98 protein-coding genes and 1 pseudogene (1 of these 99 cut by a window edge) are annotated in these 112,435 nt (G+C 68.0%); 47 read left to right on the forward strand and 52 right to left on the reverse strand.

Going from position 1 to position 112,435, the window contains the following annotated elements:
- A pseudogene (locus tag FMQ63_RS08000) lies at positions 1 to 339 on the reverse strand (hypothetical protein); the annotation flags it as partial.
- A gap of 145 nt (positions 340 to 484) precedes the next feature.
- On the opposite strand from FMQ63_RS08000, the gene FMQ63_RS08005 reads away from it, so the two are divergent.
- Together FMQ63_RS08005 and FMQ63_RS08010 are read left to right on the forward strand one after the other, a co-directional pair.
- Positions 485 to 2,704, forward strand: coding sequence for a bifunctional (p)ppGpp synthetase/guanosine-3',5'-bis(diphosphate) 3'-pyrophosphohydrolase (locus tag FMQ63_RS08005; RefSeq protein ID WP_026114158.1), 2,220 nt, complete (start codon positions 485 to 487; stop codon positions 2,702 to 2,704).
- Between the two features lie 79 nt (positions 2,705 to 2,783).
- Positions 2,784 to 3,170, forward strand: coding sequence for a RidA family protein (locus FMQ63_RS08010; protein ID WP_026114157.1), 387 nt, complete (start codon positions 2,784 to 2,786; stop codon positions 3,168 to 3,170).
- Positions 3,171 to 3,256: 86 nt separating this feature from the next.
- Here the strand turns inward: FMQ63_RS08010 and FMQ63_RS08015 are convergent, their stop codons facing one another.
- Positions 3,257 to 5,227 (reverse strand): thioredoxin, encoded by a 1,971-nt coding sequence (locus tag FMQ63_RS08015; protein WP_020480766.1) that lies wholly within the window; start codon positions 5,225 to 5,227, stop codon positions 3,257 to 3,259.
- 196 nt (positions 5,228 to 5,423) lie between these two features.
- On the opposite strand from FMQ63_RS08015, the gene FMQ63_RS08020 reads away from it, so the two are divergent.
- Positions 5,424 to 5,654, forward strand: coding sequence for a sulfurtransferase TusA family protein (locus tag FMQ63_RS08020; RefSeq protein ID WP_011553254.1), 231 nt, complete (start codon positions 5,424 to 5,426; stop codon positions 5,652 to 5,654).
- 46 nt (positions 5,655 to 5,700) lie between these two features.
- Here FMQ63_RS08020 and FMQ63_RS08025 read toward each other — a convergent pair whose 3' ends face one another.
- Together FMQ63_RS08025 and FMQ63_RS08030 are read right to left on the reverse strand one after the other, a co-directional pair.
- Positions 5,701 to 6,609, reverse strand: coding sequence for an ABC transporter ATP-binding protein (locus FMQ63_RS08025; protein WP_011553255.1), 909 nt, complete (start codon positions 6,607 to 6,609; stop codon positions 5,701 to 5,703).
- On the reverse strand, positions 6,606 to 7,523 hold the full coding sequence (locus tag FMQ63_RS08030; protein ID WP_011553256.1) for an ABC transporter permease: 918 nt from the start codon (positions 7,521 to 7,523) through the stop codon (positions 6,606 to 6,608). Before FMQ63_RS08030 ends, FMQ63_RS08025 begins: the two co-directional genes overlap by 4 nt.
- A 121-nt stretch (positions 7,524 to 7,644) precedes the next feature.
- Between FMQ63_RS08030 and FMQ63_RS08035 the strand changes: the two genes are divergently transcribed.
- A complete protein-coding gene (locus tag FMQ63_RS08035) occupies positions 7,645 to 9,096 on the forward strand; it encodes a penicillin-binding transpeptidase domain-containing protein (RefSeq protein ID WP_216609097.1) in 1,452 nt (483 codons plus the stop codon).
- 8 nt (positions 9,097 to 9,104) lie between these two features.
- On the opposite strand, the gene FMQ63_RS08040 is transcribed toward FMQ63_RS08035, so the two are convergent.
- Positions 9,105 to 10,259: a DUF4388 domain-containing protein gene (locus FMQ63_RS08040; protein WP_011553258.1), complete on the reverse strand. Its 1,155-nt coding sequence runs from the start codon at positions 10,257 to 10,259 to the stop codon at positions 9,105 to 9,107.
- A gap of 21 nt (positions 10,260 to 10,280) precedes the next feature.
- Here FMQ63_RS08040 and FMQ63_RS08045 point away from each other — a divergent pair, with 21 nt between their 5' ends.
- From FMQ63_RS08045 to FMQ63_RS08080, 8 genes are all read left to right on the forward strand, one after another.
- Positions 10,281 to 10,559: a glutaredoxin family protein gene (locus FMQ63_RS08045; protein ID WP_011553259.1), complete on the forward strand. Its 279-nt coding sequence runs from the start codon at positions 10,281 to 10,283 to the stop codon at positions 10,557 to 10,559.
- A 45-nt stretch (positions 10,560 to 10,604) separates the two neighbouring features.
- Entirely contained in the window at positions 10,605 to 11,633 is a 1,029-nt protein-coding gene (locus FMQ63_RS08050) for a GGDEF domain-containing protein (RefSeq protein WP_011553260.1), read from the forward strand.
- Positions 11,634 to 11,677: 44 nt separating this feature from the next.
- Positions 11,678 to 13,339 carry a sigma-54 dependent transcriptional regulator gene (locus FMQ63_RS08055; protein WP_011553261.1) on the forward strand — a complete coding sequence of 554 codons (1,662 nt, stop codon included), beginning with the start codon at positions 11,678 to 11,680 and terminating at the stop codon, positions 13,337 to 13,339.
- 53 nt (positions 13,340 to 13,392) lie between these two features.
- Entirely contained in the window at positions 13,393 to 14,706 is a 1,314-nt protein-coding gene (locus FMQ63_RS08060) for a GNAT family N-acetyltransferase (RefSeq protein WP_011553262.1), read from the forward strand.
- Between the two features lie 113 nt (positions 14,707 to 14,819).
- Positions 14,820 to 15,629 carry a hypothetical protein gene (locus tag FMQ63_RS08065; RefSeq protein ID WP_020479050.1) on the forward strand — a complete coding sequence of 270 codons (810 nt, stop codon included), beginning with the start codon at positions 14,820 to 14,822 and terminating at the stop codon, positions 15,627 to 15,629.
- Positions 15,629 to 17,884, forward strand: coding sequence for a caspase family protein (locus FMQ63_RS08070; RefSeq protein ID WP_020479049.1), 2,256 nt, complete (start codon positions 15,629 to 15,631; stop codon positions 17,882 to 17,884). Before FMQ63_RS08065 ends, FMQ63_RS08070 begins: the two co-directional genes overlap by 1 nt.
- 136 nt (positions 17,885 to 18,020) lie before the next feature.
- Positions 18,021 to 18,587: a tetratricopeptide repeat protein gene (locus tag FMQ63_RS08075; protein WP_011553263.1), complete on the forward strand. Its 567-nt coding sequence runs from the start codon at positions 18,021 to 18,023 to the stop codon at positions 18,585 to 18,587.
- Between the two features lie 159 nt (positions 18,588 to 18,746).
- Positions 18,747 to 19,865: a 3-deoxy-7-phosphoheptulonate synthase gene (locus tag FMQ63_RS08080; protein ID WP_011553264.1), complete on the forward strand. Its 1,119-nt coding sequence runs from the start codon at positions 18,747 to 18,749 to the stop codon at positions 19,863 to 19,865.
- A 7-nt stretch (positions 19,866 to 19,872) separates the two neighbouring features.
- Here FMQ63_RS08080 and pheA read toward each other — a convergent pair whose 3' ends face one another.
- The 5 genes from pheA to FMQ63_RS08105 form a co-directional block, all read right to left on the reverse strand.
- Positions 19,873 to 20,694, reverse strand: coding sequence for a prephenate dehydratase (gene pheA / locus FMQ63_RS08085; RefSeq protein WP_011553265.1), 822 nt, complete (start codon positions 20,692 to 20,694; stop codon positions 19,873 to 19,875).
- Positions 20,687 to 21,826, reverse strand: a complete 1,140-nt coding sequence (locus tag FMQ63_RS08090) for a bifunctional chorismate mutase/prephenate dehydratase (protein WP_011553266.1) — start codon at positions 21,824 to 21,826, stop codon at positions 20,687 to 20,689. Before FMQ63_RS08090 ends, pheA begins: the two co-directional genes overlap by 8 nt.
- A complete protein-coding gene (locus FMQ63_RS08095; protein WP_011553267.1) occupies positions 21,826 to 22,281 on the reverse strand; it encodes a GNAT family N-acetyltransferase in 456 nt (151 codons plus the stop codon). The genes FMQ63_RS08090 and FMQ63_RS08095 overlap by 1 nt, the downstream gene beginning before the upstream one ends.
- A gap of 48 nt (positions 22,282 to 22,329) precedes the next feature.
- A complete protein-coding gene (locus FMQ63_RS08100; RefSeq protein ID WP_011553268.1) occupies positions 22,330 to 22,758 on the reverse strand; it encodes an EVE domain-containing protein in 429 nt (142 codons plus the stop codon).
- A 92-nt stretch (positions 22,759 to 22,850) separates the two neighbouring features.
- On the reverse strand, positions 22,851 to 23,048 hold the full coding sequence (locus tag FMQ63_RS08105; protein ID WP_225888882.1) for a hypothetical protein: 198 nt from the start codon (positions 23,046 to 23,048) through the stop codon (positions 22,851 to 22,853).
- 373 nt (positions 23,049 to 23,421) lie between these two features.
- On the opposite strand from FMQ63_RS08105, the gene FMQ63_RS08110 reads away from it, so the two are divergent.
- From FMQ63_RS08110 to FMQ63_RS08150, 9 genes are all read left to right on the forward strand, one after another.
- Positions 23,422 to 23,994 carry a polysaccharide biosynthesis/export family protein gene (locus FMQ63_RS08110; protein ID WP_011553270.1) on the forward strand — a complete coding sequence of 191 codons (573 nt, stop codon included), beginning with the start codon at positions 23,422 to 23,424 and terminating at the stop codon, positions 23,992 to 23,994.
- The gene (locus tag FMQ63_RS08115) at positions 23,991 to 25,205 is read left to right on the forward strand and encodes a hypothetical protein (RefSeq protein WP_011553271.1); all 1,215 of its coding nucleotides are present in this window, start codon (positions 23,991 to 23,993) and stop codon (positions 25,203 to 25,205) included. Before FMQ63_RS08110 ends, FMQ63_RS08115 begins: the two co-directional genes overlap by 4 nt.
- A 14-nt stretch (positions 25,206 to 25,219) precedes the next feature.
- On the forward strand, positions 25,220 to 26,647 hold the full coding sequence (locus FMQ63_RS08120) for a Wzz/FepE/Etk N-terminal domain-containing protein (protein WP_020479048.1): 1,428 nt from the start codon (positions 25,220 to 25,222) through the stop codon (positions 26,645 to 26,647).
- Positions 26,648 to 26,676: 29 nt separating this feature from the next.
- A complete protein-coding gene (locus tag FMQ63_RS08125; protein ID WP_020479047.1) occupies positions 26,677 to 27,414 on the forward strand; it encodes a CpsD/CapB family tyrosine-protein kinase in 738 nt (245 codons plus the stop codon).
- A 93-nt stretch (positions 27,415 to 27,507) separates the two neighbouring features.
- Complete coding sequence (gene exoE, locus FMQ63_RS08130) at positions 27,508 to 28,875, forward strand: polyisoprenyl-phosphate hexose-1-phosphate transferase ExoE (RefSeq protein ID WP_011553274.1); 1,368 nt, start codon at positions 27,508 to 27,510, stop codon at positions 28,873 to 28,875.
- Positions 28,876 to 28,968: 93 nt separating this feature from the next.
- Positions 28,969 to 30,048, forward strand: a complete 1,080-nt coding sequence (yvcK, locus tag FMQ63_RS08135; protein ID WP_020479045.1) for a gluconeogenesis factor YvcK family protein — start codon at positions 28,969 to 28,971, stop codon at positions 30,046 to 30,048.
- A 39-nt stretch (positions 30,049 to 30,087) separates the two neighbouring features.
- Positions 30,088 to 31,206 (forward strand): GNAT family N-acetyltransferase, encoded by a 1,119-nt coding sequence (locus FMQ63_RS08140; RefSeq protein WP_026114153.1) that lies wholly within the window; start codon positions 30,088 to 30,090, stop codon positions 31,204 to 31,206.
- Complete coding sequence (locus FMQ63_RS08145; protein ID WP_011553277.1) at positions 31,203 to 32,372, forward strand: DegT/DnrJ/EryC1/StrS family aminotransferase; 1,170 nt, start codon at positions 31,203 to 31,205, stop codon at positions 32,370 to 32,372. The genes FMQ63_RS08140 and FMQ63_RS08145 overlap by 4 nt, the downstream gene beginning before the upstream one ends.
- Before the next feature lie 52 nt (positions 32,373 to 32,424).
- Positions 32,425 to 33,627: a GNAT family N-acetyltransferase gene (locus FMQ63_RS08150; protein WP_020479044.1), complete on the forward strand. Its 1,203-nt coding sequence runs from the start codon at positions 32,425 to 32,427 to the stop codon at positions 33,625 to 33,627.
- 92 nt (positions 33,628 to 33,719) lie between these two features.
- Here the strand turns inward: FMQ63_RS08150 and FMQ63_RS08155 are convergent, their stop codons facing one another.
- From FMQ63_RS08155 to FMQ63_RS08170, 4 genes are all read right to left on the reverse strand, one after another.
- Positions 33,720 to 34,688: a tetratricopeptide repeat protein gene (locus FMQ63_RS08155; RefSeq protein ID WP_011553279.1), complete on the reverse strand. Its 969-nt coding sequence runs from the start codon at positions 34,686 to 34,688 to the stop codon at positions 33,720 to 33,722.
- A 12-nt stretch (positions 34,689 to 34,700) separates the two neighbouring features.
- On the reverse strand, positions 34,701 to 35,225 hold the full coding sequence (locus tag FMQ63_RS08160; RefSeq protein WP_011553280.1) for a cytochrome c-type biogenesis protein: 525 nt from the start codon (positions 35,223 to 35,225) through the stop codon (positions 34,701 to 34,703).
- A 99-nt stretch (positions 35,226 to 35,324) separates the two neighbouring features.
- Positions 35,325 to 36,236 (reverse strand): macrolide 2'-phosphotransferase, encoded by a 912-nt coding sequence (locus FMQ63_RS08165; protein ID WP_011553281.1) that lies wholly within the window; start codon positions 36,234 to 36,236, stop codon positions 35,325 to 35,327.
- A 155-nt stretch (positions 36,237 to 36,391) separates the two neighbouring features.
- Positions 36,392 to 37,153, reverse strand: coding sequence for a hypothetical protein (locus FMQ63_RS08170; protein ID WP_020479043.1), 762 nt, complete (start codon positions 37,151 to 37,153; stop codon positions 36,392 to 36,394).
- A gap of 140 nt (positions 37,154 to 37,293) precedes the next feature.
- Here FMQ63_RS08170 and FMQ63_RS08175 point away from each other — a divergent pair, with 140 nt between their 5' ends.
- Entirely contained in the window at positions 37,294 to 38,490 is a 1,197-nt protein-coding gene (locus FMQ63_RS08175) for an acyltransferase (protein ID WP_225909239.1), read from the forward strand.
- 49 nt (positions 38,491 to 38,539) lie between these two features.
- On the opposite strand, the gene FMQ63_RS08180 is transcribed toward FMQ63_RS08175, so the two are convergent.
- Positions 38,540 to 39,298 carry a 2OG-Fe(II) oxygenase gene (locus FMQ63_RS08180; protein ID WP_011553284.1) on the reverse strand — a complete coding sequence of 253 codons (759 nt, stop codon included), beginning with the start codon at positions 39,296 to 39,298 and terminating at the stop codon, positions 38,540 to 38,542.
- A gap of 120 nt (positions 39,299 to 39,418) precedes the next feature.
- Positions 39,419 to 39,859 (reverse strand): MarR family winged helix-turn-helix transcriptional regulator, encoded by a 441-nt coding sequence (locus FMQ63_RS08185; protein WP_026114151.1) that lies wholly within the window; start codon positions 39,857 to 39,859, stop codon positions 39,419 to 39,421.
- Between the two features lie 69 nt (positions 39,860 to 39,928).
- Here FMQ63_RS08185 and FMQ63_RS08190 point away from each other — a divergent pair, with 69 nt between their 5' ends.
- From FMQ63_RS08190 to FMQ63_RS08205, 4 genes are all read left to right on the forward strand, one after another.
- Complete coding sequence (locus FMQ63_RS08190) at positions 39,929 to 40,666, forward strand: DUF1428 domain-containing protein (RefSeq protein WP_011553286.1); 738 nt, start codon at positions 39,929 to 39,931, stop codon at positions 40,664 to 40,666.
- A gap of 39 nt (positions 40,667 to 40,705) precedes the next feature.
- Positions 40,706 to 41,584, forward strand: a complete 879-nt coding sequence (locus FMQ63_RS08195) for a YgcG family protein (RefSeq protein ID WP_228556387.1) — start codon at positions 40,706 to 40,708, stop codon at positions 41,582 to 41,584.
- The gene (locus tag FMQ63_RS08200; protein WP_011555276.1) at positions 41,514 to 41,714 is read left to right on the forward strand and encodes a cold-shock protein; all 201 of its coding nucleotides are present in this window, start codon (positions 41,514 to 41,516) and stop codon (positions 41,712 to 41,714) included. The genes FMQ63_RS08195 and FMQ63_RS08200 overlap by 71 nt, the downstream gene beginning before the upstream one ends.
- Positions 41,715 to 41,905: 191 nt before the next feature.
- Positions 41,906 to 42,280 (forward strand): cupin domain-containing protein, encoded by a 375-nt coding sequence (locus FMQ63_RS08205; RefSeq protein ID WP_011555275.1) that lies wholly within the window; start codon positions 41,906 to 41,908, stop codon positions 42,278 to 42,280.
- 19 nt (positions 42,281 to 42,299) lie between these two features.
- Here FMQ63_RS08205 and FMQ63_RS37335 read toward each other — a convergent pair whose 3' ends face one another.
- The 5 genes from FMQ63_RS37335 to FMQ63_RS08225 form a co-directional block, all read right to left on the reverse strand.
- The gene (locus FMQ63_RS37335) at positions 42,300 to 43,145 is read right to left on the reverse strand and encodes a hypothetical protein (protein ID WP_194866436.1); all 846 of its coding nucleotides are present in this window, start codon (positions 43,143 to 43,145) and stop codon (positions 42,300 to 42,302) included.
- A 249-nt stretch (positions 43,146 to 43,394) separates the two neighbouring features.
- Complete coding sequence (locus FMQ63_RS08210) at positions 43,395 to 43,805, reverse strand: hypothetical protein (RefSeq protein ID WP_228556380.1); 411 nt, start codon at positions 43,803 to 43,805, stop codon at positions 43,395 to 43,397.
- Positions 43,806 to 44,001: 196 nt separating this feature from the next.
- A complete protein-coding gene (locus FMQ63_RS08215) occupies positions 44,002 to 44,262 on the reverse strand; it encodes a YdeI/OmpD-associated family protein (protein ID WP_011555273.1) in 261 nt (86 codons plus the stop codon).
- The gene (locus FMQ63_RS08220; protein WP_011555272.1) at positions 44,259 to 44,807 is read right to left on the reverse strand and encodes a GNAT family N-acetyltransferase; all 549 of its coding nucleotides are present in this window, start codon (positions 44,805 to 44,807) and stop codon (positions 44,259 to 44,261) included. The genes FMQ63_RS08215 and FMQ63_RS08220 overlap by 4 nt, the downstream gene beginning before the upstream one ends.
- A gap of 192 nt (positions 44,808 to 44,999) precedes the next feature.
- A complete protein-coding gene (locus FMQ63_RS08225; protein ID WP_216608764.1) occupies positions 45,000 to 47,702 on the reverse strand; it encodes a LuxR C-terminal-related transcriptional regulator in 2,703 nt (900 codons plus the stop codon).
- A 304-nt stretch (positions 47,703 to 48,006) separates the two neighbouring features.
- On the opposite strand from FMQ63_RS08225, the gene FMQ63_RS08230 reads away from it, so the two are divergent.
- Both FMQ63_RS08230 and FMQ63_RS08235 read left to right on the forward strand, forming a co-directional pair.
- On the forward strand, positions 48,007 to 50,892 hold the full coding sequence (locus FMQ63_RS08230; RefSeq protein ID WP_011555270.1) for a YncE family protein: 2,886 nt from the start codon (positions 48,007 to 48,009) through the stop codon (positions 50,890 to 50,892).
- 99 nt (positions 50,893 to 50,991) lie between these two features.
- Positions 50,992 to 51,453: a hypothetical protein gene (locus tag FMQ63_RS08235; RefSeq protein WP_228556381.1), complete on the forward strand. Its 462-nt coding sequence runs from the start codon at positions 50,992 to 50,994 to the stop codon at positions 51,451 to 51,453.
- Between the two features lie 192 nt (positions 51,454 to 51,645).
- On the opposite strand, the gene FMQ63_RS08240 is transcribed toward FMQ63_RS08235, so the two are convergent.
- From FMQ63_RS08240 to FMQ63_RS08250, 4 genes are all read right to left on the reverse strand, one after another.
- Positions 51,646 to 51,864 carry a hypothetical protein gene (locus FMQ63_RS08240; protein WP_011555268.1) on the reverse strand — a complete coding sequence of 73 codons (219 nt, stop codon included), beginning with the start codon at positions 51,862 to 51,864 and terminating at the stop codon, positions 51,646 to 51,648.
- 36 nt (positions 51,865 to 51,900) lie between these two features.
- On the reverse strand, positions 51,901 to 52,041 hold the full coding sequence (locus tag FMQ63_RS37340; protein WP_011555267.1) for a hypothetical protein: 141 nt from the start codon (positions 52,039 to 52,041) through the stop codon (positions 51,901 to 51,903).
- Positions 52,042 to 52,065: 24 nt separating this feature from the next.
- Positions 52,066 to 52,563, reverse strand: coding sequence for a hypothetical protein (locus tag FMQ63_RS08245; protein WP_225909423.1), 498 nt, complete (start codon positions 52,561 to 52,563; stop codon positions 52,066 to 52,068).
- Positions 52,564 to 52,805: 242 nt separating this feature from the next.
- Positions 52,806 to 54,941 (reverse strand): S9 family peptidase, encoded by a 2,136-nt coding sequence (locus tag FMQ63_RS08250; protein ID WP_011555265.1) that lies wholly within the window; start codon positions 54,939 to 54,941, stop codon positions 52,806 to 52,808.
- A 127-nt stretch (positions 54,942 to 55,068) separates the two neighbouring features.
- Between FMQ63_RS08250 and FMQ63_RS08255 the strand changes: the two genes are divergently transcribed.
- The 4 genes from FMQ63_RS08255 to FMQ63_RS08270 all read left to right on the forward strand — a co-directional run bounded on the left by FMQ63_RS08255 (position 55,069) and on the right by FMQ63_RS08270 (position 60,312).
- Positions 55,069 to 56,139, forward strand: coding sequence for a hypothetical protein (locus FMQ63_RS08255; protein ID WP_225909422.1), 1,071 nt, complete (start codon positions 55,069 to 55,071; stop codon positions 56,137 to 56,139).
- 109 nt (positions 56,140 to 56,248) lie between these two features.
- Positions 56,249 to 57,319: a hypothetical protein gene (locus FMQ63_RS08260; RefSeq protein WP_225909421.1), complete on the forward strand. Its 1,071-nt coding sequence runs from the start codon at positions 56,249 to 56,251 to the stop codon at positions 57,317 to 57,319.
- Positions 57,320 to 57,600: 281 nt separating this feature from the next.
- Positions 57,601 to 58,377 carry a collagen-like protein gene (locus tag FMQ63_RS38550; protein ID WP_020477787.1) on the forward strand — a complete coding sequence of 259 codons (777 nt, stop codon included), beginning with the start codon at positions 57,601 to 57,603 and terminating at the stop codon, positions 58,375 to 58,377.
- Positions 58,378 to 58,626: 249 nt separating this feature from the next.
- Positions 58,627 to 60,312, forward strand: a complete 1,686-nt coding sequence (locus tag FMQ63_RS08270) for a hypothetical protein (RefSeq protein ID WP_011555260.1) — start codon at positions 58,627 to 58,629, stop codon at positions 60,310 to 60,312.
- A 45-nt stretch (positions 60,313 to 60,357) separates the two neighbouring features.
- On the opposite strand, the gene FMQ63_RS08275 is transcribed toward FMQ63_RS08270, so the two are convergent.
- Positions 60,358 to 61,953, reverse strand: a complete 1,596-nt coding sequence (locus FMQ63_RS08275; RefSeq protein WP_225909420.1) for a DUF4034 domain-containing protein — start codon at positions 61,951 to 61,953, stop codon at positions 60,358 to 60,360.
- 94 nt (positions 61,954 to 62,047) lie between these two features.
- On the opposite strand from FMQ63_RS08275, the gene mtgA reads away from it, so the two are divergent.
- Positions 62,048 to 62,947, forward strand: a complete 900-nt coding sequence (gene mtgA, locus FMQ63_RS08280; protein ID WP_011555258.1) for a monofunctional biosynthetic peptidoglycan transglycosylase — start codon at positions 62,048 to 62,050, stop codon at positions 62,945 to 62,947.
- 59 nt (positions 62,948 to 63,006) lie between these two features.
- Here mtgA and FMQ63_RS08285 read toward each other — a convergent pair whose 3' ends face one another.
- Together FMQ63_RS08285 and FMQ63_RS08290 are read right to left on the reverse strand one after the other, a co-directional pair.
- Positions 63,007 to 64,089 (reverse strand): hypothetical protein, encoded by a 1,083-nt coding sequence (locus tag FMQ63_RS08285; protein ID WP_011555257.1) that lies wholly within the window; start codon positions 64,087 to 64,089, stop codon positions 63,007 to 63,009.
- A 214-nt stretch (positions 64,090 to 64,303) separates the two neighbouring features.
- A complete protein-coding gene (locus tag FMQ63_RS08290) occupies positions 64,304 to 65,122 on the reverse strand; it encodes a hypothetical protein (protein ID WP_020477786.1) in 819 nt (272 codons plus the stop codon).
- A 332-nt stretch (positions 65,123 to 65,454) separates the two neighbouring features.
- On the opposite strand from FMQ63_RS08290, the gene FMQ63_RS08295 reads away from it, so the two are divergent.
- From FMQ63_RS08295 to FMQ63_RS08305, 3 genes are all read left to right on the forward strand, one after another.
- A complete protein-coding gene (locus FMQ63_RS08295) occupies positions 65,455 to 65,889 on the forward strand; it encodes a hypothetical protein (RefSeq protein WP_225909419.1) in 435 nt (144 codons plus the stop codon).
- 234 nt (positions 65,890 to 66,123) lie between these two features.
- Entirely contained in the window at positions 66,124 to 67,293 is a 1,170-nt protein-coding gene (locus tag FMQ63_RS08300) for a hypothetical protein (RefSeq protein WP_020477784.1), read from the forward strand.
- Positions 67,294 to 67,733: 440 nt separating this feature from the next.
- The gene (locus tag FMQ63_RS08305) at positions 67,734 to 68,756 is read left to right on the forward strand and encodes a hypothetical protein (RefSeq protein ID WP_228556383.1); all 1,023 of its coding nucleotides are present in this window, start codon (positions 67,734 to 67,736) and stop codon (positions 68,754 to 68,756) included.
- Positions 68,757 to 68,916: 160 nt separating this feature from the next.
- Here the strand turns inward: FMQ63_RS08305 and FMQ63_RS08310 are convergent, their stop codons facing one another.
- A complete protein-coding gene (locus tag FMQ63_RS08310) occupies positions 68,917 to 69,099 on the reverse strand; it encodes a hypothetical protein (protein WP_228556384.1) in 183 nt (60 codons plus the stop codon).
- Between the two features lie 217 nt (positions 69,100 to 69,316).
- Here FMQ63_RS08310 and FMQ63_RS08315 point away from each other — a divergent pair, with 217 nt between their 5' ends.
- Complete coding sequence (locus tag FMQ63_RS08315) at positions 69,317 to 71,635, forward strand: hypothetical protein (protein ID WP_011555248.1); 2,319 nt, start codon at positions 69,317 to 69,319, stop codon at positions 71,633 to 71,635.
- A gap of 91 nt (positions 71,636 to 71,726) precedes the next feature.
- On the opposite strand, the gene FMQ63_RS08320 is transcribed toward FMQ63_RS08315, so the two are convergent.
- A complete protein-coding gene (locus tag FMQ63_RS08320; RefSeq protein WP_011555247.1) occupies positions 71,727 to 72,410 on the reverse strand; it encodes a hypothetical protein in 684 nt (227 codons plus the stop codon).
- 246 nt (positions 72,411 to 72,656) lie between these two features.
- On the opposite strand from FMQ63_RS08320, the gene FMQ63_RS08325 reads away from it, so the two are divergent.
- Positions 72,657 to 73,775 (forward strand): lipoprotein, encoded by a 1,119-nt coding sequence (locus tag FMQ63_RS08325; RefSeq protein WP_011555246.1) that lies wholly within the window; start codon positions 72,657 to 72,659, stop codon positions 73,773 to 73,775.
- Positions 73,776 to 74,331: 556 nt separating this feature from the next.
- Here the strand turns inward: FMQ63_RS08325 and FMQ63_RS38555 are convergent.
- Positions 74,332 to 75,450, reverse strand: a complete 1,119-nt coding sequence (locus FMQ63_RS38555; RefSeq protein WP_262417998.1) for an MSCRAMM family adhesin SdrC — start codon at positions 75,448 to 75,450, stop codon at positions 74,332 to 74,334.
- A gap of 991 nt (positions 75,451 to 76,441) precedes the next feature.
- Here FMQ63_RS38555 and FMQ63_RS08340 point away from each other — a divergent pair.
- Positions 76,442 to 77,923, forward strand: a complete 1,482-nt coding sequence (locus FMQ63_RS08340; RefSeq protein WP_225909417.1) for a DUF3943 domain-containing protein — start codon at positions 76,442 to 76,444, stop codon at positions 77,921 to 77,923.
- A 46-nt stretch (positions 77,924 to 77,969) separates the two neighbouring features.
- On the opposite strand, the gene FMQ63_RS08345 is transcribed toward FMQ63_RS08340, so the two are convergent.
- From FMQ63_RS08345 to FMQ63_RS08360, 4 genes are all read right to left on the reverse strand, one after another.
- Positions 77,970 to 79,748, reverse strand: a complete 1,779-nt coding sequence (locus FMQ63_RS08345; protein ID WP_020477781.1) for an ABC transporter ATP-binding protein — start codon at positions 79,746 to 79,748, stop codon at positions 77,970 to 77,972.
- A complete protein-coding gene (locus tag FMQ63_RS08350; protein ID WP_011555242.1) occupies positions 79,748 to 81,553 on the reverse strand; it encodes an ABC transporter ATP-binding protein in 1,806 nt (601 codons plus the stop codon). Before FMQ63_RS08350 ends, FMQ63_RS08345 begins: the two co-directional genes overlap by 1 nt.
- Before the next feature lie 145 nt (positions 81,554 to 81,698).
- The gene (locus FMQ63_RS08355; RefSeq protein ID WP_011555241.1) at positions 81,699 to 82,511 is read right to left on the reverse strand and encodes a helix-turn-helix transcriptional regulator; all 813 of its coding nucleotides are present in this window, start codon (positions 82,509 to 82,511) and stop codon (positions 81,699 to 81,701) included.
- Between the two features lie 82 nt (positions 82,512 to 82,593).
- Positions 82,594 to 82,881: a hypothetical protein gene (locus FMQ63_RS08360; RefSeq protein WP_011555240.1), complete on the reverse strand. Its 288-nt coding sequence runs from the start codon at positions 82,879 to 82,881 to the stop codon at positions 82,594 to 82,596.
- A 134-nt stretch (positions 82,882 to 83,015) separates the two neighbouring features.
- On the opposite strand from FMQ63_RS08360, the gene FMQ63_RS08365 reads away from it, so the two are divergent.
- A complete protein-coding gene (locus FMQ63_RS08365; protein ID WP_011555239.1) occupies positions 83,016 to 83,234 on the forward strand; it encodes a hypothetical protein in 219 nt (72 codons plus the stop codon).
- A 49-nt stretch (positions 83,235 to 83,283) separates the two neighbouring features.
- Here the strand turns inward: FMQ63_RS08365 and FMQ63_RS08370 are convergent, their stop codons facing one another.
- Positions 83,284 to 84,009 (reverse strand): helix-turn-helix transcriptional regulator, encoded by a 726-nt coding sequence (locus FMQ63_RS08370; RefSeq protein WP_225909415.1) that lies wholly within the window; start codon positions 84,007 to 84,009, stop codon positions 83,284 to 83,286.
- Between the two features lie 286 nt (positions 84,010 to 84,295).
- On the opposite strand from FMQ63_RS08370, the gene FMQ63_RS08375 reads away from it, so the two are divergent.
- Positions 84,296 to 85,264 (forward strand): hypothetical protein, encoded by a 969-nt coding sequence (locus tag FMQ63_RS08375; RefSeq protein ID WP_011555237.1) that lies wholly within the window; start codon positions 84,296 to 84,298, stop codon positions 85,262 to 85,264.
- A gap of 97 nt (positions 85,265 to 85,361) precedes the next feature.
- Here the strand turns inward: FMQ63_RS08375 and FMQ63_RS08380 are convergent, their stop codons facing one another.
- A complete protein-coding gene (locus FMQ63_RS08380) occupies positions 85,362 to 86,963 on the reverse strand; it encodes a PKD domain-containing protein (protein WP_171452244.1) in 1,602 nt (533 codons plus the stop codon).
- Positions 86,964 to 88,001: 1,038 nt separating this feature from the next.
- Between FMQ63_RS08380 and FMQ63_RS08385 the strand changes: the two genes are divergently transcribed.
- On the forward strand, positions 88,002 to 88,739 hold the full coding sequence (locus tag FMQ63_RS08385; protein WP_176973857.1) for a ferritin-like domain-containing protein: 738 nt from the start codon (positions 88,002 to 88,004) through the stop codon (positions 88,737 to 88,739).
- 37 nt (positions 88,740 to 88,776) lie between these two features.
- On the opposite strand, the gene FMQ63_RS08390 is transcribed toward FMQ63_RS08385, so the two are convergent.
- From FMQ63_RS08390 to FMQ63_RS08420, 6 genes are all read right to left on the reverse strand, one after another.
- On the reverse strand, positions 88,777 to 90,021 hold the full coding sequence (locus FMQ63_RS08390) for an MFS transporter (protein ID WP_011555234.1): 1,245 nt from the start codon (positions 90,019 to 90,021) through the stop codon (positions 88,777 to 88,779).
- A gap of 845 nt (positions 90,022 to 90,866) precedes the next feature.
- Positions 90,867 to 91,847 (reverse strand): hypothetical protein, encoded by a 981-nt coding sequence (locus FMQ63_RS08395; RefSeq protein ID WP_043662122.1) that lies wholly within the window; start codon positions 91,845 to 91,847, stop codon positions 90,867 to 90,869.
- Positions 91,848 to 92,560: 713 nt separating this feature from the next.
- The gene (locus FMQ63_RS08405) at positions 92,561 to 95,188 is read right to left on the reverse strand and encodes a galactose oxidase-like domain-containing protein (protein ID WP_225909414.1); all 2,628 of its coding nucleotides are present in this window, start codon (positions 95,186 to 95,188) and stop codon (positions 92,561 to 92,563) included.
- 537 nt (positions 95,189 to 95,725) lie between these two features.
- Positions 95,726 to 96,577, reverse strand: coding sequence for a cation diffusion facilitator family transporter (locus FMQ63_RS08410; protein ID WP_225909413.1), 852 nt, complete (start codon positions 96,575 to 96,577; stop codon positions 95,726 to 95,728).
- 151 nt (positions 96,578 to 96,728) lie between these two features.
- Positions 96,729 to 97,280, reverse strand: coding sequence for an RNA polymerase sigma factor (locus tag FMQ63_RS08415; RefSeq protein WP_225887953.1), 552 nt, complete (start codon positions 97,278 to 97,280; stop codon positions 96,729 to 96,731).
- Positions 97,281 to 97,307: 27 nt separating this feature from the next.
- On the reverse strand, positions 97,308 to 98,807 hold the full coding sequence (locus FMQ63_RS08420) for a hypothetical protein (RefSeq protein ID WP_216608760.1): 1,500 nt from the start codon (positions 98,805 to 98,807) through the stop codon (positions 97,308 to 97,310).
- Positions 98,808 to 99,073: 266 nt separating this feature from the next.
- Here FMQ63_RS08420 and FMQ63_RS08425 point away from each other — a divergent pair, with 266 nt between their 5' ends.
- Positions 99,074 to 99,403: a hypothetical protein gene (locus tag FMQ63_RS08425; protein ID WP_011555228.1), complete on the forward strand. Its 330-nt coding sequence runs from the start codon at positions 99,074 to 99,076 to the stop codon at positions 99,401 to 99,403.
- A gap of 201 nt (positions 99,404 to 99,604) precedes the next feature.
- Here the strand turns inward: FMQ63_RS08425 and FMQ63_RS08430 are convergent, their stop codons facing one another.
- Positions 99,605 to 100,879, reverse strand: a complete 1,275-nt coding sequence (locus FMQ63_RS08430) for a hypothetical protein (RefSeq protein ID WP_225909412.1) — start codon at positions 100,877 to 100,879, stop codon at positions 99,605 to 99,607.
- A 309-nt stretch (positions 100,880 to 101,188) separates the two neighbouring features.
- Between FMQ63_RS08430 and FMQ63_RS08435 the strand changes: the two genes are divergently transcribed.
- Together FMQ63_RS08435 and FMQ63_RS08440 are read left to right on the forward strand one after the other, a co-directional pair.
- Complete coding sequence (locus FMQ63_RS08435) at positions 101,189 to 102,109, forward strand: hypothetical protein (RefSeq protein ID WP_011555226.1); 921 nt, start codon at positions 101,189 to 101,191, stop codon at positions 102,107 to 102,109.
- 571 nt (positions 102,110 to 102,680) lie between these two features.
- A complete protein-coding gene (locus tag FMQ63_RS08440) occupies positions 102,681 to 103,040 on the forward strand; it encodes a DUF3175 domain-containing protein (protein ID WP_011555224.1) in 360 nt (119 codons plus the stop codon).
- Positions 103,041 to 103,424: 384 nt separating this feature from the next.
- On the opposite strand, the gene FMQ63_RS08445 is transcribed toward FMQ63_RS08440, so the two are convergent.
- The gene (locus FMQ63_RS08445) at positions 103,425 to 104,228 is read right to left on the reverse strand and encodes a hypothetical protein (RefSeq protein WP_020477775.1); all 804 of its coding nucleotides are present in this window, start codon (positions 104,226 to 104,228) and stop codon (positions 103,425 to 103,427) included.
- A 155-nt stretch (positions 104,229 to 104,383) separates the two neighbouring features.
- Positions 104,384 to 104,821: a YciI family protein gene (locus FMQ63_RS08450; RefSeq protein WP_011555222.1), complete on the reverse strand. Its 438-nt coding sequence runs from the start codon at positions 104,819 to 104,821 to the stop codon at positions 104,384 to 104,386.
- A 349-nt stretch (positions 104,822 to 105,170) separates the two neighbouring features.
- Between FMQ63_RS08450 and FMQ63_RS08455 the strand changes: the two genes are divergently transcribed.
- Positions 105,171 to 106,157, forward strand: a complete 987-nt coding sequence (locus tag FMQ63_RS08455) for a histone deacetylase family protein (RefSeq protein WP_269216987.1) — start codon at positions 105,171 to 105,173, stop codon at positions 106,155 to 106,157.
- Positions 106,158 to 106,174: 17 nt separating this feature from the next.
- Here the strand turns inward: FMQ63_RS08455 and FMQ63_RS08460 are convergent, their stop codons facing one another.
- The 5 genes from FMQ63_RS08460 to FMQ63_RS08480 form a co-directional block, all read right to left on the reverse strand.
- Positions 106,175 to 106,942 (reverse strand): glutathione S-transferase N-terminal domain-containing protein, encoded by a 768-nt coding sequence (locus tag FMQ63_RS08460; RefSeq protein ID WP_011555219.1) that lies wholly within the window; start codon positions 106,940 to 106,942, stop codon positions 106,175 to 106,177.
- On the reverse strand, positions 106,939 to 107,679 hold the full coding sequence (locus tag FMQ63_RS08465) for an alpha/beta hydrolase (protein WP_011555218.1): 741 nt from the start codon (positions 107,677 to 107,679) through the stop codon (positions 106,939 to 106,941). Before FMQ63_RS08465 ends, FMQ63_RS08460 begins: the two co-directional genes overlap by 4 nt.
- 34 nt (positions 107,680 to 107,713) lie before the next feature.
- On the reverse strand, positions 107,714 to 108,046 hold the full coding sequence (locus tag FMQ63_RS08470) for a DUF1684 domain-containing protein (protein ID WP_020477774.1): 333 nt from the start codon (positions 108,044 to 108,046) through the stop codon (positions 107,714 to 107,716).
- An 87-nt stretch (positions 108,047 to 108,133) separates the two neighbouring features.
- The gene (locus FMQ63_RS08475) at positions 108,134 to 108,652 is read right to left on the reverse strand and encodes a putative immunity protein (RefSeq protein ID WP_020477773.1); all 519 of its coding nucleotides are present in this window, start codon (positions 108,650 to 108,652) and stop codon (positions 108,134 to 108,136) included.
- A 387-nt stretch (positions 108,653 to 109,039) separates the two neighbouring features.
- The gene (locus FMQ63_RS08480; RefSeq protein WP_011555215.1) at positions 109,040 to 110,011 is read right to left on the reverse strand and encodes an MYXO-CTERM-anchored inactivated metalloprotease; all 972 of its coding nucleotides are present in this window, start codon (positions 110,009 to 110,011) and stop codon (positions 109,040 to 109,042) included.
- 588 nt (positions 110,012 to 110,599) lie between these two features.
- On the opposite strand from FMQ63_RS08480, the gene FMQ63_RS08485 reads away from it, so the two are divergent.
- Positions 110,600 to 112,048: a glycoside hydrolase family 43 protein gene (locus FMQ63_RS08485; protein ID WP_225909411.1), complete on the forward strand. Its 1,449-nt coding sequence runs from the start codon at positions 110,600 to 110,602 to the stop codon at positions 112,046 to 112,048.
- Between the two features lie 220 nt (positions 112,049 to 112,268).
- On the opposite strand, the gene FMQ63_RS08490 is transcribed toward FMQ63_RS08485, so the two are convergent.
- Positions 112,269 to 112,435, reverse strand: the 3' end of a protein-coding gene (locus FMQ63_RS08490) for a hypothetical protein (RefSeq protein ID WP_020477772.1). 238 nt of this gene lie beyond the right edge of the window; 167 of the gene's 405 nt are visible here — the last part of the coding sequence; the start codon falls outside the window, past its right edge; it ends in the stop codon at positions 112,269 to 112,271.

Below are 112,435 nucleotides of genomic sequence, written 5' to 3' on the forward strand. Positions count from 1 at the left end.
GCGCTGCTGCGGCGGCCGTTCCACTGTCAGGCCCGCGGCGGTGGGGGGCGGCGTCCGGGCCGAGGGGCGCAGGCCCGGCGGAATGGCGCTGGGCGCGGGCGGAACCACCGGCTCCGCCACCTTGCCGCCTGGGAAATTGGACACCGCGACCGGCCGGCTGCCGGGCGGCGTACCAGGCCGGGCGACGGCGAGGGGCGGCTTCGTGGCGGCGGGGCGGGGCGCGGCAGCGGGCTCGCCCAGCGCCTGGCCGCAGAGCACACAGGCAGCCGAGCGAGGCGAGTTGTACCCGTCACAGTTCGGGCAGACCACGGCGAGGGAGGACAGCAGGAGCTGTGACATGTGCGGAGGCGAATCTACGGGGCCGTAAAACACCGGGTCAACGAAAGCGAACGCACCAACTGGGGTGTCCTAGAGGAAGGTGACGTCCAGGTGTGGGGCAACGTTGCCCCTCCGTTGGTGCAAAGTTACGATTGCTCCTCATTCGATGATTCGCCTGAACGACATCCTCCAACGGGTTTCCCAGTACCACCCCGACCCCGACCTGGACATCATCAAGAAGGCCTACGTCTATTCGGCCAAGGTCCATCAGGGTCAACTCCGGAAGTCAGGCGAGCCCTACCTCGTCCATCCGCTCGAGGTCGCCGGCATCCTGGGCGAGCTCAAGCTGGACGAGGCGTCCATCGTCACCGGACTCCTTCACGACACCATTGAGGACACGCTGGCCACCGAGGAGGAGCTGACGGAGCTCTTCGGTTCGGAAGTAGCCCACCTGGTAGACGGCGTCACCAAGCTGTCCAAGTTCTCCGCATCCGCCAGCCTGTCGCAGGAGGAGAAGCAGGCGGAGAACTTCCGGAAGATGATCATCGCGATGGCGCAGGACATCCGCGTCATCCTGGTGAAGCTGGCGGACCGCACGCACAACATGCGGACGTTGGATCACATGTCGGAGGAGAAGCAGGCCCGCATCGCGCAGGAGACGCTGGACATCTACGCGCCGCTGGCCAACCGGCTGGGCATCTCGTGGATCAAGACGGAGCTGGAGGACCTGAGCTTCCGCTACGTCAAACCGCAGGAGTTCTTCGCGCTCCAGGCGAAGCTGAACAAGCGCAAGAAGGAGCGGGAGAAGTACATCGAGGACACGTGCGACCTCATCCGCTCCAAGCTGGCCGAGCGCGGGCTGAAGGGCGAGGTGAGCGGACGCTTCAAGCACGTCTACAGCATCTACAAGAAGATCAAGTCACAGGGCATCGACTTCGATCAGATCCACGACATCATCGCCTTTCGCATCATCGCGCCCACCGCGCCCTCCTGTTACGAGGCGCTGGGGCTCGTGCACGAGATGTGGAAGCCGGTGCCGGGGCGCTTCAAGGACTTCATCGCGATTCCGAAGCCCAACATGTACCAGTCGCTGCACACGACCATCATCGGTCCGCTCAGCGAGCGCGTGGAGGTGCAGATCCGCACCTCGGAGATGCACAAGATCGCCGAGGAAGGCATCGCCGCGCACTGGAAGTACAAGGAGGGCAAGGCCGTCATCTCCAAGGATGACGAGAAGTTCGCCTGGCTGCGGCAGCTGATGGAGTGGCAGCAGGACCTGAAGGACCCGAAGGAGTTCCTGGAGACGGTGAAGGTGGACCTCTTCACCGACGAGGTCTTCGTCTTCACGCCCAAGGGCGACGTGCGCTCGCTGCCTCGCGGCGCCACGCCGGTGGACTTCGCCTACGCCATCCATTCGGACGTGGGCAACCGGTGCGTGGGCGCCAAGGTGAACGGGAAGATCGTCCCGCTCCGCTACAAGATGAAGAACGGGGACACGGTGGAGGTGCTCACCAGCCCCCAGCAGCACCCGTCCAAGGATTGGCTCACCTTCGTCAAGACGAGCCGGGCGCAGCAGCGCATCCGCGGCTTCATCAAGCAGCAGCAGCGCGAGAAGAGCCTTCAGCTGGGACGCGAGCTGGCGGACCGCGAGCTCAAGCGCTTCCAGCTCAACTTCAACCGGTTGCTCAAGTCCGGCGAGATGAAGAAGGCCGCCGTGGACCTGGGCTTCCGTGTGGAAGACGACATGCTGGTGGCCATTGGCTACGGCAAGGTGACGCCGCAGCAGCTGTCGCACCGGCTCGTCCCCCAGGAGAAGCTCAACGCCGCGGAGGCCGGGGGGCGCGCGGATGCCAACCCCGCCGCGACAACCTCCGGTGGAGCCGGCAACTCGGTGCTGCCGGGCCTGTCCCGGGTCACCGACCTGGCGAAGCGGCTGGTGGGCCGCAGCAACCGCAGCGGCGTACAGATTGGCGGCGTGGACGATGTCCTCGTGCGCTTCGGGCGGTGTTGCAACCCCGTCCCCGGAGATCCCATCGCCGGCTTCATCACCCGGGGGCGGGGCGTCACGGTTCACACGGTCGGCTGTGAAAAGGCACTGGCCACGGACCCCGAGCGGCGCGTGGACGTGTCGTGGGACGTCCGGGGCGACTTCAAGCGCCCCGTCACCCTGCGCGTCCTCACTGCGGACCGGCCGGGCCTGCTGGCGGACATCACCAACACCTTCTCCAAGAAGGGCGTCAACATCTCCCAGGCCAACTGCCGGGCCACCGGAGATGACCGGGCGGTGAACACTTTCGAGGTCATCATCTCCGACCTCAAGCAGCTCACCGACCTGATGCGAACCATCGAGCGGCTCCAGGGCGTCTACTCGGTCGAGCGCATCTAACCGCCTTCGCCTTTCGTGGTAGAGCGCCCGGAAACCCCGGCGGCCCGATTCGGGCCGCTCTCACCCCGAGGTGCGCCGCATGGCTCGCAAGGCAATCCACTCCGACCAGGCCCCCAAGGCCATTGGCCCGTATTCCCAGGCGGTGCAGGTGGACGCCGGGAAGATGACCTTCCTCTCCGGCCAGATTCCGCTCGACCCCGCCACCATGGAGATGGTGCAGGGCGACGTCGTCGCGCAGGCGGAGCGGGTGATGGAGAATCTGAAGGCCGTGCTCGCCGCCAGCGGGCTGGACTTCTCCCACGTCGTGCGCTGCACCATCTTCCTCACCGATTTGGGCGACTTCGCCCGGGTGAACGAAGTCTATGGCCGCTACTTCACCGGCGCTCCGCCGGCCCGCGCCACCGTGCAGGTGTCCGCGCTGCCGCGTGGCTCCAAGGTGGAGATTGACGCCATCGCCGTCTCCTGAAGCAAGGGCTGGAAAGACGAAGGCCGCCGGACTCAGAGGAGTCCGACGGCCTTTGTCGCGTCAGGGCGCCAGGGCCCCAGCGGGAACTACTTCGAGTCGGCCACCGCGCCGCCGAGCTTCTTCAGCTCCTCGTCGATGACGCGCTTGAACGCGTCCACGGGCTGGGCGCCCACGAGCGTGCGGCCATTGATGAAGAACGTCGGGGTGCCGGAGGCGCCCACGCTGGACGCCTGCGCCATGTCGGCCTCGATCTGCGCGTTGAACTTGCCCTGGTCCAGCGCGGCCTTGAACTTGTCCACGTTCAGGCCCAGCTCCTGCGCGTACTTCTCCAGCGAGGCGCGGTCCAGCGCGCGCTGATTGGCGAAGAGCTTGTCGTGGTACTCCCAGAACTTGCCCTGCTCGTTCGCGGCCAGCGCAGCGGCGGCGGCCAACTTGGCGTTGGCGTGGAAGGGCAGCGGCTGGTTCTTGAAGGCGACCTTGATCTTCCCGCCGTACTGGTCCTCCAACTGCTTCAGCGTGGGCACCACGCGGCTGCAGAAGGGGCACTCGAAGTCGGAGAAGGCGACGATGGTGACGGGCGCGTTCTTGTCGCCCTTCACCGGGGCGTTGCCCACGTCCACCTTCTGGACCGGGGGCTCGGCCGGAGCGCCAGGGGCCGCGGCGGGCGCCGTCGGGGCGTTGGCGACGTTCTCCGCGTTCAGCTTGGCGTAGAGCTCCTCGGGCTTGGTGCCGGCGGCGAGCAGCTTGTCCGCCTTGCCAATCTCCTCGTCGATGACGCGCTTGAAGGCCTCGAAGGGCTGCGCGCCGACGAACTCACGGCCGTTGATGAAGAAGGTCGGGGTGCCGTTGGCGCCCACGGCGTTGCCGGCGGCCATGTCGGCCTCGACCTTCGCCTTGAACTTGCCCGAATCCAGGGCGGCCTTGAACTTGGCGACGTTCAGGCCCAGCTCCTGCGCGTACTTCTCCAGCGAGGCGCGATCCATGGCCTTCTGATTGGCGAAGAGCTTGTCGTGGTACTCCCAGAACTTGCCCTGCTCGTGCGCGGCGTGCGAGGCCTCGGCGGCCAGCTTCGCGTTCGGGTGGAAGGGCAGCGGCTGGTGACGGAACACTACGCGCACGTCCTTGGCGTAGCTCTCCTTGATCTTCGACAGGGTGGGGCCCACGCGGCTGCAGAAGGGGCACTCGAAGTCAGACCACTCGACGATGGTCACCTTGGCGTTGGCCGGGCCGAAGGAGGGCGAGTCCGAGGGGATCTCCACCTTGCGGACCGTGGCGGCGGGCTGCTGCGGCTGCGCCTTGGGCGCGGCGCGCTCGGAGCCCTTCTCGATGATCTTCGCGTACACCTGCGAGGCGGGCACGCCGCCCTTCACCAGGTTCTCCGCCTTGACCAGCTCCTCGTCGATGAGGGCCTGGAAGTTGGCGATGGGCTGCGCGCCCGACAGGAAGCGGCCGTTGATGAAGAAGGCCGGGGTGCCGCTGGCGCCCAGCTGGCCGGCCAGGGCCTGGTCGCGGGTGATGATGTCCTGGAACTTGGGGTTGCCCAGCTCAGCCTTCCACTTGTCCAGGTTGAGGCCCAGCTCCTTGGCGTACTGCTCCAGGGACACGTCATCCAGCTTCTTCTGATTGGCGAAGAGCTTGGCGTGGTACTCCCAGTACTTGCCCTGCTCGCCAGCCGCCATCGCGGCGATGGCCGCGGGCTTGGCGCGCGGGTGGAAGGAGAGGGGGTTCTGCTTCATCACCACGCGGAGCTTCTTGCCGTACTGCTCCTGGAGCTTCTCGATGGTGACGTTCGCCCGGCTGCAGAAGGGGCACTCGTAGTCGGAGAACTCGACCACGGTGACGAGCGCGTCGGCGCTGCCGTGGGTCGGCGAGTTCTCGATGGGCACCTTGAACACGGTGGGATCCACCGGACGGCGTCCACCCGGCGCCGGGGCGGCGGGAGAGTTCGGTGCGGCCTTGGCGACTTCGGACTTCGTGGACGGGCCAGTGGTGACGCGGCCGCCAACGAACCCGAGCACCAGGCCGACCAGCAGGGCCACGATGACATTGGGCTTCATAAGTGGGTCTTGCTCCTTCGCCATGGGGCCGGCATTGTGGGCCCGAGCGGGTTTTCAACGAGGGCAGAGGGCGGCGGTCTTAACAGAGGGAATTCCAGACGCGCAAGCAAGCCGCTCTGGCCTTCCAGGGAGCCGCGCCCCCTCAGGGGCCCCAAAACTCGGGAGTCTTCGGAAAAATTCCGTCAGAGTCCCGATCATGGAAGCCGCCGTTCGCATCGACACCCGCGGGGCCTTGTGCCCCATGCCCATCCTGGAACTCGCCAAGGCCATGAGAGCACTGGCGCCAGGGACGCTCGTGGAGCTCGTCTCCACGGATCGCGGGTTGGAGGCGGACCTTCCCGCATGGTGCGAGGCTACGGGGAATCCACTGGTGCGCATGGAGCGCCGGGAGCGCCTCTACGTGGGCTGGGTGCGCAAGGCGGGTTGAGTCGCCTGCCGCCAGCCCACGCTTTGCTTCAGAGCATCTGTTTGCTTCAGAGCATCTGCAGGACGCGATCTTCCAGGCGCTGGCCGCGGCTGACGCCCAGGATGAGCACGTCGTGCTGCAGCAGGTGACGCACCACCTGGCTGATGACCTCTTCGGGCGCCACGCCGCCGCTGAAGCGCACGCGCAGCACGGTGTCGCTCTCCATGCGCGCGTCCGTGATGTGGGGCATCACCGTGAGCTCCGGGATGATGACGCTGCCGCGCGCAATCTGGACGCGGAACTCGGCGCCCTGGCCGGTGAGCTCATTCATGCTCCCCGCTTGGGCGAGCGTGCCCTTGTCGAGGATGGCGGCCGCGTCACACAGCTCCTCCAGCTCCTGGAGGTTGTGGCTGGAGACCACCACCGTCTGCCGGCCCTTCATGTCGCGGATGACCTGGCGCACCTGGGCGGCGACGCGCGGATCCAACCCGGCGGTGGGCTCGTCCAGCAGCACCAACGGCGGGCTGCCCATGAGGGCCTGGGCCATGGCGGCGCGCTTGGCCATGCCGTGGCTGAGCGCCTGTGTCTGGACGTTCCAGGCCTCCATGAGGCCCACCTTGTCCAGGGCCTCGCGCGCCTCACGCTCCGGCTCGGCCAGGGCGGACAGCCGCGCCCAGTACATCAGCAGCGCGCCCACTTCCCAGCCGGGCGGCAGCACCGCGTCCTGCGGCAGCGCGCCCAGGCGGCCCTTCAGGGCGCCCGGGGTGGTGGGGTCCACATCCATGACCTTGAGCGAGCCCTCGGACGGGTAGAGGTAGCCGCACATCATGGAGAAGGTGGTCGTCTTGCCGGCGCCGTTGGGGCCGATGAGCCCGTACACCGCGCCCTTGGGCACGGAGAAGCTGACGCCGTTGACGGCGACCTTGGGGCCGAAGCGCTTGGAGACGCCGAACAGTTCAATGGCCACGTCGCTCACAGGTCCCTCGCGCGCAGGATGCCGTAGGCCGCCATCAGGAAGACGAACGCGAAGACCGCGTAGGCGGCTCCGCTCGCGCCGAACTGCGCCAGGCCCGGATGCAGCAGATCGCTGGCGTAGTACGACGGGGACAGGTAGCGCAGGAAGCGCAGGTTGCCCGTGTCACCGGAGGCCCGGCCGATGGTGTCCATCAGCCAGAAGACGAACAGCAGGATGAAGTTGAAGACCAGGCTCACCGCTGGTGAGCGGAACAGGCTGGAGCACAGCGTCGTGAGGGCCACGTAGGCCAGCGAGAAGACGATGGCCGCCAGCCAGAACTTCAGCAGGTTGAGCGCCATGGCGGCGAAGCTGAAGTCCGGGTTGGCCACGCGGGCGTAGATGAAGATGGCCAGGTCGATGATGAGCACCAGGCCGAGCAGCAGCGTCGCCTGCGTCAGGAACTTGCCCAGCAGCACCGACGAGCGCCGCGCGCGCACCGTGAGGTAGCGCATGGAGCGTGGGCCCACTTCACCGCTAATCTGATCGAAGCCCATCAGCGCGATGTACGCGGGCAGGAAGAAGAGGGTGATCTTGAAGACGATCAACACCTCCAGCGGCACCTGCGCCAGGGCCTCGATCATCGCGGAGTCGTTGCTGGTGAGGAATCCCAGCACGCCCTTGCGCATCTCCTCGTTGAGCTGCACGGAGGCGCTCGCATCCGCGCCCGCGCCCTCCAACTGCTTGGCGACGGCGCTGCGGACTTCGCCCGCGAGCCAGCCGACCACCAGCAGCACCAACGCGGAGAACATGCTGTAGAGGCCGAGCAGCACCACCGTCCGGCCGCTGCGCACGGCCCGGCGGAGCTCGGCGCTCCAGATGACCACCGTTTCTTTCAATCCGTCCAAAGTGTGGGCGAACCTAGCGGAGTTGCACACCCCTCCGCCAAGTTTCTGATTTCACCGAGGGACGGAAGCGACCAGGGAGGCATCCGTGGACAGCGCGCCCCCAGCCGGTAGGATCCAGCCGTCGCTCACCCCCCCGGAGCCCCCCGTAGCAATGCGCTTCCACCGCCGTCTCCTGTCCGCCGCCGCGCTGCTCCCCCTGGTCCTCGTCATTGGAGCGACCGAGCCGGAGCAGCCCGCGTCCGCCGGTGCCTCCGAAGACGGAGGGGTGGGGGTCGCCGCCCCTGACACGACGTCGCAGGCCGCCCAGGCGGACGCGGGGACGTCGGGGGCCGCCACGGCGTCCCAGGGCGCCCAGCCCGATGCGGGGACTTCAGGATCCGCCGCCGTCTCCGCCGCCGCGGTGCTCGGGGGCGAGTCGCCGGATGGTGGACTGGCGGCGCTTGCCGCGGAGCCGGGGATGGTGCCCCCCGTGCCCGTGCCCTCGCGCGAGAAGGCGCCGCCCATCGCCACGGTGAAGTCGCTTCCCAGGTCCGCGGACCTCATGGCCCGCGCGGCGCTGGAGGACGGGAAGCTGGTGGTGAAGGAGAAGGGCGGAAAGAAGAAGCAGCTCACCATCGACCCGGTGCTGCAAGCGTCGCTGACGCAGATCCTCCGCAACTACGAGACGCCCTACGGCGCGGCCGTGGTGCTGGAGCCGTCCACCGGACGGGTGCTGGCGTTGGCGGAGCACTCGGCGGCGAGGCCGGAGCTGCGAGGGCTGCCGGTTCGCGCGGTGTTCCCCGCGGCCAGCATCTTCAAAGTCATCACCGGCGGCGCGCTGCTGGAGGCCGGCGTCACACCGGATACTGAAGAGTGCTTCCACGGCGGCAAGCGGCGCATCTCCGAGAAGCACCTGCAGGACAGCGAGCGGGACAGCTCCTGCTATTCGCTGGCGCTGGCCATGGGCAAGAGCGCCAACGTCATCTTCGCCAAGCTGACGAACAAGCACCTCACGGTGGACTCGCTGCGCCGCATGGCGGCCCGCTTCCGTTTCAACCGTGAGATTGAGTTCCCCGTGCCGACGGATGTGTCGCTCGCCGCCATCCCCGAGGAGACCTTCAGCCTGGCCAACACGGGCGCGGGTTTCGGGGACGTGTACCTGTCCCCGCTGCACGGCGCGCTCGTCGCCGCGGTGGCCGCCAACGAGGGCCGCTGGGTGGACCCCATCCTCTTCGAGCCCGAAGGACCGGCGCCGCTGCTCCCGGTGGAAGGCGAGCCCGTCCTCACGCCGGAGGTTGCGAAGGACCTCACGGCGCTGCTGGAGGAGACCGTCACCAGCGGCACCGCGCGCGCCGTGTTCCGCGAGCGTGGCTTCCGCGTGGATGACGCCGTGGGCAAGACGGGCTCACTGGCGGACCGCGAGCCCTTCCGCGACTACTCGTGGTTCGTGGGCTTCGCGCCCAAGGACAACCCGCGTGTCGCCGTGGCCGCCATCATCGTCAATGACCCGAAGTGGCGCATCCGAGGCACCTGGCTGGGCCGCGAGGCGCTCCGCCTGGGGCTGGAGCGAATGCCCGCGCCGGTGGAGATGACGGCCCCGGCCTCCGCCGCTGGCAAGCACTGACGCTTCCGTCAGCGCGGCGTCAGCTTCACCAGCGTCGCGTCCACGAAGCCGGCGAAGAACTTCAGCGCATCCAGCTCCTGCAGCGGCGACACGTGGACGATGGCGGCCACGTCGCGCCGTCCATCGATGCGTGACAGCAGGTAGCGCTCCGGCGCGGAGAGCTGGAGCGTCTTCAGGTGCCCGGGCGCGACCTGGAGCGTGGGGACCCTGGGCGGGTCGGCCAGCTCCCGCCGCAGGTGCACCAGGAGCTTCTCCTGGGCCGCCTTGACGAACTCCGCCGTGCGAGGGGAGGGCGACATCTCGTGCGCCCGCCGCGCCAGCGCCTCGCCGTCCCGCGCGTTGCCCGCGTCGAGGAAGAGCTGCGCGGCCTGGAGCACTTCGTCCGACGACGTCTCCGAGCCGATGATGCCCCGCTCTCCGTTCTCCTCCTCCACCACGGACATCTCGGACTCGGGCGGCTCGTCGGACACCTTCACCGCGTCCAGGCGGTAGAGCGCATACAGCCGCTGGTAGAGGAAGAAGTCCGTGGCGTGCAGCGCCAGCGCGATGCCGTCGATGGTGAGGCCTTCCTTGATGAGCTGGACGATGCGCTCGTCCATGCTCCCGGGCTTTCGCTCGGGCAGCTTGCGCTCGTCCACCGAGAGCCGGACCGCGCCGGAGGGGAAGACGGCGTGGATGGCCTGCCAGGCCGTCTCCCGGAACTCGCCCTCGCGGTGGACGTCCAGCAGGTCCACGCTGACTTCCAGTCCCGCGACCTCTGGCGCCGTGTCCGCCGCCTCGAAGAGGAAGTCGCCGTCCTCCCAATGGAAGGCGTCGAGAATCATCTCCCGGAACTTGTGGCTGAGCGTGCCGCGCACGGTGGCTTCCGGCACCAGCCCCGTCATCACCAGAATCTTCCCCAGGAAGATGCGCGTCTGCGCCTGGGTCGAAAACGCCTTCTCCAACTGGTCCTCGGTCAGGTGCCCCATATTGATGAGGAACTGACCGAAGAACTCGCGCGGCTGGTTGGAACTGGCGCTGACCACATGGCCTTCGCGCAGTTCGAGTTGCTTGCGCACGTCCCCACGCTCCACCTTCAGGGACCCCGTCGCTCGCCGGTTCCCGAGATAGACGACGAGGTCCTTGAGAGGCATCGTCGAGAAGTCGCCAGACAAGCCACGCATTAACCGTTCATCCTGCCCCGCATGCGCGTCGATATCTACTCGAAACCCAATTGCTCTCTCTGTGACAAGGCGGCCGCCGTCGTGGAGTCCGTGCGCGCTCGCATCCCCTTCGAGCTGCGGATCATCTCCATCCTGGAGGATGCGGAGGCCTTCACTGCCTGGCGTTACGACATCCCCGTGGTCGTCATCGAGGGGGTGCCAGCCTTCAAGCACCGCGTGGACGCCGCGGAGTTCGAGGCGCGGCTGCATGAGGTCAAAGGTGGCACAACCATTGCTAAATCCGCTGCCCAGCATGGGTAGCCAGCTTCCCTTCTCTAGTAAATCCGAGGGGATGAGGAAGTCAGGATGGGGTTCGAGGCTGTAAATCCGGGGTGGGCCTCGAAAAGCGGCGGAGAAAAGTTCACGCGGGAAGGTGGAACGGTGGGTGTGCGAAGGAAGCGAGTGGGCAAGGCCGGACAGCCGCCCACCGTGCTCGTCGTCGAGCCACGAGCAGCAGACCTGGAGCGGACCCGGCTGCTCCTGGCGGAGGCCGGCTTCCGGGTGGTGCCCGTGACACGCTTCGACGCGGCGGTGCCGCTCTTCGAGGTCATCCGCCCGGCCGCGGTGTTGCTGGCCGCGCAGGCGCCTGACTTCGCGGCCGTCCAGGTCGCGCGCCGGTTGCGGCAGCTCAGCCATGGCGCGGTGCCGCTGCTCTACCTGGTGGATGAGCGGGACGCCGAGGCCCGGCGGTACTGCCTGGAGCGGGGGCAGTGCGTGGACCTGGTGCCCCGTTCGGGCAGTGGCTCGGAGCTGGCGACGAAGCTTCACGCGCAACTGAAGCTGAAGGACGCGGTGCTGCGGGCGGCCGCGGGGGAGGAGGCCGGCACGGCCCAGGCGCTGCATGACCCGGTGACGGGGCTCTACAACCGGCCCTTCCTGCTGGAGTTCATCAGCCTGGAGGCGCGGCGGGCGGAGCGCTACGGCGGCGGATTCTCCGTGGTGGCGGCGGAAGTGGGGGGCTGGTCGGCCTTTCGCAAGGAGTTTGGGCGCGGCATGGCGGAGCGTCTGCTGGTGTACAGCGCGGTGGTGTTGGGGCAGACGGTGCGCGACGCGGACGCGGTGGCACGGGTGGGGGACTGTCAATTCGCGCTGATGCTCCCGGGAACGCCCGCGGAGTCGGTTCCGGAGGTGGTATCCCGCGTGGCGGCGCGCTTCGACACGGCCCGCTTCCAGGTGGAGGGGAAGGTGGTGCGCACGTCGCTGGAGCTGGGAACGGTGAGCTTCCCGGATTCGGTGGGCACGCCCACGCAGCTGTTGAGCGCGGCGCAGCAGGACATGCGACGCGCGCGTGAGTTTCGCCGGATGGTCGGGAGCACGTCCCGGTTGTCGGTGTGAGGGTGGGTCGGACTTCGATGCAGCGGGCGAGTGGAGGCGAGGGGATGGACCGGATCGCGGTGCTGGTGGTGGATGACGAAGAGGCGGTGCGCACGTTTCTGTCCGAGCTGCTCGGAAGTGCGGGGTACCAGGTGCGCTGTGCCGCGAGTGGCACCCAGGCGCTGGAGATGCTCTCAGGGGGCTCCTTCGACGCGGTGTTGCTGGACGTGGTGATGCCGGAGATGAGCGGCCTGGAAGTGCTGCGCCGTTACCAGTCCATGGGCGGCGGCGCGCCCGTCATCGTGCTCAGCGCGCTGGCGGGGGCGGACGACGCCGTTCGGGCGATGAAGATGGGCGCCAGCGACTACCTGGCCAAGCCGTTCGGCAACGACGAGCTGCAGGACGCGCTGGCCCGGGCCCTGGGGACGCGGGCGCCGGAGCGTCAGGCCGTGGCGCCCATCCTGCCCTCGCGCACGGTGCTGCCGGTGGTGGATTCGGCGCAGGAGCAGCGCGTCCTCATCTCCACCTCGCCGGCCATGCGCCGCGCGCGTGCGCTGGTGGAGCGCATCGCCGACACGGACGTCCCCGTGCTGCTGCTGGGTGAGTCCGGTACGGGCAAGGAGGTCATCGCGCGGGAGATTCACGCGCGCAGCCAGCGGCGCAACCGTCCGTTCATCAAGGTGAACTGCGCGGCGCTGCCCGGCGAGCTGCTGGAGAGTGAGCTGTTCGGCCACGAGCGCGGCGCCTTCACCGGCGCCACTGCCGAGAAGCCCGGCAAGTTCGAACTGGCGGACCAGGGCACCATCTTCCTGGACGAGATTGGCGAAATGGCCATCCGGCTCCAGGCCAAGCTGCTCCAGGTGCTCCAGGACGAGGAGTTCTTCCGCGTCGGTGGCAAGAAGAGCGTGCGCGTGGACAGCCGCGTCGTCGTGGCCACCAACCGCGACCTGGAGAAGGAAATCGCGCTGGGCAACTTCCGCGAGGACCTCTTCTATCGCCTCAACGTGGTGGCCATCCGCCTGCCGGCGCTGCGCGAGCGCCGCGAGGACGTGGTTCCGCTGACGGACCACTTCCTCAAGAAGTACGGCCGAGGCTACCTCAGCGGCGTGTCCGAGCTGCCCACGGAGGTGCTGCACGCCTTCGCGGACTACGACTGGCCGGGCAACGTGCGCGAGCTGGAGAACATGGTCCGCCGGCTGTGCGTGCTGAAGGACCCGACGCTGGTGCTCGACGAGCTGCGGGCCGCGGTCCGCGCTCCCGCGAGCGCGCCGTCCCTGCCCACGTCCTACGCCGGTGACGACGGTGGCCCCTTCGGCCGCGCGCACGACGAGGGCTTCCGCACGCCGCCGCCCGCCGTGCAGGTGCTGGAGATGCCGTCGCGCGGCGCCGCCTTTGGGCTGGCGTCCGTCGCGCCGCTGGCGCCGCCCGCGCACGCGCCCATGGTGATGGAGTCCGCGAACGCGGTGGTGTCCGCGCCGCGCTACGTCAATCCCTTCGACGTGCCGCAGCCGCCGCCGCCGCCCGCGCCCACCGGGGAGCTGTCGCTGAAGGACATCGGCAAACGGGCGGCGATGCTGGCCGAGCGCGAGGCGATTCTGGCCATGCTCCAACGCACCGCGTGGAACAAGCGGCGCGCGGCCACCAAGCTGCGCATCAGCTACAAGGCGCTCCTCTACAAAATCAAGGAGTGCGGCATCATCGACCCGCGCGCGAGCGCGGAGCTGTAGGTGAGCCGTAACCGTCGCTTGCACTGTCCCCGCGGTCTCGCTATCGCGGGGACATGACGCCTCCTCTCGTCCTCCTGGGGTCTGGGTACACGCTCACGCGGCTCGCCGTGGCGGAGGCCCGCGCCGGGCGCGACGTGCTGGCGGCCACGCGCGACGCCGCGCGCCGCGCCGAGCTGGAGCGCGCCGGAGCCCGCGTCACCGACCTGGAAGACGCGCTGACGCGCACGGCGGGGGCTCACGTCGTCGTCTCGGTGCCGCCCGACGCGGGGTTGGACACGCGCATCGCCTCGGCGCTGGCCGGCCAGGTTCCAGCGCGGCTCGTCTACTTGTCCTCCACCGGCGTCTATGGCCGCGCGCGGGGCCACGTGGACGAGGACACCCCGGTGGAGCTGTCCACGCCGTCGTCGCGCGAGCGCATCGAGGCGGAGTCGCGCTACCTCCCGCTGGGCGCCATGGTGATGCGCATCGCCGGCATCTACGGGCCCGGGCGCGGCATTCACACGCGCCTGCTGTCGGGGGCGCTCCGGCTGCCCGAAGGCGGCGGCGGACGCATCTCCCGCATCTACGTCGATGACCTGGTGGAGTCCATTCGCGTGGTGCTGACGCGCGGCGAGCCCGGCGCCCTGTACTGCGTCGCGGATGACCGCTCCGCGCCCTCCGAGGAGCCGGTGGCCTGGCTCAGCCAGCGCCTGGGCGTGCCGATGCCGCCCCGCATTCCCCTGGCGCAGCTCAATGAGACACTGAGAGGCGACCGCGACATCTCCAACGCGCGCCTGAAGTCGCTGGGCTGGGCACCGCGCTACCCGGACTTCATCTCGGGGTACACGGCGCTCCTGAAGGCGGAGGGCCACGGCGCCGGACCGACGCAGCTTGTCATCCGCAGGTTGGTGGCGGAGGACGCGGAGGCGTTCAAGGCGCTGCGGCTGCGGGGGCTGCGGGACAACCCCGAGTCCTTCGCGGCCTCGGTGGAGGAGGATTCGGCGCTGTCCCTGGAGGCCGTGCGTGGCTGGCTGGTGGGGGCGTCCCAGTGTGTCCTGGGTGCCTTTGACGGTGGGCAGCTCGTGGGCGCGTTGGGGCTGAATCGCGAGTCCCGGGCCCGGCTGGCGCACAAGGCGATGGTGTGGGGCATGTACGTGGCGCCGGAGGTCCGCTCGCGGGGCGTGGGCCGACGGCTGCTGACGGCGCTCATCGACGAGGCGCGGAAGATGGGCGGCCTCAAGTGCCTGCTGCTCGCGGTCTCGGTGGGGAACGCGCCCGCGCACGCGCTGTACCGCTCGCTGGGGTTCCGGACCTATGGCGTGGAGCCCAACGCGCTGAAGGTGGGGGAGACGTTCCTCGACGAGGAGTTGATGGTCCTCACCCTGTGAGCCGAGCCGGGTGACAGATTCTTGAGGGGCTGGTGTTCCAGGAGACGCGCGAGGCCGGAGGCGGCAGGACACGGGAACCGAGGGCTTTTCGCCGCGCTGGAGACGCACTGCGCATGGCACCTGGCACCCCTGACTGGCTTCTGGAGCGAATCATCCTGCGCGAACTGCCGCCAGAGGCGCTGTCCGCCGCGCGAGCCCGGCTCGAGCGTGAGCCCGGTGGCGCCGCGAGGCTGGCCCGGCTGGAAGCGGACTCCCGCCAGACACTGGCGCGTCATCCGCCCGCCGAAGTCGCCGCCGAGGTGGCCCGGCGCGAGCACGAGTCCCAGGTCCGCACGGAGACGGCACGGCGCGGCAACTCGCAAGGGTGGCATGGGCTGTCACTCAGCGTCCCCGTGGCCGCCTCGCTGGCGCTGCTCTTCATGTCCGCGCCGGAGGAGCAGCCGGAGCCGTCCAATTCACCGGTGCCGCTCATCGTGATGCTGGACACCGTGCGCATCAAGGGTGGGCCGCGCCTGCGGGTCCACCGGCAGGGCGCGGGCGAGCCGGAGTTGCTCGGTGAACAGGCCCGGGCGCGCCGCGGTGACGTCCTGCAACTCAGCTACGTGTCGGGTGGAAGCCGCCATGGTGTCGTGGTGTCGGTGGATGGGCGCGGCGCCGTGACGCTGCACCATCCCTCGATGCTGTCGGGAAGCACGGAGCTGGGCCCCGGCGAGGCGGTGCCGCTGGCCCATGCCTACGAACTCGATGACGCGCCGGACTTCGAGCGCTTCCTCTTCGTGACGTCCGATGCACCCCTGGAGGTGGCGTCGGTCCTGGAGGCGGCGCGCGCGCTTGCCCGGCGGCCCACCGACGCGCGCACCCTGCCGCTGCCACTTCCGGATACCCTGGGCCAGACGTCCTTCACGTTGGAAAAGGTGCGGTGATGACGCGGTCCCTCCTGTTTTCGCTCCTGCTCGTGCCCGCCCTGGCCGCCGCGGCTCCCTCGGCCTCGGCGCCGCAGGCGTCGGTGCGCCGCTTCGCGCTGCTGGTGGGCGTCAACGACGGTGGCGAGGGACGGGCCCGGCTCCGGTACGCCGTCACGGATGCGCGCTCGTTCGGCGACGTGCTGGAGGAACTCGGAGGGGTGCAGCCGCAGGACAAGCTGCTGCTGATGGAGGGCGACCGCGCGGCGCTGGAGTCCGCCCTGGTCCGCTTCAAGGCGATGCTGGCGGCGGCGACCACGCCGGGCACGCGCATCGAGGCGCTCGTCTACTATTCGGGCCACTCCGACGAGCAGGGGCTGCTCCTCCAGAAGGATCGCTTCGGCTACCGCGAGCTGCGCAAGGCGCTGGAGTCGCTTCCCGCCGACGTGCGCATCGCCATCCTGGACTCGTGCGCGTCCGGCACGCTGGCCCGCCAGAAGGGCGGCGTGCGGCGTCCGGCCTTCATGGTGGATGCGTCCTCCGCGGTGCGAGGCCATGCCATCCTCACGTCGTCTTCCGAGGATGAGGTGTCCCAGGAGTCCGACCGCATCGGCGGCTCGTTCTTCACCCACAACCTGGTGTCCGGCCTGCGCGGCGCGGCGGACGTCTCAGGGGATGGCCGGGTGACGCTGCACGAGGCCTACCAGTTCGCCTTCCACGAGACGCTGGCCCGCACGGAAGAGACGCGGGCCGGGGCGCAGCACCCCGCGTATGACATCGAGCTGGCGGGCACGGGCGACCTGGTGATGACGGACCTGCGCTCCACCGCCGCGGTGCTCGTCCTGGGGGACCTGGTGGACGGGCGGCTCTACGTCCGTGACTCCCAGGGACGCCTGGTGGTGGAGCTGAAGAAGTACGCGGGCCGCACCACCGAGCTGGGGCTGCAGAAGGGCCGTTACTCGGTGATGCGCAAGGTGCTGGACCAGACCTCGCAGGCGGAGTTCGAGCTGGGGGAGGGCGGCCGGACGGTGCTGGCGGCCTCCGCCTTCCGCGCGGTGCAGGGGGAGCTGACGGCCATGCGCGGCGGTGGGCCCCTGCCGGCGAGTCTCTCGTCGGGCGCCGGTGCCGGCGTGGCGGAAGTCGCCGCGGCGGGCAGCGGGCACCGCTCGCGCTTCTTCAACGTGGGCCTGTTCCCCGGCCTCCAGACGAATGACCTGATGAACGCCGGCGAGCCCGTGGACAACCATCTCTCCATGTCCATGGGCGTGTCCCGCATGGCGCGGCTGGACGGCGTGGCAATGGCCCTGGGCGCGAACGTGGCCACGGACAGGGTGGACGGGTTGCAGCTGGCCCTGGGCGCCAACGTGGTGCGGGGCGACATGTCGGGCACGCAGCTGGCCGTGGGCGGCAACTGGGCGCACGGAAAGGCGGAGGGCATCCAGGCCGCGGTCGGGCTCAATGTGGCGCGGTCCAGCGGCTCGCTCGGGCAGCTGGCGGTGGGTGCCAATGTGTCCGGCACGTCGCTGGTGGGAGCGCAATTGGCCGTGGGCGGCAACTGGACGGCGGGGAACGTCGACGGTGTGCAGGGTGCGGTGGCGTTCAACCACACGCGGGACCGGATGGCGGGCCTCCAGGTGGCCGTGGGCCTGAACTGGGCGGCGGAGGCCCGGGGCGCGCAGCTGTCCCTCGTCAATGTGGGCGGTGACGTGAAGGGCGCGCAGGTGGGGATTGTCAACGTGGCGGGGCGGATGAGCGGCCTCCAGCTCGGGCTCGTGAACGTGTCGCGGGAGCTGGATTCCGGTGTGCCGGTGGGCCTGGTGAGCATCGCGCGCAACGGCCAGTTCCACGTCGAGGCCTTCGGCAATGACTTCAACTACGCCAACACCGCCATCAAGGTGGGCAGCCGCTACCTCTACACGACGCTCGTGTTGGGCATGGGCACCATGGAGGGCGCGCGTGGCCCCAGCCACTGGTCGCTGGGCCTGGGGCTCGGCGCGCACATCCCAATCTCCGAGCGCTTCTTCCTGGACGTGGACGCGGTGACGAACACCCTCTATGGCTGGAATCTGTCCTTTGAAGGCGACCGCCGCCTGCACCAGCTCCGGCTGGTGGCGGGGTTCCAGGTGGCGCGGAACCTGGCCATCATCGGCGGGCCCACGCTCAACGTGTTGCATGACTCGAACGGCGAGCCCGTGTCGAACCTGAGCCGTCTGTCGAACCTGGACGCAGGGGGCGTGCTCCTGTGGCCCGGTGTACAGGTGGGCCTGCGCATCTGAAGTAAGGACCAATGGCTCCCATCAGCGGGACGAAAGCGTGCCTGGGAATGACGTCTTTCCATGGGGACTTCCCCGGTGAGAGGCTGACCCTCCGGCCCAGAATCGCGGCCGGTGTCACCCTTGAGCTGGGGGAGAGATGTCCAAGTTGCTGTTCGCGGCCTTCAATGACGGCGTGAGCTTGTCCATGGCGGGCAACCATGAGGCGGCCATCCTCGCTTTCGACAAGGTGCTCGCCGTGGACCCCAAGCACGTCCCGGCGCTCACCGCGAAGGGGGCGTCACTGGCCACGCTGGAGCGCTTCGAGGAGGCGCTGCGCTGCTTCGAGCGCGCCATCGAAGTGGACCCCACCGAGGCCGAGGCCCACCGCGACGCGGCCCTCTGCCAGTTGGAGCTGGGGGAGCCGGAGGCCGCCGCGCAGCTGCTCCAGCGCGCCACGCAGCTCAACCCCACGCCGGGCTACCGCGAGTCCGCCGCCGTTCAAATCTACACCCTGGGCAACGCGCTGCTGACGCGGGGCTCCCGTCGCCCGGACAAGGCCCGCTACCGCCAGGCCCGCCATGTCTTCGAACTGGCGCTGACGCTGTCTCCTGGTTCCGCCGAGTGCGCCCGGGCCCTGGCAGACGTGTGGGAGCACCTGGGCGACCCCGTTCAGAGAGACCACTACGCCCAGCTCGCCACCCGGCTCCGCCCCGTGCCGGCCTAGCAGTCGGCCCGCCGGGGCCTGGATGGGACGCAGCCCCCTTCCGGTTTCAAGTCCGGACGCGGCAAAGCGGTTCGAAGTGTTACATCTGCCGCGGCCTTTTTCCGCAATAGTTCACGCAATTCGCGTGAAGTACGACAACGCCGCCCGGGAGAACTGAAGATGATCGTCATGCTCGAGCCGGACTCGCCTGAGTCCGTGGTGTCCGCCGTCCTCCAGGTTGCTTCCCAGTACAAGGGAGTGACGCCGCGGACGCACGTCATCGGTGGCTCCGAGTACACGATTACGGAGGTCTACCTGCTGGGTTCCACCGCGCAGGTGCCCGTGGAGCCCTTCGAGCAGATTCCCGGCGTGCGGCAGGTGGTGCGCGTGTCGCAGAAGTACCGCGTCATCGGGCGGCACAAGGGCCAGCGGACGTCCGCCGGCTTCGAGTACAACGGCGTCACCTTCGACGAGCGCTCCGTGAATGTGTTCGCTGGCCTGTGTGCCGTGGACAACCCGGAGAACGTGGACACGATGATGGCGGCGCTTGCTCGCTTGGGCATCCGCACCACGCGCATGGGCGCCTACAAGCCCCGCACCAACCCCTACGAGTTCCAGGGCCTGGGCGCCGCCTGCCTGCCCTGGGTGTTCGAATCCGCGGGCAAGCACGGCATCAAGGTCATCGCGATGGAGGTGACGCACCCGCGTCACATCGACGAGATTCGCGACGCGCTCGAGCGCTCCGGCAACGCCACGGGCGTCATGCTCCAGGTGGGCACGCGCAACGCGCAGAACTTCGAGCTGCTCAAGAGCATTGGCCAGCAGCGTGTCTTCCCGGTGCTCTTCAAGCGCGGCATGGGCATCACCCTGGAGGAGTCGCTCAACGCGTGTGAGTACGTGGCGAGCGAGGGCAATCCGAAAATCATCTTCTGCCTCCGCGGCGTGAAGACGCACCTGGGTGACCCGCACCGCAACATGGTGGACTTCGCCCACGTGCCCGTGGTGCGCCGGCTGACGCGCCTGCCGGTGTGCGTGGACCCGTCGCACGCCATTGGCCAGGCCGCGCCGCCGCCGGACGGACTGCCGGACATCTTCCACGCCATTGGCCAGGGGCTCATCGCGGGCGCGTCCATGGTGCTGGTGGACTTCCACCCGCACCCGGAGGCCGCCCTGTGTGACGGCCCCCAGGCCCTGCGCATGGAGCAGCTCCCCGCACTGCAGCGCTACGTCCAACTGGTGCGCTCCGCGTACGAGACGGCCGTGCAGAGCGGCGACGGGCTCCAGGCCACCGGCGCCTGAGCGAGCCTCACACCACGCCGTAGCTTCCGAGCACCCGCAGGGTGACGCAGGCGGCCTGGGCCGCGGCCACCGCCTCGCGTACCCGCGGGTCCTCCAGCGCGCCGTCCACGTCCAGGCACCACACGTACTCCCAGGCGCGGCGCTGCGGCCGGGACTCCAGCCGCGCCACGTTGAGGCCGCGCGAGGAGAAGGCGCTCATCACGCGGAACAGCGCGCCCGGCCCGTTCTCCACGGTGAAGGCCAGCGCCGTTTTCCGCCGCGTCCACGTCCGTTCGGGCGCGGTCCCCAGGGCGATGAAGCGCGTGAAGTTGTCCGGCGAGTCCTCCACGCCTTCCTCCAGCACGGCCAGCCCGTACAGGTCCGCGGACATGCGGCTGGCGATGGCGGCCGTGTGCGGAGGCTTCTCCTCCGCCACCTTTCGCGCGGCGATGGCGGTGTTCGCCTCCGGCAGCGGTGAGATGCCCCGCCGTCGCAGGTAGCCCGCGCATTGCGCCAGGGCCTGCGGGTGGGAGAGGGCCTGCTGGACGTCGTCCAGTGACAGGCCCGGTGGGGCCAGCAGGCAGTGGCGGATGCGCAGGGACAGCTCGCCCGTCGCCGGCACGTCATGCTCCAGCAGCAGGTCCACCGTCTCCGCCACGGGCCCGCCCAGCGAGCTCTCCACCGGCACCACGCCGCCGTGCACGCGGCCTTCGGCCACGGCTTCGAAGACGGCGCGGAAGGTGAGGCAGGGGACGGCCTCCACGTCGGCGCCATGCAGCGCGCGCAGGGCCTCTTCTCCGTAGGCGCCAGGCTCGCCCTGGAAGGCGATGCGACGCGGCGACTCAGGCATGAGGCGACTCCGCGCGCGCATACGTCCCCAGCACGCGCAGCGACGAGGTGAGCGGACGGATGTCGTCGAGCGCCGCCGTCACCGCTGCGGAGGCGGCGTGGCCCTCCACGTCCAGGTAGAAGCGGTACTGCCACGGCTGCCCCGGGATGGGGCGCGACTCCAGCTTGCTCAGGTTCACGCCGCGCAGGGTGAGCCGCTGGAGCATCTCTCCCAACGTGCCGGGCTTGTGCTCCAGCACCACCAGCAGGGACGTCTTGCACGGCACGCCGGGCGCCAGGGGCGAGGCCTCACGGCCCACCTCCACGAAGCGCGTGTAGTCGAAGGCCGGCTGCAAATCGCCCGCGAGCACCTCCAGGCCGAAGCGCTGCGCCGCCGTCTCGCTGGCGATGGCCGCCACCGACGCGTCGTTGCGCTCGCGGACCTTCTGCGCCGCGCCGCCGGTGTCCACGTCCGGCACCGCGCGGGCCCAGGGCACCTTCTCCCGGAGGAACGTCTCGCACTGCGCCAGCGCCTGCGGATGAGACAGCACCTCCCGCAGGCCTTCCAGCTTCGCGCCCGGCAGGCCCAGCAGGCGGTGGTCCACCTGGCTGACCAGCTCTGCGGTGATGACCACGCCGCCCTCGGCGAGCAGGTCATACGTCTCGTTCATGCTGCCCGCGGTGGTGTTCTCGATGGGCAGCAGCACCAGGTCCTGCTCGCCGCGGCGGAGCGCCTCCACGGCCTCTCGCGCATGGTCGAAGCCGGACAGCAGCACGCCGCCCGCGCGGTGCCCATAGCGGCGGCGCGCGGCCAGGTGGCTGTAGGAGCCCTCCACGCCGGGGTAGGCCACGCGCAGGGGCGTGGTGTCCAGGCGGGTGACGAGCTCGTGTTGCCGAGCCACGGACATGTCGATGAAGAGCCGCCAGATGCGCTCCACCTCGTGCGGGTCCAGGCCGTGCTCCGCGGCGCGGGTGCGGATGCGGCGCAGGAGCAGGTCCTCGCGGCGCTGGTCCCGGAAGGGCGCGGCGGCGGCCAGCTTCGCCCGGGCGACGTCGTCCGCCAGCGCCATCCGGCGGCGGAGGGCATCGAGGATCTCCTCGTCGATGCGCTCGATGGAGGTCCGGATGAGGTCGAGGTCGGGGAGGGTGGTCATCACGAGGTTCCGAGGTTGCGCCACATGAGGTGGTGCGGGCCGATGCCGGGCAGGTCGAAGGGCTCGCCTCGCTGGGCGAAGCCCTGCGCACGATAGAACCCGGAGGCCGTCATCCGCGCGTTGCACCACACCTGAGAACCGCCCTGCCGCGCCGCATGCTCCATGCAGGCCTTCAGGAGGGCGGCGCCATGGCCGTGCCCACGCAGGGTGGCGTCCACCGCCATGCCTCGCAGGCGCCAGGCCGTGGTGGCGCGCAGCGCGTCCGGCGGCGGCTCCCGATACAGGGAGGCCACGCCCACCAGGCGACCCTCCGTATAGACGCCCAGGTGGAGCGTGTCCGCGTCGTCATCTCCGGGATAGACGGCCATCTCCGGAGGCTGGTTGGGACGGAGGATGGCGTGGCGGAGGCCGCGCGTGTCCTGAGCCGGAATCTTGCGGATGTCAGTGGCACTCACGGCGCCGGAGTATGCCTTCGAGGGTGGCGCCCCACCAGTGTCACCGTACTACTTCGGTAGTACTGTCTTCCCCATCTTCAACACCTGCTTGAAGTGCGTGGCGGTGACGGGGGCCACGCTCAGCCGGCCGCGGGTGACGAGCGGAAAATCCTTCAGTGCGGCGGTGGCCTTGATGGTGGCCAGGTCCACCGGCTGCGTGAAGGGGACGACAGGCCCCATGAAGGTGGCGGCCCAGTCCTCATCAGGCACGGTGGAGTCCGGTCCCGGTGGCGTGAGCACCTGGGCCACGCCCACCACGGCCTTGTCCTCGTTGGAGTGGTAGTAGAGGCAGAGGTCCCCAGGCTTCATCGCCCGGATGTTGTTGCGCGCCTCGAAGTTGCGCACGCCGGTCCACTCCGTCTTCCCGTCCTTCTCCAACTGGGCGTAGGCGTAGACGGAGGGCTCGCTCTTGATGAGCCAGTACTGTGGCTTGGCCATGGCGGCGCACCATATGGGTCCGAAACCGCGCGCGCCAAATGAAAGAGGCCGGCGCCACGCGCGGGCGCCCGGCCTCTTTCGTTACATCCGGACTACGCCTGCTTCGCGACGCTGGTGGCCGCCGTCGCCGGCGCCTTGTTCGTGAGCAGCGCGCTGCTCGCGTACAACGCCAGGCCCACCACAGCGACCACCGCGGCCTCCATCTGCGTTGCGAAGGCCACACCCATCAGGGTCATGGCTCCCGTGCCCATCGCGAACGACGCCGCCACCGCCCCAGCCGCCTTCCTCATCCGACCATCCCCCGTTCTCGCGAACTCATCACGCGTTGTGGACTTCATTGCCTCGCGCGAACTTCAGTCCAAGACGCGTGCCAGCCTCCAGCCCCGGGAAATGGGAAGCGGGAGGGGCCGCGGAGGGCAAAGTCGTTCCCTGCTCAGAGCAATGCCTGAAGAAAGCACCGGGTGCGACGCGGGTACGATGCCGGAAAAATTTCCTGAACCCCATGGGGTCTCCCAGAAGGGCACTTCGTAACCCACTGCGATCCAAGGGCTTTCCCTCCCTCCAGTACGTGGCACACGCGCTGCTAAGGCAACGCCGCCGGAAGCAACGCCCGGCCGCGGTAGGGCCGGGAGCGCGACACACGATTTTGAGGGAGGGCTGACGATGGGCAAGACGAGCGCGGGGTTCTGGACGGTGTTGGGCGTGATGCTCCTGGGGGGCTGCGCGCACCAGTCGCAGGTGAAGGTGGACAACTCGGAGCAGCCCTACCGGATTGGCCGCGAGGACGTGCTGGACATCGCGGTGTGGCGTGACGCGGAGTTGTCCCGGACGCTGCCGGTCCGTCCGGATGGCTACATCTCCATGCCCATGGTGGGCGAGGTCCACGCCGCGGGCAAGACGCCCACGGAGCTGGCCGACTCGCTGAAGGAAGCCTTCCAGCCGTACGTGCAGGAGCCGCGCGTGACGGTGATTGTCCGCGAGGTGAACAGCAGCCGCGTGTTCGTCACCGGCGAGGTGGCCAACCCGGGCGCCTATCCGCTGCGCGGCCGCGTGTCGCTGCTGCAGGCCATCGCGCTGGCGGGCGGCTTCACGGACTTCGCCAACTCGGACGGCATCGTGGTCATCCGCACCGACAGCAAGGGCGGACAGATTCCGGTGCGCTACAGCGACCTCATCTCTCCGGATGGCGGACACGAGGTCATGCTCCGGCCGGGTGACACCGTCGTCGTTCCGTGAGGGATGGTGACGCAGTGGGCGTCGTGGACGTGGGCGGTGGTTGGCGTGCGGGACGGAGGGCGACGGTGAAGGGCAACTGGAAGAAGTGGCTACTCGCGGGCCTCATGTTCGGTGCGCCTGCCGCGCAGGCCGCGACGATATGGGAACCCCGGCTTCGGCTGACGGCGGAGGAGCGGTTCGACGACGACCTGCGACTGGGCGGTGGCGGCACCGGCCAGCTGATGACGAAGGTGACGCCGCGGCTGGGACTGGAGGCGAAGGACGCGCGGCTCACGCTGGACAGCTTCTACGCGGCCGACCTGCTGATGCGGCATGGCTCGGGCAGGACGACGCTGGACCACCGGGGCGGTCTGGAGGCCCGGCACCAGATGACGCGTCGCCTGCGGCTGGACACGGCGCTCCGGGTGTTCCGGGTCACGGACCCCAGCTCGCTGCCGCGTGCCGGCCTGGCGCGCTCCACGCTGCCCACGTTCTTCACGCAGGCGACGCTGGGCGTGACGAACCGCGTGGCGGAGCGGCTGGACGTGCGCGCGGGCTACCGCTTCGAGGCGGTGCGCATCATCGACGTGGGGCAGCGCGCGGGGTACGCGCATACGCCCTCCATCGAAGGCTGGTACCGCGCCACGCGCCGGCTCGGCCTGGGCTTGGAGTACCGGTACCAGGGCTTCCTCTATGAGGGGGCGCTGAGCCAGTCACACGGCGCGGCGCTGGGGTTGCGGTATCGGCTGACGCGGCCAACCACCTTCACCGTGCGGGCGGGCCCCGTGCGGTACCTGGCGCCGGTGGCCCAGCAGGGTGGCTGGGTTCCGCGAGTGAACGTGGAGCTGCAGCGCGAAGGGGAGATGTTCGACCTGGGCGTGTCGATGGGACACGACCTGGTGGGCGCGAACGGCTTCACCAACGCGCTGTGGGCGGACTACGCGTCGGTGATGTTGGCGCGCCGTTTCACCCAGAAGTTCTCGCTTTTTGGCGCGGCCAGCTTCTTCCGCAACGGGCAGGCGCCGTCGCTGGACTGGGCCGTGTTCAGAGGAGCGCCGCGGGTGTCGCAGGGCTACGCGGTGAGTGGTGGTGTGGAGTACCGCATTGACCGGCGCCTGTCGGCGCAGGGGGCGGTGGATCGGATCGCTCAGGTTGGGCTGGCGGATTCGGCGAGCGCGGTGGACCTGACGCGCAATGTGTTCGCCGTCCGTTTGGTGGTGACGCCTTGGTAGCTACAGCGCGTGGGATGGAGGAGGAGCGGAACATGGAGCGAGGGATGACGGCAGACCAGCTTCTGGGAGCCCTGTGGCGGCGCAAGGCCCTGGTCGGTGCCATCGCAGCAGTGGTCTTCGTGGTGGGCGCAGCCATCGTGATGACCCGGCCGAGCATGTACGAGGCTTCGGTGGTGGTCCGCGTGGAGCCGCAGCGGCCGGGTGAGGAGATGGTGCAGCGCACGGTGAGCGAAATCATCGAGCAGCGGCTGCTCACCGTTCGCCAGGAGCTGCTGGCGCGTCCGGTGCTTCAGAAGGCCATCGAGGAGATGAACCTCTATCCGGACATCGTTTCGGAGAAGGGCATGGAGTCCGCGGTCGCGCAGATGCGCAAGGACCTCACGGTGCGCGTGGAAGGTGAGACGGCCTTCGAGCTCACCTACGCCAACCGCGACCCGCAGGTGGCGGCGCAGGTGGCCAACCGCCTGCCGACCATCTTCTCCGATGAGACGCTGAAGATTCGTCAGGCGCAGGCGGCGCGCGCCACCGACCTCTTCAACGAGGAGATGGTTCAGCTGGGCAAGGCGGTCAGCAACTGGGAGGCGAAGCTCTCCCAGTTCAAGGTGGACCACCTGGGCGAGCTGCCCGAGCAGATGGAGATGAACATGCGCGGCCTGGAGCGCGTGTCGCATCAGCTCCAGACGAAGTCGGAGGAGCTGCGTGTCGCCGAGGGCCGCCGCTCCGACCTGGCCCGCGCTCGCAACGCGGTGGACAGCGAGGCTGGCCGGCTCGAGGCCGCGGAGAACGGGCTCACCCGTTCCCTGGTCAACGCTCGCACCACCTGGACGGAGGACCACCCGGAGGTGAAGCGCCTTCAGACGGAGCTGGACGGAATGTCGGCTCGCCGCAAGGAGGCCGAAGGGCGGCTGTGGGCCGAGCGCGCCGAGCGCACCCGCGTGGCCACGCTGATTGGCAACATCCAGCAGGAGATTCAGGACCTCCAGAAGCAGGCCGAGGCGTACCAGGGCCGGCTGAACAACACCCCGCGCTGGGCGCACGAGCTGGCGGTGATGAACCGCGACTACGAAATCGCGCGCACCAAGTACCAGAGCGTGGTGAGCCGCAAGGTGGAGGCGGAGATCGCGCAGGAGCTGGAGGCCAAGAGCGCCAAGAGCCTGTTCAACGTCATCTCCCCGGCGGGCGTGCCGGCGACCCCGGCCCGGCCGGACCGCATGGCGGGCATGCTCATCGTCTTCCTCCTGGCCCTGGGCCTGGGGGCGCTGACGGGAGCGGTGCTGGAGATGCGTGATGACAGCCTGCGCGATGGCACCGAGGTTCGCCAGCGCCTCACGCTGCCGGTGCTCGCGGTGGTCCCGGAAATGCAGGGCAAGACGGAGCGGCGGATTCTGATGCCGGCTTCGGGGGCTCGAAACAGCGTGTCTAACCCCACGTCGTTGAACTGAGTCTTGCCGGAATAGGACGGAGGACGGACATGGATCAGACGATGGAGCGGGCGGGCAACTTCCTCCCCCGAGTGGATGACAACCCGACGGGCGGCAACGCGGTGGACCGCCGGGTGGTGACGCTGACGGCGCCGGCATCGGCCGCGGCGGAGCAATACCGGAGTCTTTACTACAGGCTCGAGCGGATGCGGGACCTGCGGCCGATGAAGGTCGTCGCGCTCACCTCGGCGATGCCCGGGGAAGGCAAGACGGTGACGAGCGTCAACCTGGCGCTCGCCGCGGCCCGGGCGAACCCGGAGCGCCGCATCCTGCTGGTGGATGCGGACCTGCGCCGGGGCGGCGTGGCGGCCATGCTGGGCATGCGCAACAAGATGGGCCTGGCGGAGCTGCTGGCGGGGGACTGTGAGGTGCGGGACGTGGTGCGGCGGTTCAACTCCACGCGCCTGGCCCTCATCCCCGCGGGCGTCACGCCCGAGGACACCGCGCAGGTGCTGGCGAGCGGTCGGATGAAGCAGTTCCTCAAGGCGGTGCGTGAGGGCTTCGACGAGGTCTACGTCGACCTGCCGCCCGCGCTGCCCTTCGCGGACGCGGCCATCCTGGGCCATCAAGCGGACGGCATGCTGATGGTCATCCGCGCCAACGTGACGTCGGGCAAGGCGGTGCACCTGGCGGTGGAGAGCCTGGGCGGCGCGCCCATCATCGGGTGCGTGCTGAATGGCGCGGAGGTCCACTCGGCGCCGTATCTGAAGAACTACGAGAAGAAGTAGCGGTGGGTGGCTTTGGTTCCGGTTCCCGCCTCCTGGTGACAGGGGGCGGGGTCGGAGATGGAAGAGGGTCGGGCGGGCAGGTTGGAGGGGCACGTGCTCCGCGTTTTTCACCATTATTTTTCTGCAAAGAAACTGACGTTCTTCCTCGCCGAGAGTTCGGCAATCGCGTTGGCCTGCGTGATGGGCGCGGCGGCCTGCGCGGCACTCTTCGCGCCCGAAGGGACGCACACGCCGCTGTCGCAACTGTGGCCCACGCTGCTGTGGATGGGCGCGGCGTTCGTCATCACCTTCCAGTTCACGCTGTACCTGTTGGACTTGTATGACCTCCGTGTGGCCGCGGAGGACCGGGTGAGGGGATACCGGTTCCTCAAGGCCGCGGGTGTCACGGCGATGGTGGCGGGCGGCGTCATGCTCGTCACCCCGCTGGTGGTGCCGATGCAGCTTCCACCGGGCACGCTGCTGGGCGGGGCCATGGGCGCCCTGGCCGGGACGTTGATGGTGCGGGTGTCCATCCGCGCCCTGGTGGGAGCGCCGCACTCGGTGCTCATCGTCGGAGAAGGGCCCAAGGCGCGCGCGGTGGCCAGCGCGATTGACGCGGGCGGGGAGGGCACCTACCGCATCGTGGGCCTGACGGACCCCCGTACCTCGGGTGAGGCGCTGGAGGAGACGGCGGCCCGGCTGAACGCGGCCTATGTGGTGCAGGCCGCGGATGACATGCGCGGGGCCAACTGGGTGGACGGCCTGCTGCGCTGCCGGCTCCAGGGCCGGCGGGTGTATGAGGCCACGGGCTTCTGTGAGCGGGTGCTGCGCCGGATTCCGGTGCAGTTCCTGCGGGCGAGCGACTTCGCCTTCGCGGACGAGCTCACCGTGTCCCCGCTGCGCCGCACGCTGAAGCGGGGCTTCGACATCGCGGTGGCATCCCTCCTGCTAATGCTGTCCGCGCCCTTCCTGTTGCTGGTCGTGGTGGCCATCAAGCTGGATTCGAAGGGCCCCATCTTCTACCGGCAGGAAAGGACCGGGCTGTTCGGGAGCACGTATCACCTGTGGAAGTTCCGCAGCATGCGCACGGACGCGGAGAAGCATGGAGCGGTGTGGGCGAAGGCGAACGATGACCGTGTCACGCGGGTGGGCCGCTTCATCCGCCGTGCGCGCATCGACGAGATTCCCCAGGTCTTCAACATCCTGACGGGAGACATGAGTTTCGTGGGGCCCCGCCCCGAGAGGCCAGTGTTCGTCGAGCAGTTGAAGGAGCAGATTCCGTTCTACGGCCTGCGGGAGGCCGTCAAGCCAGGCCTGACGGGGTGGGCTCAGATTCGCTACCCCTACGGCGCGTCGGTGGAGGATGCGCGGAACAAGCTGGAGTTCGACCTGTACTACGTGAAGAACGGTTCGCTGTTCCTGGATGTGGGAATCATCTTCCACACCGTGAGGCATGTGCTTCTCGGTCGTGGGGCGCGGTAGGGCATTTCGCTTTCCCGGCCTCCGCTGAGGGAGGCCGGGAGGTGGGCCCGCCTGGGGAGGCGGGCTGGGGCGTCGTGGATGGGGGTAAGCGTCATGGTGGGAATGGACATGGAAGCGCCGCTGCCCGCGGAGTGGGCGGAGGCCCGTCGCAGGCTGGAGCTGGAGCGCCAGGGCAACGAGGTGCTTCAGGGGCGGGTGGACCGGCCGACGCGCATCGTCGCCATCGGCGGAGGCACGGGGTTGCCCATGGTGCTGCGCGGCCTGGCCCGGCGCGCGACACCGAAGGCCCGGGAGCCCGGCATCGACATCACCGCGGTGGTGGCCATGAGCGACGACGGCGGCAGCTCGGGCCGCCTGCGGCGCCAACACGGCGCGCTGCCTCCGGGCGACATCCGCAACTGCCTGGTGGCGCTGGCGGGTGGAAAGAACGCGCTCAAGGACGTCTTCCAGTTCCGCTTCGGCGGGGCGCGCGGCCTGGCGGGCCACGCGGTGGGCAACCTGCTCATCGCCGCGCTCGCGGAGCTGAAGGGTGACTTCATGGAAGCGGTGCGCATGTCCGGGGAGCTGCTGGGCGCCCGGGGCCACGTGCTGCCGTCCACGCTGGCGTCCGTGCAGCTGGTGGCGCAGATGCATGACGACACGGAGGTGGTGGGGGAGCGCAACATCTGCCGCGCGCACGGCCGGGTGCGCCGCGTCACGCTGAGTCCTCGCTCGCCGCCGCCCACCGAGGGCCTGCTGGAGGCCATCTACACGGCGGACCTCATCGCCATCGGCCCGGGCTCGCTGTACTCGAGCGTGCTGCCCAACCTGCTGGTGGACGGCGTGGCCCAGGCGCTCAAGGAGACGCGCGCGCTGAAGGTCATGGTGGCCAACCTGATGACGCAGCCGGGGGAGACGGACGGCATGTCCTGCCTGGACCACGTGCAGGCCGTCACGGACCACGTGGGGCCGGTGCTGGACGCGGTGCTCGTCAACGGCACGCTGCCCACGGAAGAGGCGACCCGGCGCTATGCCCGTCGCGGCTCGTTCGTGGTGTCGGCCAACCCGCGGGACTTGATTGGCGCGGGCGTGGTGCCGGTGCATGCGGACCTGCTCAAGGCAGGGTCCAGGATCCGACACGACAGCCGCAAGGTCGCCGCCTGCCTGCTGAAGATGGCCCGCAGCGGGTTGTAGCCGCGAACCTTCATCACCACCTTGGGCACCCGACACCTCATGGAAGCAAGAGACCTTTCTGCCTCGCCGCGCGTCACCGAAGTGACGGGACGCGCGGCCTTCATATCTCTGGAGTCCGAGTGGAACGCGCTCGTGGAGGTCACCTCCAACGAGCTGTTCTACCGGCATGAGTTCATCCGCATCTGGATGGACAACTTCGTACCCGGTGTGATTCCGCGCGTGCTGACGCTGCGGGACACGGACGGGAGCCTCGGCGCGGTGCTCCCGCTGTGGGAGGAGCGTACGACGCTGCTGGGGGTACCGGCGCGGCAGCTGTCCGTGGCGGCCAACGCCCACTCCTGCCGGTTCGACCTGGTGGCGAAGGAACCGGAGGTCGCCGCGGCGGCCTTCGTGTCCCACCTGCGCTCGGCCGGTGGCTGGGATGTGCTGCGGCTCACGGATGTCCCCGACGGTGGGGCCGCCTGGCGGCTGCACGCGGTGGCGCGCGAGTCCGGCCTGCCCGTGGGCGAGTGGGAGTCCCTGCGCTCCCCGTATGTGCCGCTGCCGGCGACCCGCGATGCCTTGCAGAAGACATTGCAGTCGAAGTTCAAGGCCAACTGCCGTCGTCGCCGCCGCAAGCTGGAGGAGAAGGGCCAGCTCACCTTCGAGCGGGTGGACAGCGGGCTCGGCCTGGAGGGCGCGCTGGAGGAGGGCTTTCTGCTGGAGCAGAGCGGCTGGAAGGGCGCGCGCGGCACGGCCATGGCGCAGGATGCGCGCACGCGCGGCTTCTACACGGAACTGGCGCGGGACTCGGCCTACCGCCAGCGGCTGGCGCTGTACTTCCTGCGGCTGGACGGCCGGCCGGTGGCGTTCCAGTACGGCCTGGAATACGGCGGGCGCTACTTCCTGCTGAAGCCCGGCTACGACGAAAGCCTGCGTGAGTGCAGCCCGGGCCAGCTCCTGGTGGATGAGGTCATCGGGAACTGCATCGACCGGGGCCTGCACGAGTTCGACTTCCTGGGGCCCGACATGGTGTGGAAGCGCGACTGGACGAACGAGGTCCGGCGCCACACCTGGCTCTACGTGTTCAATGACTCCCCCTTCGGCCAGGCGCTGTGTGCGGCCAAGTTCCGGTGGGGGCCCGCGGTGAAAGAGGTGGTGTCGCGATGGAGACGATGAAGCACTCTGGCCGGCTGTTCGTGCCGTCACTGCCCACGCTGTGGCCGCACATGCTGCTGTCTCGGCCGAAGCCCGGCGAGCTGCCGCCGTTCTCCTCGCCCAACGTCCGCTACTTCTACTTCGCCCGCAATGCCATCTGGCTGACGGTGAAGATGCTGGGGCTGGATTCGGGCGAGGTGTTGATGCCCGCCTACCACCACGGCGTGGAGGTCGAGGCACTGGTGGACGCCGGCGCCACGCCGCGCTTCTACCGCGTGGGCAGCCGCTGGGACGTGGACCTGGACGACGTGGCCCGGCGCATCGGCCCGAAGACGCGGGCCCTGTACCTGACGCACTACGCGGGCTTCCCGGGCCCCGTCGCGGAGATGCGCAAGCTGGCGGACCAGCACGGGCTCATCCTCATCGAGGACTGTGCGCTGTCGTTGCTGTCCTCCGACGGCGCGGTGCCCCTGGGGACGACGGGAGACGTGGGCATTTTCTGCCTCTACAAGACGCTTCCGGTTCCCAACGGGGGCGCGCTGGTCGTCAACGGCCCGCGCCAGTACAGCCTTCCGGAGCCGCCCGCGCCGCCGTCCGTGTCCACCTTCAGCCACACGGTGTCCGCGCTGCTGCAGAACCTGGAGTTGCGCGGCGGCCTGGCCGGCCGGGCCCTGCGCAGCGCCGTGCGCACGTTGGGGCATGGCACCGTGAAGGCGGCCAACATCGAGCGCGTGGCCACGGGGACGCAGCACTTCGACCGCAAGCATGTGGACCTGGGCATGAGCCCGCTGACGAAGCGGATTGCCCAGGCCCAGGACCTGGAATCCATCGTCGAGCAGCGGCGCCGCAACTACTTCTTCCTGCTGGGCCGGCTGCGCGACATCTCCGCGCCGCTGTTCAACCAGTTGCCGCCGGGCGCGTGCCCGCTGTTCTACCCGCTGGTGGTGCAGGACAAGGCGGAGGTGCTGGCGCGGCTGCGCGTGCAGGGCATCGACGCCATCGACTTCTGGAAGCGCTTTCACCCGGCCTGTGACGCATCGGCCTTCCCGGAGGTGGCGCAGCTACGTCGCTCCATCGTGGAGATTCCGTGCCACCAGGACCTGACGCCGGAGGTCATGGCGGACGTGGCGCAGGCGGTGCGCGAGGCGGTGAAGTCGGACCATCGGTCGAAGAAGCGCGCGGGGTGAAGCTCATTCGGGGAACAGGGGAGGGGCGGCTGCCCCTTCGGGAGGACGGGCGTTGATTCGGGTGGATGAGCTGTCGCAGGGAGCGTGGGCCGCGCACCCGTTGGAGGTAGGCGCCGTGGGCAGCCTCTCCACGCTGGCGGGGATGCGGGAGGAATGGGCCGCGCTGATGGATGCGAGCGACGCGGGGCCCTTCAACGCCTGGGAGTGGGTGTACCCGTGGTGCCGGCGCATCGCCACGGGCCGGCGCCCGCTGGTGCTGACCGCGCGCGACGCGGTGGGCACGCTGGTGGGCCTGATGCCGCTGGGCGTCGAGTACCTGGGCGTCACCGGCATCCCGGTGCGGCGGCTGAGCTTCCTGGGGGAGACACACGTCGGCAGCGACTACCTGGACGTCGTGGCGCGGCGGGGCCGTGAGCGCGAGGTGGCGGGCGCCTTCGCGCGGATGCTGCACGCGCTGCGCGACGAATGGGACGTATTGGATTTGTCGGACCTGCGCGAGGACTCGCCCACCGTGGACGTGCTCCGGGAGACCTTCGCCAGGCAGGACGTCCGCGTGGCGCCGCGCTACGTGTGTCCGTACGACACGCTGACGCCGGGCGAACCCTTCGACGCGTTCCTCAAGCGCACGGGACGCCGCGACAACTTCCTGCGGCGGCGCAAGTGGCTGGCGAAGCAGGAGGGCTACCGCATCGAGCGCACGGACGCCCCGGGCGAGCTGGCGGCGCCGCTGACGGACTTCTTCCGCCTGCACTCGGCGCGATGGGCCGCGGATGGGGGCTCGCAGGGCATCAAGGGCTCCGGCGTGGAGGCGTTCCACCGGGATGCCACGCAGTTCCTGGCGGAGCGGGGCCGGCTGCGCCTCTACACGATGAAGGTGGGCGGCCATGCCGTGGCGTCGGTGTACGGCATCCTCCACCGCGACACCTTCGTGTATTTCCAGTCCGGTTATGACCCGGCGTGGCGCAATCGCAGCGTGGGCCTGGTGCTGGTGGGCGAGACGTTCCGCGACGCAATGGAGGCCGGCCTGACGGAGTACGACTTCCTCCGGGGCACCGAGACGTACAAGTCCGACTGGGTGTCCAAGCAGCGGCGCACGCTGTCCGTGCGGGTCCATGCGGGGACGTGGGAGGGGCGCTGGTTCTCCCAGTCCGAATCCCTGGCGCGCCTGCTGCGCAACGGCGCCAAGGCGGCGATGCCGGACACGCTGGTGGAGAAGGTGCGGCGCTTCCGCCGTCGGCGGGCCGCGGTGCACTGAGCGTCGAAAACGCCAGCGGCGCCTGCCTCGACCACTCCGGGTGGTTGGGGCGGCGCCGCGGGTGCTTGCCGGTGAGGGCAGGGGGCTGGGCGTCAGGGCATGCCGCCAGCGACCTCCGCGCGAAGCTGTGCAATCGCGGGGCCGAGCTGCGGCGGCTGCATGTTGCGCGGCACTTCCACGGAGAAGCGCTCGAAGTGGGCCAGCGCGGCGGCCTTGTCGCCGCGGCGCAGGGCGAGGCTGCCCAGGAAGATGAGCGCCTCCTGCGCGTCCGGCCAGGTGTCCACCAGCTCCGTCAGCTCCGCCTCGGCGCCGGCCATGTCGCCCTGGGTGGCGCGAAGCACGCCGCGGTGGACCTTCAGCTCGACGTTGAAGGGGTCCGCCGCCAGGCCCTTCGCGGTGACCTTCACGGCCTCGTCGAACTGCTGACGGCGGATGAGCTCGTGGCTCAGCAGCGCCGCCGCGTCCACATCTCCGGCGTTGGCGTTCAGCCGCGCGCGAGCCTCCTGCATCTCCGGGCCTTCCTGCATCTGGTCGTCCATGCCCGCGCCCTGCTGCTGCGCGGCGGCGCCGCCCGGGGGCATGCGGCCGGTGGCTTCCATGCCGTCGGTGCGCGTCTGCTGCTCGGAGACGAGCAGGTAGCCCAGCCCACCAAAGAACACCATGATGCCCGCGCCCCACAGCGCGCCCACCAGTTGCGGATTGCGAGACGCCCACCCGGTGGGGGCCGGAGCCTGGGGACGGGCGCGGACGCCTTCGCCGGAGGCCTTGCGCTTGAGGTGCTCGTCCTTCGCGCGCAGCGCCGCGGCGGCCTCGCGCTCCAGGCGGGACTTCTCGGCGGCATACTGCTCGGCGCTCTGGTTGTGCTTCTCCGCTTCCAGCGCGCGGAGCTGGTCGATGAGGGACTGCGCGCGCTGGGTCAGGTCATCGAGCACGCCGTCGCGGGGCTCGGCCGACGCCAGGGAGCCCTTGCGGCGCTGAAAGAGGATCCAGCCCGCCGCCAACACGAAGGTGACGGCGAGCACGATGATTCCGGGCAACCAATTCGTCGTCTGGGGCTGCATGGCCTGGCGCTCCTAGCGCTCGAGCTCCCGGCGCACGGCCTGGAGGTACGGGTCTTCTTCATCCACTGGAGGCGTTCCAGCGGGCGCGGCCGGGGCCGCCGTTTCTTCCGAAGTCGTGGCCGCGGGCGGGGTCTGCTCCGGGGTACCCGCGCCGCGCTGGAGCTGCCGCCAGATGACGAAGGCGCCCACGGCGACGAGCCCCACCGGGCCCAGCCACACGAACCAGTTGAAGCCTTCCGCGCGGGGGGACAGCAGCACCCACTCACCGTAGCGGGCGACGAAGTACTCGACGATTTCGGCGTCGCTCTTCCCCTCGGAGACGAGCTCGCGAATCATGTCGAGCTGGGCGCGCGCCATGGAGGACGGGCTGTCCGCCACAGACAGTCCCTGGCACACGGCGCACCGGAGCTGCTTGCCCAGCGTCTGGGCACGCGTCTCCAGCTCCGGCGCGAGCGGGTCACTTCCCGCCTGCTGGGGCGCGAACTGGCCGGTGACGAGCGTGAAGGCGAGGGACAGGGACAGGAGGGCAGCGGTCATCGAAGCTCCATCGAGCCGTCCCTACCTAGCGCCCCAGGCCGTGATTGGACAGTGAAACCTGAGCGGCGGGGGGCTGGCCCGCCGCCCGGCCCGCTGTGCCTACATGGCCGCTTCGGGGTTCAACTGCGCCTGGGCGGCCGCCCGGTGCTCTGGCAGGCCGGTGAGCAGCGCGAAGAGGGCGTAGCCGGCGGGTGAAGCCGCGAGCAGTTCCTCACAGTGGTCGCCCAGGCGGTCTGGGACCTGCCCGCCCGCCTTCACATAGGCGTCCACGGTGGCCTCGAACACGGCGTCCACGCCGAGCATCTTCTGGAAGACGAAGTCGCGCGCCGGGTCTCCTACCTTCGCGGTCGTCCAATCGAGGACGCCGGTGATGGTGTCGTCCGGCGCTAGCAGGACATGGGCGGGGTACATCTCCCCATGCGTCAGCGTGACGAAGCGGGGCCAGTAGGAGTCGTCGCCCAGCCAGCGCTCCCAACGCTGGAGGAGGGCGGGCGCCACGTCGAAGGCCTGCTTGATGCGAGCGATGTCGGAGGCCCAGTTGGCGCGGACCTGGTCGGGCGTCTCGACGATGAGGCCCGCTCGCCGGGCATCCTCGACGTCGATGGCATGCATCCGGGCCAGGAGCTGGCCGAACTGGCGGGCATAGACGGGGGACTCGCGGTCGAAGTGCCACACGGGCTCGCCCGAGGCGGGGTCCAACGTCAGCCCGGGCCTGCCCGGCAGCGCCGGATAGGCGATGAGGTCCCGGTGGGCGACATTCCATCTGGGCACCGCCACGCCGAGCCGGGGATTGATGAAGTCGAGAATCTTCTTCTCGTCCGGGAGCTTCGCGGAGACGTCTTCACGCCGCGGGATGCGGAGGACCCACTGGGTGTCTTCGAGGTCGCGCGCCATCACGACGCGATAGTCCAGTCCGGCCTCGTTGACCGACAGGGTGTGGGGTTTGAGCTTCAGTCCGTGGTGGCCGGCGAGCTCGACAAGCTGGGGGGCATCGTTCGGGGCGGAGGGCATCCAGGGCGTCCTTTCAGGCCTGCACGGTCATCACGCCGGCCGCGCGGGCCACGGCTTCGGGGGGACCATGGTCGCCGGGGAGACGGGCTCCGGCGAGCCATGCGTGAGGCGCCCCGACCCGGCCTGGGCACGCTTCCTGACATCGCTGCCGGGAATCAGAAGCGCCCGTCCACCAGCAGTCCCCCGGAGTTCGGGCCGAAGACAGGCGTCAGGCGGGCCTGGATGACGTATGGCCGCTTTCGTGGGCCTGGGGCTGGAGCGGGGACATCCGTCAGGCCCAACTCCTGGCGAAGGCGTTTGTTGTGGCCATCCGCCAGTTCGCGGGCCTCGCTGGAGGCGATGGGATGGGGGTTGTAAAAGATGCCCCACCCCAGCAGCCCTACTCCCACCAGGCTCACGCCCATTCCCACGAGGAACATGTTCCGCTTCCGGTCGCCAGCCGCGAAGTTGCGGTCAATGCAGGCCGAGAAGTCGGGGCCGAGCTCGCAGTCTTCGGTCCGAACGCCTGGCGAGGCGATTCCGTAGACGAGCCCGCCAACCATCACGACTCCCCCGACGATCTTCAGGGTGAGCTTCGTGGCGCTTCTCGACTGATACTCCGCAACGAGGTCGTCTCGGCCGAGCTTCTGATAGAACGCCGCACCCTCCAGTGGCTTCTTGTATTTCCCCTCATACGGGACGGTCCAGCGGCTCGGCGGGCTCCTGACGGCCAGTGGCGAATACGAAAGCGTCACGGCGATGTACTCATCGAACCCGATGTGCCGGAGCTCATATTGCTCCAGAGCCTCTTCTCGGCTGAGGGGCGGGCCGCTCTCGGCGATGGGGGCGGGGCTTTCCGCCTCTTCGTTCGCGAGCGTAGGAGTGGTGGTCAGGAGGGCAATGATTGCCACGAATCGGAGCATGAGCGCGCGCTTCATATGGGAAGTGCCACGACGACTGCAAGGCCATGGCCTGACGTGCTTGCCTGCCGCGACGTGCGAGGATTTGCCTCGGTGTACAGCTTCTGAAAAGCTCGGGTGGGGCGCCTCCACCGTTTCCAGCTATGGTCCGCCCCGAGATGAAAACCGGACCCTCGGAGCCGCTGCACCTGCCGGAGTACCTTCCCGCGTTGGACGGGCTGCGCGGCGTGGCGGTGCTGATGGTGATTGCCTATCACTCACTGACAGGGCTGCGCAGCGCGTCACTGGGCTCACTCTTCCAGGTGGGCTGGGCGGGCGTGGACCTCTTCTTCGTCCTCTCTGGCTTCCTGATTACGCGCATCCTCGTGCAGACGCGTGAGCGTGGAGGCTACTTCCGTACCTTCTACGCGCGGCGGGCGCTGCGCATCTGGCCCCTGTACTTCCTGGTGCTGGCCTTCTCCTTTGGCATTATGGGGCGGCTGCTGCCGGCCCTGGCCTTCGATACCCAGCGCTACTCGTGGGTGACCTACGCGCTGTACCTCCAGAACCTTTGGATGACGGACTTCGGTCCTGCTCCCATCAACGTGACGTGGTCCCTGGCCATCGAGGAGCAGTTCTACCTGGTGTGGCCGCTGCTCGTGTTCTTCCTCCGGAACGGGCAGCTCCGCGCGCTCCTGTGGGCGTGTGTGCTGCTGTCCCCCGTGGCGCGCCTCGCGGCCCTGGGGGAGGGCGCAGCGCCCATCCAGGTCTACACCTTCACGCTGTTCCGTTTGGATGGACTGGCGCTCGGTGGACTGTTGGCGCTGGGCGTGGTGGATGGCCGCGCTACGGCGGACGGCCTGTCACGGTGGGGCGCGCGGCTCGCGGTGCCCGCGTTGCTCGTGGCCTGCGGGTTGTCCCTCGTCTTCTTCGGCCAGGGCGCCGCCATTCACATGGCAACGGCGCTCACGGGGCCGGGCGGCCCGAAGGTCCGCGTGCTGCTGGTGGCGGGCCTGTACACGCTTTGGGCGGTGGGCTTCGCCAGCCTGCTGGGGTGGGTGCTCTCCGGGCGCGCGCGGGTACTCCAGGCCGTGTTGCAATGGCGGCCACTGCGCTTCGTGGGGCAGGTGAGCTACGGGCTCTACCTGTTCCATGCGCTCGTCATCCCCGCTGGCGGCATTTACACGCGGCCGCTGTTCTACCGCTTCATTCCCTCGACCTTCGTCGCTACCGCGGTGGGCATCCTGTTCGAGTACGCGGTGCTGCTGGCGCTCACGCTCGTTTCGTGGCGCTTCTTCGAGAAGCCCTTGCTGCGTCTCAAGGACCGCTTCACGCATCCGGAAGCCGCGGGGAAGGCCGCGGCTCCCGCGGCTTGAGGGTTGGCGCCAGCGCGGGTGAGCGCCGTACCGCGTATCGACGTGCCAGCTACGAGCGCGGTGGTGCCCAGATGGCGCTGTGGGGCTCCGGTGCGTTGGGGGCTTCCTCCGCGGTGTAGAAGTAGGCCGCGACCGCGGCGCGCCCTCGTCCCTCGGGGCACTCCAGCGCGGTGGGGTGTCCGTGCCAGTGGTCGTCGCCGTGGGCCATCACGACCAGGCGATCCAGGAGGGGGGCGATTCGCGTCTCGCACCGGGAGAGGTCCGAGCTCCACAGCTCAAGGTCCCCTCCCCAGGCGGGTTCCCAGCCGGGATTCAGATAGTAGAGGACGGTGAGCCGGCGGGAGAGCGCGCGGAAGCGATCGCGGTTGAAGTCCGCGTGCAGCGCCAGATGCCCCCCACGCAACGTGAGGTGCAGCCCGGCGCCTCGGAAATGCGGATCCGGGATGAGCCCTTGCACCCCGGTGAGTGACTCCAGGAAGTCGATGAACGCCATGCCGGAGAACTCCGAAAGCAGGTGCCGGAGCGCTCCGGGGACGTCTTCGAATGCCTTGCGCTGAAGCTGCCCCAGTCGAGCCGCCTGTTCGGGGTGGTCGCGTCGCTTCCAACTTGCCTCGGTCGCGCCCGGGAAGACCGCGGCCAATTCGGACGCCAGCGGCCCCCCCAGGAAGCCATCGATGACGGCGTGGGGATGAGGCCGCGCCGCGCCGTAGCTGGCGCGATGGGCCAGCGCGAGCGAGCGGAGCGCCGTGCGGCTGAAAAAGAAGCTCGGTCCTCGCAGCGGGCCTTCTTCGTGGGTCGCGATGCTCACGGGCCCCCTATAGCAGAACGTGCGGCGCACGCTGCCGGCGCCAGGGCACCCTGGCGCAGGCGACCGAGTCTGGAGCCGCTGCCTCCGGGCGCATCATCGCGCCGGCGGCTAGACGAGGACTCAGGAGAGCGCCCGCAGCCCAGCCCGAAGGGCGTCGACATCGGTTTGCGCCAGCAATCGCTCCGTCTCCTCGTTCATCTTCTCCCAGTGGGGCAGCGCGGATTGAAGGAGCTGGAGCCCTGCGTCCGTCAGCGTCAGCAATCGCCCGCGGCGGTCGGCTGGGTCGACGGTGGTCTTCACCAGCCCGCGCCTTTCGAGCGGCTTCAGGTTGGCTGTCAGCGTGGTCCGGTCCATCGCCAGGAGCTCCGCGACGGGGCCGATGGACGGCGGCTGGGGGCGATTGAGCGACATCAGCAGTGAGAACTGTCCATGCGTGAGGCCCACGGGGCGCAGGGCTTCATCGAAGCGCCGCGCAAGGGCGCGCGCGGCCTGCTGGACCACCAGGCACAGGCAGTGGTCACGGACGTGAAGCGTCGTGGCGAATGGGACGGCTCTGGACATTGACAAGGGTAATTGTGTTGATATCAACCTTTCTTGTCAAAGCAAGAGTGCCCCCGCTGGAGAGTTGCCATGGCCTACATCGACGGATTCGTGATCGCAGTCCCCTCGGCGAACAAGGAGGCGTACCGGCAGGCCGCTATTGCTGCCGCGCCGCTGTACAAGGAGTTTGGTGCGACGCGCTTCGTTGAGAACTGGGGGGACGACGTCCCTGAAGGCAAGGTCACCGACCTGCGGCGCGCGGTGAAGGCCGAGCCGGATGAGGTCATCGTCTTCTCCTGGATTGAGTACCCCAGCAAGGCGGTGCGCGACGAAGCGAACGCGAAGGCAATGCGTGACCCAAGGATGCAGGCGATGGGCGCGAACATATCCTTCGATGGGAAGCGGATGATCTTCGGCGGCTTCGTTCCCAGCCTCCATGAGGGCGGAGCGGGCAGGCCCGGCTATGTCGATGGCTCCCTCGTGCCGGTGCCGGTTGGAAACAAAGAGGCCTACCATGTCATCGCCTCCCGTCTCGCGGCGGTGCTGCTGGAGCATGGTGCCACGCGCGTCGTCGACGCGTGGGGAGACGACGTCCCCGACGGGAAGGTCACTGACTTCAAAGGCGCGGTGAAGGCCACCGCGGATGAGCAGGTTGTCTTCGCTTGGATTGAGTGGCCGTCGAAGGAGGCGCGCAACGCCGGGTGGGGGAAGGCCATGGCCGATCCGCGCATGCACCCGGGCAGCATGCCCTTTGACGAGGGCCGCAGGTCCCACGGCGGTTTCGTGCCGATGCTGGTTGAGACGGCGGCGACGGACACGGGCGCATAGACCCTGAATGGGATAGCGTCGACACCCATGCGCACTTGGATGTGCTGGGTGTTCCTGGCTTGTTGGGCCCTTGGCGTTCCAGCCCTGGGTGTCACCGTGAAGGAAGTGCCGCGGCTCGCGGCCAACGCATGGTCCGTGGACACGACCAGGACACTCACGCCGCAGACGCTGGCGGAGGTGGACCAGCTCGGCAATGCCTTGGTCCGTGATGGCCAAGGCCAGCTCGCGGTGGTGGTGGTCGACACGACGGGACGCCAGCCGCCACGCGCCTTCGCGCTGGAGCTCTTCAATCGGTGGGGGCTGGGCACGGCCGGTCGTGACGACGGCGCGCTGCTCTTCATCGCGCTCGAGGACCGCGCGGCGGAGATCATCCTGGGTGATGGCGTGGATGGCCCGAATGAGCAGGCTCGCAGTGACGCCATCATGGCGAACGACGTAGTTCCAGCCTTCAAACGGGGCAGTCCGGACGACGCGGTACTGGAAGGCGCACGTGGGCTGCATCAGCTCATCGTGACCTCGGAGCTCAATCAGCCTCGCAACGCCCAGGAGGCCGCATCGGCATGGGATCCCAGGCTCGCGGAGTCCGCATGGTCGGAGGACTCCGCCGTCACCATCGGGTCTGAAGGACCGAGTGAGCCGGAAGGTGACCTCAACGTTCCCGCCCTGGCGGGAGGGGCGGGGGAAGTGGAGTGTCCGGTGGCGGACGGCTGCTTGCCCGGAAGGCGGTTGCCCGGTGGACAGGCGGCGCCAGGAAGTTTGTCGTTAGGGGGCCGGGGCGGTGTCCGCTCCGCACACGTCGATCGGGCAGCCCTTGGCGGCGGCCTCGAAGCAGAAGGAAGAAGGTCACATGGCAATCGGTACCGTGAAGTGGTTCAACGACGCCAAGGGGTTCGGATTCATCGCGCAGGACAACGGTGAGGACGTGTTCTGCCACCACACTGCCATCAACATGGATGGCTTCCGCACCCTCCAGGAAGGGCAGCAGGTGGAGTTCGAGGTCACGCGTGGCCCCAAGGGCCTGCAGGCGCAGAACGTCCGCGCCGTCTGACGCACCCGCAGGCCACTTCCGAGTGTGCCCGAGGCCCGGTCTCCCAGCAGGGAGGCGGGGCCTTCGCATGTCTGGCTCCTCGTGCGCCGGGCTGGCGGCCCGCGCCGAGTGCCCGTCGGCACCTGGATGCCTTCCTTACCTTTTCCGGCAGACGCGCGGCACATCCGCCGCCATCCAACGGAGACGAAGGCATGGGCGACACCAGCGTGAAGAAGGTGGAGAGTCGGCACTCTCCCAAGGGCGAAATGGGGCAGAAGTACCTGGCGTCCGGCGTCCGCCTGTCGATGCGGCTGTGGGAGGACGAACCGCCCGGAGAACCGGCACCCGCCACCGCGAGGGACTACGAAACCGTGGGCTTCGTCCTGAAGGGCCGCGCGGAGCTGCACCTCGAGGGACAGGTCATCCTGCTCAACCCTGGAGACTCCTGGCTGGTGCCTCGTGGCTCCAGTCACACGTACAAGGTGCTGGAGACCTTCTCCGCCGTGGAAGCCACCAGTCCGCCCGCGGCCGTGCACGGCCGGGATGAAGGCAAGGACGCGGGGACGAAGCCGCCCGCGAAGGCGTGAGCCTGACGGTCCGCGCCGTTTACTCAGGTTGTGATGGGGGCGACGCTGCCTGGACGCTGCACGCGTACCTGGGATGGCGTCCTGCTTCAGGGCGGCAAACCAGCAGCGGCGATGTCGGCACCCCCTCTGGGTGAGGAACAGGTGGGCCGTTGAACGTGCAACGGGCATAGCTGGAAGTGCGCCAGTGGCACTGGTCCGCGGCGAGGGTTTCCAGCGGCTCCCACTTCGACTGGCGACTCTGGGCCTCGTCGCACGCCAGTTCAGGGGTTTCGGGTTCGACGCATTGGAAGCGCGGGCTTTCGTCGGGGTAGGGCTTCGATACGGTGAGCTGCTTGCACCAGCGGAGGTGGACCTGCTGTGTGCAGCGTGCTTCGGCGGCATGGGCGGGCGTTTGAATCAGCTCGAACGACTTGCCTTCCCATGACCTGCCGACCATGACCAACCGCTGCCCGGTCGAGGCAGCGCTGGAGTGGGTGAGGAATGGGCGACGGGCTTTCATCAAGGCAAGTGCCTTGCGTTCCTCATGCGGAGGGATGAGGGCCTTCCCTGGGGGTGTAATCAAACTGCCTCCAATGCGTTCCATGTCGCAGGGCTCGCATGAGACGGATTCGCGCTGGACCACGGCCGGAAGGGAAGGGAGCTTCCCCGTCGTGAGCCAGACCCACTCCGCATCATCCAAAGAGGTCATCGGTCGGGAGCGGGAGCAGTGCCATATCAACCTGGCGTCTTTGGGTTCGGCGTAGATGAGATACTCCGCTTCGCCCCGGAACCGGACCCGGCAGTCGCCTCCGCCACCCTGGGGAAGATTGAACTTCTCGCCGGTGACGACCGGGCCTTTGATGACCTCCAGGACCTCGACGTCCACGGTTCCCAAGTAGGGGCCACGAGGGGCTGGGACGACGCGAGCCCGATAGATGGCGCTCGCACGCTCACGCGCCACCTTGAGGTCGGTGTGAAGGTTCCCCCCGCCCGCGACGCAAACACATGCCTGCGCTGTCGTCGGCCACAGGCAGAGCGTGATTGCCGCAGTGAGAATGATGAAGAGGATTCTCATTCTCGGCAGTCTACTGGGAATGTGCGGCGTGCAGGAATGGGTGCCGGATTGGCGCTGCTCTCAGCGCAGGCCTTTGAGGCGCTGCGCCATGCTCAGGTCAGTTTGGTCAAGCCACTGGATGCAAGATTCGGGGTTGTCCCTGAGCCCCGCTTCGACCATGTCGAAGAATATGGGGGGAACCCAGGAGATGAGATAGTCATTGCCGGTATTGCGAGGCATCGTCTCGTCGGAAAAGACTCCCACCCAGGTGTCCCAGGGCGGCCCGTTCTCACCATCAAAATACCCGTGAGAGGACGCCTCGGCTGCCCCATCACTCAACGTGCCATCTGGGAAGAAGATGAGCAGTCTGCCTCCCTGCAGGATACCGTGGTCTGGCTTAGCATCCGAGTCCAATGCTCCCTTCACGCTCATGAGCAGGTGCTGTCGATTCGACGCAACACGCTTCATTGCGTCGAATCGATTCGACACCACGAGTGGGTTGGGCAGAATGTATGGTGTGCGGAGGCAGGTTTCGAGTGACTTCTGAGTTACCTTGAATGCACACCAGCGCACGGTCTCTGCAAGCACCCGCTGGAACCCAGCAAGATCCGAAGTGCAGTCGGGGACGCTACGAACAAGTCGACCTGCCATTCGCACCTCGCGCATACTCTCGCCCTGCTGCTGCGCGCTACTTCCGCCCGCCAGACCACGCCATGTTCATGTACTTCGTGCCGCCGGCCAGTTCGTCCAGCATCTGGTCGAGCCGCTTCTGTCGGGTCGCCTCCAGCTTTGCCCGGGCAATCCACCCGAGATAGTCATTCTGCTGGTACGGCGGACGCGCCTTGTACGCGTCCATGAGCCCGCGTTGGAGCAACGCCGCCCGGACATTCGCGGGCATCGGGTTGACGGCGCGCTTGAGCGTGGGTCGCTTCACCGGGGCCATGGTCATGTCCCAGCCTTCACCGGCGCCAGTCGCTCGAACATGAGCGAGGGCTCTCCCTTGTAGCGTCCCTGGCCCGTCTGCCGGAAGCCGCACTTGTCGGCGACGCGGATGGACGCTGCATTCTCGGGGGCGATGATGCACACCACGCGCTCAGGGCTGAGCTGGGCATCTGCCCAGGCCAGCGCCGCGCGTACCGCCTCTGTGGCGTAACCCTTGCCGTGGAAGCCGGGGGCGAGCACCCAGCCCGCCTCGGGCCCGGCGCTCAGGGGCGGCTGCATGTCGCGGTGGAAGTCGCCCAGGCCCACCTCGCCTACGAGGCGGCCCGTCGCCTTCTCACGCACCACCCAGAATCCAAAGCCCAGCAGGTCCCAATGGCCCACGTAACGCAGGAGCCTGGACCACATCTCTTCGCGTGTGGACGGCTTGCCGCTGATGTAGCGGACCACCGCGGGGTCACTCCACAGCGCGAGGCACTCCTCATAGTCCTCGAGGCTGTGACCCTTCATGACGAGGCGCTCGGTCTCGATGGTGGGGATGGTCGCTGCGGGCACGGACGCTCCTCCTGGGGCCTGGAGCCCCGCCGCGCCTGCCACACGATGCGGTGGCGCGGATGTTCCGATTCAACCGCCCCCAGGGCTCTCATGCCAGAGGACAACTGTCCATGTCCGGGAGCGGGGGCTCGGGAGATCCAGTTGCGCGGCGCGGCGTGGAAGGAGCGTTCATTCCACGGACGGCCCCAGCCTTCACAGGTGCCTCTGCAGGCGCTCCTGCGCCTTGACGATGGCGGCGGTGCGCGTGGTCACGTCCAGCTTGGCGAACACGTTCCGCAGGTGCCACTTGGTCGTGGAAAGCGCGACGTTGGAGCGCTCGCTGATCTCCTGATTGCTCAGCCCCTGTGCGAGCAGCTTGAGCATCTGGAGTTCGCGCTCGGTGAGTGGCTCCAGGGGCGCGGAGGGTGGAGCCGCGAACTCTCGAGGCACGCGCGTTCCCGCGGACAGCAGGTCCTGGTACCGCGTGGCGTACCGGTCGGGAAACGCGTAGCTCAGCTTCCGTTGCCGGGCGGCCGCGATGACGACCTCCTGCAGGCCCGGCGTCTCGTCGAAAACGCTGCGCCCGAAGCCGAAGCGCTGCGCCAGTGCGAAGCCCCGGTTCAATGCTGCGAATGCGGCCATCGCGTCACCCGCGCGCCAGTGGCACACCGCGATGGTGGCCAGCAGCGCCGTCTCGCGTGACACATAGCCCACCTCGTGCGCGCTGGCCCGCAGCACCTCCAGAATCGCGTGCGCCTTGTCGTGACGGCCGCGCGCCATCAGCACCCACGCCTGCGCGAGTCCGAGCCGCTCCCACGTCTCGTCGTAGAAGCGCTTCTCGCTCCACTCGCCCCGGCGCATGCGCTCGCCCAGGCCGAACTCCTGGGCCACCACCCGCATTCGTGCGGGCGCCTGCTCCACCAGGTAGAGGCGAATCTTCTCCCCGCAGACATGGGCCAGGAAGCGCGTCTGGTGGCCGCACTCAAGCACGCCGTGGAGGTAGTCCAGGAGCCGGTACGCCTCCGCGTACTTCCCGCGAACCGTCTTGATGCGGGCCAGCATGAGGTAGGCGAGCGCGAACGTCTCGAACACGGAGGCCTGCGGGAGCAGCGGCAGCACCTCGACGCAGAGCGCCTCGGCTTCGTCGAGCCGGTTCTGCTCATAGCGAGCGTTGGCCAGCGCCGTGGCCGCGTTCGCCCAGACGGGGTTGCGCCGTCCACGACTCGCGCGCTCGAAGGCTTCCTCGCAACGCGCCGCGGCGTCCTTCATGTTCCCCTGCGCCCGGTCCGCCAGCGCGACAAGGACGTCCGTGTATCCGACCAGGAACGGGTTGTTGTGCCCCTGCAACGTCTCCCGGGCGCTCAGCGCGAGTCGGCGCATCGCATCGAAGCGGTTCATTCGGAGCGCCCGGTAGGCCTTCGCCGCCAGCACGGCGCCCGCGATGAAGACGTCCGACTCCTCGGAGCCCGGAGACGCGTCCAGGTCCATGCCGGTGTCCGGCGCCGAATCGGACAACACGGCGTGAAGCAGCGTGAGATGTGCGAGCCGCTTCGTCAGCCGCTCGCGTTCGGGGGCGGATACCTCATCGGCCGTGTCGAGGTGGTGCTGGGCATCCCGCAGCGCCGCGGTCGCATGCGCGAAGCGACGGGACAGGATGAGGCAGGCGATGTGGCCCACGCAGATGGCTGGTGACCGGATGACCTCCTGCGCCGTCAGCTTCGCGGTCCAGTGGAGGACGGAGGCGAGCTCGCCCTCGCGCATCCACGCCTCCATGCAGCGCGCGGTGAGCGCGAGACACCAGTCCCTGTCTTCCGAGGCGAACGCATGCGTCAGCGCCTCGTCCGGCATCTGGTTCTCCGCGAACCAGGCGCTCGCCGCACGGTGCAGCCGAGGAATGCGGTCCGCGTAGTCACAGGCGAGCTGGGCGCGCAGCACATCGAGGAACAGTGGATGGTACCGGTACCACTGCCGCTCGGTGTCGAGCGCCTGGATGAACAACTGCGACCGCTCGAGCTGCCCCAGCAGTGTGTGTCCTCGGGTGATGCCAAGCAGCGCGTTGCAGAGCGCGCCGTGGAGTTGCTCCACCACGGAACTCAGCACCAGGAACTCGCGGACCTCCTCGGGTTGCTCGCGCAGCACCGCGTCCGCCAGGTACCGGGCCACGTCGTGATTGGAGCCAATGGCCTTCCTCAGCGCATCGCTCACGCTCGCGTGCTCACCCGCCGACAGCAGCGCCAGCTTGACGCCAGCGACCCAGCCTTCTGTCCGCGTGCGGAGGGAGTCGATGTCCTCCGGCGTGAGCACCGCGCCGCACAGGCGCAGGCCCAGCTCGCGGATGGCCTCGCCGTCCAGGTTCAAGTCCCGGCCGTCGAGCGTCACCAGTTGCTCGGTGAGCTTCAGCTTGGCCAGGTCCAGCTCGGGGATGTTGCGCGACGAGACGACCCAATGCACGTGCGGTGGTGAGTGGTCCAGCAGGTACGAGAAGGCCCGCACCAGTGGGCGCTCGCGAAGGACATGGAAGTCGTCCAGCACCACGACGAGCTCGCGGCCCAGGCTCCACAGGCTTTGCAGGATGACGGCCGTCGCGTGCTCGGGCTGGCTCGTGCTGTACGCGTCGAAGTCTGGAGCGGCCCGGCGAATCGCCCCGACCAGGTATGCGAAGAACCGCTCGGGAGCGTTGTCCTGCTCGTCCAGCGACAGCCAGGCAAGCAGGTGCGGCACGCGTGCTTCGCGGTACCACTGCGTCAGCAGCGTCGTCTTGCCGGAGCCGAGCGGGGCTGTCACCAGCACCAGCTTCCCGCTCACCCCATGGTCGATTCTCCGCAAGGCGGCGCCACACGGCACCAGCACGGATGCCGCCCGGGGAGGGGAGAGCTTCGTGGGCAGCAGATCCAGAGCGCTTCGAAGGCTCGGCATGAGCACGTCCCTCTTCGGCCGGTTGCGTCAGGCACTAAACCACGGAAAACGTGCGAGTCGGGTTGAGGTGCGCGAAGGCAACCCCGCAATGAGTGTCACGTAATGGACGCCGCAATGCGTTACATGTGCGGTTTCGCGGCTTTGCGGCGCCTTGTGCTCGCGAGCAAAGCCTGACGCGCCGTGCCGGTGGCTGCCTTTGGGCGTGGGGAGGGGCCGGTTCCCCTCCCTTCGGTGGGGGCGTTGTCGCGAAGTCCACTGCTAATCCCTGGACAGCAACGCTTTCCCGTCTCGTGAGGAGGTCCCTATGGTGGGTACTCAGCAAGTGGGCGTGCGCAGGAACTGTTGGCGCGCCCGCGCCGTTTCGTTGTGCGCCGTGGTGTCCTTGTTGGCCGCATTCACCGCGGCGGCCCAGGTGCCCTCGTTCATCACGTTCGACAGCGCGCACGTGCGTCCCCTGGCGCTCTCACCGGACGGGACTCGGTTGTTCGCCGTCAACACGCCGGACAACCGCCTGGAGGTCTTTTCCATCAGCAGCGCGGGGCTCTCGCTCATCGCGGCGGTGCCCGTGGGCCTGGAGCCCGTCGCTGTCGCTGCGCGCAGCAACACGGAAGTCTGGGTGGTCAACCACCTGTCGGACAGCGTCAGCGTGGTGAGCATGGTGGGCACGCCGCGGGTGGTGCGCACGCTGCTCGTGGGCGATGAGCCGCGCGACATCGTCTTCGCGGGCACCAACGGCCATGCCTTCATCACCACCGCGCACCGGGGCCAGCACCGCACCGATCCGTCCATCGCAGCGGTTCCTGGCTCGGGGGACCCGAAGCTGACCACGCCTGGCGTGGGGCGCGCGGACGTCTGGGTCTTCAACCCGGCTTCGCTCGGGGCGACGCTGGGCGGCACGCCCCTGCGCATCGTGACGCTCTTCGGCGACACGCCGCGCGGGCTCGCCACCAGCCCGGACAAGAAGACTGTCTATGCGGCCATTGCCCAGTCCGGCAATCAGACGACCTCCGTCAGCCTGGGGAGCGTGTGCGACGGGTTCAAGGAGCGGGACATGTGCCTCGTCTTCCCCGACACCCCGCCATTCGGAAACAACCTCATGCCAGGCGGCTTGCCTGGGCCCGCCACGAACTTCGAGGGCGCGAAGGCGCCGGAGACCGCCCTCATCGTGAAATGGAACAGCGCCGCCGGGCAGTGGCAGGACACGCTGGGCCGCAACTTCAACAACGGCGTGCGCCTGCGTCTGCCGGACAAGGACGTCTTCGCCATCGACGCGGACACCCTTCAGGAGACGGCTTCCTTCTCGGGCGTGGGGACCACCCTCTTCAACCTGGTCACCAACCCGAAGTCGGGTGTGGTGTATGCGTCCAACAGCGAGGCCAACAACCTGACCCGCTTCGAGGGCGCCGGTGAATATGGCGGCAGCACGGTGCAGGGCAACCTCGCGCAGATGCGCATCACCGTCATCTCCGGGGGCACGGCCTACCCGCGGCACCTCAACAAGCACATCGACTACTCGAAGCTGGCGGGGAAGCCCGGCTTCGACCCCTCGGTGAAGAACCACAGCCTCTCCACGCCGACGGAGATGGTCGTCTCCCAGGATGGCACGAAGCTGTACGTGGCCGCGTTCAGCTCCAGCAAGATTGGCGTCTACGACACCGCGTCGCTGGAGAGCAATGCGTTCGACCCGCGCACCGCGAGCGCCAACCACATCCCCGTGAGTGGCGGCGGGCCCAGCGGTCTGGTGTTGGACGAGGCACGCAACCGCCTCTACGTGATGACCCGCTTCGACAACGCGGTGAATGTCATCGACCTGGCCACCAAGGCGCAGCTGTCCTCGGTGTCGCTCTACAATCCGGAGCCCGCCTCCGTCGTCCAGGGCCGCCCGTTCCTCTATGACGCCAACTTCTCATCGGCCAACGGTGAGTCGTCGTGCGCCAGTTGCCACATCTTCGGTGACAAGGACGAGCTCGCCTGGGACCTGGGCAACCCGGATGCGACGGTGACGGCCAATCCCATCAACATGCGCCTCGCGAGCGACCTCGAGATTGGCATCTTCCGTTCCTTCACCGGCCACCCGAGCTCACCCATCAACGGGACGGGGAAGCAGAACGAGTTCCACCCGATGAAGGGGCCCATGACGACGCAGACCCTGCGCGGCATGTCGAACCAGGGCGCCATGCACTGGCGGGGTGACCGTTCAAATGGCTTCTTCGGCGTCGATGCCGGCGGGGAGGAGATGTCCTTCAAGAACTTCATCGTCGCCTTCCCGGAACTGCTGGGCCGCGCGTCGATGCCCACCGAGGCGGAGATGGACACGTTCACGGCCTTCCAGCTCCAGGTGCAACTGCCGCCCAACCCCATTCGAAGGCTGGACAACGCACTCACGGCTTCGCAGAAAGCGGCGAGCGACTTCTACTTCGGAAGCCGCCGGGTGGACGGCATCGCGATTGGCGATGACAACGGGTTCAATTGCAATGGCTGCCACACGGTTGACGGTGCGCGGGGCTTCTTCGGCACGGACACCCGTTCCAGCTTCGAGGGCATCAGCCAGATCATGAAGATTCCCCACGTGCGGAACATGTACACGAAGGTTGGCATGTTCGGCTTCCCGGACAGCAGCTTCTTCCTGCACCCGGAGACGGGGCAGTTGGGTGACCAGGTTCGCGGCTTCGGCTTCACGCATGACGGCGCGGTGGACACCATGTTCCGCTTCTTCAGCGCCATCGTGTTCTCCAACACCAGCATCGGTGGGCCCCTCGTGGGCTTCCGGAACGACACCGAGCGGCGCCAGATGGAGGACTTCATGCTGGCGGCGGATACCGACCTGGCGCCGATTGTCGGCCAGCAGGTGACGCTCACGGCATCGAATGCCGCCAACGTGGGGGCGCGCATCGACCTGCTGATTGCGCGAGCCCGAGCACAGTTCACGTCGAAGGTGCTCGGTGGCGCGACCTACGAGGCCGACGTGGTCGCGAAGGTGGCCGTGGGCAGCCGGGTGAAGGGTTTCCTGTACGAACGGGGTCCCGGGACCTGGAAGCCCGATGACGGCAGCGCGAACATCTCCACCGCGGCGCTCCGAGCGCTGGCGAACACCGCGGGGCAGGAGGTGACCTTCACCGCGGTCCCTCCGGGCTCTGGTACGCGCATCGCGCTCGACCGGAACCTGGACGGCAGGCTCGACGGCCAGTAGCCGGCGACTTGGTTCCGTGTCGCCCGAGGCATCGGTCATTCATCCTACGGACGGATGGCCGATGTCTGTAGAAGGGCGTGTCCCATAATGTCCTCCGCCGTGGACACACGCGCCCTGACGGAACGCCTCACCATCGCGACGCCCTGCGAGATGCGCTGGGAGGACATGAAAGGGGATGCACGTGTCCGGCACTGTGGTGCCTGCAGGCTCTCCGTCCACAACCTGAGTGAGATGACCACGCTGGAGGTGGAATCACTGCTCCAGCCCGGTGGAAGCGTCTGTGTCCGGCTTTACCGCCGGCCGGATGGGACCGTTGTCACGGGGGATTGCCGTCGCATCTGGAGCCAGCAGCGAGAGGAGGCGGTCACGCTCCTGGGCACGGCGGCGACCGTGGTGGCCGCGTTCTCATTCCTCGTCTTGATTGGCTTGCTGACGATCACCCTCTACGGCGACCACATCCGGCGCATGTTCGGCAGTGCCACCGCGGGAGCCTTGCCGGCCACGTTGCCGCCCGCCGTGAGCGCGCCTTCCCCCTTGCTGGGGGGGCATAGGGCACCATGACCAGCGGGCAGCCGAGGCGGCCGGCTGTCAGGGCCGTTGAGGCGGCACTCTGCACGCGGCATGTCCCATGATGATGTCGCCGTCGACGGTGCTCGTGGGCGTCGGCGTCCATCCGGATGCAAGCCGGGCATCGAGGAGCTCATCTGCGCTGGGTCGGTGGTCCCACACGGAGACCGAAGTGACTCCGCCCAGTCAGGTCGTGTCAAAGACGAGGTAGCTGCCTTCCATCCACGGCATCACTACGTCGTGGGTGAACTCGTCCTGGACGATGACCTCCGTGACATCGCGCGGCGGCGAGCTCGCGAAGCCCCATCGCACGACGTCCTGGAGCAGCGTCAGGGACGCCAGCTCCTTTTCCAGGGCGGAGCGCGCTTCCTGAGGTAGCGAAGCCCGGTCGGTCAGAGGCACCATGGTGTCAGCCTACCTCGGAGTCGCATCAGCGGGCAGTCAGTCGGACTGCTCCTCGGGGGCCATGGCGCGGGTCTGCACCGTCCGGCTCTCCGTGGGTACCCACAGACGGACGCGGAAATGGTCGTGCCACCGGGAGAGCACGGCCTTCACCTGCTCACCCTTGAAGGCCGATTTCACCGGACCATGAATGCATGTTCTGCCCTAGAACCGGTGTACCGCCGTGAGCCTCACGACGGGATGCAGCGTCTGCGTTGTCTCGACGGTGCGCTCGGGCGTCGAAAGCAGACACCAGGAGAACAGCGTGCAGGTCGCGGAGCGCGGCAGCTCGGTCTCCTGCCGGAGGTGGCTGAACCCAGCGCCGCCCGCCAAGGCGATATGCCACTGGTTGCCCAACTGCTGCGAATACCCGACCAGTCCGCTGACGGAGGCGCGGAGCTTCGACACATCGTCATCCGCGTCGAAGAAGGTGCCATCGCCCTGGACGGACAGGAAGGGGCCCTGGAAGGGCCTCCCGGTCAGATAAACACGGCCGCCAGCCTGGAGGCCCGTCGCCTTCAGGTTCACGCCCACGTGCCCGCCTGCGAACACCGAGATGAACGGTGACAGGGGCTGCTCGATGTCCACGATGAAGGCCATCGACGCGGGGGAGACGGAGTCCACCGAGAGCGAGTGCACGCCCAGGGCCGCCGCGCTGCTCAACCTCTGGGTTCCCCCATGGACAGCGGGAGGCGCGGAATGGGGTGCGACAGTCGGTTCTTCCTGGGCGTGCGCGAGCATCGGCGCGGACACGAGGCCAGCAAGAGCACGGACGCGAAGGGCGCTGAGATTCATGTGCACATACCCATCAAGGGGCATGCCAATGCGAAACCCCATGAAATAACAGAAGGCCGTGTCAGCCACTGTGCATGCAATTGCACAAGTGCGAAGCCGTGCTCGCGGCTTCAGGGGCTCCGTCGGAGGTACCGGTCCAGGAAGGAGAGGATTCTGACGGAGGTCTCCGCTTCGCTCTTCGTGCTGCTGAAGCCATGGCCATCATTGGGGAGGACGAAGTAGTCGACGGGCACGCCGTTCTTCCGGACGGCCTCGACGAGCGCGTCCGTCTTGGCCTGGGGCACGCGCGGGTCGTTGGCGCCCTGGATGACGAGCAGGGGCCTGCGAATCTTCTCCGCATGGAACAGCGGGGAGATTTCTCGAAGCATCGCTTCCTGCGTCTGGGGGTTGCCCAGTTCCTGGTAGAGTGCCTCGCGCAGGGCCTCCTTGTGGGGCGGCAGCTCTCGCAGCGCGCTCAGCCAGTCTGAGATGCCGAACGCATCCACGCCCACGGCGAAGACGTCGGGATGGAACGCCAGCGCCGCGAGCACCATGTATCCGCCGTAGCTGGGGCCCAGGATGCCCACGCGCGCGCCATCCACGTAGGGGAGGGCGGCCAGGTACTTCTTCGCCTCGACGCAATCCTGGAGCGGCGCCTTGCCGTGCTGCTGGTCATCCGCCGCGAAGAACGACTTGCCGTAGCCCTCGCTGCCCCGGTTGTTGACGGCGAGCACCACGTAGCCGTGGTGGACGAGGAACTGGAAGAAGCTGCTGTAGCCCTTGGAGGACTGTCCTCCCGGTCCCCCATGGACGAAGACGATGGCGGGGGCGCGCTGCTTCGCGGTGGCCTGATGGGGCTTGTAGAGCAGCGCCGGAATCTCCAGCCCGTCGAAGGACTTGAAGCGCACCCGCTCCGACTCCACCAGGTGCTGGGTGTCCAGAGCCCGGCCCAGCGTGTCGGTCAGCCGGGTGAGCTTCTTCGTCTCGAAGTCGTAGACGTACAGGTTGCCGGGCGAGCGGTCTCCGTCGACGTGGAAGGCCATGCGCTTCTCACCGCGGGACAGACTCACACCGGAGATCGCCCCCTCTGGAATCCCTGGCAGGGACACGCGCCTGCCGGCCTTCACGTCGTGGACCCGAAGCGTGGTGCGGCCGTCCTCGTTGACGCGGGTGATGCGCCACGCGCCGCGTCGCGAGAACACCGTGGAAAGCACGTCCCACTCCACCTGCTCCACCAACTCTCGCTTCCGGGTAGCGAGCACGTGGCGCTCCACGCGAATGAACTCGGAGCCCTCGTTGGTGAGCAGGTACAGCGCGGAGGACGCCGGGTCGAAGGTCGCCGCCTTCCAACTGACCGAGCCCTCGTGCGCGGTGAGGTGCCGACGCTGCTGGGTGGCGAACTCGTAGAGGTAGACGTCGCTGTCGGACAGCGTCCGTGACTTCTCCAGCGCCAGCCACTTCTCGTCCGGGGAGAGGGCGCCGGGCACATGCTCGCTATCGCCCGCGTAGAGCAGGGTGCGGGCATACGTCTTGGCGTCGTAGCGGTAGAGGTCCTGGAAGCGTGCGTCGCGCTCATTGGTGAGGACGTAGAAGGCGGCGCCGTCCTGGCTCCAGCCGAAGAAGGACGCGCGGTGCTCGTCGCCCGGCGTGAGGTCCTTCTCCTGGCCGTCCAGCGTGCGGACGTAGAGGTGGACGAGTTCGTTGCCTCCCGAGTCTCGCGTGAAGAGGACGCGGTCATCGGTGGGGAAGTAGGCGACGGCGATGGAGGCGTCCTGGGTGGAGCGGGTCAGTTGCGTGGGCTTTCCGCCCGTCACCGGGACGGAGAAGACATTGAAGACGCCGGTCTCGTTCGACGAGTACAGCACCCGCTTCTCATCCGAGGAGAAGGACGCACCGAGAACGGAGGTCGTCTCCATGAACTGCTCGACGGTGTAACGCTTTTCCGGGCCTGGGGGCCTGGTCGCCCCGGCGCGGGGAGCGGACAGCGCCAGTGAGGGAAGGACCACGACGGCGACAAGGGCTCGCGTGAGGGTGGACCAGGAGGTCATGGGGGTTCCACAAGTCGGGCGGTGGAGCAGGGGCGTGCAAGAGACTGTGGCGTGATTGGGGGCGGGAGACGAGTTTCCAGATGGAAGGCGTGGCACCGCGCCAGGAGGAGGGCTCAGCGCACACCCCTTGCCTGCGTCGGGTGCGAGGTTGGCTCCGGCGCACAGCCGCCGGTCCCAACTGCTCCGACGCGGGAAGGCGCTGCGAAGCGGCGGTGGCACCCGCGTAGGCGGCGCGCCAGGACGCCGCTGTCAGGAACGGACCGGCCCGGGCTCGCGTCCTCAGAGGAAGCGGGCCTCTGCACCGGTTTTGCACTGACATCCAGGCTCACCAGTGGAGGAGGTTCCCATGCGATGGATGCGCACGTTGACGTTGGGTGTGTTGGCGATGTCGGGCGGTTGTACCGAGAGCAAGGTGGCGGAGGACCAGGACATCGTCCTGAGTGGACGACTCGTTGACGAGGCGGGCGCGCCGCTCTCGGACGCGCTGCTGAAGCTCTACCGGAGTGAGAACTCCGCGTGCGCGTTCGCTGCCTTCTCGTCGAGCTGGAGGTCGGTGAAGACCCGCGTCGATGGCACCTTCGAGGTCGACCTGCTGGGGGCGGACACCCGCAACGGGAGCATCGCGCGTTGCTTCGTGGCCCGCTCGCCCGAGCAGTCCCAGGGAAGGCGCGTTTCGGCCTTCTTCCTCATCCAGCAGTCGGAGGTCGCGCTGCCCGTCATCCAGGAGTGGACCGGCACGATGACGGCCACCGCGCAGGCGCAGGGCGTGAGCGTGGGCTTCCGGCCGCTGTCCGCCACCCACGGTGCCGGGAACAATGAGCACGTGCTGTCCCTCCACCCGTCGAGCGCCAGGGAGGCCTGGCAGGTGCTCAAGGCCACCTCGCCGGTCCTCCTGAGCGACTACGTCCTCGAGGACGCGGAGGGGCTCAAGGCTTCCATCATCACGACGCGCGATGTGAATGCGGGGGGCGTGACGGTCGGTCTCACCTATACCAGCGATGACGTTGTCCTGCCTCGCCGCGCCCTCGTCCCGGCAAGCCGTGGCGCGGCGTGCACCTACCTGAACGCCGAGACGCCCTGCCGCGTCACCAACGGCGACCTCGGCGGGATTGTGCTCTTCCAGGAGGGCGTCCGTGAAGTCGCCGTGCAGCTCTCGCGGCCCGTGGTGCCTCGCAAGGCCGTGCTGCGCAACTTCGGGGTGACGGGCACCATGAGCGAGCTGGTGCTGGAGGGAAGCGCCGACGGCGCCCAGTGGATGCCCCTGGCCAACTTGCTCGATGGCGCCAGTGTGCAGTCCTTCATGGAAGTGGACCTCACGGGCACGACACCGGTGTCGCAGGTCCGTGTTCGGGCCACTCCGCAAGAGTCGGTGGGCGCGTTGCGCTCGCTGGGGCAGCTCTCGCTCTTCGAGGAGTGACAGGACCGCGGCCAGGGTTCTTCGTTTCTCGGTGAGGGAAATCGGGGCTCGGCTCCGTTCAGGGGAGTGACGGCGAATGAGCGCCGTCCTTCCTCACGGAGTTCCCGCTATGACGTTGCCCCGTTCATTCCGAGCGCTGGCCTGCACTGGTGCCCTCTCCCTCCTGGGGGCATTCCCCGTATGGGCGGCGCCCACCGAGTCGTCCGGACCGCGCGAGATTGCCCGCATCGGGACTTCTGACAGCCATGTGCTCTGGCTCGAGGGAGAGGGGGGCGCGGTCAACGTGGCCGTCATCGCCCAGTATCCGCGGCGTCCGCTCGTGGCCCCTCGGTTCTTCCAGACACACTCGGCGGCGGAGGTGTTCCTGGCCGTGGCACCCGAGGGGCACGCGCTGCCCCCGGCCCTGGCGGACCACGCGCTCGTCGCGATGGATGAGGGCGAAAGAGCGCAGCTCCGGCGGCAGAACGAGGCAGAGCTTTCCGCCTTACCGACCACCTTCCCCGAGGAGCCTCGCTCGCTCACCGGGAGCTGCTCGGCCTCGAACCGCGCCTGGGCTGCCTCCGTCTATGGGGACCCCACCTGCGGGGACCCAAGCCAGGAGGTCATCCACACGGCCTTCACGAGCGACTACTACTGCAATTCCCCGGACTGTGACTTCCCACTCGGAAGTGAGGACGGCTATCAGTGCTCCCCTCAATTGCTCGCCTGCGACAAGGTTCGGGGCACCGCGACGCGAGTCCGTCTGCGCGCCACCAATTGGAACGGGGCCCTGTCATTCAATCATCCAGGGCACTCCATGCACTTCGCCGTGCTGAACTGCGCGGGCAATGGGCCGGTGACCTTCAACTTCAGCCGAGGCACGGGGGCCGACAGTGTGCAGCTCAACCCTGGACAGATGGGGAACGTCAAGCTCGGGGCGCACATCGCTCCGGCCCTCGCCGCCACGCGCGTCACCATGGGCCGGTGGACCGAAGGCCTGCCCGCGAGCGGCTCCTCGTACGTCTCCAACGCCATGTCGGTGGCCGACAATTCTGGCACGGCGGACGCCGTGCTTGCCTGCGGAGACATCATCACCCGCTACACCATGTCGGACCTGACCGTCCCCGCCTGCCACAACTACGCTGACCTCGCGCTCTGCAACGGCACGAACTGCAGCAACGCTTGCTATTACACTTGGTAACGGGAGGGCTGCTCCGCCCCCGCTTCCGGACGGACTTGCTCCGGGCGAGGGCAAGCTGCTAGGGCACGCGCCCGTCAATGACCAAGACCTCCTTCGGGCGAGCACTCCTCCCGCTGTTGCTGTGCTGTTTGTTCACCACCGCTTGTTCTTCTGAGGGGCCCGTGGGCCCCCAGGGGCCGGCGGGACCGCAAGGGCCGCAGGGCCCCTCGGGCGGACCTCCGGGGCCGCAGGGCCTCGCGGGTCCGCGTGGAGAGCAGGGCCTGACGGGCCCACGAGGCCCGATGGGCGTGGAAGGCCCGCGCGGCGTCATGGGCCCCCAGGGCTCGCAGGGGCCCAAGGGCGACACGGGCGAGCAGGGCCTGCCTGGCGCGACGGGGGCGCAGGGCCCCCAGGGGCCCCGGGGCGACACCGGGCCGGCGGGCCCCATGGGCCCTGTGGGGGAGTCGCCGGAGATCTGCACGCCGGGAGAGTTCTTCTGCGAGGGAACGAGGCTGTGGGCCTGCACGCGCTCGGGTACGGACGCCGTGCTGAACACGAAGTGTGCGGGTGGCACGACGACGAATCCCACGGGGTGCTTCACGACTGCCTGCGCCCCCGGCGACGCCGCGTGCTGCCGCACCGAGAGGCCCACGTGTCAGTGGAGCATGAGCCGCCCCATCAGCAGCACGGGCGCGGGCTACGAGAACACAAATGGCGGCTTCGTTTCGCCTGACCGTTCCTACTGTTACGCGCCCTCAAGCTGCCTCTCGACGGATACCTTCACCGTGCAGATGGGAATCACGGGCAATGAGAGCGTCACCTGTGGCGCGGTCTTCTCGACGCTGATTATCCGGTTGCCCCGGCCCATGACGGCGCCGGGGCAGGTCTTCACCTTGCCGACCTCCAGGGTGTCGCTCTCCCTGTTCGCGGATGAAAACGCCCGAGCCTGCTCGAACTGGACGGGCACCGTGACCTGGCATTCCGAGGTCCCGTCTTGGAGCGTCAGCGTCAACGCGACCTGCTCGGAGACGGGCAAGAGCCACATCCAGCTTGTGGGCAGCTTCAGCGGCGACACCTGAGCCTCCCACGGCCCGCCCACGCCCTGTCCTCACCCGGCTGGGCGTGGCTGTTGGACGCTGGAGCCGCGTGGTCCAGACGTCATGCAAGGGCAGGACCGCACGGGGCGATTTCCCCGGGATTCCGAGCTCGCGGGCGGACCTTTCCTCCACGCCGCAACCATCTCTCGCCTCGATGAGGGAATCAGGGCGTCAGGCCGCTTGAGTCATGGCCCCCACGTTCATGGGCGGCCTTTGCTCGCGAGGTCCACGATGCCTTCCGTGTTGCGTCCGTCCTGGGTGCTGCTTTCCTCCTGCGTCCTGTTGCTGTCCACGCTCTCCGCCTGCGACGAATCCGACCCCGCTCCTGATGCAGGCACCTGGCTTCCCGAGGACTCGGGGTCGCCGGACTCCGGCGCTCCCGATGCGAGCGCGGAGGCGCCGTGGGATGGCGGCTACACCGTGCTGGAGGAACACGGTGACTGGATTGACCGGGGCCGTTACTCGCCATGCGACTTCAATCAGCAGGGAGACCCCACCACCATCCGGTGTGATGACCTGTCGCGCTATGACGTTTCGCAATGCTCGCCGGAGGCGCTCTCCCAGGTGGCGCAGCACGGCATCTACCTGGCCGACATGCGAGGTGAGCGCCTGCTGTCTGACGGAGGGAGCCAGATTACCCCCGACTTCACCACCTACCAGCTCTTCTCCGACGGAGGGACGGACACGCTCAACGGCCAGCCGTTGCTGACGCGGAACACGGACGGCGGGAGCTTCTTCGTCGTTGGCAGCCGCACCAATCCCTTCAATGGGGCCGTCACTGTCACCGCGCTCGCCGGCTGCCAGGTGCCCTCACCCGGCATCATCACGGGCTGCTACGCCCGCTGCACCAACGGAAGGTTCAGCCGGGCGGGCACCTTCGAAGCGTGGCGCATGCCCTCACAGCGAGGGGAGGGCGAGTCCTCGGGCGGGCTGCGCCTCATCTCCGAGTCCCCCGTCGCACTGGGGGATGCCGTGGACGTCTATGTCACGAAGAACCACGCCTACGTCGTCTCCATCGACGACCTCGGCGGCATCGGCAACGGCGGGCTCACCGTCTTCGACGTGAGTGACAGGGCGCACCCCATCTTCAAGGCCTCCATCAGTCTGCCGGGGGACTCGAGCTGGAATGGCGTGTGGGCCAAGGAGGATGCCCTCTACATCGCCGGAAACCGCGCGGGCGTCGTCGTCTATGACATCTCCAACCCCGCGCAGCCAGAGTACGTGCGCCACCTGCCCGCGGGGCAGGGGGCGCACACCGTGCTGGTGGATGGAAACCGGCTCTATGCGATGTCGCCCGGCGAGGTGACCTATGTTCACGACGTCACCTCGCCGCTGGCGCCCGTCCTGCTCCAGCTCATCACCGTGCCGTCCGAGTTCTCCTCGGGGGGCGCGCACGACGCCTTCGCGTACGAGGGCCGGCTCTACGTCAGCAATGGCTTCGGTGGTTACTCCATCATGGATGTCACCGACCTCGACAACGTGCGGCACCTGGGCCAGTACGTGCACGGCTTCAACGCCTACGCGCACCACAGCGCCGTGGGGACCTTCGCCGGGCGCACCATCGCCTTCGAGGGCACGGAATTCAATGGCAGCCACCTGCGCGTGCTGGACGTCACCGACCCGGCGAACATCGTCAAGATGGGTGAGTTCCGTCTCAGCCCCGTCACGTCCATCCACAACCTGATTCTGAAGGGCCACCTGCTCTACATCGCCTGGTATCACGAGGGCGTGCGCGTGTTGGATGTGTCCAACCCCACGAAGCCGCGCCAGGTGGCGCACTACAACACCTTCCGTGAGAGCGACCCCGGCCGCACGGACAACCTTTTCGAGGGCACCTTCGGCATCCGAGTACCCGGCGACGGGTACGTGTACGCCGCCGACTCCGTGCGCGGTCTGCTCATCCTCAACGAACTCTGAGCGTCCCACGGCGTCGCTGGAGCAGTGGGGCTGTGAGGTCGCGCCTCAGCGGGCCGCGGCCTTGGCGCGCTCGACCTGGCGCGCCCGGGCACAGCCTTCGTTGACGCCCAGGTCACACGCCTTCTTCAGGTCGGACAGCGCGGACTTGAGGTCCCGCAGGTGGTAGTGCGTCCCGCTGCGCTCCATGTAGGCCAGCCCGTGGTCGGGATTGCGTTCGATGAAGGCATCCCAGAGCGGAAGGATTTCCTTGAAGCGCCGCTCGCGCGCCAGGGCGTAGTCCCGTTGCTGCACGGTGCGGAAGTCCTCCGCCCCCTCGCCTTGCTTCTCCTCGGCCCGCGCCTCCGCCTGCTGTGGAGATTTGACGACCCATGCGCGCCGCCGTGCCACCTCGGGGTTGCCTGGAGCGAGCTCCCCAGCCAGTTCCAGCAGGCCCAACGCTTCCTCGCGGCGTCCGGCCTTGTGCGCCTCCCAGGCGTCGTAGATGACCCCCTTCACCACGTGGTCCCGCAGGGCCCGTCCGTCCGAGTCCGTCGCGTCCAACCGCAAGGCGTGCAGGAGGTCCTTGCCCGCGGGTTCCCACTTCCGGCTGTTGGAGAAAATCCGAGCCCGTTCGAAATAGACGGACGCACGAGCGGGCCGCAGGGCCACGGCCCGGTTCGCCTCCTCCAGCGCGGCGTCCAGGGCCTTGGTGCGGCGCAGTTGCTTCGCCCGAGCCAGCCTGAACTCCCAGTAGTCGCCGGCTGACAGTGCCTGGGCGAGCAGGACCAGTCCCTGGTCGTTCTTGCCCTGGACCACTAGGTCGTGTGCGCGGTCAAAATCGGCAAAGCCGCGCAGGAAGCCCACCTTGGGGTGAGCAAGGCTCTGCGCCTCGGCGAAGGCGTCCATCTTCTCGTAGGTGCCGCCCCAGCGGGGGGCGAGTCCGTGGAGATAGACGGCCCGGACGTCCGCACACGTGGGGCACTGCTCCATGGCGCGAGTGTAGGCGCGCTCGCGAGCCTCATCGTCGCCCAGCGCGTTCGCCACGTAGATGAGCGGCCGCGCCGCCGCGACCGCCTTCGGCTGGAGCGACCACGCTCGGACGAGATCGGGCACCGCGCGTTCGAAGGCCTCATGCATCCCGGCGAATTCCTCCTTCGCCGTTGCCCCCACGGTCTTCCCCCCGCGGCGCAGGTATCCCACCGACACCCAGTGGGTCCCCCTGGCGAGGTAGGGCGCGAAGGAGCGCGGTGACGCTTCCACCCAGGCGTCGAGGAGCTCCGTCGATTCGGAGGAGCCGTTGCCGAGCGCCAGGATGCCGTCGGTCATCCAGTGCTCGTCCTGGGGGTTCGACTCCATGCCCCACTGGAGCTGCTCGACCGCCAGCGTCAGCTCCTCGAACTGGCGTCGGAGCAGGAGCGAGCGCAGTGCCACCCCGTCCACATGCCCTTGGGGGACTTTACCCTCCTCGCGCCCGGCAGGCGTCACGACGGGAAGCCCTTGCGGCGCGGGGCCGGGGGCAGGTGTCAGGACGGGCTCCTGGCGTGCCGCGATGCGCGCTTCGACTTCGGCGCTCCGCGTTGCCCGTGAAGCAATCACGGCAAGCCCGGCGCCCAGGCCCATGACGAGGACTCCCGCGCCGAGCGCGGTACGAAGAGATGGCATTGAGCCTGGCATCCTACTCAAGACAGGCCGCTGCGTGACTTCCCGGCCGTCTTCTGGACAGGGACCGTGGACCGGGGCAGATGTGTGCATACCGATGGCCTCCCGTCCGCCCTCCGTCCGTGCCTCCTCCCCCCGGACGCAGAAGACGAAGCAGCTCCCTGCCGGCGCCCGGCGCGCCGTGAGGAAGGATTCCAGTCCGGGCTGGGGCCGCTGGATGTTTGGCGGGTGGCTGCTGTTCGTCGTCTGGCTCAGCGTGGAGTACGTGCGGCTGCCCGACGTCCGCGCGCTTCAGACGCAGAACCCGCGCACCACCGCGCTCATCACGCAGCGGGCCGAGGAGGCGCTGGCGGAGGGGAAGAAGCCCCGTGTACGGCAGGCCTGGGTGCCTCTGGAGGCGGTGGCGCCGCATGCGTTGGATGCCGTGCTGAGCTCCGAGGACGCGCGCTTCTACAAGCACGAGGGCGTGGATTGGATCGAGGTGGAGAACGCCCTCGAACAGTCCGTGCGGAAGGCGCGCCTGGGCCGCGGCGCGTCCACGCTCACCCAGCAGTTGGCCAAGAACCTCTACCTCTCCACGGACCGCAGCCTCCTGCGCAAGGGCAAGGAGTTGCTGCTCGCCCGCCAACTGGAGACCCATCTGTCCAAGCAGCACATCCTCACGTTGTATGTGAATGTGGTGGAGTGGGGAGAGGGCGTGTACGGCATCGAGGCTGCGGCGCGTGAGCACTTCGGTACCTCGGCGCGGGCGCTCTCCGTGGCACAGGGGGCGATGCTCGCGGGAATGCTGCCCGCCCCACGCCGCTGGCTGCCCGCCCAGAAGCCCGAGACGCTGCGTATCCGGGCTGGCGCCATCATCGGGAGGTTGCAGCGCGAGGGCCGCATCACCGCGACGCAAGCCCGCGAGGCTCAGGCCGAACTCTCGCGCTTCTTCGGCGAAACCTCCGTGCCCGGCTCCGTGGTGGAGGCCATCTCCCGGCTGTCCTCGGAGAGCTGAGTCGCGGACCCGGTCAGGTGAGCCTCGAACGATGGGGACCGTGCTGCGGGGGCCTCCCGCTACCTCGGCGTGTTGATGAGCGTCAGCCGGTGTGGCTCCGGCGTCGCCCAGTTCTGGGGGCTGTTTCCAGACAGCGAAACCCCGTCGAGGAGCACGTTGCTGTCGAAGAAGTAGAGTGCCCCGCCCTCTGGTGCCCTGTTGTTACGGAACTCGCCGCCGCGGAACGTCCATTGATTGCTGGCCGGGAGGTGCGCGGTGTTGACCGCGCCGCCCACGCCTCCGAACTGGGTTCGCGGACCGGTGCATTCGTTGTCGTGGAAGATGTTCCCGGTGGCGACACCCGAACTGGTCGGCGCAATCAGCATCAGCGCGCCGCCGAACGCGGGCGCCTTGTTGAAGCGGAACTCGTTGTGGTTCAGGTTCACGTTCGCGCGTGAGCCAATCCAAAGCGCACCACCGGCGTTCTCGGAATAGGAGCCCTCCGCTCCCGCGCCGTTCTCGCCGTCGATCTTGTTGCCGTACTCCAAGATGCAGTGTTCCAGGAAGTCCGACCCGGCGTCCGACGTCGCCGCCAGGCGCAGTCCAGCCCAGCCTCGGGTGGGATTGTTGGCGGTGAAGACAATGGGGCTGGCCGCGGTGCCCTGCGCGGTGATTCGCCCATGCACGGCGAGCTTGTGGTGTCCCATGAAAATGAGGTGGACGCCGGGCTCGATGGTGAGCCGGCTCCCCGCGGGCACCGTCAAGTCATCGGTCACGCGATACGGCGAGCCCGCGCGCGTCAGTGTGCGCGTCGTGAGACTTCCGGAGAGATTCGTCCCATCGGACGTGCTCACCGCGACCGTGGTGCTCGCGGTGGTGCTGCCGCTCTCGTTGGTCGCCGAGAGTGTGTACGTCGTCGTCGCTGTCGGGCGGACCTGCACCGACCTTCCGGTCACCTCACCCACGCCGTAATCGATGGAGATGTCCTGCGCGCCGGTGACTTCCCAGGACAGCTCGGCGGACACGCCCGGAGCGATGGTCGCCGGGTTTGCTTCGAAGCGCAGGATGTTGGGGCGGTCCGGGACTGGATCCGGCGAACTGCAGGCGGTGGCGACCGCGACCACGGACGAGAGGGCCAGGACGAAACGACGCGAGTGGAGCATGCGCCCGTTCTATCTCAACGGAGGCCCGATAACCGGGATGGGAAATGGGCCCCCACGCGCCGTCCCAAGGCCGTGAGGCCTGCGACGAACGGTCAGAGTGAGTGACTCAGTATTCACGTGTAGACGTCATGGCCCGCGGAGCCGCTGTAGGTCCTGGACCAGGCGTCATGTCTGTGAATCAACATCCAAGAGCCAGCGGGTTCTCCTGGCAGGCCTACATCCACGTCGCGTCACACCGGGGACACATCGTGGCGCGCTCATACTCCTCTCGCGGGCCCTCGAAGCCGCAGGCGTAGCAGGTTCGCAGTGTCTTCAAGACATGCGCTGCCATGGCAGGCGTGGGCTCCGTGCTCCAACTGGGCGCGGCACTGGCGGCGGGGAGGGCCATCCCCGGCTCCCAGACGAGCTCGCATTGCAGGTCGGACAGTGGTTCCAAGGGGCCGTCGACCACGGCTGCGATGAAGGCTGTCGGAAGCGTGGCCGCCGCGTGGCGCTTCACAGCCAGGCTGCCCGGTGAAACCTGGGGTCCCATCTTCATGTAGGCGGTGACACTCAGGCCCCCAGACATCACGGTGTTGAGCAGCGATTCACCGAGGTCGATTCCCATGGAGACCTCGCTCGACACCGCCTTCATGTCACTCTCCTTGGGAATCTCCAGGGTGTCGAAGAGCTTCCACGCGGGCCGCACGCGTCCGGCGTTGGGGTGAAGACTCGACTCCACCTGGAAGTGGACTTCATCGAACTCCGGGGGCAGCTCGAGCGGAAGCCGCCACCGCACCACGCGGCCTCCCGCAAGAGGTGGCAGCGGGAACTGGCCCAGCATCCGGTGCGCGGAGCCCTGTTTCTGCCTGCCCATCACCAGCACGGACGACGGGGTGGTGGCGAGGGGCTCGAAGGCAGCCTGGAACCACACGACGGCGGTGGCCTGCCCGAGTGGATTGCGAATCACGGGCTCCACGTGCAGGTGGACGGAACCGAACTCTCGGGGTGGACGTCCGACGTGGTCGAGGACGTCCGCGTAGAAGTCATCCATGCCGCGCATCCTCGCCGAGCCAGCGGCGTACGGACAAACGGCTTCGGCTTCAAGACGATGGGCCATTTCCAGGATGGGCTGGCGCTGGTCGTGGAGAGTGGGAAGTTCGGCTTCGTGGACGAGTCCGGTGCGTGGATGGCGGGATGAGGGGCGGCCTCTGACAGCCTGGCCGTGCCCCGTCACGGCGTCTCTGGGAATGGTATCCAAGCGCCGGGACTGGCGCTCCGCCCTTGGACGCCCCGGCCCGCGCAAGTAGGCCAGAACACGGGCGGGGAGGGCTGGTCCAACGGCTGCACCGGGAGCGGGACCCCTTTCACCTGAAGGTTCATCCCATGCTGCGCTTTGTCTCCTCCGCTCTTGTCGTCGTCCTGTCCACCGGCTGCGCCAGCTCGACGGTGATTCGCTCCAGTCCCAGCGGCGCGAAGGTCCGGTCGCGCTCGGGCGAAGTGCTCGGCCGGACGCCGTACGAGTACAGCGACTCGGCCACCGTCAACAACACGGAGAGCTTCACCTTGGAGTTGGACGGCCACGCTCCCGAGTACGTCACCATTCGACGCGATCAATGGAGCGGGGCGCGCACCGCGGGCGGCATCGTCGGAGGACTGTTCGTCTTCCCCGTCTTCGCCACCCTGTTCTGGGCGGCGGACTACCGGGAGTCGTACCACGTAGAGCTCACCGCGCTGCCCGACAGCGAGCCAGAAGCGCCCGCGCCGCCTGTCCGGGCGCGCCGCACGAGCAGCGAGAAGTCGCCCACCTCCCGTCGCTGAAGGGGACATGGTGGGCGCATGCGCGTCGTCCTCGATGTCCTGATGACAGTTGTCCGGGCCCTGGTGTCTGCCGTCACCAGGGCCCGCGTATCGCTCGCGAGGTGTCTCCCTCCAACTCCTTGAAACCACAGGGAGGCATTGGCCACATCGTTCGACATGGGCATGGCACGTCGGCTGCAGTGGGACAGGCCATCGCTGTACTGACCCTTCCACCGACCTTCCGAGGAGCCTCCCATGTCCCCCCGCCGCATCGGTTCGACCCCGCCCCGCTCCGCGACGCTCCCTTCCTCCAAGCTGCCCCAGTCCAAGCTTCCGGCGCGCGCGTCCACGCTCCCCGCCTCGACGCCCACGGCGACGCCCACGAAGCCTGTGGCGACCGCGGTGACGGCCACCAAGCCCACGGCGAGCCCTCCTGGAGCGACTGCGCCGGCGGCCACGGACTCCAAGCCGCTGAAGCACCCGGGCATGCCCGAGGGGGCGCCTTCCTACAGCCCCTGGGAGCTGAGCACGGGCCAGGCGTCGAGCGTGATGGCAAGCGGTGGTGACAACAAGCTCACGGCGCCTCCGGCCGCGAAGCAGAAGCTGTTCGTCGACAAGCCGGGCAGCCCCTTCCAGAAGGACGTCTTCGGCGGAACGGTGAGCGGCAACGTGGGCTCGATGCAGGCCTCCACCTCGAGCTACAGCGGCAGTGGCGTGCACCATTACTCGGCCCAGGCGGAGCTGCGTGGGCCTCACGTCGGCTACGAACTGCAGAAGACGCACGCGGGCCGGCTGGGTGTGACCAGCGGCCAGGTCTCCGCCGAGGCCAACACTTTCAAGGCGCAGGCCCAGGCAGGTGTGTCGCTCGACAGGAACGAGCACGCCTACACGGCCGCGTTGATGGCCAAGGCGGAGACGGGAGTGGGCGTCACGGCGAGCGCGAGCCACGACTTCAACCGGCACGTGGGTGGGTACGTCAAGGGTGAGGCCAAGGCCTCCGCCTCCGCCTACGCCGAGGGCGTGGCCAGCCTGGACCCGAAGATGGGCACGGCGATGCTCTCGGGGCAGGTGGGCGCGGCCGCCACGGCGGGAGCGTATGTCACGGCGGGTGGCCACGTGGGCCGGCTGCATGGCTCGGTCACCGGGGGCGCGGTGGCGGGCGCGGCGGCCCAGGCGGGCGGCAAGCTCGGCCTGGAGAATGGCTTCCTCAAGCACTCCGCGGACGTCAACGCCGCCGTGGGCGTGGGCACCCACGTGAAGGCCGACGTGGCGGTCGACCTGCGTCACCACCTGAAGCCGGGCATTGCGGCGGGACTGCGCCCGGCGCTCGCTGGCGCCACGAGCGTTGCCTCGCCCGCGAGCACCATCGAGCCGGAGAAGTCGCGCGTCGAGAAGTTCTTGGCCAAGGCCTTCCACAAGGCCTGACATGCCCGCCGAGCGGCGGCCTCGATTCCCGCCGCCTCCACACTCAGAAGCTCAGCAATCTCATCGGGTTGCTGGGCTTTTTCTTTGCCCTCGTGTCCTTATGTTCCCCTGCGGCGTCCGCGGCGGCCAGTCCCGAATCCTGCGTCGTGGGTTCGGAGGAGGCAGGGGAGGAAAGCTCCTTGGCGGCATCGAATCGTCGGCGTGTGGCAGCGGGTGAGCGGGAGCGTGGAAGAGTTCACGCCTTGAGCGGGACGTCGCGCTGGGCGCATGCATTGAGGCGCTGTCATTCGTGGGGGATAGTCGCGCCGATGCTCATCGGGATTCCCGCACTCGACGCGACGGACTGGTCACGGCTGGTACATGCCTATGGCCGCGCCACTGACACGCCTGAACACCTTCGTGCCCTACTCACCGAGGACGCGCGGGCCCGCGGCGCAGCCATGCAACACCTGTGGTCGGCCATCATCCATCAGGGCACCGTCTTCCCCGCGACGGCTCCGGTTGCGCTCGTGATTCTCGGGTTGCTCGACGACGCGAGGCTGGATGCGGGCGAGGAGCCCGTTCGCGCGGAGTTGCTCTTGTTCCTGGCGCGTGTGGTGGACGCCTTCGAGCGGAGCGGCGCGACGATGGAGGACCTGGAGTCGATGGCCCGGTTCGACCTGGGGCCGCTCCTGGACGCGGACGACGATGATGCCATCTACGAGGACGAGGACGCCTCGAACGCGCTCCATGCGCAGTCCGTGCTGGCGTGTGCCCGGGTGGCGCCGTTCCTGACCCGCTCACTGCTGGCCAACCTGGACCATCCGGATGCCCGGGTGCGGATGCACGCGGCGATGGCCGCCACCGCGCATGCCGCGTCACCGGCGTCGGACGTGCGGCCGGACGAACTGGTGGAACGGCTGACGGAGATGGCGATGCGGACGGTGGATGTGGCGGAGCGATGCTCCCTGCTCCTGGCGCTGGGAGAGCTCAACGTGTCCCTGGAGAACCTCCTGTCGGATGCGGAGCCCTCGGTGCGCCTCTGCGCGGCGATGGCTCCGTCCCTGGCACGGAGCGAGGTCGCGACACGCGAGTTGCGCACCGCGCTGGAGCAGCATGCCGCGCACATCAACGACTGGTTCCCGGTGAAGCCGCCGCAGCTTCCGATGCAGCCGCGCTTCACGGTCGTTCAGCGACTCCTGGAGCGCGTCCCCGACTTCGACCTCGTGGTGGACGCGGCCGTGGCGGTCGCGCGGACCACCAAGAAGTCCTGGGTGGACTTCGAGTGGGGCCCCCTCCTCGTCCACGCCTTTCCGAGTGGAGATGGGGTGGTGAGGACAGAAGCACAGCGGCGCTTCCTCGCCGCGCTCGTGGACACCTCGCACCTCTGGGACCCGCGCTTCGGCAACGCAGGGGGGCACTTCCGGAAGGCGGGGCTCCCCTATGAGCGCGAGGCGTGCGCGAGGCTCGTGAGCACGGCGTGAAGGGTCGGGCTTCCACGCGCCCCTCGGCTCGGAGGACGCGGTTTGCTCACCCGTCCGAACGGAACACGAGGTTCGCGCTCGCGGCGTGAGCACGCTCCGGCCTCGCGCTCCGTCCCGGAGAGCACCGGGACGGATGGAGGCCGTGTCGCCTGGCGCGACCTCAGGCCGTGTCGCCCTCGACGTAGAGGCGCTTGTGGTCGCGAATCTCCATCATGTGGAACGCGCCCGGGGCAGGAGCCTTGGCCTCGGGAGCATCCAAGCGCAGCTTCATCAGCCGCTCGTACTCCTCGATGGAGCCGCGCTCGCGCCGCGAGCGCGAACCTCTCGTTGTCGACGCCACCACCCGAGGCCGTGGCGTACTTCTCTGACCGAGGACTGACGCTGGAGCGGCAGTTGCGCATGCTCCATCTGTCGTCGCTCTCGTCCGTTGGCTTGTAAAGTGAGTCCATGGAGGAGGACCCGGAGTGGGTACGATGTCAGGGCATGGCCGGTCAGCCGTCATGGCGCGCCAGGTCACCAGTAGCGCCTCCCCGCGCTCCTTGCTGTCGTGAGACTTCCCATTGAGTCATTCTTCGGACGCCTCCAATCCCACGCCTGCCCTCCGCATCAACCCGGGCTTCGTGCTCGGCCAACTCGCTCGCGCGCTGACAATGTCCGCGGAGAGTCCCGACCCCGAAATCCGCGCACGCAGCACCGCGAAGGTGGCGCATTGGGGGAAGGTGCTCGAAGGCATCTTTTCTGGCGCGCTCGACGTCGGCTCTCGCACGCCCGTTGTGGACGCGCCCGCGTGGGCCACCCTGAAGGTGGTGACGGGGGGCTTTGCCACCGGAGAACTCCTCGCCGAAGGCCCCCTCTCGCCGCATGAGCAAGCGTGGCTGAATGAGCTTGGGCCCAGTGCCAGCCACAGCCCGCGCGCAGCACTCAACGCGTACTTCCTCAGTGAGGAGGGACTTGCGTTACTCGGGGAGATGCTGGCCACCGGGGCCTACCGCGTCGACGTCCCCGAGGAAGGTGCCTTCCTGGTCGCCGCATGGCTGCTGCGTCACGGCGCCGCCGAGCAGGCACGCACGATGCTCGAGGAATTGGCGCCCTTCTTCTCCCGGCTGCGGTTCTACCCGGTCCCCCACACGCCCTCCACCGAGGACGGGCTCCACGTCCATCTCCAGTCCGTGGCGGAAACCACGAAGCAACTCCAGCGGGTCCGCCTGCCCCTGGACATCGAGCGGGGACGCGAGTCCGCCGAGGTCTGGACCCCGCTGTACGACGAACTCGTCCAGTTGTTCCTCGAAACGCGAACCTCCGAAGGGGTCTGCCGGCACTTTCCTGCCACGTGGAGCGAACGCGGCTCGAAGCTGCTCGAAACGGTGGCGCGGGCCCGGGCGAAACACCTTCTTTGCAAGTGGCCCCACCACTCGAAGAGCCACTTCTCGAAGCTGTGCGACGTGCTCGCCCAGGCGGTGAAGGAGCCGGCCGCGTTGACACCGGGGCAACAGCGACGCGTTCAGCATGTCCTCGACGACATCGCCCGAGCGCGCGGGCTGCCCGGCAGTGACCGGTTGCATGCACTTCGTACGGCGCAGCAACGCCTCGCGTCGCGGCCGACACACCAGGACCTCGCGAGGGTCCTCGTGGCGCGACTTGGCGCTTACTCCAGCGGCGAGGGTCTCGATGACCTGGAGCAGGTGACGGCCTCGGTCACCGAGGTGGAGGCATCTCGTCAGGGTGTGGCCGCGGGCGCGGAGTTCCCTTCATCCCTGATACGAAAACTGGTGCGCTGCGCGAACGCATCGCTCGAGGACCTGATCGCACGAAAGGTCGTCACCTCCAGCGAGGTGCTGGCCAGGGTGCTCCCCCAGGTCTCCGCGCACGTGGCGGCACAGGGTGTGAATGACCCCGAACTCCGGCGGCTGTACGGGCATATCTACGCGGCTTTCCGCCGGCGGCGGTCCCTGCTGCTGCTCGACCTTCAATCGCAGGTCAAGCTCCAGGAACTGCCCTGGTGCCGCGCCATCGACGCCCACCGCACGCCGGACCTGGGCCAGCAGGAGGTGGCGGCCCAGACGTTCGAGCGCATCTCCTCGCTGGCCATCTCGGCGTTCCCCGCCGTGCTCATTCCCAACAAGTTGCTGCAAGAGTTGAGGGCGCTGGCGCAAGCGGCGGGACTTAAAGTCCCACTGGTGGAGGAACTGGCGGCGGACATCTTCATGAATGCGTTCTCGCCGAAGTTCGACGAGGCGGCACGACGTGCCGCGGCCTTCGTTCAAGGCAGCCTCTACGCGCGTTATTACGACATCCCCATGGAGCCATCGCTCCGGCTCGACGCCGCGCATCAGAAGCCGTCCCGCCGACAGCACGTCTCGGATTTCGCCCAACGCTGCCTGGCACGTGCCCATGCCGAAGGGCATCAGCCCCGCGGGGTCAGCGGCAACGGGATGGTTATCGAGCAGGCGCAAATCCTGACCACGCACAACCTCGCCGTCCTGTTCGACGCGCTGGGCCTCTCGCGGACGCTGTGCCCACAGTTGCCCGAACTGGCCCGCCGGTGCTTCGAGAGCGTGTGCCAGATGCTCCTGCGCAATGCCCCTCGCTACCAGCATCGGCTCCGCAACGTGAAGAACGCCGCCTACGCATGGCGGCAGATGGTGTTCTTCCTGTCGCTCCTCTCCCAATCGGAGCAGGAGGACTTTGGACATTGGGCTCAGCAGCACCTCGCCTCGCAACCGCGCCGAATCGCGGAACCGTTCGCACCAGCGCTCACGCGGCTTCTCGCGGCGATCGAGGAACAGGTTTCGCCACTGCCCGGCCGGGTGTTCCTTGGCTGGGCCGTTGGCTCACACTGGCTCCTGGGCGCCCCGCGACCTGAGCGCGGATCGGTATAGGCCACCGCGCCGCGGTACCTGGGATGGATGAGAGCGCGCACGCAGCGCCACGACGCGCGTGTGCACCCCGTCGTCTTGAATTGCAGGGGGACTACAGCAGGTCGACCGGAGGCGCCTTCTGCGTCATCTGCTGTGCGTAGTCCGACGCGTGGTCGCGCATGTACCCAATGGGATCCGGGAGCACGCCCAGGCCGTTCGTCCGCGAACGCCCGGTGTAGATGAGCTCTCCGCTCTCGTTGATGTAGTGGACGTAGAGGCCCGCCGTGCCGTCAGCGCCGAAGCGCTCGGTCTCCACGCTCCCGATCTGCGTCCCATCCGGGGCCAGGATCTCCTTCATGATGGGGGAGCGGTACATGTGCGCGACCGGGATGATGACCCCCTTGGCGCCGAACTGTTTCACGTACTCGGCCAGCTCCTTCTTCATTCGCGGAGGGACGACGAACTGGTCGGCTGCGATGTTCGGGAACGCGTCGCACCACTCGCTGTCCCCCTTCAACTTCTTCACCTTCACCTCGGAGGCGTCCTTGCTATACGCGCTCCAGAGCGCTGGCGCGAGGTAGTCCTCGATGTTGCGGTACACCTTGTCGTTGCCCTCCGCCGGATAGGCGCAGGCGAGCATGGGGGTGAGCGCGTAGGGGCCGTCCAACTGGTTCCATTTTCCGCCGGTGAAGTAGCGCGGGTTGGACGTCGCGAGGCCACCGCAGCCAGACAGCAAGGCCATCGCGACAGCGGCGCTCAATGAGATGTGGAAGAAGGATGCACGGCGAGCGGTCATGGAAACTCCTCGAGCAGGTGGATGTGGCTCACGGAAAATTCGTGAGCCACTTGGACGTTCCGCCCCGCACCGGGGGTCCCATCTTTTTACGAAGTTTCCACAGACAGAAGCCCAGCACTCTTGACGGGGTGCTGGGCTTTTTCGTTGCCCCTACTTCCGCATGCGCCTGTCAACGCTTCTCCCGTGTGAGCTGGGCAGCGCTGCCGAGCGACGTGGTTCCGGCCTCGTTCGAAGTAGAGTAGGGGGATGCACCGTTGCCTCCTGTCCCTTTCTTCGTTGGTGCTGCTCGCGGCGGGCTGCCGTCATGCGAATCTGCCGGACCTGCCCGCAAGCCATGGCGCCCTCTCCATGGCGATGGACCGCTACGCGAACGACCGCGAGTCTTCCTTCGACAACTACACGCCAGCGCCAGCCAGCATCTTCCAGGAAGAGCCCCAGGTTCTCGTGGAGCCGGAGCAGGCGCTGGCCGTCTATGGGGAAGCCTCCGCGACGCTGAGTGGGACGCCCACGGCACAGCAGGTCCGTGATGCCGTGGATGACCTCAAAGGCGCGTGTCTGTCTGGCCTGCTGGATGCCTGTGTCTTCCTGCGCGAGCGCTTCGAGTTACCCCGAAGGCGCAACGAAGCGACGCCCCACTTTCCCGAAGAAGTGGTCATGAAGCAGCTCTTCACCGTGGGCGTACTTCGCTGTCGACTGGCCTTGGATGGAGTTCTCCGGGACTGCACGGTCCTTGAACGCGGCGCGAAAGGTGTCGAGGAGTCGCTGCTCGAATACGCAATGAAGATGCGGTATCACCCCGCGACGCTGGCGGGGCATCCCATCGAATTGCCTTACATCATCTCCCTCCAATTCAATCCAGCGAGGAGGGATGCGCCCATGGCGAAGGTGCTTGAGCCTCGGTTGCGGCTTGAATGGGCGCGGGCCCGGGCGGTGGGCTCTCCTGCGAGCCCGTTGGCTTGGGGAAACCTCGCCGTCCTGCTCGCGAAGGAAGGGCCCGAGGACGGCTTGTACCGAGAAGCGTTGCGCCGCTTTCAATCGCTTGCACCCGCGTCCTGGTGGGCCGCCAACGAAGTGGCCTGGTTTCATATCCAGGAGGGCCAGTACGCGGACGCCGCGCCGCTGGTGAAGCGGGCTCGCGCCTTCGCATTCGACAACCCCTATGTCCTGGAGACGTCCGCGGCGGTGATGGCCGGGACAAATCAGTGCGCGCAGGCCGTGCAGGAACAGCGCCGCGCGGTGGAGAAGCTGCCAGCCGAGTGGCCCGCTCCAGAGCGCGAGCGCTTCATTCGGGCGCTGGAGCATTACCAGCGCGGGTGCATGGCGCCGAACGCCGACTCCGCATCAGCGCCGACTCTGGGAATTTGATGTCGCTGAGGGACGCGGCGTCGCTGGAAAGCCCGCCCGCGTCGGCCCTCCGGCGCGCTTGCGTGGTCTGAGTTACCCCGCATGAAGCGCGTCACCACCGTGTTCTTCCAGATGGCTGCCCCAGCGGGCTGGGTCTGACAGCGTTTAGGATTTCACAATGTCAGGCGGTGTAGGGGGTCCCACGAGTCCACCCACCGAATGTCTGCCCTAGAATGCCTCCAACTCGTATGCATTGGGGGGGCGCCGTGGCTATCACGACCCGGCAGCCTGTCTTTCATGCAATGCGAAGTCTGCTGGGCATGGGCTCATCCTCCAATGCAAAGAGTGCCGCGCCGAGCTCGACGACCGCGACGAAGGCGTATGCCGCAGCCCCGGATTGGAGGGCGACGTCGGCGAACCTCATGGAGGCCATCGCCCGCTTCCAGCGTCAGGCCAATGGGCAGCTCGGTAGGTGCGTCCAACTCCAAGAGCGGATGGGCTTCCGACCGGTGCGCCCAGGCCCCTGTGCCAGGGGCCTGGGCAGGTCCGACTCACCGTGAGGTGAGCCGAACCGCGGTTACTTCCTGCGCTTGAAGGAGTCGAGCGAGGGGCAGTAGGTGGCGTACCCGTGGCCGGTGATGGCGCCATTGGCGTAGAGGCCATTCAAGTCGAAGGCCACGAAGTGCGATTCGGGAGGGGTACCGCTCAGGACGCAGGTGGGGCAGAGCGAGGCCGCCACAGGTGTGAAGGTGAGGCTCGTGCTGTGCAGGAAGTACGCAGTAGTGAGCACACCCTCGAAGTCGACGAGCGTCGCTGTCGGCTCGCCCGGCATGGATCCTACCTGCGGCGTTGCGTCCACCGGCATCCTCACCTTGTGAACGTTGACCAACTGCGGCGGGAGCGGCGAATCCTCGGAGGGGCACTCACCCGGCGCGCTGTTGTTGAGCTCGATCCAAAGCTCCCAAGGGGCCTCCGGGTTGTCCGTCTCTTCATATCCGAAGTAGGCGCTGGTCAAGACACGCTGGTTCTCGCCCAATCGAATCGTGGTCGCGGTTTCCTGGCACTCGCCCTCGCAAACGGTGAACGGATCCGGCTCGGTGCCAGCGTCGGGGGCAGTGCCTCCGTCCGAGTCGGTGCCAGCGTCGGGGTCAGTGCCCCCGTCCGGGTCGGTGCCAGCGTCGGGGTCGGTGCCAGCGTCGGGGTCAGTGCCCCCGTCCGAGTCGGTGCCAGCGTCGGGAGCAGTGCCCCCGTCCGAGTCGGTGCCAGCGTCGGGGTCAGTGCCCCCGTCCGAGTCGGTACCCGCGTCCGGCTCGGTGCCAGCGTCGGGCTCTGTGCCAGCGTCGGGCTCTGTGCCAGCGTCGGGCTCTGTGCCAGCGTCGGGCTCGGTACCTGCGTCGGGCTCAGTGCCTGCGTCCGGCTCAGTGCCTGCGTCCGGCTCAGTGCCTGCGTCGGGCTCGGGCTCGGGCTCAGTGCCAGCGTCCGGCTCAGTACCCGCGTCCGGCTCAATGCCCGCGTCCGGCTCAATGCCCGCGTCCGGCTCAATGCCCGCGTCGGGCTGAACACCCGCATCAAATCCCGCGTCCGGCGTCGGATCGACGTCATCGGAACCACAGCCGGAGAGTGCGGGAGCGACTGTGAGGGAGAGTATCAACAGGGAGCGTATCGAGAGTCGCAGGTTCATTTCGTTGATTGTCACGGGTTTCTCGCGGAGATGCGAGGGGGCCCGGCCTTCTGTGTCACAGCTTCGTTGCATCAAGGCGGACGTGTCCACATGCCGCGAACACTGTTCCGGGCCGTCTCCAGCGTTTCACGCCGAGCTTTCACGATGTTTCCGGGACTGGCCTGGATGCCCAGCCGCATCCAGGCGTCAAGACGGACGAGCATGCCGGAACACATGAAACGCCGCACCGAGGAGTCCCTCAGCGGAAGCGTCGCTGACGTGCAGACTCAAATCGTCCCATCCCAACCCGCACCACACCGACGGCACGCGTCGCGGATGGCTTCCACGAAGTCCGAGGGCAGAGGTCCTTCCTCGCTCCAGTCCAGCCCCGCGAGTCGAGCGCCAGGGGCCGCATCCGGTGCCAGTACTCGCTGAGGTCATGCGCACTGCCGCGTACTCCATGGCGGCATTGTCACCGGAGTAGGCGGCCGCGCGGACCTTTCCTTCCTCGACTGCACGAACCAGCGCTTCCACCAGCCCGGGGCGCTGGAGCACCTCCAGCGGGCACGAGTGGAAATGTACCACGTCGAGCACGTCGGTGCATAAGCGCATGAGGACCTGGTCCACGCCGCGGGTGATGCACTCGGACGCCACCTACGTGTCCGGCGCCAGAGCCGAGCACGGACACCTGCAGTCCCGTCCGTCCCAGGTGGCGATGCTCCATGGAACCTTCTCGCATGGCCTGACGGAGCCTCGCATCGGCTCGAGTTCACTGAATGTCACAGGGTCGTTGACGCGGCGGCGCGATGCACCACGGCCTCCAGAGAAGGTCGCCTGCGGGCGAACCCGCTCGCCTGCTTTTCCCTCGCGTCCGGCACCGTCTGCCTGGCTCGATGTCGGTTCATCACGAGTGTTCGGTGCCATCGGAAACAGTTCTCAACTTGTGCTGGGGTCGTGGCTCGCTCCGCACCTGCAGCGGTTGGTGCGTGCACTCGCTCCCGGGAGCAATTAGAGCCCGATGCACGCCATGAACTCGCTCCCCGTGCATCGCGTCTCAGGCCTGCTTCTTGTGTTCGCGCTCGTCTCAGGAGGCGACGCAGGCGCGGCGCCCGCGGATGCCCCCCTGGCGTCGAAGGAGTGCGTCGAGGCCGTTCCCGCGGAGCCCCGGCTTCTCGTGCCGGAGCTCGTGCACCCGCCTCGCCGCGCCATCTGGAACGCGCCGGACGGAGGAGGGCGCAATTTCGTTGTGCCCATCGTGGAGATGGGCGCCTTCCACGCCATCTTCTGGGGGACGGCGAAGCTCCTCGGAAAGCCCTACGCGGACATCTCGCTGGAGACCATGCGCCGCAACGTCGCCGATGGCTGGGAGTGGGACGAGGATGCGTTCGCGACCAATGCGCTCGGGCACCCCTACCAGGGCTCGTTGGCCTACACCGCGGCGCGCTCGAGCGGCTTCGGCTTCTGGGGCTCGGTCCCGTTCACGGTCGCGTCAAGCGTGTTGTGGGAGCTGTTCATGGAGTCTGAGACTCCATCCACGAACGACCTCATTACAACGTCCATCGGGGGCGTCGTGCTGGGCGAGGTCCTGCATCGCACCGCGCTCGCGATTCTCGACGAAGGCGAACCCACGGTGGCGCGCTCGGTGCTCTCGCTGCTTGTCGAACCCGTGGGCGGCATCAACCGTTACCTCTTCGGCCGCCGTAAGAACGACTTCCTCCCGGTGCAGGGGAACTTCCTCCAGTTGATGGCCGGCTTCACGAGCAACGTCGACAACTACAACGACATCGACGGCACGCGCTTCGATGTTCCCAACAAGATGGAGGGGCACCTTGGCGTCGAAATGGTCTACGGCCCCCCGCTGCTCACCACGGGCGACTATGACCAGCCCTTCGACTACTTCACGCTCACCGCGCGCATGGGCTTCTCGCGTGACACGCTGACGGTGGGGTTCTTCAGCCGGGGGCTTCTCTACGGCGACCGCTTCAAGTTCCGCTCCATATCGGGGCTCTGGGGCTTGATGGCGGGCTACGACTTCGCCAATCCGAACACGCTGCGCGTTTCCACGGTCAGCCTCGGCATCGGCGGCGTGGCGCAGGTTCCCCTCACGTCGCAGCTCACCCTGGACGTCACCGCGAACATGGCCGGTGTGCCGTTTGGCCATGGCGGCGGTCTCACCTCGCCGGAGTCCGCTCGTGACTACCACTTCGGGCCTGGGGCGCAGTCGGCCTTCGAGCTGGGCTTGGTGCGGCGGGGTGTCGGGCGCGTCGGCGTGTCCGTGCGCAACTATCTCATCTCGGGCGCCTTCCTCGGTGAGGGCGTGGAGCTCATCACCTATGCCACCGCGCGAGCCGAGCTCCTGCTCGCCGGCCAACACGGCGTGGCGCTCGAAGCCTTCGTCGCCAACCGCGCGGGTGAGTTCGGCAGCGATTCCGACGCCATCCGCCAGCGTGCAACGCAAATCCGTCTGCTGTGGACGGTCTCGAAGGGCACGGGCTTCGGAACGCGCTGAGGATCCGCGGGAGCGAAATCCAGCCCGAGCGCAGGTGGAGTGCCCATCAGGTCTGCTCCTCGGTGACGCGGGCGGCTGTACTCGCAGCGAGCCGCCAGCCCTTGGCCCGCTCCTGTTCCTGCCAGAGCGCTGCGTAGACGCCGCGCTTCGCGAGCAATTCGTCGTGCGTGCCTGACTCCGCGACGCGCCCCTTGTCGAGCACGATGATGCGGTGCGCCCGCCGCACGGTGCGCAGCCGATGTGCGATCACGACGACGGTCTTCTTCCTGACCAGTTCGTCGATGGCGCGCTGGATTTCAGCCTCCGCCGACGCGTCGACGGAGGCAGTGGCCTCGTCGAGAAGCACAATGGGGGCGTCCTTGAGGATGGCACGGGCGATGGACAAGCGCTGACGCTCACCCCCCGAGAGGGTTCCTCCTCCTTCCCCAAGCAGGGTGTCGTAGCCGTTCGGCAAGGCGGTGATGAAGTCGTGGGCGCGCGCTGCCCGCGCTGCCCGCTGGACTTCCTCGAGCGAGGCGTCGGGCCGTCCAACGCGCAGGTTGTCGAGGATGGTCCCGGAGAAGAGGACGACGTCCTGGAACACCATCGCGAGGTGCTGGTGCAGTTCCTCGAACGGAATGTCCCGGATATCGACACCGCCGATGCGGATGGCACCCTGGCGCGGAATGTCCCACAGCCGCGCCACGAGGTGGACCAGCGTCGACTTGCCTGAGCCCGAGGCACCGACGAGCGCGGTCAGCGAGCGCTCGGGGAACGTCACCGAGACGCCGTCGAGCACGGTCGCGTCTTCGTACGCGAAGGACACTGTGTCGACCTCCACGTCGAACTTCTGGATCGACGCCGCTCTTACGGACGGTTCCGGGAGCGGCTTCTCCGCGAGTAGCCGATCAACGCGACCGAGCGCGCGCTGAGACGCTCGAAGCATGAGCAGAGCCACTCCGAGATCCGCGACCTGGCGAACGACCCCAACCGTCACGATGAGGAAGACGAGCAGCACCCCGGGCTGAATCGAACCGCGCAACGCCAGGGTGCTTCCTGCGTACGCCACCGCGACAAAGCTCATCTCGACGACGAAGCCGAACACGGCGAGCAGCGGGGAGGGCAAGACATCGGCGCGAATGAGGGCGTCGCGCAGGCGCTCCATTGCTTTCACGAAGCGCTGGTAGACCTCGCCGTGCCGGCCGAACGCCCGAAGCACGGCGATGCCCTGCACGTATTCGACGACGCGGGCGTTGACATCCGCCGAGGCCTCGAGCACGGCTTCGAACTCACGCACGAAGAGGGGCGTGGTCGCGGCCAGCACGAGGAGCGCCACCGGTAGGGCGGCGAGGATGACGAGCCCCAGGCGCCAATCGAGGAAACAGAGGCCGAGACCGACGAGCATCGGCAGTGCGAAGCTCGCCGTGAAGATGCCGATGGTGTGCGACCACACGTCTTCGACAAGCGCGACATCGGTGGTGAGCACGCCTGCCAGTTCACCGCTCCTTCGCTGCGTGAAGAACCCCATGGGCAGGCGCCGCAGGTGGTCGGCGGTGCGGATGCGCGCTTGCCCCATGAGCGCGTGCGCGGCGACGAAGATGTTGGACATCGCTCTGATCGAGAACGCCAGGCGCAGCAGCACCGAGAGCGCGATGCCGCCGGTGAGCCACCACGTCAGGTGCATCGAGAGCCGGTGCTCGAGCGCTTCACGAACGAAGAAGAGGACCAGTGTGTAGGGCGCGGCGACCGCGAGTGCCTCGGCAAAGGCGAAGAGAAGGCCGCGCCGGAGCCGTGCGTCCTTTCGGCCCGCGAGCCGCTCGCCGAGCATGAAGAGTTCCCTGAGCATCACACCACCTCCTTCTGAACGTCAGGAGTGCCCGGATCGCCCAGTGACCAGTCGAGCGCTTCGGTGTGGCTGCGCCAGAGTTGCTGGTACAACGCGCAGCGCGCGAGCAATTCGTCGTGCGTCCCCTGGTCATTCACGCGCCCGCCGTCGAGGACGACGATGTGGTCCGCGGTGGCGATGGTCGAAAGCCGGTGCGCGACGACGAGCACCGTCCGCCCCGCGCATAGCGCGGACAGCGCTTCTTGGATGCGCGCCTCGTTCTCGGGGTCGGCGAAAGCCGTCGCCTCGTCGAGCAGCAGCACCGGGGCGTCCTTGAGGAGCGCCCGCGCGATGGACAGGCGTTGCTTCTCGCCCCCGGAGAGGCGGGCGCCGCGCTCACCGAGCAGCGTGTCGTACTTCCCGGGAAGCGCCTGGATGAAGTCGTACGCACGCGCGGCGCGACACGCGGCATCGACTTGCGCATCGGTGGCATCGGGCCGAGCGAGACGCAGGTTCTCGCGAACGGTGCCGTGGAAGAGGAAGACGTCCTGGAACACCATCGAGAGGTGGGAGAGCAGCTGGTCGAGCGGGAGCGCGCGCACGTCGACGCCACCGAGTTCCACCGCGCCGTTCGTCGCCTCCCAGAGCCGAGGCACGAGCCTCACGAGCGTCGTCTTGCCTGCGCCCGAAGGTCCGACCAGTGCCGTGACCTTGCCCGCGGGCGCTTCGAAGGAGACGTCGCGGAGAACCTCCGGACCGCCGTCCTCGTAACGGAAACTGACGCCACGGAACGCGACGCCATCGTGCGAGGGCCGCGCGGCGCTCGTGGGAGTCTCGAGGTCGGGCGCCGCGAGGATGGCCTGGATGCGCGCGTTGCCCGCTTGGATGCGGTCAGCGTTGCCCCACGCGAACATCAGCCGCATCATCGACATGAGGAGCTGTGGCCCGAGTACGAGGAAGAGCACGAGCGACTCGAGCGAAAGCGTGCCGCGCGTGTAGAGCCAACCCCCCATGGGGACGAGGACGACGAGGCTCGAGCCGATGAGCGCGCCGAACGCACCGTAGCCACGGCCGTTGGTGCGCATGAAACCCTCCATCCACGAGAGCCCTTCCTCGATGGAGCTTGAGAGGTCGCTGAAGCGCCGCGCGGACAGGCCGAAGGTCTTGATGACGTGGATGCCCCGCAGGTATTCGAGCAGCGAGCGGTTCATCCGGCTCTGGAGCGCGTTCCACTGTTGATGGGCCTTGCCGACCTCGCGCATGGCGACGGCCATCGCCATGACGGCGAGCGGCGCCATCACGAGGCTGGCAAGGGCCATGCGCCAGTCAATCCACAGGAGGGAGATGGCCGTCGCGAGCGGGACGACGAGCGCGGTGACCGCATCCGGGAAGTGATGAGCGACGAACGCCTCGAGCTGGTTCACGTCGTCCATCAGTGTCTTCTTCAGTTCTCCCGCGCCACGACGGCTGAAAAACGAAAGTGGAACGGCGCCGAGCTTCTTCGCGAGCCGCACGCGCAGGTCATGGAGGATGCGGAACGCGGCGACGTGCGCCAGCATGTTCGCGGCGGCGACGAGGATGTAACGCAACGCGAGCGCACCCGCGGCGAGGAGGGCGAGCGCTCGAACCGCGTCGAGGTCCGGCGGCGTCGCGTAAATCGAGGTCGCCATGCGTGCGACGACGAAGAACGGCACCAATGCGAGGGCCGCCGCCAACGTCGACGCGAGCGCGGCCCCAGCGACGAGCGGCCCCTGCGGTCCGAGAAGTGCACCAAGGCCCCGGAGAGGGCGTTCCTGGGCCCGCGTGGCGGGGGAGTCGGCGCTCATGCTCGCCTCCCTTTGTGGGGGCCCCTGCGGCTGGGGTGCGACCGTTCCGTCCATGCCGGGCCTGCCGGCACGCGCTGTGGGAGGCGTTCACTCGGTTCCATGACGCCTAGGAAACGCCGGGACAGCTGCCGCGGATTGGATCTTTTTACCCGGAGACCGCCACGTGGTCGGTGCCCTCGACCCGCGTTGCCAGGTACTCGCGGGGGCTTGAGCCGGCGAGCGACCGGAACTCGCGAAGGAAGTGGGCCTGGTCGAAGTACCCGTGCTCGGCGGCCACCGCGGCGCCACGCAAGGCGCCCTGTTCGACGTCGAGGAGCGCCGCTCGAAACCGTCGAACGCGCCAGTACGTCTTCGGACTCAAGCCGACTTCCTCGCGGAACAGGGCCAACAGGCGCTTGGGAGAGAGCCCCGTGCGGCGATTGACTTCAGCGACCGACGTGAGGTCGGGTTCCTCGAACGCGGCCAGCGCCGCACGAAGCGCGGGCGCTGGTTCGACGGGCCGGCGCAGTCGGTGCAGGAGGTGTTCTTCCAGCAGCAGGAATCGCTCGCGCGGCGAGGATGCCTCCATTATCCGTTCGCGCAGTGAGTGCGCCGACGCGCCCCATATCGCATCCAGCGAAATGGCTTGTTCCGCGAATTCGTTGCAGGGCACGTCGAAGAAGACGCGCGCGCCGCCGGGCTTGAAGTGGATACCGGCGGTCGGGCCAGCCACGGCCGCGATGGTCAGCGGGCTGCTTCTCGCGCCGGTGACGATCGCGCCCCGGATTTCAGCGGCCTCGTCTGTCTGGTCACTGGAGTAGACGCGCAGTGGGAGGGCGCCGAGAGGGACGATAAGGGACTGCGAGCCCGACGGCAGCACACGTTCTCGTGGCGCCCGTGCGACGTAGCCGGCGGACACCCAGAAGAAGTCCACGAACTTGTCGAGAGGTGCGTGGGGCCGATAGATCGTGTGCATCATGGCGCGTGCTGTGAGCGAATCATGCGAGTTGTTCGCATGATTCTCAAGGCCCAAGTCCAGTGACCATGACAGAGATTTCTGACTACGGCCCCGTGCCGATGTCCCCCGTGTCGACGCACATCCAGGGGCATTCCGCGAGACAGGCTGCAAAGGCCTGTTGGTGCGTATGGATTCCGACGGCGCAGGTCGCCGGCCAGGCGTAGGGATACTGGTGCCCGCGATAGCCACACTCGAAATAAGCATACACGCAGGATTGCTCGAGGCCCTCGGCTGCCACGTCCGTGCCCGGCGCATCCTGCGTCTGGCCACCACAGCCCACCATGGACACGAGACCGGCCACGAAGCCCACTGCGATGTGTCCCATCTTCATTTGTGCCTCCTTGGAGAGGGGGAAAGGATGACTGAATTGGTGGCTTTCAGTCTATTCTGGATGAGGGCGCCCCGGGGCCTGCTGGCGCGAACGCGGCGACTGTCCAGGCCCTCCAGCGCATCGCTTGGAACTTCGTGAGCGCCTATTACGCGCAGCCTGACGCGGGTGAGCGGACGATGACGGACTGCCGCACCCGAATTCCTCGGGACGTCTGTCCTGGCTTCTGGGAACTGTTGGGGCGCCCGGAGAACGTCGCGGGTTGCCAGCGTTACTTCGGTAACGCGGCCCTGGGTTCAGGTGGGAACCCCTTCGTCTGGCCCGACCCGAACTGGCAGCCGCTGCCTCCTCCGTAGTCATGGGCTTCCAGGCGCAGGAGGGAATCCATCCCCCTGCGCCGGAGTCTCAAGAGCGCCTGGACGGGTCCTGCCCGTCGGATGAACGTGCGAGCTTCGGGTGTCCATCTGGCGGGACTTGCCGTGAGGGGAGCGCAGTCGTGGCATCTGGCTCATCGCGTGCGAGCACCTGTGCGATGAGCGCCGCCCGCGACTGGACTCCGAAGCGGCGGTAGAGGGTTTTCGTGTACTGATTCACGGTGAAACGACTGATGCCGAGCCGAGCCGCGATCTGCTTGTCTCCGAGTCCCTGAAGCAGCAACTCCAACGTTTGTCGTTCGCGAGGCGCCAGCCAGCCTGACGGCGTTCCCACCTTCGAGGACCCTGGTGGGTCGAACATGGCTCCGCACTCGGCGTGGAACAGATGCAGCAGCTCTCGGTCCGCGGCGTCGAAGGGGCGGCCGCCCCGCTCACGGTAGATTCCGATACCCCGCACCACCCCCGGGAGCCCGGACCACTGGCTTGAATACACCGAGTCATCGAGCCCCGTGGGGCGCAGATGATGCTCGACATAAGGGGCGCCATACCAGCTCCAGTCCTCCACCAGTTCCCGGCGCATCGCGGTGACGATGGTGCCGGGCTCCGAGCCGCGCTCCATCAATGAGCGTATGGCGGGGTTGCAGGCACTTCCCATCCTCCGGAGCGCCTCGAGCGCGGACACCGCGCTCCCGCTCCACCCTTCCAGGACGATCTCCGTGAATCCGTCATGTCCTCCCGGTCTGAAGTCGCGCTCCAAGACGCATGCTCCGGCCTCTGCGCCCAGAATGCGACACAGCCCGACGAGGAGATGCCGGGACCGTGTCGCCACTCGCGCTGGCAGCTCATGTGCCTCGTTGATGAGTCTCACGAGCGCATGAACCTGTGGGCTTCGAAGGGTGCCGCCGCTCATGGGACCTCCCGGTTCGCGCCGGACCGATCATCTCCCTAATTTTAGTGAATTACAATAAATGCATGTTCAGGTCAGGGTTTGCGCGGCATTTCGCGGCACATCGTTTGGGAACCGGAGTCAAGGAGGATACATCATGAAGAGCAAGTGCACGATTCGGCTGGGGATTCTGCTGATGGCCGGCCTGGTGTCAGCAGGGTGCGGTGACGGACTCGGGGAGGCCCAAGCGCCAATCGATCTCAGCCCGTCCTCGCTGAATGCAGCGCGACTGTCGTTCCAGCACATCGACCGACTCTATGAGTCCGATCCGGCGGCCGCGATGGAGGCCTCGCGGCGACTGCGGCCGAAGCTCGATGAGCTCAATCAGCTGCTTGCTCGTGTCGAGGTGTCGCGGGAGCACTTCATCGAATTCTACGATTTGCAGCCCGGCGGCATCCTCGTCGTGGAGCGTGGCCCCGTAGCGGATGGACGTGTCTTGCGTGACGGTGATGTTGCCAGGCACTCCGCCGTCGAACTCTATCGCCAGTTGACGCAAGGCGCCACGCCGCCCACGGCGTTGGTCAGCGCCGAATCGCGCCGTGCTGTCCCTGATGATGCCCAAGTCATCGTGCGGGATGAAGCGGCTCCCCATCTGGAGTCATCAGGGGGATTCGCACCGGACCTTGGGGAGCAGGGGAGAGACGGCTTCTCGTCCGTGACTCAACCCCTGACGAGCGCGGACGGCCCCTTCTGGAGAGACAGCGTCTGCTACAAGGGCGGGGACTTCTTCGACTGCTGGTCCAATGTGACCGGCAACGGTTGGGCGGCCGCGGATGCCAAGACATCCTTCACCCAACTCGCGCCCTATCGGGGGACTGTCGGGCTTTGGGTGTCCTACGAGTCTTCTGTGAAAGCTGCCTGGAACGTTGCCGCCGGAGAATGGTTTTCGTTCCACCAATACAGCGGAACCTACTGGACGTGTCCTCCACTCGTTGCCTGCGGCAGCACCGATTACTACATCCGCAATCATCGATGGGACGTCACGGACGCGGTCGGCGACGGATATCACTTCACTTATGCGTTCAGGCGGAACTGCAGCGGCGGCTTGTGTACGTACAGCCCCTGATGTCCGCGTAGATGGGGCCCGTCAATGCCTGCTTGGAGCAGGCACAGGCACGAAGCCGACCCTCGTGGTGTCGAGGGCCGGCTTCGTTACCGACCGTTCAGCGAACTTCGAACTCGTAGATTCGCGTCGCTGGGTCGCTGTTCTGAGTCGGCGTCGTCACGTTGAGCCGGATGTAACGCGCCGGCGTCGCCGTGATTGCATGGGTCGAAGTGCTGCCAGTGTTGTTGCTCACCGTGACGGGCGTGCTCCAAGTGGAGCCGTTGCTCGACGTCTGGATGGTGAATGCCCTGCTGTTCCAGGCCGTCGATTCACCGCCCGCCCCCGCGTGCTGGAGCGTGAAGCTGCTGACTGTCTGCGCCGTACCGAGGTCGACCTGTATCCACGCCGGCGAGGTCAGTGAGCAGAACTTGTCGGTGGTGCCGCCCGAGACGCTGCCGTTGACCGCCTTGGCGGCCGATTCGGTGCTGTTGCAGGGGGCTGAACTGGTGGTGGGCCTGTTCAACGCCAGATTGGCGTAGCCCGAACCGACGGACACCGCCTGGGACTTCGTATGACTGGCGCCGCCATTGTCGGTGACGGTCAGGGTGACGTTGTAGTTGCCGGCGCTTGCATAGGTGCGTGAAGGGTTGGTCGCGGTGGAGGTGCTGCCGTCGCCGAAATTCCAACTGCGCGAGGCGATGGTTCCGTCCGCGTCGGTGGACGCATCACTGAAGGTCGCGGTGAGGCCGCTGACGGTGACACCGAAGTTCGCCACCGGCGGGGTGTTGCCGCTGACGGCGGTGTTGATTGCCGCCGCATACTGCGCGCTCGTCCCCTGCGCGCTGCACTGCTGGATGTCGTCGTACAACCACATGAAGCCGCCGCTGATGCCGGCGCTGGTCTTCCAGTTGCTCATCCGGGTCTGCACCGTGGCCGGGCTGTCGCCCGACGCGCAGCCGCTGCCATTCCTGGACCACAAGCCGGGGGCGACAGTCATGCCCATGGCGGTGTTCCAACTCGCTGGGTTGTTGCCGGCGCCGCCGGCGTACACTTGCAGGTAGATTCTATCGACGGCGCTGCCGAGGTTGTTCCTGAGGTTCCGCCAGAACGTCTGCTGCGTGTACGGTGCGAAGGTGATCTTGTAACCCATCCCGATGAGCATCTGGCTGAAGGTCGTGGTTGGGGCCAGGTCATAGGCGCTTTCGTCGTCGAAGTTCACGGCGTCGGCGCCGGTGGCGGCCTTCAGCGCCTGGAAGTTCCTGTACAGGATGCTGTTGCTTCCGGTCCCGCAGACGATGGTGGTGCCGCAGCCGGGCGCGGTGCCGTTGACCAGTCGAATCATGCGTTCGAAGTCCGGAACACCCCAGGCACCGATCGACACCTCGATGCGATTGACCGAGGTCGGCGCGGTCTTCAGTGTGGCCAGTCGGGTCGGCCAGGCAGGGTCGCCCATGTAGGCGCCGTTCTTGACCACTGGAATGTCGTTGTAGATCAGGTCACCGTTCTCCTCGATGTGGAAGCTCCACAGGATGACCGTGGTGAAACCCGAGCCGCGCAGGTCGTTCATCACCGCGGTCCCGCCGGAATAGAACGGGCCGCCGCCGTAGATCGCCGAGTACGCGCTGGCATCCGGCGCGGCGACAGCCAGGGCGAGCGCGGCGAGTGTTGGTAACAGGCTGCGGCGAGAAAGGGTCGGCGCGGACTGATTCGATTTCGACATGAAATGCTCCTTGGCATTGCGCGTCGTGGACGATGCGATGGCCGGCGATCCGCGTCTGTTCGCGATCCATTGCGCTCGTTCATGCCCAGACGCACTCCGGGTCGCCAATGACAGCGACGGGCCGAGATTGCGAGTGGCGACTCCAGTCTGTCAATCTTTGGGGCGATTCAAGTCAGGCAAGAACGTTTGATCGCGAATGTCTGCCCGGAACGTGAACCCGTTGGGTGGACCGGTCGATTCCGCTGCAGCCCTTCCGATTGGGGCAGCTGCTATCGCAAAGGCGTGAAGGGGAAGTAGCTCAAGATGTGAGTTGTGTGTGTCGCCATCTGGCGGCGCATACCGGGACGCGCACCCAAGATGTCGACGTGATGTGTGCCGAGCCTCGTTTGGGCGAGGCACAGGACCGTGCGCCGCCGGTTGAGTGATGGCGTGTGTGCGTTGAACGTGAGGCGAGCAGTCTCAGATGGGACTCACCCCCAGCGCGCTGTTGGAGGGCTCGTGCGCGGGGTGATCGACGACGCCCTCTCCGCATACGCCCGACCGGCCCTTGTCCACCGTGTAGCGGCGTGCACAGGTGTGCTGTGACCGCGCCACCCATTGCACGCCCGGGGCTTCTCGGAAGGGCGCAACGGCGCTGGCATTCTCGGTGCATTGCCGACGACACTCGTGAGACCGGGGGCATGTCGCCGCGGACTCTCGAAAGGGTTGGCCATGGCTGCAGTGACTGTGATTCTCGTTGTCCTCCTGTTCGTGGGGGCTTTCGTGGGGGGACTCATCCTCATGCTCCAGAAGCACCAGCCCCGGGTCATGAGGGTCCTCGGAGGCATCATGGCACTCGGCACCGCTGTGACGGTGGGAGGTCTGGCTTGGCTCGTCCACCTGATCAGCTCCACCAACTTTTCGAAGGGGAGGGTCCTTCGCTTGCGTGGACGAACGCGCGTAGCTCGCCGGGCGCTGGGGGCGGGCTGGGCGGATGACGCCGTTCCGGATGTTTCGGGGCTCACACCCTGGCAGCGAACGGTGCTCGGGGAGGTATGGATGTACTCAGCGGGCCTGGAGCATGCGTCCGTTCCCGCCTTCTCGAAGTTGTCGCTCAAGCTCTCCGCGTTGGGGGCGCCCTCGGAGCTCCTGGAGGACTGTCACCTGGCGGCGCTGGATGAGATTCGTCATGCCAGGCGGTGCTTCGCGCTCGCCAGCGCCTACTCGGGGGTAGGCTGGACGGCGGGAACGATTCCGGAGCTTGGACAGGGAAGTACGCAGCCTGCCCCGATGGATTCGGGAGATACCTGGGCCCGGCTGGTGCGCGGTTCGCTACTGGATGGATGTCTGGCCGAGGGGATGGCCTCCCTGGTCGCGGGCGAAGGCGCGAGGCGGGCCTCAGACCCTGTCGTGCGGGAGACCTTGTCGGTCATCTCCGAGGATGAGGGGCGGCACGCGGACCTGGCCTGGGACGTCATCGCTTTCGCCCTGAAGCGGGGCGGCCGGAATGCGAAGGACGCGTTGCGCCAGGCCCTCTTGGCGCTGGAGTCGCAGCAGACGCCCGCGCTCCCTCGCATCCCAGGCGTCGACGAGGACTTCCTCGCGCGAAACGGCGTCCTGCCTCAGGTGGAACTGGGGCGACTGATGGCGGTGTGCATCGAGCGGACGCGCGCCCGGGCGGAGGCGCTGCTGGCGCCGTCGAACCTCTCGATGCGGCACCGCCCCAGTGACTTCCAGGGGGCGCCCGCTTCGTCTTCGCGGGACGCGGTGCCCATGGAGGCCGCGCCGCGCTACTGACCGGTGTGCGGCGTGGGAGGTGGTGCCCCTCTCACCTTCAACTGGCCAGTTCCTGGGATTGAACTGGGGGGCTCTTGGGCTCACCGAAGGACATCAGCCGACGGTGTAGCGGCGTGAGCAGTCCGAGGAGGATCACCAGCACGCCGGTGACCTGCAGGAGCCGCTCGATGGAGACCACTTCTGCCAGGGGCCCGAAGAACAGCATGGACATCGGCATCAGCGCGGTGGAGAGCATGGTCATCACGCTGAAGACTCGGCCCAGGTAGGCCGGCTCCACGCGCTCCTGGAGCATCACCATGGCGGGCGTGTTGTAGAGCGGTAGCGCCACGCCGAAGATCCCCATGGCCGCCAGGTACACCCCGAAGTGAGGCACCACGCCGAGGGCCACGGTGCACGCACCCATGATGAGGTTGGATGTGACCATCGTCCGCATGCGGCTGCTGAAGCCGCCCCACGCCGCGAGCGCGGCGCCCCCCAACATCATGCCCACCGAGAAGACCATTTCGATGGCCGTCAACCTCCACACCTCTTCCCCGAAGCTTCGCGCCGTCTGCAGCGGCGTGAGGAATGCGGCCGGAGTGATGAGGACCATGATGAATCCCAGGTAGCCGAAGAACGGCACCAGGTGCGCGTGGCCGCGGATGTAGCGGAAGCCGTCTTGGATCTCCGTCAGCTGCGAGGCCCCCTCCTGCTCCGGCGCGCGGGGACGCGGCTTGACCTGGACGAAGAGCGTCACCAGGGCGATGGCCAGGGCCGCTGTCACCACGTCGATGTAGAAGAGCACCTGCAGGGGGGCCACGGACATGAGGAAGCCGGCGAGCGCGGGCGCCCCCAACATGTTGACCGAGTGGAGGGTGCCCTGGATGCTGTTGACCCGCATCAACTGGTCTTCGGGCACCAACTGCGGCAGCAGCGCGCCCACCGCCGGCTGTTGAACGGCCGTCCCCACGGAGCGGATCGCCGCGGCCAGGAAGAAGAGCCACAGCTCCGTGCCGCGCAAGGTGAACACCACGGCCAGCGCCAGGGTCACCAGCGCAATCATCGCATCGGCGAGGACGATGAGCTTGCGGCGGTCGTACCGGTCCGCCCAGACGCCCGCGAAAGGCGAGAGGATGAACGTGGGCAGGAAGCCGGCCACGATGTAGAGCGTCATCATGACGCTCGAGCGTGTCTGCAGCGTCACCTGCCACAGGAGCGCGTACTGCACCAGGGAGGAGCCGAGTAAAGAGAGGGCCTGGCTGCCCAGGAAAAGGGCTGTGTTGCGCTTCCAGGAAGCGTGCATGGCGCGCACTGTAACCGCTGGCCGGGTATCAACAACCGCACCGGTCTGGATGACTCCATACTGGACGTATCCTTCTCTTCGGCTGCGAGTGAAGTTCGCTCAATCGCCAGACACCTCAGGAAAGACTTCCCAGGCGCGGAGGGAAGTGGGCCCTCCTGGATTCGAACCAGGGACCCATCGGTCATGAGCCGGGGTGGGGCGGGTTGGCAGGGGCTCGCAGGCCCTGTCATTGGCTCGCAACCTGCGGAAAAGACTGGTACTGCGCAGGGGACGGGGGGCGGTCTGGATGAGGGATGTGGCGGCACGGCGCGCGCTGCCTTCGAGCGGAGTGCAGCAGGTAGCCGTGGACGGCAGGAGTCTACGGGGGCACCTACGACGGGCGCGTCGAGCGTGCCGATGTGCCTTGTTCACACCTATCTGGTCGAGGGACTCGACAGCCTCCTGGTGGGGCTGGCGCCCGCGCCAGGTGGTGCCTCGAGTGAGGCAGCGGGCAGCGTCCTTGTGCGATTCACGCACGGACAGCGGGGAGGAAGCAGGCCATGGCCGGCAAGAGCAACGGCGTGGCTGGGCCTTCGACGTGAAGCACTTCCCCTGCGTGCAGCACTCCACAAGGGCCCAGGCGCTCAGAACCTCGCCGTGGTACGCCGAGCCGCTCTCGCCGTCCTGAAGGCTGACACCTCGTTCAAGGCAAGTCTGCCGTCGGCGGGGATGGGAATTGGCTGACGCAGTATTGCCAGGGCTCGACTTCGACCTGGGCCAGGGTTCCGTAGGGCGCTCGCCTGATTCGCCGCGAAGCCGCCCTTGGGTCGTCCGGGCGGCTTCGCGTCATTCCTGGAGCGGGTGCATCAGGCTCCGGGCAGCACGAGAATTCGCACGAGCCCGGAGTTGTCGTTGACAGGCGAGTCCGCGAAGCGCACCTGCAGGGGCGCGTCCTCTCCCGTCAGGTCGTAGGTGTACTTGTGCTCGGCCGCGTTGAAGTCCGCCGTGGAGGCCGGGTGCTTCCAGGTCTTTCCTCCGTCGAGGCTGACCTGGACGGCGCTCATCCTGAGGGGAGCGGCCGCCGGGGGCTTCACGCCCGCGAAGGCGAACTCAGGATCGAAGCCGACGTTGCGATTGGTGACGCCCGGGCTCGGGAACATCGGCGCGGGCTCGGGCTGGCCTGACTGCGGGCCCGGGACGATGTTGTTCCCCCACACGTTGAAGGTGCCCTGCATCGTGACACGGTAGGGCTTGCCCTTCTGGAGCACCTGCTTGCTGGGAACGGGGGCGGCGCTCCGGGTGTTCAGCCACAGCTCCTCGGCGGGCACCACGACAATCTTCAAGCGCCCGGAGTTGTCGGTGACGGGCTTGTCGGCGATGCGCACCTGTAGCGCGGACTCCCCGCCCGTCACCTCATAGCCATACTTGTGCTCGGCCGCGTTGAAGTCCGCCGTGGAGGCCGGATGCGCCCAGGTCTTTCCTCCGTCGAGGCTGAGCTGGATGAAGCTCGCCCTGAGCGGAGCGACCGCCGGGGGCTTCACGCCCGCGAAGACGAACTCAGGGTCGAAGCCGACGTTGCGGTTGGTGACGCCCGGGCTTGGGAACATCGGCGCGGGCTCGGGCTGGCCTGACTGTGGGCCCGGGACGATGTTGTTCCCCCACACGTTGAAGGTGCCCTGCATCGTGACGAGATGCGGCCATCCCTGCTTCAGCACCATCTGGCTCATCACAGGAGCGGCGCTCCGGGTGTCGAGCCAGACCTCTTCCTGCTGCTGCGCCCACGCGGGGGCGGCGGCCAACACCCACAACCCAGCACAACGCGCGGTCAATTGCGAAAGACCTCTCATGCTCACTCTCTCCATTGTCTCGAACGGGGACTGCGGATGCTTGGGGGCTTCTCCGCGAGTCGTGGGAGTGCAAGTGAGGGACCAGGAGGAGAGAGTCTTCACTGCTCAGGGCGTCTGCTCTGGAATCGGATGGAATGGGGCTCGAGGCGCTGTCACCAGCGCGGGCCTGACACGTCAGGAGGCATGGGCTGGCACGGGGGTTGACGCGTCAGAGAGGGCTTTGGGCCCGTAGGCAGGCCAGGGCATCAACCCGTTTTCGGGGTGACTTGGTAACGAGCAGGTACGGAGGGGAATGCCGGCCAGGTCCAAGCCCTGACCGTCCGTCTGCCGCCGTCTTCGCGCCTGTGTCCGTTCTCACTCCGTCCGTCGTGACGTGATGCTCTTGGAGGCCATTCGTGTCGCATGGACCCTTGCTTCGTCGTGTCTTTGTTCCTTCGATGAGTACCGTCCCCATGGGGGCGCTGGTGGCGTGCGGCGCTCCCGAGGAGGCGTCACCCTCCACGGAGCCCGTGGGCCAGGGGCTCCCCCAAGCAGGAGGTGAGGAGGGGAGGGGGCCCCAGGCAGCGGCCAGGAAGGAGCCGATGAGTGAGAGGACGGCGCGTGTGGGCGTCAGCGGGCGGCTGGGGTTCTCCAGCCTCCCCCACGAGGCGCTGGCCCCGGACATGGTCAAAGCGGTAAAGGTGCTCAGAGGCACATCCGGGGCCGCGAGGTGACTACTTCGCTTCGAGGTTCAGTTCGAGGTCGAACGCCACGTCGCTCGACTCCGCGTTGGCCTGCTTCACCATCACCGCGATGATGTTCTCCCCCACGACGAAGGCAGAGCCGTCGAACCTGGCCGTGCTGATGACGGCGTCCTTCAACACGCGGCTGGCGAAGGTGCCATGGCCGAGACCGTTGTCGGCGTACCGCGAGTAGACGAGCTTCCCGTTCACCCAGATGGCCACGCCGTCGTCATGCAGCACGCGGAGCTTGGCGGTGCGGATGGCCTCGCCGAGCGTGAGCTTCTTGCGGAAGTAGACGCTCGGCTGGAGGGGTGTCGTCTTGTTGAGCACGGTGTGCTCGTCCCCGTCCCCATAGCCGAGCTTCGCGGGGCCCGAGCGCCATGCGTCGTCGTCGAAGTTGACCGACGTCCACTGCATGTCCGGGTTCACGTTGCTGTCATCGAACTTCCAGTACTCGCCGAAGGCGATGGCCTGGAATTGGGGCGTCCGGGAGATGGTGAAGGGCAGGTCCGTGCGGTCGTCGATGTCCGGACGCGAGGCGTCCGAGATTCGCAGCACGCCCTTGGACGTCACGGTGTTCGGCACCGTCCACTCATAGAAGTCGATGTTGGGGACACCCTGGTCGACCAGGGTCCAGTTGGCCCCGTCGTCGGGCGAGAACTCCACCCGGACGTTGTCGACGCCCGCGCCGTGGGTCATCCACTGGAGCATCTGGACGTTGCCCGGGCGCAGCGTCTCGCCGCCGTTGGGGCTCTCCATGAAGAGGGCATCGTGCTGCATGCCGTCGGTGGTCACCTTCAGCTCAAGGTCGAAGGACAGGTCACTGGAGGTGGCGTTCGCCTGCTTCACCATGACGGCCAGCGTGTTCTCCCCCATCACGAAGCGGGCGCCGGAGACGGTCGTTTGGCTCAAGGTGTTGTCGGAAGCTGTGCCGGAGGCATAGGCCGAGTGCGCGGTAGAGCCGACATACTTGGAGAACACCTGGGTGCCATTGAGGAACACCGCCACGCCATCGTCGTGAATCACCTGGAGCGTGGCCTGCTCCACCATGCCGTGGACGGTGAACTTGCGGCGGAAGTAGACGGTGGGCTGCGCCGGCGTCGTCTTCTTCAGCACCGTCGCCTCGTCCGTCTCGCCATAGCCGAGCTGGGCCGGGCCCTTCTTCCAGGACGCGTCGCTGAAGCCCGAAGACGTCCAGGCGGAGCCCGGGTCGACGTTGCGGTCGTCGTACTTCCACTCGGAGCCGAAGGCCACCGCGGTGAAGCCGGGGTTGGGAGGAGGGTCCGTCGGGGGCGGCGTCGTGCCTCCTCCGCCGATGCGGATGATCTTCGCGACCGACGGCACCTTCTTCGCGTTGAGCAGGAACAGCATGTAGTGGCCAGGCGGCGCCACGTTCGGGTTGGGCGGCGCGACGACGTTGAGCCCCCCGCCGCTGGCGGTGAAGCGCAGCTTCATGAATCGCTGGTTCTCGTCGAAGGCGTGGGTGACGGAGCCCAGGCGAACCCAGGACGCCATGGTGATGCTGGCCGCCTCGGGGGTGTTGACGCGGAAGGTCTCTCCATAGGCGATGGACGCGGGCGCGGAGGTGATGGTGGGGCGCGGGCCATTGAAGAGATACGGCGGGGAGAAGACCTGCATCGTCTTGACGTAGCGGCTGCCCGCGGACAGCACGCGTCCGTCCGGCAACAGCACGGTGGTGGAGTGATAGCCGCGATAGGCCGACGCGGGCGCCAGCACCGACCACTGCTCGGTGACGGGGTTCCACAGCTCCGTCTCCAGGCGGGGGAAGTTGGGGTTGTCGGTGCCGGGGCCGCTGTGGCCGCCGGTGACGAGCACCGTGCCGTCCGGGAGCACGGTGCTGTTGTGCTGGCGGCGCACGTAGCGCATGGGCCGCACGGTGCGCCAGGCGGGCTTCGCGGCGTTGAGGTCGAGAACCTCCACGTTGTTGGTGGGGGGATTGTCGCCACCGGTGATCAGCACCTTGCCGTCGTCATACATCACCGCGCTGCCCGCGTTGCGGCTGCGGGCGTAGTTGGTGCGAGGCCCGGAGGTCCAGGCGCCGGTGCCATTCGTGTCGAGGTACCGCGCGGGCTTCCAGTACCCCGCCATGAGCGTCTTTCCCGTGCTCGTCACGAACATCCACGGGTAGTACATGAGCTCCAAGCTCGCACCCGTCAGGTTGCGCCAGGAGTTCTTCGACGTCTGCCAGACTTGGGGAATCAGGTTCTTGGTCGTGTCTTCCTTGGCGCCGCCAATCACCAGCATGTCCCCATTGGGGAGCGTGGTGACGGTGGGGTACCAGCGGCCGGCGTTCATGTTCGGCAGCCGCGTCCAGGTGAGCTTGAAGGGGTCGAAGATGGCGGCGTAGGGCAGGCCAGAGTCATTCGTGATGTGGCCACCGGCCACGAGCAGCCGGCCATCCGGCATGAAGGCATGGCCCGCGCAGAAGATGTTGAAGCCCGCCTTGGGCAGCGTGGTGAGGACGTTGGTCTGCGGGTCCCAGAGCGTGGGGGTGTCGCCGTCCCCGAACTCGGAGAAGAACATCACTTTCCCGGTGGGGAGCACGTGGGTGTGGACCGCGGAGTACGGCCACTTCTGGACGGGGGTCCATTGTCCCACGGAGGCTGGTTGTGCCTGGGCGATCGATAACGAGGCCCAGGCAGCGAGAAAGGCAAGACGCCACGGATGGAACATCAGGCTGCCCCTTTGTTGGTTGAAAGGTCGCGCAACGGTAGGCGCACGGCCCTTGCGAGCCACATCGTTCCGGCGTGCGTGGACAATGACGCGGGGTGGACCGAACCCCAGCGCCTTCGTCGGGGCCCGGACCGTCCGTGAGGCACGCGTGTCGGATTTCCCAGCGGACTCGAATCGGTGGCTGCTGTCGTGAGTCGTGGTAGACGCTCTGCCAGTCGGGCAGGTCGTGAGGAAGGGAGCGCCACTGCGGGCAGCGCCCCAACATCCGCAGCGACCCGAATGGCTACACCGCTGACTCGCTGGGCACCTTCCCCAAGACGTGCCCCGTGAAGCACGACACCCGGCGTGCCTGAGCACCCAATGGAGCCGGGGCCGGGCGCGTCCTGTCCCCCCGGCCTCCGCTCCAAGCAGAGGCCGGGGCTTCACGCCCGTGGGCACCACGGCCGGCTCCGGGCCGCCGCGTCAGGCAGGCTCGAACGCGAGCTGGCAGCAACCCGTGAGCGCTCCCTCCTCCACCTGGAGCGTGATGTGCTCGATGCCGAACTCGTCATGGAGCCGCCGCTTCACGTCGTCGAGGAAGGCGTCGTCCAGCCGCGGCTCCCGCATGACGAGGTGCGCGGTGAGCGCGGCCTCGGTGGTGCTCATGGCCCAGACGTGCAGGTCATGGACCTCGGACACCCCTGGAGTCTGAACGAGCCGCTCGCGCACCTGACGCACGTCGATGTGTCCCGGCACCGCCTGGAGCGCGAGGTTGACGGAGTCCTTGAGCAGCCCCCACGTCCCCACGAAGATGAGGCCCGCGATGACCAGCGTCACCACCGGGTCCAGCCACGCCCAACCCGTGTAGTAGATGAGGAGACCCGCCAGGACGACGCCCAGCGACACGGCCGCGTCAGCGGCCAGGTGGAGGAAGGCGCCTCGGATGTTGAGGTCGCGCTCGCGGCCCTTCCAGAAGAGCAGCGCCGTGGCCGCGTTGACAACGATGCCCATGCCCGCCACCGACATGATGGTGAAGCTGGACACGGTGGCGGGCTGCCCCAGCCGCCGCACCGCCTCCCAGCCCATGCCCCCCACCGCGACCAGCAGCAACAGGGCGTTGAGCAGCGCGGCCAGGATGGTGGCGCTCCGGAAGCCGTAGGTATGGCGCTCCGTCGCCTTGCGCCGGCCCAGGACGCTGGCCCCCCAGGCGAGGACGAGCCCCAGCACGTCACTCAGGTTGTGCCCCGCATCCGCCAGCAGGGCGAGCGAGCCGGACAGGATGCCATACGTGGCTTCGACGCCGACGAAGGCCAGGTTGAGACCGATGCCGAGCATGAAGGCCCGGCTGTGCGAATCGGGCGCGGCGTGCGCGTGCCCGTGTCCGTGAGAGTGCGAGTGGGAGTGCGAGTGGGAGTGCGAGTGTCCCGCCATGGAGAACGGCTCCTTCGTTCCAGTTCTCCCTCCTGACGACGCGCCTGGGCCCCGGTTACAGTCCGCCCGCCTCCTCGCAGGGGCAGTCCACGCAGCCCTTGCGGCAGCAAGTGGTTCCGCACGCCTGCTCCAGCCTCCGGCCCAGCGCCTGCCGGGCCCGGTGGAGGCGCACCTTCGCGTTGGTGTGGGTGATGCCGGCTGCCTCCGCGAACTCCGCCAGGGTCTGCCCGTCCAGGTCCACCCGCTGGAGCGCGTCGGAGTACTCCGGCTTCAGGGTGGTGGTGAGCGTGGAGACACAGGCGCAGACGGTCCGCTCCAGTTCCGCCGCGTCCTCGGTGGACAGGGGGCTCTCCTCGGCGAAGGCCCGCAGGGCGCGCCCCTGGCGCTGCTCGTGCCGGTAGCGGTCGATGAGCGCGTTGCGAAGCAGGCGGTAGAACCAGGCCACCGCCCGCTCCTCCTCACGCAGGGTGCTCCCGCGTTCCACGCTCTTGAGCAGCGCGGCCTGGAGCACCTCCTCCGCCGCCTCGACGCTCCCGACGTGTGGGGTCAGGAAGGCGAGGAAGCGCTGGCGGTTCTGGAGCAGGAGCGCGAGGACCTCCGGGGACATGGCCCCAGCCTCGCACATCGCGGTGCATCAGCGGGCGTGGACTTCCTGCGTGGGACAGGCCACGGTGGCGGGCATGGCCCACAGCGCGTTGCCTCGCGTGTCAGAGCGGGCCCGGAAGAAGAGGGTGCTGCCCACCCGGGTGAAGGACTGTGGGTTGGAGCCCCCCAACGGAGAGAGGTCCGCGACCAGCCCCGTCCGTCCGGGCGTGCCGTCCGTCACCCAGGGCTCCAACCCCGTCTCGCCGCCGTCCGCGCTGAAGAGCAGCGTCCCGGCACCGGTGTCGAAGAGCGGCGAGTAGTTCTCGTCGCCGGTGAAGAGCCCCCGGCTGAGCTCCCGTGTCCCCGCTTCCGTGCCATCCGTCACCCAGAGGCCCACTTCGCGCGGCGCGGGCCCCGAGGTGCCAATGGCCATGGACACGTAGAGCTTCCCGCCCGCGACCGCCGAGTACTCGACGTAGGGCCGCGCGTCGGGCTGGCCCGCGTAGCGGTTGGGCAGCCACGTCGCCGTCGCCTTGCCACCGCCCGCGAGCGACAGGCGGGAGAGCTTCAACGCGGAGCCGCCCGCGGTGCCAGAGGCCACGTAGACATACCCACCCAGCGCGCCCAGCAACCTCACGTAGCCGCCGAAGGAGTCCAGGCGCACCGTGCCGCCCGGCGTGCCATCCGTCCGCCACACCTCCGTGATGGGGCCTTCATCGTAGAAGGAAAACACGCTCAGGCCCGTCGCAGTGACGGCCGTGCCCTGCGTCCAGACCAGATCTGCGTCCAGCCGCTTGACGACCGTGGTCCCCGCCGCCGTGCCATCCGTCCGCCACAGGTAGGTGCCATTCGCCGCGTCGTGCAGGGTGAACAGCAGCGCTCCCGCGACCGGGGGCACCCCCGACTCAAACGAGTCCTGCGCGCCGAAGGTCACCAAGCGGAACGTTCCCACCTCAGTCCCGTCCGAGCGCCACAGCTCCAGCGGCCCCCTCGAGGCCGGTCGGCGGAAGAAGGTCAGCACATCCCCCACCGAAGCGAAGAGCATCAGGTCGTCACTGGCGGGGCCTGGCGCGAAGTCCCGCACGAGCCGCGTGCCCGCCTCAGTGCCATCGCTGACCCACAGTTCCCGTCCGACCACGGGGTCCTTCACCAGAAAGAAGACGCGAGTCCCCACCGCGACGAGCGGCGAGAAGTCGCGGTAGGTCCCCGCAATCACGGGGAACTCCTTCACAGGCACGGTGCCCACGGAGGTGCCGTCACTGCGCCACAGGACGCCGGGGCCGTCGAAGAGGTCGACCACGAAGAAGAGCGTGCCCTCCGCGTTCGTCAGCCAGTCGGGGACCGGCAAGGCGTTGGAAGGCACCGGCACACCCGGCGGCAGGACGTCCTTCACCTTGTAGACGGCGCCCGGCGGCGCGCAGGCCAGGGCCTGCACTGGCACCTCCGAGGTCTCCTTCACCGCATCCACTGCCGCCGCATCCACGGACTCACCGCACCCCAGACCCGCCAACCCCAGGCCAGCCAGGACCCACCAGAACCCGACGCGCATGTGCACACTCCCTCGCCTGCCCGAAACCCGGTGACGGTGAGACCCCCGGTGGCGGACGCCAACTGCCCTGGAGGGCAGCCCCCCGGAGGAAATCCGACGCTTCGGCGCCCACCGCTGGGGTGACACCTCCCGCGCGACACCTGGGCCTGGAGGACACCTCGGAACACCGGATGGGGCCGCCCTGGCGCGCCACACCTGGTGCGTGCTTCAGCGCGAGGAAGGGGTGATTCATCATCTCGGGCTTCCCCATCCGAAAGGAGCCTTGCATGAATGCCTCCCGCCTCGCCGCTTCATGGGCCGCCGCGCTTTCCCTCTCGCTCATCGCCTGCGGAGGCGGAGACGCCTCCCTGGACGTCCCCGAGGGTGAGGCTCCCGCCACCGTCGAGCAGGGCCTGGGCGTTCCGCCGCAATGCCCGAACGGAGACCTCATCTACTGGGTCGAGAACGTGCAGGCCTGTACGATGAAGTGCGGTACCACGCGCAAGCCCGGGAAGCCTTCGACCCAGTACGCCGCCTGTCAGTCCAACATGACGGGCACGCGCACGCTCATCAACGTCCAGTACTGCCTCCCTGGCTGCGAAATCGTCATCGACTAGGTCTCCCACCGGGAAGGCACGCGTCAGACTCTCGCCATGAAATGCCCGCTCTGACGCCACCTGGCGCGGGAGAAGGGCCTCTCCTCTCCCGGGCGCCGGCGTCCTTCACCTCGCGGCCCGATCCTTCGGCGCGGCGAGACGACGGCGAGCGGTCCGGTTCGAGGCGCCGGACCGCATCGACGGGCGTCGTCGGTGTGCTCGCTACTTCGAGCAGACCGTCACCTTGAACTCATCTTCGATCCCCGAGGAGTAGGAGAGCGGGGCATAGGCCCCTCCACCCTTGTAGGTCCCCGAGAAGCCCACGTCGTCGTAGAGCCGGCAGAACCCGCCGTCGCTCGCGACGCGCACGAGCGCCGCGCCACGGGTCGACTGCGCGAGCGGGATGCCGAGGTCGTTCTTCTCGACCATCGTCGTGCCGGAGGTGCGGAGCTTCACCAGCGTGCCGCCGAAGGACTTGACCTGCCCGGAGACCGAGCCGTTGAGCTTCGCGTCGTTCGTCGACCAGACCTTGGGGAAGCGATCAACCCGGACCGCGGCGGCCAGTACCTCCTTGAACTTCTTCGCCTGGACCTCGAGCGGCTTGAAGTGATCGGCGCCGATGGTCACGCTCGCCGAGGCAGTGAGCTCGGCGAACTCGCTGGCGACCTGCTTGGCGTGCGCGGCGGGATTCTTGAAGCGCGCGAGCCAGACGTTGGAGAGCGCGCCATCCTGCTCGAGCGCGGTGAGCGCCTCCTGGTCGACCTTGAGCTGATCCTCGAGGCGCGCCTTCGCCGCGAGCGACACGTAGGTTTCGGCGATCTTCTGATGGTTCCCAGCGAGCTCGCAGACCACCTTCGGCTGCTTCGCGCGCCCTTCGTCCTCGTAGTACTTCTGAATCGTCGGGTACTGGCGGTCTTCGCACTCCTTGGCGAGGGCGGGGAGCGCGAGGATCGCCCCCATGTCCTCCCGGACATGCCCGAGCGCGCCTCGCACCTGGCCGTCGAGGGCCATGAGCCCGGCCTGGATGGCGGCGCCGTGGCGATCACCGATGGTCGTGAACCGCGCGCGGCGCTCCAGGTCGAGCTGCATCTCGCCGTGGGCCGCGTTCACCTCCTCGCTCGCCTTCTTCCACTTCGCGGTGGACTCCGAGAAGAAGGTCTCGAAGCTCGAGGTGTCCCAATCCTTGTCCTTCTCCTTGATGCGAGCGATGCGGGTCTCGACGTCATCGAGCAATTTCGCGATCTCATCGAGAGTATTGGGGTCCTTCCAGTCCGACCTCTCGAACTTCTTGGTGATGCTCTTCATCTTGACTTCGACCGTCTGGATATCGACCTTGGCGGGGCTCTTGTTCGCGACCGAAGGCGCGGCGAACGCCGTGCTGGCCGTTGCCAGGTGCATGACGGCAGCAAGAAGAAGTGCGGCGCGCGCGCTTCGGCTGGCACTGCGCAGCTCGGAGGAGGGACGGAGGTTGGATCGCTCAGGCGACTGGGTCGACAAGTAGGGACTCCTGATGGTTGGGATGGCGAGGGGCCCGGGGCAGCGAACCAGCGCTTTCGCGCCCACCTCGTCGCTGTGGCGCAGTCGTACGAACCCGGTGCTGGCCGTGGCAGAGATTAGCCACAGGGGGCCCGCGCGCCAGTGAAATCCATACTGTGAGTGGAAAAGCTAAGAGGAACCGACGGCCTCTTTCACACCTCACGCTCTCAAGCACGGGCTCCGCGCATAGAGCCGCGTGCTCATCTACCCGCACGCTCCGCCGCCCCCCGTTCGGGATGATCTCGTCACTGCACGCGGTTCCTGCCGCCCATGACGATCCCAAACTTCTTCAGAGCTTCGTTCATCTCCGCGCTTGTCATTGGCACCGCCGCTCCGGCGCTCGCCGCCCCGGCCACTCCTCCCGCTCCCGTGGCGGAGGTCGGTCCGGACGGAGTGGGGATGTTGTTCCCCTCCGAGCCCTCCGGCAGCAGTTTCTACCTCGGCGACGGCGACCCCTCCGACTCCGAGCCATTCTTCAACATGAAAGGCGACGAGGCCACGCCCGGCCTCGAAGCCGGCGTCCCCTACTGGTCGACCCCAGGCCACCGCGTCACGTACGCGAGCGGCAAGCCCGCCGGAAAGACGGTGCGGCTCCACCTCCGTCCCAGCGGCGGCGAGCAGTCCTTCACCTGGCGTGACGGCGCCATTGAGAACGGCTTCATCGGCAGCCCCGACGATCTCCTGAACTTCGAGGCCACCGTCTACGTGCGCGTCCACGAGGACAACGGCACGCACCACTCCATGTCCTGGAAGATGCGCGGCGGCCAGCACACGAAGCCCGAGGTAGCGCGCTCGAGCTGCGTCGGCATGGACGTCCCGTTCGGCGGCGTCTCGCCCCAGGCCTACCGCGAGCTCGACCACCCGACCTACGACCACCTCTCGCTCACGCCCTACTTCGACTACCAGCTGCAGGAAGGCCGCTGGCTCGGCGTGAAGGTGGTCTCGTATCTGGTCGAGGGCGGCACCCGAAACCTGCTGTTCCTCGACACCAATCCCTTCGACGCCTCCGGCACGCCGCGTAACGAGTTCCGGCTCTTCACCGAATGGCACGACCGCGACGGCGAGAGCACCGGTCACTACAATCGGGCGGCCACGTGGGCCGGCTTGGAGACGACGTTCCGCGTGGATGGCTGGCGGCGGGTCGACTTCGCCTACCCCTCGGCACGCGAGATCGTGCCGCCGACCCCGTAAGCGCCCCGGCGTTCCGTGCGCTCGCGGTCGCGGGGCTGCTCGCCCCAGCCGATCGCGAGCGCGACGCGTCCGGCCGACGGTGAAGCGAGCGATTCGCGATATGCGCTCGGCAGAGAAGTGACAAAAACAATCACCTCTCATGCTGCGGCAAGCCATCGGAGTGCCCGCGGCCGACGCTGGCGTGGGCTCCTCGCGAGGCGTGAACCGCATTGAGCGAGCGGGCCGACGAGCCAGGCAGCCGCTTCCGAAGGCCCTCGTGAGTCGGCCGCTCCAGCGCCGCGCGGAACCTTGAGCCTGTCGACGCCTCATGCCATGAACAGCATCACGACAGACGGGGTGTGGCCTGCTGGTGCCGGGACGAGGGACGCAACGTCCAGGACCCGGCGACACCAGCCAACCCACCTCGCATCGTCTGCTTGGAGGCCACGGGCCGCGCGGCCCGTGTGCTCCGAGGCGACACCGCATTCCGGAGTCCTTGGACGTGAGCACAAGCAAGGGAACATCCCGGCGGGCACGCCCGACCCAGGCAGAGGTCGCGGGCCGCGGTTCGAAGTCACCGGAAACGCCCGGGATGCCCACTCCGCCGTCTCAGCGAGCCCCGAGGCCCGCGCGTCACCAGCGCGAGCCGGGTGAAGGCCAGCAGGAACGCCGATGGTCCCGCGACGTGACGGAGCGAAGCAACGCGCTCGACCTCGAAGAGGGAGTCTTCACGCGGGGCCCGAAAGACATGGCCCGCTCACTGAAACGCTCGGCGGAACAAAGCAGCCGACGGAAGGCTTCACCTTTCCAGTCCGCCATGTCGATGCTCACGTTCTTCGAAAACCGAGCGGGCCGCGGCCTGACGCCGGAAAGGCGGCAGGCCCTCGAGCAAGCCAAGGATGAGCTTCGGAGACTCTACGGCCGGCCGACGAAGGGCACACCACCCGCCTGATGCGATGCCTCGTCCTTTCTCAAGGCCGAGGAGGTAGCGCCGGTGCTTGCCCAGGTGCCTCCCGAGTGGCGGTGCTGTTCGCCACGGCCGTACGTGGACCTTGCCGCGTTGCTCCGGTCAGCGATGAACCGGGCCCAGCTTGTCGAGGGGGAGTCGACAAGTGCCGCCGCTGTGGACACGTCGAGCACGCTCCCAAGGCTGACGTGCGCCGCTGGCGGTGGTGCAGCGCATCCTCGGGTACTCCTCGACCACCGTTACGGCTGGCGTCTACGGCCACCGTGACGTCGAGGACATGCGCGCGGGCCTGGAGCAGCTCCGCTTCCGACCGCCAGGGACCTGGACTGCCTCGCCGAGGGCTGGCGCCAGGGTGCTCTCCCGACTCACTCACTCCTGCTTCGGTTCGGGCGACTCCCACGTGAAGTGCACGGAAGGGGCCTTCACCGCCTTCGCATCCTTCATCAGGAAGCCCTCTTCCCGCCGGGCCGCGCGCTTGAGCGCTGGCCGCAGTTCCGCGGAGATGGTCAACAGCACGCCCACCACGAAGCTCCGCCCCCGGCACGCCTCGGCGGCGTAGCCGAACGAGATGCGCACGGCGACCTTGTTACCCTCGATGTGGTGGAACGCGACCGAGCGCTTCACGGACTCGAGCCCACCTGAGTCGAAGCCCACGCAGTCCTCGCCGGGCTCCAGGCTCTGCATCAGCGCATCCACCGTCCTGGCGTCCTTGAACGCCGCCTCATCATGGATGTGCTTGCGGATGAAGCGGTCCGCCTTGAGCGCCGCGACCACGTCTTTCTCGGGAAACACGCTCAGCAGCGAGAAGGCGCCCTTGGGCTTCGTCACGTCCTCGGTGACGTAGGACGTGCTCGCGTACGGGTGCGCGCCCCCGGTGAAGCCCGAGTCCGAATTCTCGTAGCTCACCCAGGGGCCCACCACCGACAGCACCTTCAAGGACTGGGAGCCCTCCCAGCCGAAGGTGTTGGTGCCCTCCTCGGCCTTGAAGTTGGAGAGGAAGTCTGCCTGGCGTGACTGCAGGCCGAACACCTCCTTGCCATCGCGCAGGGCGCGTAGGTCCTTCGCGGACATCTCGAACGTGACGTCCGCTCCTGTCACCTTCCACGTGAGCGGCTGGGCAGGAGCCGCGAGCAGTGCCACCATCAACAGGGCGCTCATGTGCATGCGCGCCATTCTGCCCGGATTCTGCTCTTGGGTCAGGCGCTTCCCGAAGCGGGAGCAGAGGAAGCGAGCATGGCGCCCCGGGCCGGGGCGGGCAGGGACCGAGGAGGGAGAGGACACCGCGAGTGGAGCGGGGGCGGGGCGGAGGTGGCCCGCCTGCGTGGGCGCTACTTGCCCGCGTCCTTTGCCACGTCCTTGGCATCCTCGACGGGTGGGGCCTTGGGGAACGCCAGGTAGCCCTTCTCCGTGTACCAGGCCATGACCTGCACCTTCAGCCGGCCCGCCTTTACCATCGGGTCCTGCTCGGCGAGTTGCTTCGCCTCCGCCTTGGTGGCGGTGCGGTAGATGCACGCGCCGCGCATGCCCACGTCGTCCTGCTCATCGAAGGGGCCCGCGAGCACCATCTTGCCGCTCTCCCCCATGCGCGTGAGGTGCGCGAGGTGCTCTTTCTGCAGCTGCGCCAGCTCGGCCTCCGGCAGCTTCTTGGCGCCAGGTACTCGCTCGAGTAGGACGAGGTAGTGCCTGTCGAACTCGAACTTCTTCGCGGCGGGCTGGGCCGGCGCGGCGCCGAGGGTGAGCAGGAGCAGGGCGGTCGTGAGCGTCATGGCGAGGGTCCTCGGGAAGCAGGTGCGGGGAACCCTAGAGGCAGCGGCTGACGCGGCGCCACTTTCCGGCCGATGAGAGAAGGGCGATCCCACCACTCGGAGGTGGCGATGAAGGTGACGCTGAGCGGCGTGCTCATGGAGGAGCAGGCCAAGGCCCTCGCGTTCTCTACGGACGTGCTCGGCTTCGTGAAGAAGCTGGACCTCCCGGCGGGCGAGTACCCGGCTGAGCGCGTCACGCCATCGTTACGAAGGTCCTGTAACGTCTTGTGCTGGCACGGCGCACGTGCAACCTGGAGCCATTCCGATGCGAGTCGTTCATTCCCCGCGGCACGCCCTTCACGACGGCGGCATGGAGTTGCACCGAGGTGAGCTGGTGCCCTGCTTCGAGATGCCCGCGCGCGCGGACTTCATCCTGCAGGCGGTGAGGCAGGCCGGCCTGGAGGTGAGCGAGCCGCAGGCCTTCGGACTGGAGTCGCTGTGGGGCGTGCACGACGCCGGCTTCGTGGAGTTCCTGCGCACCGCGCACGCGCAGTGGAGGGCCATCGGCAAGCAGGGCTTCATGCTGCCGAGCGGCTTTCCGGCGCGGGGCATGCGCCGCGACCACCTGCCCTCCGGCATCAACGGACAGATGGGCTACTACGCCTTCGACGCCGGAACGCCCATCGTCCAGGGCACCTGGGACGCCGCCTTCGCCGCCGCGCAGTGCGCGCTGACGGCCGCGGCCTGGGTGGCGGAGGGGGAGCGCAGCGCCTACGCGCTGTGCCGACCTCCGGGGCACCACGCGGGTCACTCCACCTACGGCGGCTACTGCTTCCTCAACAACGCGGCGCTGGCGGCGCAGCACCTGCGCGAGCGCGGCTGCGCGCGCGTGGCGGTGCTGGACGTGGACTACCACCACGGCAACGGCACCCAGGACATCTTCTGGGAGCGCGCCGACGTACTCGTCGTCTCGCTGCACGGCACGCCGGAGACGGAGTACCCCTACTTCCTCGGCTACGCCGACGAACGCGGGGCCGGCGCCGGCGAGGGCTTCACCCACAACTTCCCGCTGCCGCGCGGCACCACCTGGGCGCAGTACAGCGCCGCGCTCGACTCCGCGCTGGACGCCGTGGCCCGCTTCGGCCCGGATGCGCTGGTGGTGTCGCTGGGCGTGGACACCTACGTGGGAGACCCCATCAGCGCCTTCGCGCTCGAGCGCGAGCACTTCCCTCTCATGGGCCGGCGCCTCGCGCAGTTGAGGCTGCCCACGGTGTTCGTGCAGGAGGGCGGCTACGCGGTGGAGGACCTCGGCCTCAACGTGGCCGGCGTGCTCGAGGGCTTCGACGCCGGACGCTGAAGGTGGGGGCAGGCACGCTACTCCTGGACGGGCTCGGCGGGCTGCTCGCTGCGCCGGTGCCGCGCGTAGAGCGCGTCGCGCCAGGCGACGATGTCCGGATAGCGCGCGCACAGTTGTGGGTGGATGCCCGCCGCGCGCGTGGCGGGGCCTACCGCGATGTGCCCGCCGTCCACGGGTGACACGAACTGCAGCGTCACCGCCATCGCGAGGTCCGCGTAGGTGAGGCGGTTCGCGACGAGGTGGCGCTTGCCGCCCGCGAGCGCACGCTGCAGCGCCTCCAACTCGAATACCAGCGTGGCCTCCGCCGCCGTGCTGTCCGGCATCCCGTACTTCCTGCGCAGGAAGGTCATGGCGAGGTCCACCGCGGGCACCGAGAGCTGGCGCACGAAACCAGGGAAGGCGGGTGGCTGCTGCTCCAGCTTCGCGGCGCGGTCGTTCGCGAGCCGGTCGAGGTAGCGCACTCGCGCCGCGCCGAGCGCGGCCTCGCTGCGGGCGTTCCAGGCGGCGATCTCCTCGGCGTGCTCGGCCGGAAAGAGCGTGGGCGCGCTGCCGTGCGCGTCCGCGTAGCGGGCGATGTGGAAGGAGTCGATGAGCGGGCCTTCGGGCGTGAGCAGCATGGGCGTGCTCACGCGGCCCTTCAGCCGCCGCGCCCGCAGCCGCAGCGAGAGTTCGCCGATGAGCGGGTAGTGCTCGCGGTACGCATACGCGAGGCGGTGGTGGTCCAGCGCCCAGCGGGCCTTTTCGGACCAGGGAGAAGCGGCCTCGCCAACCAGGGTCCACGTCATCGCTGCGCCTCCGTGCGCAGCTGCTGCTGCAGGAAGGTGCGCCAGTCTTCGATGAGCTGCGGTGAGAAGTCGTGGCCGAGGCCAGGGTAGACCTTCACGTCGATGGGGACACCGGCTGCCTTCAGTGCGTCCACGCGCGCCGCGGTCTGCGGGGCAGTGATGATGGGGTCGACTTCGCCTTGCAGCACCCACACGCGCCGCGTGGCCGGTGCACCGGGCGTGGGGTCTCCGAGCAAGCGCGAGCCCATGGGCACCGCGACATCCACCTGCTCCGGGTGGCGCAGCGCGAGCGCCCAGGCGAGGTCTCCGCCGTAGGAGAAGCCCGTCACGGCGACGCGGCGGATGCGGGGGTGTGCGGCGCGCAGCTCGCGGATGAGCTCTGCGAGCCGCGCGGCCATCTGCGCCACATCGGCGGTCTTCTCCGCGGTCACCTTCTGCTCGTGGCCGGCGGCGAACCAGGTGAAGCCCTCCCTGCGCGGGTGCGGGCCGCGCGGAAGCACGACGCGGGTCGGGGTGCGCCAGTCCTCGAGCAGCGGCCTCCAGAACCCGGGTGTGGACCCGGAGTAGTGCAGCGCGACGAGCATCGCCTCGGGCTCGCCTGCTCCGACGGTGTAGGTCTCGTAGGTGAGCGCGGGTGCAGCAACCGGCGCCTCGCGGGGCGCCTGGGGCGGGTGGGCACACGCGAGACAGAGCGCGGGCAGCATCCGGAGCACGGCGAGGTGCAGGGGCTTCATCATCAGACCTCCGACAGCGGAAGGGGAGACGCGGCGCTCACTGACTCTGCGGGCGTTTCTCGCTTGCCGGCACGCGCAAGGGAAGCCGGTTCTGGCGCGGCGACAGCGGGCACAGGCTGTAGGCGGAGAAGGCACAAGTGGGGTTGTAGGCCCGGTTGTAGTCCAGCACCACCGTGGCCCCCACGGGCGTCTCGGCCTCGAGCTCGCGCCCCGCGCCGTTGGTCTCATTGCGGTGGACCTCGTCGCCTCCTGAATCGCCGCGAGCCGGTGTTCGCGCCCGCCGCACCGTCAGCCGCTCGCGCATCACCAACTCGCTGTGGAGGCGGAGCACTTCGTCCAGGCGCACGGCCAGCGTCTGGTGGTGGCGCACGTTCTCACCGGGCCGTACGGCTCCTCGGGCTTCCCGGCGGCCGCAATCCGGCCCGGCACCGCGAATGCGTGAAGTCTCGGGCCTGCGTCACCCGGTGAAGACGCCCCAGCAGATGTCGTTCCGCGTCCGCTGGTCTTCGAGGACCAGCTCTCGGAGGGTGGCGGGGAGCCGTTCCCGCTGCCATCCGAGCTCCTGCAGACGGGCCCCTTCCGCCTTACCCACGGCGACCGAAGCGGCGGCGGCCCGGATGGCGTACGCTGCCGCGCCCAAGTAGTGCGCAGCGACGTGGGCGACGGCCACCGCCTGGCCTGCCGCGAGAGCCGCGAACCTGGCCGGGTCAGGCAACCCTCGAGCCGCGGCGTTGGCCACGAACGCGGTTTGGTGGGCGTCACGCATCCGCACTTCGCCCCTGATCCACGCTCGTCCCACGGCGATGGCATCTCGGGGGCGCGCGTCCTCCGGGCACGCGTTCTCGAAGAAGGGCAGGACGTGCTCCGCGCAGAGGGCAGCCCACTCCGCGAGCAGGTGGTGGTCCTCGTCGGTCAGGCTCCCGCCACGACGAATCGTGATCAGCCTCGGGTCTCGCTCTTTCGGCAGGATCGGCATGGCCCGATTCTCGCCCAGCCTCCTCGTCGACGCGATGGGATCGGCGATGGGGGCACGCCGGGGACCTCCTGTCGCGCCGTGCTCCCCCAAGCGGGCGAGGAGGAGGCGAGGATGGTGCTCCAGGGGGCGGCGAGGCAGGAGCCGAGGAAGGCCAGGACGCCGCAAGTGGACTTTCGCGGGGCTGCTCAAGCAGGACATTCGCGGTGGACGTGTTCACCCGCGTCAGGTGTGACCTGCACCAGCGAGTCCGTCGCTCCTTCGTTGGTGCCGATGAAGAACGTGTCCCGGGGGCCGTCGCGGGATAGACGGTGCCCGCGCCGTTGTAGGCCACCGTCCAGCCTTGCCAGAACCCGTCCGTCATCTGGAGCGGCAACCTCGTGCCCGTGTTCAGCCCCGTGAGCGTTGGCGAGTGCGTCGAGCCCCCAGCAGGAGCATGAGCGCTCCGAGGAGTGGCACCGAGGAGGTGGTGGTGCAGCCAGACTTGGACGGAGCGCCGCCATCGCCGTCAGGGACGCTGTCACCAGCGTCCGGGACACCACCGTCAGCCTCCTGCACGCCACCATCGCCGGACGGGACGCCGTCCCCTCCATCCGGGACGCCGCCATCCGTTGAGATGATGCACCCGGGGGTTGGCAGCCCTCGAGGGTAGGTCTCGCAGATGCCTTGGAGCGTACCTGGGTCGATGATGCGCTTCTGCGTATCGCCCCATGGCAGGACACGAGACATCGTGGAATCGGTGCGTGTCAGCAGGGCGAGCCCCAGCCCCTCGCCGATGGAGCGTGTCACCAGGCTCTGGACATCTCCGATGACGCAGCCGGGCTCGATGACTCCCTCGTCGCAGGGGGGACCGTCCAGCGTGGTGAGCATGCCATTGCTGTTGTTGAGGCTGATCTCGGTGCCGAGAATCTCACCGGTGGACACCCGGAAATAGCTCGTCTCATCGACGACGTCCCTTGGCGCGAAGGGCCAACAGTCATACTTGTCGTGACACGATTCATTCTGCCAGCAGGCATCGTCATCGGGGACGATGTCCGGGCAGTTCACCTGGCGGAAGGTCACCAGCATCTTCCCGTCGAGAGGTCGCGGTGCGGGATGGGGCACATCCTCGCCGGGTGTGAACACCAGGTCCGAGCAACTGGCCACGGCCTGGTTCCAGGTGTTGAACGCGGCGGTGACCGCGGCCCTTTCTTCAGCGGTCGGGTGGCCACCCGAGGTGGTCATCGCATAGGTCACGGTCCTGTCACCACGGCACAGCTCCAGCCCTTCGTATTGTGTACGCTCGTATGGCTGTGCCCACGCGCTGGACACACCGAAGAGGATGATGAGAGGAATGAGAAGAAAGACTCTGGAAGGGAGCATGTCCGGACAATCATAGACGGTGCGGATGACGTGTTGCGCGCTCCAGCCCAGGTCGAACAGATGTTCGGGGGGATGCCGAATGCGGCTTCCAGGTCAGCCGCCGTGGGCCGCGCGGTGGAGGTGGGGGCCTTCGACTTCACCGCGGATGGTGTCACGCCCCTGCCGCTAGCGGGCGTGATGCAGCCGACGCACCGGACGGAGTTCCCGCTCGAGTGGCGCCTGCCGGCCTACACGGGCTGGGCCGTGGTCGCGCACCCGCTCGCGACGCCGTCCATCCCCGCCATCTACGCGATCCCCGCTGCTGGGCTTTCTAGACCGCGCCGGGGATTGGGGCTTTCGGCTGGCGTCCGTGTTGGGGGGCATCGTCGTGCATGCGGCGCTTCGGCCGCTCGTCCGAGGGCGGCTCCGGCGGCCCCATTGAATAGGTAGCGCGCCAGGCGTGCGTGTCCCGGTGCTCATGCGGGTGGAGGTTCAAGTGATGTTGTCTCTGGTCGACTGAAGGACATGGGGCAGGGTGCAGAGGGTTTGTATTTCTTGTTTTGCTGGTATTTCGTGTTAACTCGTGCCCCTCCATCTGGAGGTGGTTCCATGAGGAAGTTCCCTCGCATCCTGGCGCTCACGGTGGTGTGCGCCGTCTCTGCCTTTGCATCCGGTTGTGGCGACGAGCGCAACGACACACCGCTCGCGGAGGAGGCTCCGGCAGGCACCGCTGGCGCGTCGCTCGCGTGCAGCACTCGCATCACCTACGGCGAGAGGTGGATTCGCCCCTCGGGGCACACCGCGCAGTACGACATCGCGAGTGGTTTGGTGACGTGGGATGGCACCTGCATCAACGAGGGCAGCAACTCGTATGCGGTGCTCTCGAACGGCTGGCGGCCGTACTTCACCGGCAACAACGCGTGTGTCATGGCGCTCGACACGGACTGTGCCGGGGCCACCGCGTGCTCGACGCGCGTCACCTATGCCGCGTCGTGGCTGCACCCGTCGGGACACCCATCGCAGTACGACGACGTGAGTGGGCGCGTGTTCTGGGACCGGGCCTGCACGAACGAGGGCAGCAACTCGTACGCGGTGCTCTCCAACGGGTGGCGGCCGTACTTCAGCGGCACGGGCGCGTGCGGCATGTCCTTCCGCTACACGGGGTGCGGCGGCCTGTACCGGAACCCGGTGGTCCCCGTGGATTGCGCGGACCCGGGCGTCATCTATGATGGGACGCGGTACGTCGCCGCGTGCACGTCTGGCGGCGCGGCGAATGCGTTCTCCCTGCGCACGTCGACGGACCTGGTGACGTGGACGAGCGCGGGCTCCATCTTCCCGTCGGCGTCGAAGCCCACCTGGGCGACGGGAGACTTCTGGGCGCCGGAAATCCACAAGGTGGGGACGCGCTACATCGCTTACTTCACCGCGCGGCACTCGAACGGGAAGCTGTCCATCGGCGCGGCGACGTCGGCGAGCGCGCTCGGGCCCTTCACGGACATCGGCCGGCCGCTCGTGCATGACACCGCGATGGGGATGATTGACGCCACCTTCTTCACGAGCACCACCGGGGCGCCCTACCTGGTGTGGAAGGCGGACGGCAATGCGGTGGGGCGGCCGACGCCCATCTACGGGCAGGCGCTGTCAGCGGATGGCCTGTCGCTGGTGGGCTCGCGCCAGACGCTCATCAGCAACAACCTCTCGTGGGAGGGCGGAGTCGTCGAGGCGCCGTGGGTCGTCGCTCGGGGCGGCTACTACTACCTCTTCTATAGCGGTAACGCGTACTACAACAGCACCTACGCCGTGGGCGTCGCGCGGGCGACGAGCCCGCTGGGCCCGTACACCAAGCTGGGCTCGCCGATTCTCAAGACGGGTGGTGGCTGGGTGGGGCCGGGACACAACTCCGTCGTCACCGGACCGCGCGGTGACATGTACATGGTCTACCACGCGTGGAACAGCGCCCACACGGCGCGGGTGATGCTCGTGGATGCAATCACGTGGCCCAATGGCTGGCCCGCGGTTCCGTCCGCGCCGTCGGCGAGCTCGCGGCCCATGCCGTAGCAGCTTCGCTGTGACGACTGCCTCCGCGCCGCGGCCTCATGCGCCTCGGCGCGGAGGTGCGCGTCGGCGGGGGAGGGCGGTTTGCCCGCTGAAGGCAATCGACAGCTCTGCGTGGCTCGAGGCACCTCGCAGCGCGCGGAAAATCGCGCCCCTCGGTCGGAGCATCGGGGCGGACATCGGCGTAATCGTGAGCCAGAGTCTCTCTTTCACCACCCGAAGCTCAGTCGGTCGGCTCCTGCCCCGACGGGATGAAGACGGGGAGCACCTGTCCTTCCAGCCAGGCGTCCATCATCCGGTTCTCAAGCAACTTCCCGACGACGTGGTAGCGCGACACCATCGCGGGGGAGGTGAGCGCGTCCTCGCAGACGACCGTGGCTTCGCGCAGGT

The sequence above is a fragment of the Myxococcus sp. CA005 genome, assembly GCF_006518205.1.
Taxonomy (GTDB): domain Bacteria; phylum Myxococcota; class Myxococcia; order Myxococcales; family Myxococcaceae; genus Myxococcus; species Myxococcus xanthus.

What these genes read in the sequence shown, in the direction of transcription:
- FMQ63_RS08190 (WP_011553286.1), top strand. Translation starts at nt 39,929, where the DNA reads ATGGCCTACATCGACGGATTCGTGATCGCAGTCCCCTCGGCGAACAAG.
- FMQ63_RS08275 (WP_225909420.1), bottom strand. Translation starts at nt 61,953, where the DNA reads ATGCCATCTCTTCGTACCGCGCTCGGCGCGGGAGTCCTCGTCATGGGC.
- FMQ63_RS08065 (WP_020479050.1), top strand. Translation starts at nt 14,820, where the DNA reads ATGGCACCTGGCACCCCTGACTGGCTTCTGGAGCGAATCATCCTGCGC.
- FMQ63_RS08080 (WP_011553264.1), top strand. Translation starts at nt 18,747, where the DNA reads ATGATCGTCATGCTCGAGCCGGACTCGCCTGAGTCCGTGGTGTCCGCC.
- FMQ63_RS08110 (WP_011553270.1), top strand. Translation starts at nt 23,422, where the DNA reads ATGGGCAAGACGAGCGCGGGGTTCTGGACGGTGTTGGGCGTGATGCTC.
- FMQ63_RS08395 (WP_043662122.1), bottom strand. Translation starts at nt 91,847, where the DNA reads ATGAGAGGTCTTTCGCAATTGACCGCGCGTTGTGCTGGGTTGTGGGTG.
- FMQ63_RS08300 (WP_020477784.1), top strand. Translation starts at nt 66,124, where the DNA reads ATGTCCCCCCGCCGCATCGGTTCGACCCCGCCCCGCTCCGCGACGCTC.
- FMQ63_RS08415 (WP_225887953.1), bottom strand. Translation starts at nt 97,280, where the DNA reads ATGTCCCCGGAGGTCCTCGCGCTCCTGCTCCAGAACCGCCAGCGCTTC.
- FMQ63_RS08230 (WP_011555270.1), top strand. Translation starts at nt 48,007, where the DNA reads ATGGTGGGTACTCAGCAAGTGGGCGTGCGCAGGAACTGTTGGCGCGCC.
- FMQ63_RS08165 (WP_011553281.1), bottom strand. Translation starts at nt 36,236, where the DNA reads ATGCCCTCCGCCCCGAACGATGCCCCCCAGCTTGTCGAGCTCGCCGGC.
- FMQ63_RS08100 (WP_011553268.1), bottom strand. Translation starts at nt 22,758, where the DNA reads ATGGCCAAGCCACAGTACTGGCTCATCAAGAGCGAGCCCTCCGTCTAC.
- FMQ63_RS08325 (WP_011555246.1), top strand. Translation starts at nt 72,657, where the DNA reads ATGCACCGTTGCCTCCTGTCCCTTTCTTCGTTGGTGCTGCTCGCGGCG.
- FMQ63_RS08170 (WP_020479043.1), bottom strand. Translation starts at nt 37,153, where the DNA reads ATGAAGCGCGCGCTCATGCTCCGATTCGTGGCAATCATTGCCCTCCTG.
- FMQ63_RS08410 (WP_225909413.1), bottom strand. Translation starts at nt 96,577, where the DNA reads ATGCTCGGCATCGGTCTCAACCTGGCCTTCGTCGGCGTCGAAGCCACG.
- FMQ63_RS08185 (WP_026114151.1), bottom strand. Translation starts at nt 39,859, where the DNA reads ATGTCCAGAGCCGTCCCATTCGCCACGACGCTTCACGTCCGTGACCAC.
- FMQ63_RS08420 (WP_216608760.1), bottom strand. Translation starts at nt 98,807, where the DNA reads ATGCGCGTCGGGTTCTGGTGGGTCCTGGCTGGCCTGGGGTTGGCGGGT.
- FMQ63_RS08445 (WP_020477775.1), bottom strand. Translation starts at nt 104,228, where the DNA reads ATGGCGCGCATGCACATGAGCGCCCTGTTGATGGTGGCACTGCTCGCG.
- FMQ63_RS08200 (WP_011555276.1), top strand. Translation starts at nt 41,514, where the DNA reads ATGGCAATCGGTACCGTGAAGTGGTTCAACGACGCCAAGGGGTTCGGA.
- FMQ63_RS08155 (WP_011553279.1), bottom strand. Translation starts at nt 34,688, where the DNA reads ATGCAGCCCCAGACGACGAATTGGTTGCCCGGAATCATCGTGCTCGCC.
- FMQ63_RS08090 (WP_011553266.1), bottom strand. Translation starts at nt 21,826, where the DNA reads ATGACCACCCTCCCCGACCTCGACCTCATCCGGACCTCCATCGAGCGC.
- FMQ63_RS08140 (WP_026114153.1), top strand. Translation starts at nt 30,088, where the DNA reads ATGGAAGCAAGAGACCTTTCTGCCTCGCCGCGCGTCACCGAAGTGACG.
- FMQ63_RS08340 (WP_225909417.1), top strand. Translation starts at nt 76,442, where the DNA reads ATGAACTCGCTCCCCGTGCATCGCGTCTCAGGCCTGCTTCTTGTGTTC.
- FMQ63_RS08120 (WP_020479048.1), top strand. Translation starts at nt 25,220, where the DNA reads ATGGAGGAGGAGCGGAACATGGAGCGAGGGATGACGGCAGACCAGCTT.
- FMQ63_RS08440 (WP_011555224.1), top strand. Translation starts at nt 102,681, where the DNA reads ATGCCCACTCCGCCGTCTCAGCGAGCCCCGAGGCCCGCGCGTCACCAG.
- FMQ63_RS08390 (WP_011555234.1), bottom strand. Translation starts at nt 90,021, where the DNA reads ATGCACGCTTCCTGGAAGCGCAACACAGCCCTTTTCCTGGGCAGCCAG.
- FMQ63_RS08160 (WP_011553280.1), bottom strand. Translation starts at nt 35,225, where the DNA reads ATGACCGCTGCCCTCCTGTCCCTGTCCCTCGCCTTCACGCTCGTCACC.
- FMQ63_RS08460 (WP_011555219.1), bottom strand. Translation starts at nt 106,942, where the DNA reads ATGACGTGGACCCTGGTTGGCGAGGCCGCTTCTCCCTGGTCCGAAAAG.
- FMQ63_RS08350 (WP_011555242.1), bottom strand. Translation starts at nt 81,553, where the DNA reads ATGAGCGCCGACTCCCCCGCCACGCGGGCCCAGGAACGCCCTCTCCGG.
- FMQ63_RS08385 (WP_176973857.1), top strand. Translation starts at nt 88,002, where the DNA reads ATGTACTCAGCGGGCCTGGAGCATGCGTCCGTTCCCGCCTTCTCGAAG.
- FMQ63_RS08465 (WP_011555218.1), bottom strand. Translation starts at nt 107,679, where the DNA reads ATGATGAAGCCCCTGCACCTCGCCGTGCTCCGGATGCTGCCCGCGCTC.
- FMQ63_RS08225 (WP_216608764.1), bottom strand. Translation starts at nt 47,702, where the DNA reads ATGCCGAGCCTTCGAAGCGCTCTGGATCTGCTGCCCACGAAGCTCTCC.
- FMQ63_RS08360 (WP_011555240.1), bottom strand. Translation starts at nt 82,881, where the DNA reads ATGAAGATGGGACACATCGCAGTGGGCTTCGTGGCCGGTCTCGTGTCC.
- yvcK (WP_020479045.1), top strand. Translation starts at nt 28,969, where the DNA reads ATGGTGGGAATGGACATGGAAGCGCCGCTGCCCGCGGAGTGGGCGGAG.
- FMQ63_RS08260 (WP_225909421.1), top strand. Translation starts at nt 56,249, where the DNA reads ATGACGTTGCCCCGTTCATTCCGAGCGCTGGCCTGCACTGGTGCCCTC.
- FMQ63_RS08295 (WP_225909419.1), top strand. Translation starts at nt 65,455, where the DNA reads ATGCTGCGCTTTGTCTCCTCCGCTCTTGTCGTCGTCCTGTCCACCGGC.
- FMQ63_RS08205 (WP_011555275.1), top strand. Translation starts at nt 41,906, where the DNA reads ATGGGCGACACCAGCGTGAAGAAGGTGGAGAGTCGGCACTCTCCCAAG.
- FMQ63_RS08045 (WP_011553259.1), top strand. Translation starts at nt 10,281, where the DNA reads ATGCGCGTCGATATCTACTCGAAACCCAATTGCTCTCTCTGTGACAAG.
- FMQ63_RS08055 (WP_011553261.1), top strand. Translation starts at nt 11,678, where the DNA reads ATGGACCGGATCGCGGTGCTGGTGGTGGATGACGAAGAGGCGGTGCGC.
- FMQ63_RS08475 (WP_020477773.1), bottom strand. Translation starts at nt 108,652, where the DNA reads ATGCCGATCCTGCCGAAAGAGCGAGACCCGAGGCTGATCACGATTCGT.
- FMQ63_RS08050 (WP_011553260.1), top strand. Translation starts at nt 10,605, where the DNA reads ATGGGGTTCGAGGCTGTAAATCCGGGGTGGGCCTCGAAAAGCGGCGGA.
- FMQ63_RS08435 (WP_011555226.1), top strand. Translation starts at nt 101,189, where the DNA reads ATGACGATCCCAAACTTCTTCAGAGCTTCGTTCATCTCCGCGCTTGTC.
- FMQ63_RS08375 (WP_011555237.1), top strand. Translation starts at nt 84,296, where the DNA reads ATGAAGAGCAAGTGCACGATTCGGCTGGGGATTCTGCTGATGGCCGGC.
- FMQ63_RS08345 (WP_020477781.1), bottom strand. Translation starts at nt 79,748, where the DNA reads ATGCTCAGGGAACTCTTCATGCTCGGCGAGCGGCTCGCGGGCCGAAAG.
- FMQ63_RS08290 (WP_020477786.1), bottom strand. Translation starts at nt 65,122, where the DNA reads ATGGATGACTTCTACGCGGACGTCCTCGACCACGTCGGACGTCCACCC.
- FMQ63_RS08285 (WP_011555257.1), bottom strand. Translation starts at nt 64,089, where the DNA reads ATGCTCCACTCGCGTCGTTTCGTCCTGGCCCTCTCGTCCGTGGTCGCG.
- FMQ63_RS08450 (WP_011555222.1), bottom strand. Translation starts at nt 104,821, where the DNA reads ATGACGCTCACGACCGCCCTGCTCCTGCTCACCCTCGGCGCCGCGCCG.
- pheA (WP_011553265.1), bottom strand. Translation starts at nt 20,694, where the DNA reads ATGCCTGAGTCGCCGCGTCGCATCGCCTTCCAGGGCGAGCCTGGCGCC.
- FMQ63_RS08215 (WP_011555273.1), bottom strand. Translation starts at nt 44,262, where the DNA reads ATGACCATGGCCCCGGTGAAGCGACCCACGCTCAAGCGCGCCGTCAAC.
- FMQ63_RS08195 (WP_228556387.1), top strand. Translation starts at nt 40,706, where the DNA reads ATGTGCTGGGTGTTCCTGGCTTGTTGGGCCCTTGGCGTTCCAGCCCTG.
- FMQ63_RS08040 (WP_011553258.1), bottom strand. Translation starts at nt 10,259, where the DNA reads ATGCGTGGCTTGTCTGGCGACTTCTCGACGATGCCTCTCAAGGACCTC.
- FMQ63_RS08060 (WP_011553262.1), top strand. Translation starts at nt 13,393, where the DNA reads ATGACGCCTCCTCTCGTCCTCCTGGGGTCTGGGTACACGCTCACGCGG.
- FMQ63_RS08240 (WP_011555268.1), bottom strand. Translation starts at nt 51,864, where the DNA reads ATGGTGCCTCTGACCGACCGGGCTTCGCTACCTCAGGAAGCGCGCTCC.
- FMQ63_RS08255 (WP_225909422.1), top strand. Translation starts at nt 55,069, where the DNA reads ATGCGATGGATGCGCACGTTGACGTTGGGTGTGTTGGCGATGTCGGGC.
- FMQ63_RS08480 (WP_011555215.1), bottom strand. Translation starts at nt 110,011, where the DNA reads ATGCTCCCTTCCAGAGTCTTTCTTCTCATTCCTCTCATCATCCTCTTC.
- mtgA (WP_011555258.1), top strand. Translation starts at nt 62,048, where the DNA reads ATGGCCTCCCGTCCGCCCTCCGTCCGTGCCTCCTCCCCCCGGACGCAG.
- FMQ63_RS08145 (WP_011553277.1), top strand. Translation starts at nt 31,203, where the DNA reads ATGAAGCACTCTGGCCGGCTGTTCGTGCCGTCACTGCCCACGCTGTGG.
- FMQ63_RS08075 (WP_011553263.1), top strand. Translation starts at nt 18,021, where the DNA reads ATGTCCAAGTTGCTGTTCGCGGCCTTCAATGACGGCGTGAGCTTGTCC.
- FMQ63_RS08015 (WP_020480766.1), bottom strand. Translation starts at nt 5,227, where the DNA reads ATGAAGCCCAATGTCATCGTGGCCCTGCTGGTCGGCCTGGTGCTCGGG.
- FMQ63_RS08455 (WP_269216987.1), top strand. Translation starts at nt 105,171, where the DNA reads ATGGAGTTGCACCGAGGTGAGCTGGTGCCCTGCTTCGAGATGCCCGCG.
- FMQ63_RS08485 (WP_225909411.1), top strand. Translation starts at nt 110,600, where the DNA reads ATGAGGAAGTTCCCTCGCATCCTGGCGCTCACGGTGGTGTGCGCCGTC.
- FMQ63_RS08320 (WP_011555247.1), bottom strand. Translation starts at nt 72,410, where the DNA reads ATGACCGCTCGCCGTGCATCCTTCTTCCACATCTCATTGAGCGCCGCT.
- FMQ63_RS08355 (WP_011555241.1), bottom strand. Translation starts at nt 82,511, where the DNA reads ATGATGCACACGATCTATCGGCCCCACGCACCTCTCGACAAGTTCGTG.
- FMQ63_RS08125 (WP_020479047.1), top strand. Translation starts at nt 26,677, where the DNA reads ATGGATCAGACGATGGAGCGGGCGGGCAACTTCCTCCCCCGAGTGGAT.
- FMQ63_RS08305 (WP_228556383.1), top strand. Translation starts at nt 67,734, where the DNA reads ATGCAACACCTGTGGTCGGCCATCATCCATCAGGGCACCGTCTTCCCC.
- FMQ63_RS08380 (WP_171452244.1), bottom strand. Translation starts at nt 86,963, where the DNA reads ATGTCGAAATCGAATCAGTCCGCGCCGACCCTTTCTCGCCGCAGCCTG.
- FMQ63_RS08070 (WP_020479049.1), top strand. Translation starts at nt 15,629, where the DNA reads ATGACGCGGTCCCTCCTGTTTTCGCTCCTGCTCGTGCCCGCCCTGGCC.
- FMQ63_RS08005 (WP_026114158.1), top strand. Translation starts at nt 485, where the DNA reads ATGATTCGCCTGAACGACATCCTCCAACGGGTTTCCCAGTACCACCCC.
- FMQ63_RS08010 (WP_026114157.1), top strand. Translation starts at nt 2,784, where the DNA reads ATGGCTCGCAAGGCAATCCACTCCGACCAGGCCCCCAAGGCCATTGGC.
- FMQ63_RS08425 (WP_011555228.1), top strand. Translation starts at nt 99,074, where the DNA reads ATGAATGCCTCCCGCCTCGCCGCTTCATGGGCCGCCGCGCTTTCCCTC.
- FMQ63_RS08020 (WP_011553254.1), top strand. Translation starts at nt 5,424, where the DNA reads ATGGAAGCCGCCGTTCGCATCGACACCCGCGGGGCCTTGTGCCCCATG.
- FMQ63_RS08105 (WP_225888882.1), bottom strand. Translation starts at nt 23,048, where the DNA reads ATGAGGAAGGCGGCTGGGGCGGTGGCGGCGTCGTTCGCGATGGGCACG.
- FMQ63_RS08270 (WP_011555260.1), top strand. Translation starts at nt 58,627, where the DNA reads ATGCCTTCCGTGTTGCGTCCGTCCTGGGTGCTGCTTTCCTCCTGCGTC.
- FMQ63_RS08035 (WP_216609097.1), top strand. Translation starts at nt 7,645, where the DNA reads ATGCGCTTCCACCGCCGTCTCCTGTCCGCCGCCGCGCTGCTCCCCCTG.
- FMQ63_RS08175 (WP_225909239.1), top strand. Translation starts at nt 37,294, where the DNA reads ATGAAAACCGGACCCTCGGAGCCGCTGCACCTGCCGGAGTACCTTCCC.
- FMQ63_RS38550 (WP_020477787.1), top strand. Translation starts at nt 57,601, where the DNA reads ATGGGCGTGGAAGGCCCGCGCGGCGTCATGGGCCCCCAGGGCTCGCAG.